Origin of the sequence: Lapillicoccus jejuensis (assembly GCF_006715055.1) — a bacterium.
GTDB classification, from domain to species: Bacteria; Actinomycetota; Actinomycetes; order Actinomycetales; family Dermatophilaceae; genus Lapillicoccus; species Lapillicoccus jejuensis.
Map to the genome: position 1 here is coordinate 961,791 of NZ_VFMN01000001.1, position 113,468 is coordinate 1,075,258.

At 75.0% G+C, this 113,468-nt stretch carries 105 protein-coding genes, 1 tRNA gene and 1 pseudogene (2 of these 107 cut by a window edge); 37 read left to right on the forward strand and 70 right to left on the reverse strand.

From position 1 onward, the window contains the following. The 3 genes from FB458_RS04615 to FB458_RS04625 all read right to left on the reverse strand — a co-directional run. A protein-coding gene (locus tag FB458_RS04615; RefSeq protein ID WP_141847174.1) for an ABC transporter ATP-binding protein crosses the window boundary here: on the reverse strand, positions 1-1,261 show its 5' portion. 479 nt of this gene lie to the left of the window's left edge; only the first 1,261 of its 1,740 coding nucleotides appear in the window; its start codon is at positions 1,259-1,261; its stop codon lies beyond the left edge, outside the window. 93 nt (positions 1,262-1,354) lie between these two features. After that, positions 1,355-2,167 (reverse strand): isocitrate lyase/PEP mutase family protein, encoded by an 813-nt coding sequence (locus FB458_RS04620; RefSeq protein WP_141847176.1) that lies wholly within the window; start codon positions 2,165-2,167, stop codon positions 1,355-1,357. A 10-nt stretch (positions 2,168-2,177) separates the two neighbouring features. Beyond that, positions 2,178-3,116: a phosphotransferase gene (locus tag FB458_RS04625; protein ID WP_170185564.1), complete on the reverse strand. Its 939-nt coding sequence runs from the start codon at positions 3,114-3,116 to the stop codon at positions 2,178-2,180. Positions 3,117-3,188: 72 nt separating this feature from the next. Here FB458_RS04625 and FB458_RS04630 point away from each other — a divergent pair, with 72 nt between their 5' ends. Continuing rightward, complete coding sequence (locus tag FB458_RS04630) at positions 3,189-4,136, forward strand: aminotransferase class IV (protein WP_141847180.1); 948 nt, start codon at positions 3,189-3,191, stop codon at positions 4,134-4,136. After that, positions 4,133-4,861, forward strand: coding sequence for a sulfotransferase-like domain-containing protein (locus tag FB458_RS04635; RefSeq protein WP_141847182.1), 729 nt, complete (start codon positions 4,133-4,135; stop codon positions 4,859-4,861). Before FB458_RS04630 ends, FB458_RS04635 begins: the two co-directional genes overlap by 4 nt. A gap of 88 nt (positions 4,862-4,949) precedes the next feature. Here the strand turns inward: FB458_RS04635 and FB458_RS04640 are convergent, their stop codons facing one another. The 4 genes from FB458_RS04640 to FB458_RS04655 all read right to left on the reverse strand — a co-directional run bounded on the left by FB458_RS04640 (position 4,950) and on the right by FB458_RS04655 (position 11,187). After that, positions 4,950-6,485, reverse strand: a complete 1,536-nt coding sequence (locus FB458_RS04640; RefSeq protein ID WP_141847184.1) for an AAA family ATPase — start codon at positions 6,483-6,485, stop codon at positions 4,950-4,952. A gap of 127 nt (positions 6,486-6,612) precedes the next feature. Further along, a complete protein-coding gene (locus tag FB458_RS04645; RefSeq protein WP_141847186.1) occupies positions 6,613-8,145 on the reverse strand; it encodes a DUF7059 domain-containing protein in 1,533 nt (510 codons plus the stop codon). 96 nt (positions 8,146-8,241) lie between these two features. Next, positions 8,242-10,716 (reverse strand): sodium-translocating pyrophosphatase, encoded by a 2,475-nt coding sequence (locus tag FB458_RS04650; RefSeq protein WP_141847188.1) that lies wholly within the window; start codon positions 10,714-10,716, stop codon positions 8,242-8,244. Between the two features lie 132 nt (positions 10,717-10,848). Beyond that, a complete protein-coding gene (locus FB458_RS04655; protein ID WP_141847190.1) occupies positions 10,849-11,187 on the reverse strand; it encodes an STAS domain-containing protein in 339 nt (112 codons plus the stop codon). Positions 11,188-11,282: 95 nt separating this feature from the next. Between FB458_RS04655 and FB458_RS04660 the strand changes: the two genes are divergently transcribed. Then, positions 11,283-13,637 carry a DEAD/DEAH box helicase gene (locus tag FB458_RS04660; protein ID WP_141847192.1) on the forward strand — a complete coding sequence of 785 codons (2,355 nt, stop codon included), beginning with the start codon at positions 11,283-11,285 and terminating at the stop codon, positions 13,635-13,637. 133 nt (positions 13,638-13,770) lie between these two features. Continuing rightward, positions 13,771-14,154 carry a hypothetical protein gene (locus FB458_RS04665; protein WP_141847194.1) on the forward strand — a complete coding sequence of 128 codons (384 nt, stop codon included), beginning with the start codon at positions 13,771-13,773 and terminating at the stop codon, positions 14,152-14,154. Between the two features lie 26 nt (positions 14,155-14,180). On the opposite strand, the pseudogene FB458_RS22235 reads toward FB458_RS04665, so the two are convergent. The 3 genes and pseudogenes from FB458_RS22235 to FB458_RS22025 all read right to left on the reverse strand — a co-directional run. Beyond that, a pseudogene (locus FB458_RS22235) lies at positions 14,181-14,681 on the reverse strand (Rv3654c family TadE-like protein); the annotation flags it as partial. Further along, positions 14,615-14,971 (reverse strand): TadE family type IV pilus minor pilin, encoded by a 357-nt coding sequence (locus FB458_RS21780; RefSeq protein ID WP_141847196.1) that lies wholly within the window; start codon positions 14,969-14,971, stop codon positions 14,615-14,617. The pseudogene FB458_RS22235 and the gene FB458_RS21780, both read right to left, overlap by 67 nt. Position 14,972: 1 nt before the next feature. Next, the gene (locus FB458_RS22025; protein ID WP_141847198.1) at positions 14,973-15,203 is read right to left on the reverse strand and encodes a DUF4244 domain-containing protein; all 231 of its coding nucleotides are present in this window, start codon (positions 15,201-15,203) and stop codon (positions 14,973-14,975) included. A 283-nt stretch (positions 15,204-15,486) separates the two neighbouring features. On the opposite strand from FB458_RS22025, the gene FB458_RS04685 reads away from it, so the two are divergent. Continuing rightward, entirely contained in the window at positions 15,487-15,924 is a 438-nt protein-coding gene (locus FB458_RS04685; RefSeq protein ID WP_141847200.1) for a PaaI family thioesterase, read from the forward strand. 4 nt (positions 15,925-15,928) lie between these two features. Here the strand turns inward: FB458_RS04685 and FB458_RS04690 are convergent, their stop codons facing one another. From FB458_RS04690 to FB458_RS04725, 8 genes are all read right to left on the reverse strand, one after another. Next, positions 15,929-17,590 carry a hypothetical protein gene (locus FB458_RS04690; RefSeq protein WP_141847202.1) on the reverse strand — a complete coding sequence of 554 codons (1,662 nt, stop codon included), beginning with the start codon at positions 17,588-17,590 and terminating at the stop codon, positions 15,929-15,931. A 163-nt stretch (positions 17,591-17,753) separates the two neighbouring features. Next, positions 17,754-18,461, reverse strand: a complete 708-nt coding sequence (locus FB458_RS04695; protein WP_246061068.1) for a response regulator transcription factor — start codon at positions 18,459-18,461, stop codon at positions 17,754-17,756. Then, on the reverse strand, positions 18,458-19,768 hold the full coding sequence (locus FB458_RS04700; RefSeq protein ID WP_141847204.1) for a sensor histidine kinase: 1,311 nt from the start codon (positions 19,766-19,768) through the stop codon (positions 18,458-18,460). The genes FB458_RS04695 and FB458_RS04700 overlap by 4 nt, the downstream gene beginning before the upstream one ends. Before the next feature lie 251 nt (positions 19,769-20,019). Next, positions 20,020-20,433, reverse strand: coding sequence for a type II secretion system F family protein (locus FB458_RS04705; protein WP_141847206.1), 414 nt, complete (start codon positions 20,431-20,433; stop codon positions 20,020-20,022). Between the two features lie 212 nt (positions 20,434-20,645). Then, entirely contained in the window at positions 20,646-21,353 is a 708-nt protein-coding gene (locus tag FB458_RS04710) for a type II secretion system F family protein (protein WP_141847208.1), read from the reverse strand. Beyond that, a complete protein-coding gene (locus tag FB458_RS04715; protein WP_141847210.1) occupies positions 21,350-22,516 on the reverse strand; it encodes a TadA family conjugal transfer-associated ATPase in 1,167 nt (388 codons plus the stop codon). Before FB458_RS04715 ends, FB458_RS04710 begins: the two co-directional genes overlap by 4 nt. Continuing rightward, positions 22,516-23,322, reverse strand: a complete 807-nt coding sequence (locus FB458_RS04720; protein ID WP_141847212.1) for a CpaE-like family protein — start codon at positions 23,320-23,322, stop codon at positions 22,516-22,518. Before FB458_RS04720 ends, FB458_RS04715 begins: the two co-directional genes overlap by 1 nt. A 426-nt stretch (positions 23,323-23,748) precedes the next feature. Continuing rightward, entirely contained in the window at positions 23,749-24,597 is an 849-nt protein-coding gene (locus tag FB458_RS04725; protein ID WP_141847214.1) for a Fic family protein, read from the reverse strand. A 54-nt stretch (positions 24,598-24,651) separates the two neighbouring features. Here FB458_RS04725 and FB458_RS04730 point away from each other — a divergent pair, with 54 nt between their 5' ends. From FB458_RS04730 to FB458_RS04745, 4 genes are read left to right on the forward strand one after another with little or no spacing between them, the layout of a single operon-like run. Then, the gene (locus FB458_RS04730; protein WP_211355927.1) at positions 24,652-25,830 is read left to right on the forward strand and encodes a sensor histidine kinase; all 1,179 of its coding nucleotides are present in this window, start codon (positions 24,652-24,654) and stop codon (positions 25,828-25,830) included. 20 nt (positions 25,831-25,850) lie between these two features. After that, on the forward strand, positions 25,851-26,639 hold the full coding sequence (locus tag FB458_RS04735) for a LytR/AlgR family response regulator transcription factor (protein ID WP_141847217.1): 789 nt from the start codon (positions 25,851-25,853) through the stop codon (positions 26,637-26,639). Between the two features lie 24 nt (positions 26,640-26,663). Continuing rightward, entirely contained in the window at positions 26,664-27,047 is a 384-nt protein-coding gene (locus tag FB458_RS04740) for a hypothetical protein (protein ID WP_141847219.1), read from the forward strand. An 18-nt stretch (positions 27,048-27,065) separates the two neighbouring features. Beyond that, positions 27,066-28,634, forward strand: coding sequence for a sodium/solute symporter (locus tag FB458_RS04745; protein ID WP_141847221.1), 1,569 nt, complete (start codon positions 27,066-27,068; stop codon positions 28,632-28,634). Here FB458_RS04745 and FB458_RS04750 read toward each other — a convergent pair. Next, a complete protein-coding gene (locus tag FB458_RS04750) occupies positions 28,621-30,174 on the reverse strand; it encodes a S53 family peptidase (protein WP_141847223.1) in 1,554 nt (517 codons plus the stop codon). The genes FB458_RS04745 and FB458_RS04750 overlap by 14 nt on opposite strands. A 237-nt stretch (positions 30,175-30,411) precedes the next feature. Between FB458_RS04750 and FB458_RS04755 the strand changes: the two genes are divergently transcribed. Beyond that, on the forward strand, positions 30,412-30,753 hold the full coding sequence (locus tag FB458_RS04755) for a DUF485 domain-containing protein (RefSeq protein WP_141847225.1): 342 nt from the start codon (positions 30,412-30,414) through the stop codon (positions 30,751-30,753). Beyond that, the gene (locus FB458_RS04760) at positions 30,750-32,408 is read left to right on the forward strand and encodes a solute symporter family protein (RefSeq protein WP_141847226.1); all 1,659 of its coding nucleotides are present in this window, start codon (positions 30,750-30,752) and stop codon (positions 32,406-32,408) included. The genes FB458_RS04755 and FB458_RS04760 overlap by 4 nt, the downstream gene beginning before the upstream one ends. A gap of 84 nt (positions 32,409-32,492) precedes the next feature. Here the strand turns inward: FB458_RS04760 and FB458_RS21215 are convergent, their stop codons facing one another. Further along, a complete protein-coding gene (locus tag FB458_RS21215; protein WP_170185565.1) occupies positions 32,493-33,401 on the reverse strand; it encodes a hypothetical protein in 909 nt (302 codons plus the stop codon). Positions 33,402-33,415: 14 nt separating this feature from the next. Next, entirely contained in the window at positions 33,416-34,474 is a 1,059-nt protein-coding gene (locus tag FB458_RS04770; RefSeq protein WP_141847067.1) for an IS110 family RNA-guided transposase, read from the reverse strand. Between the two features lie 452 nt (positions 34,475-34,926). Here FB458_RS04770 and FB458_RS04775 point away from each other — a divergent pair, with 452 nt between their 5' ends. Next, complete coding sequence (locus FB458_RS04775; RefSeq protein ID WP_246061069.1) at positions 34,927-36,474, forward strand: S8 family serine peptidase; 1,548 nt, start codon at positions 34,927-34,929, stop codon at positions 36,472-36,474. Between the two features lie 110 nt (positions 36,475-36,584). On the opposite strand, the gene FB458_RS04780 is transcribed toward FB458_RS04775, so the two are convergent. From FB458_RS04780 to FB458_RS04795, 4 genes are all read right to left on the reverse strand, one after another. After that, the gene (locus FB458_RS04780; protein WP_141847230.1) at positions 36,585-36,878 is read right to left on the reverse strand and encodes a DUF3349 domain-containing protein; all 294 of its coding nucleotides are present in this window, start codon (positions 36,876-36,878) and stop codon (positions 36,585-36,587) included. Positions 36,879-36,929: 51 nt separating this feature from the next. After that, positions 36,930-37,229, reverse strand: a complete 300-nt coding sequence (locus FB458_RS04785; protein ID WP_141847231.1) for a hypothetical protein — start codon at positions 37,227-37,229, stop codon at positions 36,930-36,932. After that, the gene (locus tag FB458_RS04790; RefSeq protein WP_170185566.1) at positions 37,226-38,455 is read right to left on the reverse strand and encodes an inorganic phosphate transporter; all 1,230 of its coding nucleotides are present in this window, start codon (positions 38,453-38,455) and stop codon (positions 37,226-37,228) included. The genes FB458_RS04785 and FB458_RS04790 overlap by 4 nt, the downstream gene beginning before the upstream one ends. A 67-nt stretch (positions 38,456-38,522) precedes the next feature. Continuing rightward, a complete protein-coding gene (locus tag FB458_RS04795) occupies positions 38,523-39,407 on the reverse strand; it encodes a lysophospholipid acyltransferase family protein (protein WP_141847236.1) in 885 nt (294 codons plus the stop codon). 158 nt (positions 39,408-39,565) lie between these two features. Here FB458_RS04795 and acs point away from each other — a divergent pair, with 158 nt between their 5' ends. Continuing rightward, positions 39,566-41,533 carry an acetate--CoA ligase gene (gene acs, locus FB458_RS04800; protein ID WP_141847238.1) on the forward strand — a complete coding sequence of 656 codons (1,968 nt, stop codon included), beginning with the start codon at positions 39,566-39,568 and terminating at the stop codon, positions 41,531-41,533. 64 nt (positions 41,534-41,597) lie between these two features. Here the strand turns inward: acs and FB458_RS04805 are convergent, their stop codons facing one another. After that, positions 41,598-42,698, reverse strand: a complete 1,101-nt coding sequence (locus FB458_RS04805) for an Rv2578c family radical SAM protein (RefSeq protein WP_170185567.1) — start codon at positions 42,696-42,698, stop codon at positions 41,598-41,600. Positions 42,699-42,816: 118 nt separating this feature from the next. Between FB458_RS04805 and FB458_RS04810 the strand changes: the two genes are divergently transcribed. Continuing rightward, positions 42,817-43,524, forward strand: a complete 708-nt coding sequence (locus tag FB458_RS04810) for an alpha/beta fold hydrolase (protein WP_141847242.1) — start codon at positions 42,817-42,819, stop codon at positions 43,522-43,524. Between the two features lie 4 nt (positions 43,525-43,528). Here FB458_RS04810 and mmuM read toward each other — a convergent pair whose 3' ends face one another. Then, complete coding sequence (gene mmuM, locus FB458_RS04815) at positions 43,529-44,416, reverse strand: homocysteine S-methyltransferase (RefSeq protein ID WP_141847244.1); 888 nt, start codon at positions 44,414-44,416, stop codon at positions 43,529-43,531. Further along, entirely contained in the window at positions 44,416-45,450 is a 1,035-nt protein-coding gene (locus FB458_RS04820; RefSeq protein ID WP_141847246.1) for a pirin family protein, read from the reverse strand. The genes mmuM and FB458_RS04820 overlap by 1 nt, the downstream gene beginning before the upstream one ends. Before the next feature lie 88 nt (positions 45,451-45,538). Between FB458_RS04820 and nhaA the strand changes: the two genes are divergently transcribed. From nhaA to FB458_RS04840, 4 genes are all read left to right on the forward strand, one after another. Next, positions 45,539-46,888 (forward strand): Na+/H+ antiporter NhaA, encoded by a 1,350-nt coding sequence (gene nhaA / locus FB458_RS04825; protein ID WP_141847248.1) that lies wholly within the window; start codon positions 45,539-45,541, stop codon positions 46,886-46,888. Positions 46,889-46,941: 53 nt separating this feature from the next. Beyond that, the gene (locus FB458_RS04830) at positions 46,942-47,430 is read left to right on the forward strand and encodes a phage holin family protein (protein WP_141847250.1); all 489 of its coding nucleotides are present in this window, start codon (positions 46,942-46,944) and stop codon (positions 47,428-47,430) included. A 63-nt stretch (positions 47,431-47,493) separates the two neighbouring features. Then, positions 47,494-48,423 carry an alpha/beta fold hydrolase gene (locus FB458_RS04835; RefSeq protein ID WP_141847252.1) on the forward strand — a complete coding sequence of 310 codons (930 nt, stop codon included), beginning with the start codon at positions 47,494-47,496 and terminating at the stop codon, positions 48,421-48,423. Then, positions 48,420-49,205, forward strand: coding sequence for a serine hydrolase (locus FB458_RS04840; protein ID WP_170185568.1), 786 nt, complete (start codon positions 48,420-48,422; stop codon positions 49,203-49,205). Before FB458_RS04835 ends, FB458_RS04840 begins: the two co-directional genes overlap by 4 nt. 112 nt (positions 49,206-49,317) lie before the next feature. On the opposite strand, the gene FB458_RS04845 is transcribed toward FB458_RS04840, so the two are convergent. The 3 genes from FB458_RS04845 to nth are packed head-to-tail and all read right to left on the reverse strand — an operon-like array spanning position 49,318 to position 52,027. Then, positions 49,318-50,526 (reverse strand): MarP family serine protease, encoded by a 1,209-nt coding sequence (locus FB458_RS04845; RefSeq protein ID WP_141847256.1) that lies wholly within the window; start codon positions 50,524-50,526, stop codon positions 49,318-49,320. After that, complete coding sequence (locus FB458_RS04850) at positions 50,523-51,260, reverse strand: NUDIX hydrolase (RefSeq protein ID WP_141847258.1); 738 nt, start codon at positions 51,258-51,260, stop codon at positions 50,523-50,525. Before FB458_RS04850 ends, FB458_RS04845 begins: the two co-directional genes overlap by 4 nt. After that, a complete protein-coding gene (nth, locus tag FB458_RS04855) occupies positions 51,257-52,027 on the reverse strand; it encodes an endonuclease III (RefSeq protein ID WP_141850336.1) in 771 nt (256 codons plus the stop codon). The genes FB458_RS04850 and nth overlap by 4 nt, the downstream gene beginning before the upstream one ends. Before the next feature lie 180 nt (positions 52,028-52,207). Here nth and FB458_RS04860 point away from each other — a divergent pair, with 180 nt between their 5' ends. Further along, positions 52,208-52,885 (forward strand): Crp/Fnr family transcriptional regulator, encoded by a 678-nt coding sequence (locus tag FB458_RS04860; RefSeq protein ID WP_141847259.1) that lies wholly within the window; start codon positions 52,208-52,210, stop codon positions 52,883-52,885. 24 nt (positions 52,886-52,909) lie between these two features. Here FB458_RS04860 and FB458_RS04865 read toward each other — a convergent pair whose 3' ends face one another. The 6 genes from FB458_RS04865 to sp36 all read right to left on the reverse strand — a co-directional run bounded on the left by FB458_RS04865 (position 52,910) and on the right by sp36 (position 58,852). Beyond that, positions 52,910-54,925, reverse strand: coding sequence for a vWA domain-containing protein (locus FB458_RS04865; RefSeq protein ID WP_141847261.1), 2,016 nt, complete (start codon positions 54,923-54,925; stop codon positions 52,910-52,912). Positions 54,926-54,927: 2 nt separating this feature from the next. Beyond that, a complete protein-coding gene (locus FB458_RS04870; protein ID WP_211355928.1) occupies positions 54,928-56,346 on the reverse strand; it encodes a sigma 54-interacting transcriptional regulator in 1,419 nt (472 codons plus the stop codon). A 55-nt stretch (positions 56,347-56,401) separates the two neighbouring features. After that, positions 56,402-57,190, reverse strand: a complete 789-nt coding sequence (locus FB458_RS04875) for an MBL fold metallo-hydrolase (protein ID WP_246061070.1) — start codon at positions 57,188-57,190, stop codon at positions 56,402-56,404. 150 nt (positions 57,191-57,340) lie between these two features. Continuing rightward, positions 57,341-58,174, reverse strand: a complete 834-nt coding sequence (locus FB458_RS04880) for an NUDIX hydrolase (protein WP_141847265.1) — start codon at positions 58,172-58,174, stop codon at positions 57,341-57,343. Between the two features lie 37 nt (positions 58,175-58,211). Further along, complete coding sequence (locus FB458_RS04885; protein ID WP_141847267.1) at positions 58,212-58,697, reverse strand: RidA family protein; 486 nt, start codon at positions 58,695-58,697, stop codon at positions 58,212-58,214. Continuing rightward, the gene (sp36, locus tag FB458_RS04890; RefSeq protein WP_141847269.1) at positions 58,697-58,852 is read right to left on the reverse strand and encodes a Sp36 family protein; all 156 of its coding nucleotides are present in this window, start codon (positions 58,850-58,852) and stop codon (positions 58,697-58,699) included. Before sp36 ends, FB458_RS04885 begins: the two co-directional genes overlap by 1 nt. 64 nt (positions 58,853-58,916) lie before the next feature. On the opposite strand from sp36, the gene FB458_RS04895 reads away from it, so the two are divergent. The 5 genes from FB458_RS04895 to bagB all read left to right on the forward strand — a co-directional run bounded on the left by FB458_RS04895 (position 58,917) and on the right by bagB (position 62,873). Further along, positions 58,917-59,330 carry a hypothetical protein gene (locus FB458_RS04895; protein ID WP_141847271.1) on the forward strand — a complete coding sequence of 138 codons (414 nt, stop codon included), beginning with the start codon at positions 58,917-58,919 and terminating at the stop codon, positions 59,328-59,330. A gap of 10 nt (positions 59,331-59,340) precedes the next feature. Next, a complete protein-coding gene (locus FB458_RS04900; protein ID WP_211355929.1) occupies positions 59,341-60,126 on the forward strand; it encodes an alpha/beta hydrolase family protein in 786 nt (261 codons plus the stop codon). Between the two features lie 103 nt (positions 60,127-60,229). Beyond that, a complete protein-coding gene (locus FB458_RS04905) occupies positions 60,230-60,589 on the forward strand; it encodes a hypothetical protein (protein ID WP_141847273.1) in 360 nt (119 codons plus the stop codon). 77 nt (positions 60,590-60,666) lie between these two features. After that, on the forward strand, positions 60,667-61,686 hold the full coding sequence (gene bagA / locus FB458_RS21555) for an ATPase BagA (RefSeq protein WP_211355930.1): 1,020 nt from the start codon (positions 60,667-60,669) through the stop codon (positions 61,684-61,686). Next, positions 61,683-62,873, forward strand: coding sequence for an ArsA family ATPase (gene bagB / locus FB458_RS21560; protein ID WP_211355931.1), 1,191 nt, complete (start codon positions 61,683-61,685; stop codon positions 62,871-62,873). Before bagA ends, bagB begins: the two co-directional genes overlap by 4 nt. Before the next feature lie 60 nt (positions 62,874-62,933). On the opposite strand, the gene FB458_RS04915 is transcribed toward bagB, so the two are convergent. Beyond that, entirely contained in the window at positions 62,934-63,263 is a 330-nt protein-coding gene (locus FB458_RS04915; RefSeq protein ID WP_141850340.1) for a WhiB family transcriptional regulator, read from the reverse strand. A 365-nt stretch (positions 63,264-63,628) separates the two neighbouring features. On the opposite strand from FB458_RS04915, the gene FB458_RS04920 reads away from it, so the two are divergent. Both FB458_RS04920 and FB458_RS04925 read left to right on the forward strand, forming a co-directional pair. Then, positions 63,629-66,151, forward strand: coding sequence for a transglycosylase domain-containing protein (locus tag FB458_RS04920; RefSeq protein ID WP_211355932.1), 2,523 nt, complete (start codon positions 63,629-63,631; stop codon positions 66,149-66,151). Between the two features lie 82 nt (positions 66,152-66,233). Then, positions 66,234-66,491 carry a hypothetical protein gene (locus tag FB458_RS04925; protein WP_141847275.1) on the forward strand — a complete coding sequence of 86 codons (258 nt, stop codon included), beginning with the start codon at positions 66,234-66,236 and terminating at the stop codon, positions 66,489-66,491. Between the two features lie 78 nt (positions 66,492-66,569). On the opposite strand, the gene FB458_RS04930 is transcribed toward FB458_RS04925, so the two are convergent. Continuing rightward, positions 66,570-67,019: a GatB/YqeY domain-containing protein gene (locus FB458_RS04930; RefSeq protein ID WP_141847277.1), complete on the reverse strand. Its 450-nt coding sequence runs from the start codon at positions 67,017-67,019 to the stop codon at positions 66,570-66,572. Positions 67,020-67,108: 89 nt separating this feature from the next. Between FB458_RS04930 and FB458_RS04935 the strand changes: the two genes are divergently transcribed. Both FB458_RS04935 and FB458_RS04940 read left to right on the forward strand, forming a co-directional pair. Continuing rightward, positions 67,109-68,059, forward strand: a complete 951-nt coding sequence (locus FB458_RS04935; protein ID WP_141847279.1) for a metallophosphoesterase — start codon at positions 67,109-67,111, stop codon at positions 68,057-68,059. A 107-nt stretch (positions 68,060-68,166) separates the two neighbouring features. Beyond that, positions 68,167-68,243, forward strand: a tRNA-Pro gene (locus FB458_RS04940). 176 nt (positions 68,244-68,419) lie between these two features. Here the strand turns inward: FB458_RS04940 and FB458_RS04945 are convergent. The 4 genes from FB458_RS04945 to FB458_RS04960 form a co-directional block, all read right to left on the reverse strand. Continuing rightward, positions 68,420-69,796: a Kelch repeat-containing protein gene (locus FB458_RS04945; protein ID WP_141847281.1), complete on the reverse strand. Its 1,377-nt coding sequence runs from the start codon at positions 69,794-69,796 to the stop codon at positions 68,420-68,422. Further along, positions 69,793-70,317, reverse strand: coding sequence for a SigE family RNA polymerase sigma factor (locus FB458_RS04950; RefSeq protein ID WP_141847283.1), 525 nt, complete (start codon positions 70,315-70,317; stop codon positions 69,793-69,795). Before FB458_RS04950 ends, FB458_RS04945 begins: the two co-directional genes overlap by 4 nt. Positions 70,318-70,384: 67 nt before the next feature. Then, the gene (locus tag FB458_RS04955) at positions 70,385-70,963 is read right to left on the reverse strand and encodes a hypothetical protein (protein WP_141847285.1); all 579 of its coding nucleotides are present in this window, start codon (positions 70,961-70,963) and stop codon (positions 70,385-70,387) included. Beyond that, positions 70,960-72,885, reverse strand: coding sequence for a putative bifunctional diguanylate cyclase/phosphodiesterase (locus FB458_RS04960; RefSeq protein ID WP_141847287.1), 1,926 nt, complete (start codon positions 72,883-72,885; stop codon positions 70,960-70,962). Before FB458_RS04960 ends, FB458_RS04955 begins: the two co-directional genes overlap by 4 nt. A 163-nt stretch (positions 72,886-73,048) precedes the next feature. Between FB458_RS04960 and FB458_RS04965 the strand changes: the two genes are divergently transcribed. Continuing rightward, the gene (locus FB458_RS04965) at positions 73,049-74,002 is read left to right on the forward strand and encodes a sulfotransferase family protein (RefSeq protein WP_141847289.1); all 954 of its coding nucleotides are present in this window, start codon (positions 73,049-73,051) and stop codon (positions 74,000-74,002) included. A gap of 24 nt (positions 74,003-74,026) precedes the next feature. Here the strand turns inward: FB458_RS04965 and FB458_RS04970 are convergent, their stop codons facing one another. The 4 genes from FB458_RS04970 to FB458_RS04985 form a co-directional block, all read right to left on the reverse strand. Continuing rightward, entirely contained in the window at positions 74,027-75,118 is a 1,092-nt protein-coding gene (locus FB458_RS04970; RefSeq protein ID WP_141847291.1) for a cellulase family glycosylhydrolase, read from the reverse strand. Positions 75,119-75,243: 125 nt separating this feature from the next. Next, the gene (locus FB458_RS04975) at positions 75,244-76,362 is read right to left on the reverse strand and encodes a WD40/YVTN/BNR-like repeat-containing protein (RefSeq protein ID WP_141847293.1); all 1,119 of its coding nucleotides are present in this window, start codon (positions 76,360-76,362) and stop codon (positions 75,244-75,246) included. Between the two features lie 9 nt (positions 76,363-76,371). Beyond that, complete coding sequence (locus FB458_RS04980) at positions 76,372-77,655, reverse strand: FAD-binding protein (protein WP_141847295.1); 1,284 nt, start codon at positions 77,653-77,655, stop codon at positions 76,372-76,374. 99 nt (positions 77,656-77,754) lie between these two features. Then, a complete protein-coding gene (locus tag FB458_RS04985) occupies positions 77,755-80,625 on the reverse strand; it encodes an AbfB domain-containing protein (RefSeq protein WP_141847297.1) in 2,871 nt (956 codons plus the stop codon). Between the two features lie 297 nt (positions 80,626-80,922). On the opposite strand from FB458_RS04985, the gene FB458_RS04990 reads away from it, so the two are divergent. Then, entirely contained in the window at positions 80,923-81,933 is a 1,011-nt protein-coding gene (locus FB458_RS04990; RefSeq protein ID WP_211355933.1) for a LacI family DNA-binding transcriptional regulator, read from the forward strand. 55 nt (positions 81,934-81,988) lie between these two features. On the opposite strand, the gene FB458_RS04995 is transcribed toward FB458_RS04990, so the two are convergent. From FB458_RS04995 to FB458_RS05010, 4 genes are read right to left on the reverse strand one after another with little or no spacing between them, the layout of a single operon-like run. Further along, positions 81,989-83,014: an ABC transporter permease gene (locus FB458_RS04995; protein ID WP_141847298.1), complete on the reverse strand. Its 1,026-nt coding sequence runs from the start codon at positions 83,012-83,014 to the stop codon at positions 81,989-81,991. Further along, positions 83,011-84,048, reverse strand: a complete 1,038-nt coding sequence (locus tag FB458_RS05000) for an ABC transporter permease (RefSeq protein WP_141847299.1) — start codon at positions 84,046-84,048, stop codon at positions 83,011-83,013. Before FB458_RS05000 ends, FB458_RS04995 begins: the two co-directional genes overlap by 4 nt. After that, positions 84,045-85,670 carry a sugar ABC transporter ATP-binding protein gene (locus FB458_RS05005; protein ID WP_246061071.1) on the reverse strand — a complete coding sequence of 542 codons (1,626 nt, stop codon included), beginning with the start codon at positions 85,668-85,670 and terminating at the stop codon, positions 84,045-84,047. Before FB458_RS05005 ends, FB458_RS05000 begins: the two co-directional genes overlap by 4 nt. Positions 85,671-85,719: 49 nt before the next feature. Further along, positions 85,720-86,892: a substrate-binding domain-containing protein gene (locus FB458_RS05010; protein WP_141847300.1), complete on the reverse strand. Its 1,173-nt coding sequence runs from the start codon at positions 86,890-86,892 to the stop codon at positions 85,720-85,722. Between the two features lie 329 nt (positions 86,893-87,221). Between FB458_RS05010 and araB the strand changes: the two genes are divergently transcribed. The 4 genes from araB to FB458_RS05030 are packed head-to-tail and all read left to right on the forward strand — an operon-like array spanning position 87,222 to position 92,149. After that, positions 87,222-88,883, forward strand: coding sequence for a ribulokinase (araB, locus tag FB458_RS05015; protein ID WP_246061072.1), 1,662 nt, complete (start codon positions 87,222-87,224; stop codon positions 88,881-88,883). After that, positions 88,880-89,569, forward strand: coding sequence for an L-ribulose-5-phosphate 4-epimerase (locus tag FB458_RS05020; RefSeq protein ID WP_246061073.1), 690 nt, complete (start codon positions 88,880-88,882; stop codon positions 89,567-89,569). Before araB ends, FB458_RS05020 begins: the two co-directional genes overlap by 4 nt. A gap of 58 nt (positions 89,570-89,627) precedes the next feature. After that, positions 89,628-91,154: an L-arabinose isomerase gene (araA, locus tag FB458_RS05025; RefSeq protein WP_141847302.1), complete on the forward strand. Its 1,527-nt coding sequence runs from the start codon at positions 89,628-89,630 to the stop codon at positions 91,152-91,154. Then, entirely contained in the window at positions 91,151-92,149 is a 999-nt protein-coding gene (locus FB458_RS05030) for an aldose epimerase family protein (RefSeq protein ID WP_211355934.1), read from the forward strand. The genes araA and FB458_RS05030 overlap by 4 nt, the downstream gene beginning before the upstream one ends. On the opposite strand, the gene FB458_RS05035 is transcribed toward FB458_RS05030, so the two are convergent. The 8 genes from FB458_RS05035 to FB458_RS05070 form a co-directional block, all read right to left on the reverse strand. Beyond that, complete coding sequence (locus tag FB458_RS05035; protein ID WP_141847303.1) at positions 92,104-93,042, reverse strand: universal stress protein; 939 nt, start codon at positions 93,040-93,042, stop codon at positions 92,104-92,106. The genes FB458_RS05030 and FB458_RS05035 overlap by 46 nt on opposite strands. Continuing rightward, positions 93,039-93,632, reverse strand: a complete 594-nt coding sequence (locus FB458_RS05040; RefSeq protein WP_141847305.1) for a hypothetical protein — start codon at positions 93,630-93,632, stop codon at positions 93,039-93,041. Before FB458_RS05040 ends, FB458_RS05035 begins: the two co-directional genes overlap by 4 nt. Positions 93,633-93,770: 138 nt before the next feature. Next, a complete protein-coding gene (locus FB458_RS05045; RefSeq protein ID WP_141847307.1) occupies positions 93,771-94,226 on the reverse strand; it encodes a pyridoxamine 5'-phosphate oxidase family protein in 456 nt (151 codons plus the stop codon). A gap of 85 nt (positions 94,227-94,311) precedes the next feature. After that, a complete protein-coding gene (locus FB458_RS05050; protein ID WP_141847308.1) occupies positions 94,312-95,841 on the reverse strand; it encodes an AMP-binding protein in 1,530 nt (509 codons plus the stop codon). A 105-nt stretch (positions 95,842-95,946) separates the two neighbouring features. Then, on the reverse strand, positions 95,947-96,408 hold the full coding sequence (locus tag FB458_RS05055; RefSeq protein ID WP_141847310.1) for an SRPBCC family protein: 462 nt from the start codon (positions 96,406-96,408) through the stop codon (positions 95,947-95,949). Continuing rightward, positions 96,405-96,737 (reverse strand): ArsR/SmtB family transcription factor, encoded by a 333-nt coding sequence (locus FB458_RS05060; RefSeq protein ID WP_211355935.1) that lies wholly within the window; start codon positions 96,735-96,737, stop codon positions 96,405-96,407. Before FB458_RS05060 ends, FB458_RS05055 begins: the two co-directional genes overlap by 4 nt. 159 nt (positions 96,738-96,896) lie before the next feature. After that, complete coding sequence (locus tag FB458_RS05065; RefSeq protein WP_141847314.1) at positions 96,897-97,742, reverse strand: NAD(P)-dependent oxidoreductase; 846 nt, start codon at positions 97,740-97,742, stop codon at positions 96,897-96,899. Between the two features lie 116 nt (positions 97,743-97,858). Then, a complete protein-coding gene (locus FB458_RS05070) occupies positions 97,859-98,986 on the reverse strand; it encodes a hypothetical protein (protein ID WP_141847316.1) in 1,128 nt (375 codons plus the stop codon). A gap of 187 nt (positions 98,987-99,173) precedes the next feature. On the opposite strand from FB458_RS05070, the gene FB458_RS05075 reads away from it, so the two are divergent. After that, entirely contained in the window at positions 99,174-100,847 is a 1,674-nt protein-coding gene (locus FB458_RS05075; RefSeq protein WP_141847318.1) for a long-chain fatty acid--CoA ligase, read from the forward strand. 79 nt (positions 100,848-100,926) lie between these two features. On the opposite strand, the gene FB458_RS05080 is transcribed toward FB458_RS05075, so the two are convergent. The 3 genes from FB458_RS05080 to FB458_RS05090 form a co-directional block, all read right to left on the reverse strand. Continuing rightward, entirely contained in the window at positions 100,927-101,121 is a 195-nt protein-coding gene (locus FB458_RS05080) for a CsbD family protein (protein WP_141847320.1), read from the reverse strand. A gap of 177 nt (positions 101,122-101,298) precedes the next feature. Further along, the gene (locus FB458_RS05085) at positions 101,299-101,604 is read right to left on the reverse strand and encodes a hypothetical protein (protein WP_141847321.1); all 306 of its coding nucleotides are present in this window, start codon (positions 101,602-101,604) and stop codon (positions 101,299-101,301) included. Continuing rightward, complete coding sequence (locus FB458_RS05090) at positions 101,601-101,918, reverse strand: Asp23/Gls24 family envelope stress response protein (RefSeq protein WP_141847323.1); 318 nt, start codon at positions 101,916-101,918, stop codon at positions 101,601-101,603. Before FB458_RS05090 ends, FB458_RS05085 begins: the two co-directional genes overlap by 4 nt. 132 nt (positions 101,919-102,050) lie before the next feature. On the opposite strand from FB458_RS05090, the gene FB458_RS05095 reads away from it, so the two are divergent. Further along, entirely contained in the window at positions 102,051-102,488 is a 438-nt protein-coding gene (locus FB458_RS05095; protein WP_141847325.1) for a hypothetical protein, read from the forward strand. Between the two features lie 28 nt (positions 102,489-102,516). On the opposite strand, the gene FB458_RS05100 is transcribed toward FB458_RS05095, so the two are convergent. The 4 genes from FB458_RS05100 to recR form a co-directional block, all read right to left on the reverse strand. Further along, positions 102,517-103,599, reverse strand: coding sequence for an aspartate-semialdehyde dehydrogenase (locus tag FB458_RS05100; protein WP_141847327.1), 1,083 nt, complete (start codon positions 103,597-103,599; stop codon positions 102,517-102,519). Then, a complete protein-coding gene (locus FB458_RS05105) occupies positions 103,596-104,915 on the reverse strand; it encodes an aspartate kinase (RefSeq protein WP_141847329.1) in 1,320 nt (439 codons plus the stop codon). The genes FB458_RS05100 and FB458_RS05105 overlap by 4 nt, the downstream gene beginning before the upstream one ends. A gap of 226 nt (positions 104,916-105,141) precedes the next feature. Then, positions 105,142-105,744, reverse strand: a complete 603-nt coding sequence (locus FB458_RS05110; protein WP_246061074.1) for a DUF5063 domain-containing protein — start codon at positions 105,742-105,744, stop codon at positions 105,142-105,144. Next, positions 105,737-106,336: a recombination mediator RecR gene (gene recR, locus FB458_RS05115; RefSeq protein WP_141847333.1), complete on the reverse strand. Its 600-nt coding sequence runs from the start codon at positions 106,334-106,336 to the stop codon at positions 105,737-105,739. Before recR ends, FB458_RS05110 begins: the two co-directional genes overlap by 8 nt. A 149-nt stretch (positions 106,337-106,485) precedes the next feature. Between recR and FB458_RS05120 the strand changes: the two genes are divergently transcribed. Then, positions 106,486-107,142 carry a response regulator gene (locus FB458_RS05120; protein WP_170185569.1) on the forward strand — a complete coding sequence of 219 codons (657 nt, stop codon included), beginning with the start codon at positions 106,486-106,488 and terminating at the stop codon, positions 107,140-107,142. 27 nt (positions 107,143-107,169) lie between these two features. Here FB458_RS05120 and FB458_RS05125 read toward each other — a convergent pair whose 3' ends face one another. The 4 genes from FB458_RS05125 to ppc form a co-directional block, all read right to left on the reverse strand. Further along, on the reverse strand, positions 107,170-108,756 hold the full coding sequence (locus tag FB458_RS05125) for a sensor histidine kinase (protein ID WP_141847336.1): 1,587 nt from the start codon (positions 108,754-108,756) through the stop codon (positions 107,170-107,172). A 49-nt stretch (positions 108,757-108,805) separates the two neighbouring features. Continuing rightward, entirely contained in the window at positions 108,806-109,231 is a 426-nt protein-coding gene (locus FB458_RS05130) for a response regulator (protein ID WP_170185570.1), read from the reverse strand. 377 nt (positions 109,232-109,608) lie between these two features. Continuing rightward, positions 109,609-111,309 carry a sensor histidine kinase gene (locus tag FB458_RS05135; RefSeq protein ID WP_170185571.1) on the reverse strand — a complete coding sequence of 567 codons (1,701 nt, stop codon included), beginning with the start codon at positions 111,307-111,309 and terminating at the stop codon, positions 109,609-109,611. A gap of 81 nt (positions 111,310-111,390) precedes the next feature. Beyond that, positions 111,391-113,468, reverse strand: the 3' portion of a protein-coding gene (gene ppc, locus FB458_RS05140; protein ID WP_246061075.1) for a phosphoenolpyruvate carboxylase. 805 nt of this gene lie beyond the right edge of the window; the window shows 2,078 of its 2,883 coding nt (coding positions 806-2,883); its start codon lies off the right edge, out of view; the stop codon is at positions 111,391-111,393.

The window sequence follows — 113,468 nt, forward strand, 5'->3', positions numbered from 1 at the left end:
AGAGGTAGGGCTTCTGCGGGACGAGCCCGATCTGCGACCACAGCGTGTCGAGCTCGAGCTCACGGATGTCGACGCCGCCTACGCGGACGGCGCCGCCGGTGACGTCGAAGAGGCGCGGGACCAGACCGACGAGCGTCGTCTTGCCCGCGCCGGTCGAGCCGATGACCGCGGTGGTGCGGCCGGGCTCGGCGCGGAGGCTGACGTCGCGCAGGACGGGGACCTCCGCGCCCGGGTAGTGGAAGTCGACGTGGTCGAGCTCCACCGTCATCCCGCCGCGCAGCTCGGTGCGCGCGCCCGGCGCCTCGGCGACGGACGAGTCGGTGCCGAGGACCTCGCCGATGCGGTCGGCCGAGACCGCGGCGCGCGGGATCATCATCGACATGAAGGTCGCCATCATCACCGACATGAGGATCTGGATGAGGTAGCTCATGAAGGCGGTGAGCTGCCCGATCTGCATGTCCCCGCTGTCGACCCGGCCGGCGCCGAACCACAGCACCCCGACCGAGGACAGGTTGAGGATGATCATGACGATCGGGAAGACGAGCGCCTGCAGCCGGCCCACCGCGAGGGCCGTGCGGGTGAGGGTGCGGTTGGCGTCGCCGAAGCGCTCGGTCTCGAGGTCCTCGCGGACGAAGGCCCGCACGACGCGGATGCCGGTGATCTGCTCGCGCAGGATCCGGTTGACCGAGTCGATCGACTTCTGCATCGAGCGGAACTGCGGCAGCATGCGCGAGACGACGGCGCCCACGGCCACGCCGAGCAGCGGCACCGCGACGGCGACGAGCCACGACAGGCCGACGTCCTCGCGCAGCGCCATGACGATGCCACCGACCATCATGATCGGCGCCGACACCATGAAGGCCAGCGCCATGAAGAGGACCATCTGGACCTGGGTCACGTCGTTGGTGTTGCGCGAGATGAGGGTCGGGGCGCCGAAGCCGCTGACCTCCTGGGCGGAGAAGCCGACGACCCGGTGGAAGATCGCGCCGCGCAGGTCGCGACCGACGCTCATCGCGGTGCGCGCCGACAGGTAGGCGGCGAGGACGGTCGCGAGGATCTGCAGGATGCTGACGCCGAGCATCCAGCCGCCGATCCGGAAGATGTAGCCCGTGTCGCCGCGGGCCACGCCGTTGTCGATGATGTCGGCGTTGAGCGAGGGCAGGTAGAGCGAGGCGATCGTGCCGACGAGCTGGAGCACGACGACGACGAGCAGGGTGGAGCGGTACGGCGCCACGTGGCGTCGGACGAGCCGGACGAGCATGCAGGGGGCCTTTCGGGCAGGACGACGATCGGGCGGCGTGGCCGTCCACCCCTACCTTGCGCCCTCACCCCGGGTGAGGGTCAACGAGGTTTGTCACGAGTCCGCGAACGCGCGCCCACCCTCGGCCCGGCCGGTGGCCGCCTCCTGCCAGAAGCCGTAGGTCCCCTGCTCCAGCAGCTCGCGAGCGGCCCCGACGAGGCCACCCATCGCCGCCCAGTAGAGCCCGGAACCGGTCGAGACGCGGGCGACGCCGGACGCCGCGAGCTCGGCCACCGCCGGCGTGCCGGGCAGGGCGATGACGTTGAGCCGTGCGCCGGTGGGGGCGACGGCCCCGGCGAGGGTGCGGACCGCCGAGGCGGACTGGTGGCCCGGCGCGTAGACGACCGGGGCGCCCGCCTCGGCGAAGGCGACGAGGCGCCGTACGGCGTCGTCGAGGTCGGTGGAACCGTGGAAGCCGGCGTCCGCGCGGGCGGTGAGGACGACCCCCGTACGGCGTGCCGTGGCGGCCGCCGCGGCGACCCGCTCGACCGCGTGCTCGAGCGGGTAGGGCTGCTCGCGCACGGGGTCCCAGTCCTCGACCGAGCAGCCGGCGAGCCCCGCCTGCGCGGCGAGGGCGACGGTGGCGGCGACGCCGTCGGGGTCGTCGGCGTAGCCGTTCTCGAGGTCGGCCGAGACCGGGACGGGCACGGCCGCCGCCACCGCGGCGGCGTGGGCGAGGGCCTCGTCCCGGCCGACCTGGCCGTCAGGACGCCCACCCGCGCCGGCGAGCCCCGCGCTCGTGGTCCCGAGGGCCCGGGCGCCGAGGCCGACGAGCAGCCGCGCCGAGCCGAGGTCCCACGGGTTGGGCAGGAGCAGCGGCCGGCCGGGGACGTGGAGGGCGAGGAAGTCGTCGGGTGCCGTGGTCACCCACCGGACGCTAGCCCCGGTCGGCGAGGATCCGTCCGAGCGTGCGGGTCATGACGTCGGCCAGCGGGTGGCCGCGCGGGGTGTAGTAGGCGATGGCGCCGAGGGCCTGCTCGAGGGCGTTGAGCCGCGCCCGCTCCCAGGTCGCGTCGTCCGCACCGACGAGCTCGCGGAAGCGCGGGCGCGCCGACGGGGCGACGACGGCCCAGGCGGGGACGAGGTCGAGCGCCGGGTCGGCCGCGCTGAGATAACCCCAGTCGATGACGGCGCTGAGCCGCCCGTCCCGGACCAGGAGGTTGCCCGGGATGAGGTCTCCGTGGCTGAGGACGGGCGGGTGCCGCGCGTCGTCGTACGGCGCCGCGTCGGTCACGGCCGTCGCCGCGGCGACCACCTCGCGGACCGCGGCCGCGTCGACCGAGGGCGGCAGCGGGCCCTCGGCCCCGCCCAGCCACAGGTGGATGCGCTCCAGCACACCCTCGAGCGGGCCGCCGCGCCGGCCGTGGCCTCGGCGCCGTACGCCGTCCGTGGGCAGCGACCGCAGCGCGGTCACCACGCCGGCGAGGTCGCGGGCCAGCCGGTCCGCGCTGGGCGGCTCCTCGAGGACGGCGCGCGCCGCCCACGCGTCCTCGCCCTCGAGCCAGTGCAGGACGGCCCAGGCGAACGGGTACGACGGCCCGGGTCGCCCGAGGTGGACCAGCCCGGGGACGGCCACCGGGAGCCGGCCGTCGACCCGCCGCAGGTGACCGACCTCCTCGCGCAGGCTGTCGGCCGCCCGGTCGGTGCGCGGGACCCGGACGAGCAGGTCGTCGCCGAGCCGGCGGACGGCATGGTCGGTACCGGTGTCCCCCACCGGGATGAGCGCGCGGTCGGCCCAGGCGGGGGTCTGCGCGCGCAGCAGCGCCCGGACGACGGGCTCGTCCGTGTCGACCTCGTCGTCGTGGATGCGCGGCACGGGGCGACACCCTGCCAGCGGCGGGCGGGACGGGCCAGCCGGTTTCCGGCCGCGCCGTCTAGGGTCGGCGCCATGGCGCACGGGACCCACGACCACGGCAACGACCCCCGCAACGACGACATCCTCATCTGGGTCAACGGCGAGCTGAAGCCGCGGGCGCAGGCGGTCGTCTCCGTCTTCGACTCCGGCTTCGTCCTCGGCGACGGCGTGTGGGAGGGGCTGCGGGTCCACCACGGGCACCCGGCCTTCCTCGAGACCCATCTGGACCGCCTCTGGCAGGGCGCGCAGGCGATCATGATGGACCTGCGGACGACCCGGGAGGAGCTGACCCGCGCGCTCTACGAGACCCTCGCGGCCAACGACATGCACGACGGCGTGCACATCCGGCTCATGGTCACCCGCGGGGTGAAGTCGACGCCCTACCAGGACCCGCGGGTCACCGTCGGGCCGCCGACCGTCGTCATCATCGCCGAGCACAAGGAGCCGATGCCGAGCACGGTGACCGACGGAATCACGCTCTTCACGACGCACGTGCGGCGCGCGACCCCGGACACGCTCGACCCGAAGCTCAACGCGCACAGCAAGCTCAACGACATCCAGGCGTGCATCCAGGCCTACACCGCCGGGGCCGACGAGGCGCTCATGCTCGACCCGCAGGGCTTCGTCGCGACGTGCAACTCGACGCACTTCTTCATCGTCACCCCGGACGGTGAGGTGTGGACGTCGGACGGGCGCTTCTGCCTCGGCGGGATCACTCGCGGCAACGTGCTCGACGTCTGCCGGAACAACGACATCCCTTCCCGGGAGACGACCTTCAGCCTCACCGACGTCTACTCGGCGAGCGAGGCCTTCGTCACGGGGACCTTCGCCGGGGTGGTGCCGGTGCGCACGGTCGACGGTCGCACGATCGGCACCGGTGCGCGTGGCCCGGTCGTCGAGCGGCTGCAGCGGCTCTACGCCGAGCACGTCGAGGCCGACGTCGCGGGCCGCACCGTCCCGGCGGGGGTGGGGGCGTCGTGACCGTCCGGGTCGCCATGTGGAGCGGGCCTCGGAACATCTCGACGGCGATGATGCGGGCCTGGGAGAACCGGCCCGACACCATCGTCGTCGACGAGCCGTTCTACGCGGCGTACCTGGCCCGCACCGGGCTCGACCACCCGGCCCGCGACGAGGTGATCGCCTCCCAGCCGACCGACGTCGGCGCGGTCGTGGGGGGCCTGCGCGCGCCGCTGCCGCCGGGTCGGACGGTGCACTACGCCAAGCACATGACCCACCACCTGGCCCCGGACCAGGACCTGACCTGGGTGGGCGACTTCCGCAACGTGCTGCTGGTCCGCGACCCTTCGGAGGTCGTGTCGTCGTACGTGAGATCCCGGGAAGCCTGTGAGCCGGAGGACATCGGGCTGCTGCAGCAGGTGACGCTGCTCGACGTGCTCGAGGCCGTCGGCCAGGAGCCGCCGGTGCTCGACGCGGCCGACGTCCTGCGCGACCCGGAAGGTCACCTGCGGTGGCTGTGCGACTGGCTCGGGATCCCGTTCACCGACCGGATGCTCGCCTGGCCCGCGGGGCCGCGCGACTCCGACGGGGTCTGGGCCCCGCACTGGTACGACGCCGTGTGGGCCTCGACCGGCTTCGCGCCGTACCGGCCGCGCGAGGTCGACCTCGACCCGCACGACGCCGCCGTCGCTCGGGCGTGCCGGCCGGCGTACGAGCGGCTGCACGGGCGGCGGCTGCGCCTGACCTGACGACCCCGGACGTCCTCTTGCTCCGGATGTGCCCGAAACAGCTGCTGCAGGTGCGGATTCGGGCACATCCGGAGCAAGGAGTCGCCCGTCAGTGCGGCCGGGGAACCAGCGGGGAGTAGGCGAACCACCCGCCGCCGGGGCCGCCCTGGCCGGCGTCGGGACCCGGCCCACCGGGGCCGCCGTCCGGTCCCCCGGCGCCGAGCAGGCTGCGGGTGAGCGCCTGGCCGTCGGACATCAGCTCCGCGGCGGCCGCGACCAGGTGGCCGTCGCCCGGCTCCTCGCCGCGGGTCGCGGCGTGCAGGACGGCGCGGCGCACGAGCTCCTTGGCGAACGAGGCCGTCGTCCCCGCGGTGGTCGCGGCGACGCCCGCCATCGCCTCCTCGCCGAACATCCCGTGCGCGTAGAGACCCAGCAGCCGGCGTCGACCCTCCTCGTCGGGCAGCGGGATCTCGGCGGCGAGGTCGACCCGGCCGGGGCGCTGGCTGAGGGCGCGCTCGAGGTCGGCGACGCGGTTCGTGGTGAGGACGAAGGTGACGTCGGCGTCGCCGTCGAGGCCGTCGAGCGCGTCGAGGACCTCGAACAGCAGCGGCTGGGCGCCGTGCCCGAAGGAGCGGTCCTCCGCGACGAGGTCGACGTCCTCGAGGACGACGAGCGCCGGCTGGTGCGCGCGGGCGATCCGGGTCGCGAACGACACGAGCCGCAGCGACATCCCCGCCAGCAGCACCGCCGTCGTCCCCGGGCTCGCCCCCAGCAGGTAGCGCACCGTGTGCGTCTTGCCGGTGCCGGGCGGCCCGTAGAGCAGGACGCCGCGCTTGAGGTGCTGGCCGTGGGCGAGCAGGACGTCGCGGTGCGCCGCGGCGCCGAGGACGTGCTCGTCGAGCCGCTGGAGAAGGCCCTCGGGCAGGACGACCTGGTCGGGCGTCAGCCGGGGCCGCTCGAGGAAGGTCACGCCGGCCAGCTCGTTGCCGTAGGGGTCGCCGGAGAACGAGACGACCTGCCCGCCGAAGACGCTGTGCTCGTCCATGAGCGAGCGCAGCTCGGCGACGAAGGCCTCGGCCCGGTCGCGGCTCGTCGCGACGACCTCGACGGCCCCGGACGGCCGGCCGTACTGCGGCGCCGCCGACTGCTGGCGCACCGCCACCGGCGCGCCGTCGTGCTGCACCAGCCACAGCCCGAGCGACACGACGTGACGACGATCCTCCGGACCCGGCCCGGTGGCCCGGTCGACGAAGTCCGGCTGGGCGACGAGGCCCAGCCCGAACCCGCCCTGGTGCCGGGCCGCCTGGATCTGGTCGCCGAACGTCATGTGGTGGCGCTGCTGCCCGCCGCCGAAGCCGACCAGCCGGTGGCCGGGGTCCCGCTCCGCGATGACCGACATGGCCAGGTCGGCGTCGACCAGGCGGTACTCCGGCACGTCCTCGTGGACGACCGGCAGCTCGTCGGGCCGCTGCCCCAGGTGCGCCTCGAGCAGGTCGAGCAGCCGCTCGCCCGGACCGTCCGCCTCGTCGTCGGGCTCGTGGACGAGCTGGCGCACGAGGCGCTTGAGCGCCTGCCGCAGCTCCTCGTCCTGCCCGCTCGCACCGGTCACGTGCGCGTCGCCGTACGGCGTCTCCCCCGAGCCCATGCCGCGACGCTACCGCCCGGCAAGGCGCGGTGGACGAGGAGAGCCAGGACGACTTCTTGCTCCGGATGTGCCCGGATGTGCCGCTCCGGCGCCGGATCCAGGCACATCCGGAGCAAGGAGTCGTCCCTCAGCCGGGGAGGAGGAGGCCGTCGGAGACGAGGTCGCGCAGGACGGGCAGGGCGGCCTCGACGGTCGCGTCGGTGTCGCGCTCGAGCAGCGCGGCGATGGCGACCAGCGCCGCGCGGGCGGTCAGGTCGCCGTCGCAGACCGACAGCAGCCCGGCGGTCACCGTGTCGAGGCGGACGGTCCGGCGCAGGCCCCCGCCCTGCCGGACGAGGACGACCGTCGGGTCCTGCTCGCCGAACCGGGCGTGGCTCTCCTGGGTGACGTCCTCGGCCACCCGCCAGGCGGTGTCGAGCAGCCCCGCGTCACCGAGCTCGGCGAGCCGGGTCCGCGCCCGCAGACCGGCGTCGACGGTGCCCCCGAGGGTCCGGGCCACCGGGCCCGGCACCTCGACGAGGTCGTGCCACGGTGCCCGCTCGGTCGCCGGGCGCTGGACGGTGACGACGCCGAAGCCGATCCGCTCGACGTCGCGGGCGGCGAAGTCCTCCAGCCAGGCCGCGTAGAGCTCCTCGAAGCCGGCCACCCCCGGTCGGGCCCCACCGTCGCGGGCCCAGAGCTCGGCGTACTCGGCGGGGTCCTGCTCCTCGCGCTGGACCACCCAGGCGTCGAGCCCGGTCCCCTCCAGCCACTCCTGCCAGCGCTCGCGCCACGAGCCGCCGGGGCGGACCTCCCAGTTGCCGAGCAGCTGCGCGACCCCACCGGGCTCCAAGTGGGCCGCGACTCCGCGCACGAGCGCCTCGACGACGCCGTCGCCGACGAGCCCGCCGTCGCGGTACTCGTACAGCGGGACCCCGTCACGGCGTGGGGTGATGACGAACGGCGGGTTGCTCACGACGAGGTCGAAGCGCTCCCCCGCCACGGGGTCGAAGAGGCTGCCCTGGCGCAGCTCGAGGCGGTCGGCGCCGAGCCCGGCGAGGGCGGCGTTGAAGCGGGCGTAGCCCAGCGCCCGCGCGCTGAGGTCGGTGGCCACGACGTGCCCCGCGTGGGCGCCCAGGTGCAGCGACTGGACCCCGCAGCCGGTGCCGAGGTCGAGGGCGCGGGCGGCGGGGCGCCGGATCGTCCACTGGGCGAGCGTCGTCGAGGCGCCGCCGATGCCGAGGACGTGGTCGGGACGCAGCGGGGCGCCGGTCGACAGCTCGGACAGGTCGGAGGCGACCCACCACTCGTGCGCCTCGTCGCCGTACGGGCGCAGGTCGCACGTCGCGCGCACCTCGTCGCCGCTCGCCTCGGCCAGCCCCAGCGCCCGCAGGCCGTCGGTGCGGACGGAGGGCAGCGCCGCGTCGAGGGCAGCGCGCGTGGCCGGGTGGCCGAGGGCGAAGAGCCGCACGAGCGTCGCCGCCGGCTCGTCCGAGGCCCTGGTCGCCAGGTCGGCGGGCAGCGGCTGGTCGCGGTGCAGGGCGGCCGACGCGACCGGTCCCAGCAGGGCCGCCACCCCGTCGACGGTGTACGACGCCCCCTCGAGGTCGGCCCGCAGCGCGGCCACCAGGTCGGGCGCCTCCTGCGGGTCGACGGGCACACCGGACGACGGGACGGGCATGGCGCCAACCCTACGCACGACGGCGCCCGCGCCTCCCGGGTGGGAGGCGCGGGCGCCGGGGTCGTGCGGGGGTCGTGCGGGGGTCGCGCGAGCGGGTCAGACCCGGGGACCGACGTCCTCGCGGACGCCCTCGTGCTCGCCCGCCAGCGGGTCGTGCGCGCCGGCCGGGTCGACCGACGGCTGCTCGAAGTCGGCCGGCTCCTCGTCCTCGTCGCCGCCCACCGCGATGTCGCGCGACTTCGAGACGGCCACGGCCGCGACGAGGATGACGAGCGCGACGAGGGCGATGCCGTAGCGGACGACGGGCTTGGCTCCGTCGCCGATCGACAGGGTGACGATGGCCGGGGCGATGAGCACCGACACGAGGTTCATCACCTTGATGAGCGGGTTGATGGCCGGCCCGGCGGTGTCCTTGAAGGGATCGCCGACGGTGTCGCCGATGACCGCGGCCGCGTGGGCGTCGGAGCCCTTGCCGCCGTGGTGGCCGTCCTCGACGATCTTCTTCGCGTTGTCCCACGAGCCGCCCGAGTTGGCCAGGAAGACGGCCATGAGCGCGCCCGTGCCGATGGCCCCACCGAGGAAGCCGGCGAGCGAGCCGATCCCCAGGCCGAAGCCGACGACGATCGGGGTCAGTGCGGCGAGCAGGCCGGGGGTGGCGAGCTCGCGGAGCGAGTCGCGGGTGCAGATGTCGACGACGCGGCCGTACTCCGGCTTCTCCGTGTAGTCCATGATCCCGGGGTGCTCGCGGAACTGGCGGCGCACCTCGAAGACGATGGCGCCGGCGGCGCGGGTCACCGCGTTGATGGCCAGGCCGGAGAAGAGGAAGACGACGGCCGCCCCGATGATGAGGCCGACGAGGACGCTCGGCGTCGAGATCTGCAGGTCGACGAGCCGCGACAGCTGGTCGGTGAAGGTCGTGTACTGCGCCTGCGCCGTCTGCTGGGTCAGCTGCCCGGCCTGGATGGCGGCGTTCAGCGCGTTCTGCTTCGCGGTCACGATCGGCTGGACCGCGTTCTGCCAGGCGTCGGTGAACGAGCCGAACAGGGCCGTCGCGGCGAGCACCGCGGTGGCGATGGCGATGCCCTTGGTGATGGCCTTCGTCGTGTTACCGACGGCGTCGAGGTCGGTGAGGATCTGCGCGCCCTCGCCGTCGACGTCACCGGACATCTCGGCGATGCCCTGCGCGTTGTCCGAGACCGGGCCGAAGGTGTCCATCGCGACGATGACGCCGACGGTGGTCAGCAGTCCGGTGCCCGCGACGGCGATGAAGAACAGCGACAGGGTGACGATGCCGGCGCCGAGCAGGTAGGCGCCGTAGACGGCCGCGCCGATGATGACCGCGGTGTAGACGGCCGACTCGAAGCCGACGCCGATGCCCGACAGGACGACGGTCGCGGCCCCGGTGCGGGTCGTGCGGGCGACGTCCATCGTGGGGCGCTTGTCCGTGCCGGTGAAGTAGCCGGTCAGCCAGAGGATGACGCCGGCCAGGACGATGCCCAGCAGGACCGCCAGCGAGGCGCGGATGCGCAGCCCGTCCACGGCGGCCTGGGCCACCTGGCCGGTGGCCGAGTCGCCCTTGGCCGCCAGCGACGCCGGCAGGTAGAGGAACACGGCGGCGACCGACAGGATCGCCGCGATGCCGGCCGAGATGTAGAAGCCGTTGTTGATCGCGGTCAGCGCGTTCTGACCGGGCCGCACTCGCGTGATGAAGACGCCGATGATCGCGGTCACGGCGCCGATGGCCGGGATGAGCAGCGGGAACACCAGGCCCTGGTCGCCGAGGGCGGCGGAGCCGAGGATGAGCGCGGCGACGAGCATGACGGCGTACGACTCGAAGAGGTCGGCGGCCATGCCGGCGCAGTCACCGACGTTGTCGCCGACGTTGTCGGCGATCGTCGCGGCGTTGCGCGGGTCGTCCTCGGGGATGCCCGCCTCGACCTTGCCGACGAGGTCGGCGCCGACGTCGGCGGCCTTGGTGAAGATGCCACCGCCGACGCGCATGAACATCGCCAGCAGCGCGGCCCCGAAGCCGAAGCCCTCGAGGACCTTGGGGGCGTCGCCCTTGTAGAGGAGCACGACGACGGCGGCGCCGAGCAGACCGAGGCCGACGGTGGCCATGCCCACGGTGCCGCCGGTGCGGAAGGCGATCTTCATGCCGGTGTCGCGGTCACCGAGGCGGGCCGCCGCGGCGACGCGGGTGTTGGCCTTGACCGCGAGCGACATGCCGAGGTAGCCGATGGCGGCCGAGAACAGCGCACCGACGACGAAGAAGACCGAGCGGCCGACCTTGATCCCGAGGGTGTCGGCCGGCAGCAGGAAGAGCAGGCCGAAGACGATGACGACGAACCACGACAGCGTCGAGAACTGGCGGCGCAGGTAGGCCTGCGCGCCCTCCTCGACGGCGCCACCGATGCTGCGCATGTTCTCGGTGCCCTGGTCGAAGGCCAGCACCTGACGTCGGAACATGAGTCCGAAGACCAGGGAGACCACGGCGATGGCGAGGACGACGTAGACCAGGGTGAGGTCCTTGCCGCCCAGCGCCACGGTGGCGGTAGGGGCGATCAGGGGCATGCGAAACGTCCTCCTCGAGGTGCGAGACCACCTCGGGGGGCGCGTTGGCTCGGCCGAGTCGAGGTGTCAGGTCGCGGGTGACGTTACCTGTGCGTCACCACGCGGCCCCATCAAATCAGATGGTGACCGACATCACTCGTCGGTGACGGCCTCGTCGACGGAGCGGTGGATCTCGAAGACCTTGTCGAGGCCGGTGATGGCGAAGACCTTGAGCACCCGGTCGTTGGCGCTGACCAGCGACATCGTGCCGCCGACGCCGCGGATGACCTTGAGGCGCCCGACGAGCACGCCGAGACCGGTCGAGTCCATGAAGGTGACCCCGCCGAGGTCGACGACGAGGTGGTGGTGGCCCCGCTCGATCTCCGCGTCGAGACGCTCGCGCAGCGCGGGCACCGTGTAGACGTCGATCTCCCCCGCGACATGGACAACCGTCCGGGCGTCGCGCTGCGACGTCGTGATGTCGAGATCCATGGTGGTGGTGAGTCCTTCGCCCTTCGCGCACGCCCTACCCCGTGCGGCTCCCGGAACCCTACTCGGTGACGGTGGGGCGACGTACGGTGATCGCGATGACCCGCCCCACCTCGTCCGTCCCCGGCGCAGGACCGTCCCGGTCCCCGCAGGAGCTGCTGACCCGTCTGGCGGGGGAGGGCGACCCCGACCGCATCACGCACGTACGACGCCGCCCGGCCCGCCCCGGGAGCACCGCCCCGCTGCCCGGGTGGGTGCACCCGGCGCTGGTCGGGGCCCTCGCGGGCGAGGGGGTCGACCGGCTGTGGACCCACCAGCTCGAGGCCGCGGAGGCCGCGCGCGGCGGGGAGCACGTCGTGCTGTCCACCGGCACCGCCTCGGGCAAGTCGCTGGGCTACCTGCTGCCCGCCCTCACCGAGGTGCTCGACGGCACCACCGCCCCGACCGGACGGGGCGCGACGGCGCTCTACCTCGCCCCGACCAAGGCGCTGGCCCACGACCAGCTGTCCCGCATCGAGCGGTGGGCCCTGCCGGGGCTGCGAGCCGTCGCCGTCGACGGCGACACCCCGCCGGAGGAGCGGCGCTGGGTGCGCGACCACGGCGCGTACGTCCTGACCAACCCGGACCTGCTGCACCACACGCTGCTGCCGGGCCACGAGCACTGGGCGTCCTTCCTGCGGGCGCTGCGCTACGTCGTCGTCGACGAGTGCCACGTCTACCGCGGGGTCTTCGGGGCGCACCTGGCCCACGTGCTGCGCCGCCTGCGCCGGGTCGCCGCCCGCTACCGCTCGAGCCCCACGTTCGTCCTCGCCTCGGCCACCGTGGCCGAGCCGGGCCGGCACGCGGGGCGGCTGGTCGGCTCGGCCGTGCGCGAGGTGACCGCGGACGGGTCGCCGCGGGGCGCGGCGACGTACGCCCTGTGGGAGCCGGGCGGTGGGCGCAGCGCCGTCGCCGAGGCGGCGGACCTGCTGGCCGGTCTCGTCGGCGAGGGGGTGCAGACGGTGGCCTTCGCCCGCTCCCTCGGCGGGGTCGAGGCCCTCGCGACGGCGGCGCGGGACCGGCTGCGCACCGCCGACCGCGACGGTTCCCCGCTCACCGACCGGGTCGCCGCGTACCGCGGGGGCTACCTGCCCGAGGAGCGGCGCGAGATCGAGCAGGACCTGCGCAGCGGGCGGCTGCGCGGGCTGGCCGCGACGACCGCCCTCGAGCTGGGGGTCGACGTCAGCGGGCTCGACGCCGTCGTGCTCGCGGGCTGGCCGGGCACCCGCACCTCCTTCTGGCAGCAGACCGGCCGCGCCGGCCGCGGCGGCGAGGAGTCCCTCGCCGTCCTCGTCGCCGGCGACGACCCCCTCGACGCCTACCTCGTGCACCACCCGGAGGCGGTGCTCGACGCCCCGGTCGAGGCCGCCGTCGTCGACCCCGACAACCCCTTCGTGCTCGGCCCCCACCTCGCCGCCGCCGCCCGCGAGCTGCCCGTGACCGAGGCGGACGAGAGCTGGTTCGGGCCGGCCACCCCGCGGGTCCTCGACGACCTCGTCGCCGACGGCACCCTGCGGCGGCGACCCACCGGCTGGTACCCCCCGCAGGTCGGTCCCGACGGCGCCGCGGTGTCGCTGCGCGGCACCGGCAGCCCCGTCCGCATCGTCGAGGCCCGCTCGGGACGGGTCATGGGGACCGTCGACCCGGTCCGGGCGCTCACCCTCGTGCACACGGGCGCGGTCTACCAGCACCGCGGGCGCACGTACGTCGTCACCGCGCTCGACCTCGACGACCTCGTCGCCCTCGTCGTGCCCGGGGACCCCGGCTGGACGACGCGCGCCCGGGTGGCCAGCGCCGTCGAGCTCGGCGACCGCCAGGACCGGCGCGAGCGCGGTCCGGTGACCTGGGGTGCGGGCCCCGTCGAGGTCCGGACCCGGGTCACCTCCTTCGTGCGGGTCCTGTCCACCGGCGAGGTGCTCGGGGAGCACCCGCTGGACCTGCCCGAGCGCCGGCTGCCGACCACGGCGGTGTGGTGGTCGTGCGACGAGGCGGAGCTGGACCGCCGCGGGGTGGCCGCGGCGCGGCTGCCCGGGACCGTCCACGCGGCCGAGCACCTCGCCACGGCCCTGCTGCCGCTCGTCGCCACCTGCGACCGCTGGGACGTCGGGGCGACGTCGGCGGCCCGCCACCCGGACACCGGGCGGCCCACCGTGCTCGTCCACGACGCGCAGCCCGGCGGGGCGGGCTTCGCCCGACGCGGGTTCGAGGCCGGCCCGGCCTGGCTGGGGGCTGCACGGGACGTCGTCGCGCGGTGCCTGTGCGAGCAGGGCTGCCCGTCCTGCGTGCAGTCCCCCTCCTGCGCCGGGGGGAACGACCCCCTGGACCGCCACGGGGCCCAGGTGCTCCTCGAGGTGACGGTCCGGGCCCTCGGCGACCCGGCACCGCTGCCTCGTCGCGACGTCGACCGGGTTTGAGGCACCCGCCCCGCGGGGCACCTTCCCCGCGGGCTCCGCGTCGGGCAGGGAGGACGACGGGTCCGGCAGGACCGTCCGACCGGGCGCCGACCTCTCGTCACCCGGGGGACGGCTCGACGAGAGAGGTGTCGCCATGTTCGCCATCGGGGTCATCCTGTTCATCCTCGGCGTCGGCGGTGGGGTGCTGCTGGGCCTGCTCGTCTCGCAGTCCACGCAGAGCGTCGAGATCAGCGCCGCCGGCGTGTCGGTCGGCCTGCTCCCGGTGACCCTCGTCGTCGCGGGCGCCGCCGCCGTCGTCCTCGCGTGGCTCGGCACCCGGCTCGCCGGCGCCGGATTCCGACGCCGCCGCGCGCAGCGCCACGAGCTGCGCCGCAGCCGCGAGGAGGTCGAGCGACTGCGCTCGACCCAGCGCGACACGCCGACCACGGCCGGCCACGCCCCCACCGGCCACACCCCCACCGGCCACACCGCCGGGACGAGCGCCAGCGCGCCAACGGACGGCCGCGTCCGCCCCTGACGGTCCGCGCCCGCCGGTCCCGCGCGGGCACGCGCCCGGGCCGGCCCCCAGCGCGACCCCGCGCCCGGGACCGCCACCTCCACCTGCACCCCGACCCGCCCGGACCCGGGGTCGGCGCGGCACGCCGTCATCCGCGCCGCGTCCTCCCGGGCCACGGCGTCAGCCGTCGCGCAGGCCGTGCCCGGGGAGGCGCCGCGGACCAGCGCCGCGGCCGCCGCCAGGGCGGAGGCGTCGGCCGCCGCCCGCGCCCGGTGCGTCGCCGCGACGACGGCCGCGAGCACCAGCCCGGCGACCGCGACGCCGACGAGAGCCAGGACGACGCCGACGACGAGGACCGAGCCGGCCCCGCGCTCCCGCCCTCGACGCGCGCGCCGGGGCCACGGAGCGCGCCCGGACCACCAGGACGCCCGGGACCACCTCGACCACCCGGGCCCCCGGCGCCGCCCCCAACCGGTGCCCGTCACGGGGCACCCGCGACGACGTCCTCGCGGGCCGCCACCGACGTCGACCCCACCGTCCACGACCACCCCAGCAGCGGCAGGTTGCGTCGCGCCGAGACCCGCACCGTGACGAGGTCGGCACCGACCGCGGGGGCGACGGCGGCGCCGTGCGGGCCGAGCGAGCGGGCCAGACCGACGGCCCGGCCGGTCGGCTCGCCCCTGGCCAGCGACCGCGCCGCGGCGGACGACGCGTCGACGCAGCGCACCTGGTCGGCCCCCACCGACAGCGCACCCAGCAGCACCGCGAGGACGAGGACGACGGCGGGCAGCGCGACGGCGAGCTCGGCGGTGACCATGCCGCCGTCGCGCCGCGCCACCTCAGCCGACCACGGACAGCGCCGACGTGATGACGGCTGTGAGGGCCGACTTCACCGCCCCCGACCGCACGATCGCGAGGAGGACGGCGGCGAAGGCGCAGGCGGCGAGGGTGCCGACCGCGTACTCCGCCGTCGTCATCCCCGCGTCGAGCCGCCGCCTCGTCGTACGGACCGGACCCGACCCCCACCCCCACACAGACCTCGACCTCGACCTCGACACGGACCTGGACATGCTGGCTCCCTTCGACCACCGGCCCTCGGCGGTCGCCGGGGCCCTGCTCGATCCTGGGCCGGAGCGTCCCGGCCGGGCACGGGTGCGGACGTGACCCTGTGGACGACGCTCGGGGACCGGGGGTTGTGGACGACGCCGCCGTCCGGCGCCCACCGGCCGGTGTCCCGCCCGCCGGTGTCCCGGGTCCGGTCGGCGCCCGCCTAGGCTGACGCCGGACCGGCCCGCCGGCACCGCCCGCACGCGGGGACCGGTCGGGCCGCCGTACGCCAGGAGGAGAGCAGCGATGGACGCACCCGAGGACCCCCGGAGCGACGGGCTGCTCGCCGGGCTGACGGGCGCGGGCGCCGTCGGCACCTTCGCCGAGGCCCTGGGGCTGCGGTTCACGCAGGTCTCACCGGACGTCGTGACCGCCACCTGGGAGGCCGGACCGTCGCTGCACCAGCCGTTCGGCATCGTGCACGGCGGCGTGCACTGCACGGTCGTCGAGACCCTCGGGTCGATCGCCTCCGCGCTGTGGTTCGGCGAGCGCGGGCACGTCGTCGGCGTGTCCAACCAGACCGACTTCTACCGCGCGGTGTCCGAGGGGCCGCTCGTCTCGACGGCCACGCCGTTGCACCGTGGGCGCAGCCAGCAGGTGTGGGTGGTCGAGACCCGCGACGAGCAGGACCGGCTCGTCGCCCGCGGCCAGCTGCGGACCCAGAACCTGCCGTCGACGACCTGACCGGTCAGGAGGCCGAGCGCTCCCCCGGCCCGCGCAGGCCGAGGCCGGCGGCGCCGCCCCGCTCGGGCCGCACGTGCGGGGGCAGCTCGAGCCACCAGCGCAGCCCGGGCCGCCAGTCGCTCGCGCCGCGCCGGCGGGCGAGGGTGTCGAGGCGCCCGAGGAGGTCGAAGCGCCCGGCCATGCCCAGCAGGTAGAGGAACCCCCGGCCGGGGTCGCCGCCGGTCGCCGCCCCCGTGGCCGGGTCCTCGAGGAGCCGGACCGCGGCGGCGTACGTCGCCTCGGCGAGCGCGCCGTCGTAGGCGACGACCGACGGGCCGGTCGGTGCGCCCGCCTCGGTGCGGTGCCGCACGTTGGCGACCGCCGCGGCCGCCGTCTGCGTGGTGACGGGGTCGAGCGAGCCGTCGGTCGCCACCGAGAGCAGGAAGGGCACGTCCTCCGGCTGCGCGAGCCAGGACAGCCGGGCCAGGGCGTCGTCGCTGCGGACGACGTCGTGGGCGGCGACGTGCTCGCGCAGCTCGTCCGCGTAGGCGAGCCCCACGGCGCGCCCCTGCGGCAGCAGGTGCAGCACCTCGAGCGCGAGACCGCGGGCCTCGAGGTGGGCGGCGCCCGTCGCCGTGCGCACGAGGTCCTGCAGCGGCGGGGCCCACCGCGACCGGGGGCCGTAGAGCTCGGTGAGCCGCGTCTCGACCCGCCGCCCCGCCTCGCTCAGCTCCTCCGCGGTCATCGCCTTCCCCTCGCCGACGATGCGGGCGATGCGCCGTCGCGACTGCGACTGCAGCGCGGACACGATGAGGGTGCGCGTCGGCGGGTCGATGGCGTCCAGGAGCGCGGCGGCGGTGCGGTGCGTGCGCACCGACCGCTCACCGTCGCGCAGCAGCTCCAGCGCCCGCGTGCCCGCCCGCACGACCAGCGGCCGTGCGAGCCGGCCGTGCCGGGCCAGGGTCGTGAGGATGTAGAGCGTGGTCCAGGCGACGCTCTCGCGCACCTCCGGCCGCTCGAGGTGGCGCACGAGCACCTCCGCGGCCCCGGGGTCGTCGGAGTACTGCACTTGACCGACGAGCTCGAAGATCTGCGTGGTGGGGTCGGCCAGCGCCTCGTCGGCGAGCCGGGTGAGGACCGGACCGCTGCGGGGGTGCCCGGCCAGCCGCGCCGCCGCCTCGGCCCGGAAGCTGTACTCCAGCCCGCAGGTGACCGACGACTCGAGCGTCACCCGGGACAGCAGCGCCTTCCAGTCCTCCCCCCGCAGCAGCACCTCGGGGTGCGCGGCGAGGGTGGCCGACAGCACGTCCCACTCGCGACCCGTCATCCGCTCAGGGGCCAGGGCCCGCTCGACGAGGGAGAGGACGTCCTGCGGCCAGGTGGCGCGGTCCGGTCGCGCCACGACCGGCTGGACGCGCAGCGGGTCGCGGCGTCGGGCCATGAAGTCGGCCGCGAGGGTGAGCTGGCCCGCGGGGAGGCCCAGCGTGCGCTCGTAGCGCCGGACGACGGCGTACCCGGCGGGGGTGTGCCCGGACTCCCAGCGCCCGACCTGCGAGCGGTGGACGGGCTCGTCGGGCCCGCCGCGGGCGAACCCGGCGGCGGAGCGCAGGGTCGCGCTCGCCGCGTGCTCGCGGGCGTTGGCCAGCAGCCAGCCCAGGTCGGCGGGGTCGAGCTCGGGGGTCGTCATGGGCGCCGTCCTCCTCGCGGCACGCAGAGCCGGTGGGGGGCGGTCGCACTCTCCGGTTGCCACCACGCGACCGCCCCCCACCGGGGGCCCTGTCCCCGAACGAGGGCCCCGTGCCCCCATGCAAGTCGATCGCTGCGCCGGGCGGTACCCGGAAATCCCGGGGTCACCGACGCCGCCGCGGCGACTCGTCGGGGTCCAGGACGTCGCCCTCGCCGACCCCGAGGTGCCGCTCGAGGTCGGCGGGCGAGTGCTCGCGCAGGTAGTCGGCGAACAGGCGGGTCACCTCGGCCATGTAGTCCTCCGCGGTCGACGGGGCGATGTGCAGGCGGCTGCCGATCCCCTTGAAGGACTCGCCGCGGGCGCGGGCCCGCAGGACCTGCAGCTTGCGGCCGGTCACCGGGGCCAGCGCCCCGCGCCGCGCGGCCAGCTCGAGCACGCCGGCCACCGCGGGCGTGACGCTGACGCCGCCGCGGGCGACGGTGCGGACCGCGTCGACGACCCACTCGACCGGGTCGCTCTTGTGGGCCACGCCGCTGGCCCCCGCGGCCAGGCACCCGGCCAGGACCATCCGGCGCCGGTCCTCCGTGTACACGAGGACCTTGGCGCCGGTGGCTGCGACCTCGCGCACCCCGCGGGCACCCTGGGCACTCACCCCCGGCCCGGGGTGCAGCCGCAGGTCGAGCAGGACGACGTCGACGTCGGGTCGCGCGGCGAGCAGCTCCTCGACGCTGGGGTACGACGCGACGACGTCCACCTCGGGCTGCAGCAGCCGGGCCCCGTCGCGGATGAACGGCGAGTCGTCGACGAGCGCGACGCGCGGCACCGGTCCCGCCGTCGGCGCGAGCGGGCGCACGTGGTCAGCGGTCGTCATCGTCGGCCTTTCTCGGCGCTCCCGGCCCCATCGGGCGGCCGTACGGCGCCCTGGAGGCGGACGAGGGTGCCCTCCCCCGGCGCGGAGTCGACCGTGACGTGCAGCCCGGCCCGCTCGGCGGCACCCACGACCTGACGGGCCAGACCGAAGCCGCGCGGCGTCGTCGCCGGGTCGAACCCGACGCCGTCGTCGCGCACGGTGACCTCCCAGGAGGTGCCGGCGTCGTCGACGTCGGCGTGGACGACCACGGAGCGGGCGTCCGCGTGGGCGCGGACGTTGTGCAGCAGGGTGGTGACGGCGCCGGCGACGGCGTCGGCCTGCTCCGCGGAGAGCGGGGTGCGGGTGGCCAGCTCGACGGTCACCGTGAGCGGCAGGTCCCCGAACGGCTCGGCCGACTCGCGGACGACGTCGGCCAGCGTGCCGTCGGGGATGGGGTCCCAGCCGGCCGGCCCGGCGAGGAAGCCGACGATCTCGTTGGCGGCCCCCCGGCTCTGGCGGCGCAGCGCCGCGTCGTCGACGCGGTCGGCGAGGACGGCGAGCAGTGCCGCGTGGTCGTGCAGCAGCCGCCGCGCCCGGTCGCGCTCCTCCTCGGCGGCGATCTGTGCGGCCGAGCGGACCGTCGTGTCCGCCGCGGCGCCGAGCCGGCGCAGGAACCCAACTAGAGCGGACAGCAGAACAGCGAAACCGACGATGCCGCCGGCGTTGACACCGACCGTCCACGGCTTGGGCCGGGTGATGAGGCCGCTCTGGCTGGACACGACGTAGACGACGGTGAGCACGACCGCCCACCCGAGCGTCTCGGTGCGCGGCAGCAGGATCGCCATGAGGACGACCGCGGTGAGCGCGAAGGGGTACCCCCACGCGGTGGACGACCCGATCAGCTGGTTGGGACCGACGACCACCGGCATGAGGACGAGGACCACGGCGGCGCCGACGAGGTCGGCGCGCGACACCCAGCACCGCCTGGACGCCGGCCCCGTGCGAACCCCGAAGAGCACGGCGACCGACAGGACGACGGTGGCGAGGTAGACGACCGTCGCGAGCGGGGGGTCGGAGAAGGTCCGGGAGTTGAACGCGACGATGACGCCGGCCTGGAGGAGCACGACGAGGCGCAGCCCGGCCGCGGCCCGCATCAGCCCGACCTCGACCCCGTGCACCGTCGTCGTCAGCGGGGTCGCGATGGGCGCGACGGCGCGCAGCAGCGCCCGCCCCAGCGAGGCCAGCGGCGCGACCGCCCGACGCAGCAGCGACCCGGCGGACCTCGCCATCCAGGAGGACGAGGGGGAGGAGGACGACGAGGAGGACATCGAGGAGGCCACGGTCAGACCGCCCGCTCGTCGCTCCGAGGACGCGGCCCCACCACGTCCCGACTGCCCTGTCGTGGCACCCGTCCCACCTCCTGCGCCCGTCGCTCCCGAACCCGGCAGGGGGCCGACGGGCCCGTCCCCCCGGGCGAAGTCTGCCGTGCCCGGAGGGCGGTTGCCCCTCTCCGCGAAAGGTTGCATCCGCAACGTCCGGCTGCAACACGTGCAGGTGAGCGGGTTGCGGGCCTCGGCCGTCACCCCAGGACGCGTCCCGCGAGGGCGAGCACGACGGGCACCAGCGTCGTGAGGACGAACGCGGGGAGGAAGACCAGACCGAGGGGGGCGACGAGCCGGACCCCGGCGCGCGCGGCGGCGACCTCGACGGCGGCGGCCTCCGCGGCCCGCAGGTCGCGGGCCGCCCGCAGCAGGGGCGGCCCCGGAGCCGTCCCGGCCCGCGCCGCCACCGCCAGCACCGTCGCGACCCGGGCCCACGCCGGGTCGGCCGCCGTCCACGCGGGGTACGGCGCCACGCCCCACCGCAGCGCCGCCGCCACGGCCCGCAGCTGGACCGCGACCGGACCGGGGTCGTCGTCGTGGACGGCGGCCACCGCCTCGACCGCCTCGGTCACCCCGCACCCCGACCGCAGCGCGACCGCGAGCAGCACCATGACCCCCGACACCTCGGACGTCGTCGGGGAGCGCCGACGCCGTGCAGACCGCCGCCCCGCCCGTCCCGGTCCCCGCGGCCCGACACCTCGTCCCCCTTGCCTCGCCGACGCCCCCCGACGGCCGGGGAGCACGAGGACGGCCACGGCGAGGACCAGCCCCACGACCGGGCCCAGCGCGCCGCCCGGGACCGCGTCGGCGACCTCGACCGGCGTCACCCGGCCCCCGCCGGCCGCGGTCGGGTGACGGCTCGCAGGAGGGCCCGGCACCACACGTGCCCCAGCACGACGAGACCGGCCCCGACGAAGGCCAGGGGGCCACCGACCCCGCCCCACAGCTCGTCCGGTCGCAACCCCAGGGCGAGCGACAGCGGCGGGCCCGCGACGGGCAGGAGGGTGAGCAGGTGGGCCGTCGCCCGCGGCCCGGCGACCGCGGTCGCCACCCGACGGCGCCGGTCGGCCCCGGCCCGCACCGACTCGGCGGCGTCCTCGACCCCGTCGGCCAACGGCGAGCCCAGCCGCTCGCCCAGGCGCCAGACCCGGGAGACGACCCGGGCGGCGTCCGAACCGACCCGGGCTGCCCACTCCCCCCACACCGGGCCCAGGGGGTCCCCGGCCGATCCGGCCGCACGCAGCGCCGCCCCCAGCGCGGTGCCGCCGCCCGGACCGTCGAGGGCCGCGATCACCGGGAGCCCCGCCCGCAGCGCCGGGCCGAGCAGCTCGAGCAGGACGAGCAGCTCCGCGTCGGCCGCGGCCCGGCGGCGCTCCCCCGCCCCGAGCATCGGTACCGGGCGGCGCAGCCCCGGCCGCGGCGCCGCGGTGCCGCCCCCGGTCGCGGAGGCGGACCCTCGCGAGGGCGGGCCCACCGGCGCCGGGCGGCCGGGCCAGAGCAGCACCGCGAGCGCCAGGAGCAGCCCGGTCACGGCAGACCCCCGGCGGGGCCGATCAGCGCCGACAGCCGGGCCCACCCCGGACCGGTGGCGCACTCGCGCCCGTCCCAGGTCAGGGCGTCGCGCACGACCGGCTCACCCCCGGGAGCCGGAGCCCGCTCGAGCACGGCGACGCTCTCCAGCCGCCGCACGCCCGCTCCCGACCCGCGGCGCAGGTGCAGCACGACCTGGACTGCGCTGACCAGCTGCGCGTGGACGGCGGGAACGGGCAGACCGGCCAGTGCCCCCAGGGCCTCCACCCGGGCGACGACGTCGGCGGCGGTGTTGGCGTGCACCGTCCCACAGCCGCCGTCGTGACCGGTGTTGAGGGCGGCGAGCAGCTCGCTGATCTCCGCCCCCCGGACCTCCCCGACGACGAGCCGGTCGGGCCGCATCCGCAGCGCCTGGCGCACGAGGGTGCGCAGCGGCACCTCCCCGACGCCCTCGACGTTGGGGCGCCGCGCCTCGAGCCGGACGACGTGCGGGTGCCGCACCGCGAGCTCGCGGACGTCCTCGACGAGGACGAGCCGCTCGCGGGGGCCCGCGCAGGACAGCAGCGCCGCGAGCAGCGTCGTCTTGCCCGCGCCCGTGCCACCGGTGACGAGGAAGGCGACCCGACGGTCGACGAGCGCCCGCAGCGGCCCGCGCCAGGCCGCGGGCACGGTGCCGAGGTCGACCAGGTCGTCGAGGTCGAGCCCGCCTCGCGCCGGGACTCGCAGCGACAGGTGCACGCCCCCCTCCGCGAGCGGCGGGAGGATGGCGTGCAGCCGGACCCCGGAGGGCAGCAGCCCGTCGACGTACGGCGACGCGTCGTCGAGGCGGCGGCCCGCCTGGCCCGCCAGCCGCACCGCGAGCCGCCGGCGCGCCTCGCCGTCGCCGAGGTCGACCGGCGCCCGCTCCAGGCCGCGGCCGGCGTCGACCCACACGGCGCCGTCACCGTTGACGACGACGTCCGTCACGCCCGGTCGCTCGAGCAGCTCCTCGAGGGCGCCCGCGCCGAGCAGCCGGGCCCGCAGGCCGCCGCCCAGCTCGGCGGCCCCGTCCCGGCCGAGCCGGGCCACCTGCCCCCCGCTGAGCGCGTCGATCGCGACCGGGTCCGGCGCCCGCCCCGCCCGGATCCGGTCCCACACCCCCGGGGTGAGCGACGGGTCCGTCATCACGCCACCGCCGGGTGGTCGAACGGGATCGGCAGGAGACGCAGCAGGAGGACGTCGGCGGTCGCCGCCAGCGGGCCGCGGCTCGTCCCGGGCGGCACGCCGTGCAGCAGGTCGCGGGGCAGCGACCGGTCGTCGGGCAGCACGGCGGCCACGGGGAGCGCGAAGTGCTCGGCGAGCAGGACGACGAGGTCGTCGCGCTGCCGGTCGTCGACCCCGCGCAGGACGACCTGGGGCGGGGGACCGACGGGGTGCGCGGTCCGGTGGGCCGTCAGCGCGCAGACCCCGGCGACCCCCGGCCGGACGAGCAGCAGCTGCTCGTCGAGCTCGACCTCGAGCGACGGGACGGCCCCGGCGACCCGGCCGGGGCGGTCGAGGACCAGCAGGTCGACCACGCCCGCGAGGGCCGTGACCACCTCCAGCGAGACCTCCGGCCCGGGACCCGCCGACCGCGGGTCGTGCGCGAGCACCGGCAGGTCGCCGCGGACCTGCGCCCGCGGCAGCGCCGCCAGCAGGGCGGGGCCGTCCGCCCGCCCTGCGAGCCGTCCCAGGTCGGGCCAGCGCAGCCCGCGCTCCTGCTCGGCACCGACGACGACGTCGAGCCCGCCACCCCACGGGTCGAGGTCGACCAGGCAGGCGGTGCGGCCGGCGAGCCGCGCCCGCACCGCGATCGCCGCGGCCAGCGCGCTCGCCCCCGCCCCGCCCGACGTCCCCGTCACGGCGACGACCCGGCCCCGGCGCGCGGGCGGGTCGCCCGGCCCGGGCGGCGGGGTCACGGCGGGGTCGGACGGGGCGTGGAGCAGCGGCATCGCCCCAGGCTGCTCCGCGGCCCCCGGCCGCCGCCGCGCCGGCGGACGGCCCCTGTGGACGACCCCGCGGACCCACCCCCTGTGGACGACCGGCGCGTCCCACGCGCGTCCCACGCGCGACCGACGCGCGACCGACGCGCGACCGACGCCGGACATGGGTGTGGCGGCACCCCGGGGGGTGCCGCCACGACCGCGTCGCCCTGCGGGTGACCAAGCGTGCACTTCACTGGTGTCGCTCCGGGCGTACCCGGTGGTGGACGGTCCGACGTGGACTGGCCGCGCGTGGGTGCCCGAGGGTCTCGCGGTGGTCTTCTCCTCGACCGAGGTCGAGACCTCAGTTGTACTCCTCCGCGCCCCCAGGAGCCAGTCTTGACAACGGCTTGCGCGCGGAGGACATTGCCGCCGCGCTCCCCGGGGTCGGTCCGCTCAGGACAGCCGGCCGACCCGCACCGCGTCGGCGACCCGGGCCCCCTCGGCCGCCCCGGCGGTCACCGCGTCGGCGGACGCGACCAGCCACAGCGCGACCCCCTCCGGGCGCCCGGTCGCGTAGGCGGCCAACGCGCCCACGTACGCCGCCGCGCCGGCCTGCTCGTGCCCGGCCTCCGGCACCGAGACCCCCGTGGGGTCGAGCCCGCGGGAGACGACGACGATCCGCTCGAGCGCCCGCGCCACCAGCCCGTTCCCGCGCACGAACGGCCGCGCGGTCGCCACCTCGGCGTGGGCCAGGGCGGCGAGCACCGTCACCGGTCCGGTCCAGCCGCCGGTGAGCAGCGCGGCGAGGCCGTCGAGGCGGCGCCGTACGGCGTCGGAGGAGGGGGGCTCCCCCACGTCGACGAGCTCGGCGCACGTCTCCCCCGCCGACCGCGGCCGACCGACCTGGTCGGCCGGGAGCAGGTCGGCGGCGGCCGCGACGTGCAGCCGCGCCAGCACCTGCAGGGGCGCGGTCGTCACCAGCCCGGCGAGGTGCTCGGTCTCGGAGGTCACCCGCACGGCGGCGCGGACGACGGCCTCGACCGGGTCCGGCTCCGCCGGCCACGGCACGGCACCCCGGGCCCGGTCGCGCACGAGCCCGAGCGGCGAGGTCGCCCCGTCCACCGCGGCGCTGGCCCACGCCCCGCGCACCCGCGACTCGGCGGCCGCCTCGGGGATGCGCCGGCGCAGGCCCTCGTGGAAGCGCAGCGCGGTGCACGCGTCGCGGGACCGCTGCGCGGCCTCGGCGACCCCGGGCAGGCCCACGAGGGCGTCGAGCGCCCGGTGGCTCGGCGCGTCGCTCACGGGCCCCAGCCTAGGGTCCGCCCCGCCGGCCCCACCCGCCCGTACGCTGCGCGCGTGACCCTCGTCGCCGTCGCGGTCGTCGTCACGGTCGTCGTGCTGCTCGGCGTCGGGGCGGTGGCCCTGCTGCGCCGGCGCCGGTTCGTCGACGAGGTGGACCGGGCGACGTACGAGACCCTGCACACGGCGAGCGTCGCGGCGCGGCACCTGCGCGGGGGCCTGACCCCGGACGCGGCCGCCCGTGCGGCCCGGCAGCTGCGGCCGATGCTCGGCTCGCGCGCGATCGCCCTCACCGACCCCGCCGCGGTCCTCGCCTGGGACGGCACGGGCTCGCACCACCGCGGCCAGGTCGTCGCCCTCGCCGCGGGGGTCCTCGCCGGTGGCGCGACGACCGTCCTCGGCGAGGAGGACCTCGCCTGCGGCGACCCCGACTGCCCCATCCGCTCCGGCGTCGTCGCGCCCGTGACGGCCGACGAGCGGGTGGTGGGGGCGCTGGCGGCGTACGGGCCGTCGGTCTCCCCGGGCCTGGTCCGTGCGACCGAGGAGCTGGCCGGCTGGATCTCCACCCAGGTCGAGCTGTCCGAGCTGGAGCGGCAGCGCAGCCGGCTCATGGAGGCCGAGCTGCGGGCGCTGCGGGCGCAGATCTCGCCGCACTTCGTCTACAACTGCCTCAGCGCCATCGGCTCGTTCGTGCGCACCGACCCCGACCGGGCCCGCGAACTGGTCCTCGAGTTCGCCGACTTCACCCGCTACGCGTTCCGGCGCGGCGGCGCCTACACGACGCTGCGCGACGAGCTGCGCAACATCGAGCGCTACCTCGTCCTCGAGCAGGCGCGCTTCGGCGAGCGGCTCGTCGTCCAGCTGACCATCGCCCCCGAGGTGCTGCCGGTCGCGGTGCCCTTCCTGTCGGTGCAGCCGTTGGTGGAGAACGCCGTCCGGCACGGGCTGGAGCGCAAGCCCGGCGTCGGGCACGTGACGATCACCGCCGCCGACACCGGCCAGGAGGCCGAGATCACCATCGAGGACGACGGCGTCGGCAGCGACCCCGACGCCATCCGCGCGGTCCTCGCCGGCGAGTCCGAGGCCGACTCCGTCGGGCTGGGCAACGTCGACGCGCGGCTGCGGCAGGCGTACGGCGACCGCTACGGCCTCGTCGTCGAGACCGCCCCCGGCGCCGGGACCCGCGTCGTCTTCCGCGTCCCCAAGTTCGCGCCGGGAGTCCACGCGCAGCCGTGAGCGAGCCCTACCCTGTGCCCATGTCCGGCCCGACGACGACGCCGACCCCGGCGACCGCGCCCCCGCTGCGGGCGCTCGTCGTCGACGACGAGGCCCCGACCCTCGCCGAGCTGGCCTGGCTGCTCGAGCAGGACGACCGGGTCGGCGAGGTCCGGACGGCGTCCTCGGGCACCGACGCGCTGCGCGTCCTCGAGGACAGCACGGTCGACGTCGTCTTCTCCGACGTCTCGATGCCGGGCCTGGACGGCCTCGACCTCGCCCGGGTCCTCGCCCGCTTCTCGCAGCGCCCGCAGGTCGTCTTCGTCACCGCGTACGACGACCACGCCGTCGACGCCTTCGAGCTGGCCGCCACCGACTACGTCATGAAGCCGATCCGCGCGGAGCGGCTGCGCGAGGCGGTGCGCCGGGTCGTCGAGAAGCGCGACGCCGGCGAGGAGCGCCCGGGCGAGCGCGACGACGCCGCGGCGCGCGGGCCGCAGGACGAGACGATCCCCGTCGAGCTCGGCGGGGTGACGACCTTCGTGCAGCGCAGCCGGATCCGCTACGCCACCGCACACGGCGACTACGCCCGGCTCCACACCGACGCCGGGTCGCACCTGGTGCGGGTCTCCCTCAACGCCCTCGAGGAGCGCTGGGGCGAGGCCGGGTTCGCCCGGATCCACCGCTCCACCCTCGTGTCGCTCCCGCACGTCACCTCCGTCTCGATGGACGGCGGCCGCTGCCGGGTCAGCGTCGGCGACGTCGTCCTGCAGGTCAGCCGCCGGCACACCCGCGCCCTGCGCGAGCGGCTGCTGCGCAGCCCCCGATGAGCCCGACGACCCGATGAGGCACCGGTGACGACGCCGACCCCACCGCCGCGGCGGGTACGCGTCACCTCCCCCCGCCGCGACGCCCGACGGCGCGCCGAGCGCCGCCCGGCGACCCTCGAGCTCGCCGAGCAGACCGGCCTCGGCGAGGTCTACCTCGCCGCCCTGCTGCGCGCCCAGCGCCGCCTCGCGGCCGCGATCCTGCTCGGCATCGCCGTGCCGCTGGCGGGGCTGCCGGCGCTCTTCGCCCTCGTGCCCGCGACCCGCGCCGTGCACCTCGGCCCCGTGCCCCTGCCGTGGGTCGTCGTCGGCGTCCTGCTCTACCCCGTCGTCGTCCTCGCCGCCCGGATCTACGTTCGGCAGTCCGAGCGGGTCGAGCGCGAGTTCGCCGAGCTCATGGGCCAGCGGTGAGGTCGGGGTGAGGTCGAGGTGAGGTCACCCGGCGCGGTCGTCGCCGTCACCCTCGTCTGCCTCGTCACCCTGGCCGTCGGCGCCTTCGGACTGCGGCTGTCGCGCACGACGAGCGACTTCTACGTCGCCGGCCGCAGCGTCTCCGCGCGCTGGAACGCCTCGGCGATCAGCGGCGAGTACCTCTCGGCCGCCTCGTTCCTCGGTGTCGCCGGCCTCGTCTTCTCGCTCGGCGCCGACATGCTGTGGTTCCCCGTCGGCTACACCGTCGGCTACCTCGTCCTGCTCGTCCTCGTGGCCGCCCCGCTGCGCCGCTCGGGCGCCTACACGCTGCCCGACTTCGCCGAGCTGCGGCTGCAGTCGCGCGGGATCCGGCTGCTCGCCTCCGTCCTCGTCGTCGGGATCGGCTGGCTCTACCTGCTGCCCCAGTTCCAGGGCGCCGGGCTCGCGCTGGCGACGGTGACCGGCGCGCCGCCGTACCTCGGCAACGTCGTCGTCGCCCTCGTCGTCCTCGCGAGCGTCGCCGCCGGCGGGATGCGCTCGATCACCCTCGTGCAGGCGGTGCAGTACTGGATCAAGCTCACCGCGATCGCCGTCCCCGCCTTCGTCCTGATGCTCGTCTGGGCGCGCAACGGGCACCCGCTGCCGGCCGCCGAGGGCGGCTGGGAGGGGGCCCTGGCCGGCTTCGGGGCCCGCGAGCACCCCACCTACGCGACGTACAGCACGCTGCTCGCGCTGTGCCTCGGGACGATGGGGCTGCCGCACGTGCTCGTCCGCTTCTACACCAACCCCGACGGCCCGTCGGCGCGCCGGACGACGCTCATCGTCATCGCGCTGCTCGGCGCCTTCTACGTCGTCACCCCGGTGTACGGCGTCCTCGGGCGGGTCTACGTCCCCACCCTCCCCGACGGCCTGCGCGCCGACGCCGTGACCCTGCTCGTCCCCGAGGCGGTGTCCCCCGGCACCCTCGGCGCGCTGCTGTCGGCCGTCCTCGCCGGCGGCGCGTTCGCCGCCTTCCTCTCCACCGCGTCCGGGCTGACCGTGTCGGTCGCGGGGGTGCTCGACCAGGACCTGCTCGGCGCGCGGATGCGCCGCACCACCGGGGGTGACGTGCCGCCGGCGCGCACCTTCCGGCTCTCCGCCGTCGTCGCCGTCGCCGTCCCGGCCGTGGCCAGCCTCGTCGGGGTCAGCACCAGCCTCGCGGACACGGTGGGCCTCGCCTTCGCCGTCGCGGCGTCGACGTTCTGCCCGCTGCTCATCCTCGGGGTGTGGTGGCGCCGGCTGTCGGTGACCGGCGCCGCCGCCGGTCTGCTCACCGGCGGCACCCTGGCGCTGGCCGCCACCGTCGCGACGGTCGCGGGCGTCGCGTCCGGGCGCGGGTGGGCCGGCGCGCTGCTCGCGCAGCCGGCGGCGTGGACGATGCCGACGGCGACGCTCGTCATGGTCCTCGTCTCGCTCGCCACCCCGGGCCGCGTGCCGCCGGGGACGGCCCGCACCCTCGTGCGGCTGCACGTCCCCGAGGACGTGCTCGCCGCCACCCGCGGCCGCCGGGCGGACGCCGACGAGGGCGGCGCGCTCAGCCGCCGGTGAGCAGCGCGTCGACGCCGGCGGCCGGCACCCCGAGGCCGGTGCAGGCGTCCCAGCCGGGCGCGGCGTCGTACGCCCCGTTGGAGCCGGTCGTCACGTCGCGCAGGCCCGCCGGCGTGACCCCGGGACGCGCGGCGGCGTACAGGTGCGGCTGGACCGGCCCGAGCCGGCGCCTGGAGAGCTGGGCGACCCGTGCCACGAGACCTGCCCACAGCGGCGCGACGGCGCTGGTGCCCCCGATGACCTGCGGGGTGCCGTCGACGAGGACCCGGTAGCCGGTCGCCGGGTCGGCGACCGCGGCGACGTCCGGCACCCCGCGGCCGGTCGCGGTCGTGCCGGACCGGTCCCCGACGCCGGCGCCGGCCTGCCACGACGGCAGCGGGAAGGTGTCCGAGACGCCGCCCCCGGTGGCGCCGCCCCGCGCGCCCCCGTCCCACACCGTCTCCGAGACGACCCGGCCGCCCTGGACCGTGAGCGAGGTGCCGCCGCACGAGACGGTGTGCGGGCTGGCCGACGGGAAGTCGACGTGCACGCCGGCGGCGCCGTCCGCGCTGCCGCTGTCGCCGGCGGCCGTCAGCACGACGACCCCCAGCGCCTCGGCGTCGGCGAAGGCCTGGTCCATCGCCGTGCGCGCCTGCGCGGTCCACTGGTCCTCGCTCTGCCCCCAGCTGATGCTCAGCGCCACCGGCGTCGGCGTCGCGTGCGTCGCCGTGGCCACGGCGTCGAGGAACCCCGCGTCGGTGTTGGGGGCGAAGTAGACGACGAGGTCGGCCCTCGGGGCCACGCCCCCGGCGACCTCGATGTCGAGCAGCACCTCGCCGTCGGCGCCCTGCGGGTCCTGCCCCGGCGCGTTGGCGGCCCCGTCGACCCCGACCGCGGTGATCGAGGGCGTCGGAAGACCCAGTCCTGAGAAGTAGGTGCTCAGGTCCTGCTGGTCGAACCCCCCACCCAGCTCGACGATCGCGATGGTCTGGCCGGTGCCGTCGGCCTGCGGCATCCCGTAGACCTGCGCCAGCTCCACCGGGGTGTACGACGTCCCGCCGGCCGCCGCCGCGGCGACCACGTGGCGGGTCCGGGCCTGCGGCCGGTCGTCGAGGCCGAGCACGGCCGTGACGACGTCGGCCAGCTCGGCGGGGACGCCGAGCGCCCCCTCCCGGGCCCGGACGTCCACGCCGTCCACGCTGGCGCCGTGCAGCGACGTCGCGAACACGTCCTCGAGGACGGCCACCGGCGCCTGCACGCGCACGCGCCGCGACGGCCCGTGCGCCTCCAGCACGGTGACGCCGTGCGCCTCGAGCACCCGGGTGACCAGCGCGAGGTCGTCGGGCGCGGCGCCGTACGACGCCCCGAGCTCCGCGGCCTCCAGCCGCCGACCCTCGGGCAGGTCGCCGTGGCGGCGCAGCACGAGGGTGGCCTGCGCCACGGCGCCGTCGGGCAGCCCGCGGGTGGGGGCGTCCAGGGCCGGGCGCTCGCTGCCCGGCAGCAGCCGCCGCCCGCGCTCCCCGTCGGGGGTCGAGGTGGACGAGGTCGGGGAGGTCGTCATCGGCGCACGGTAGGACCGCAGTCTGCGAGTTCGCCGGGAGGACCCGGCGGGGCGTCGTACCGCTCGGCGCGCGGGGCCGACCGCTCGCCGCAGCCGACCCCGCCGCTGGGCGAACGGCCACCCCGCCCGCCGCGCGGCACCTTCCCGGCCCCGGGCGGGCGACCGCACGATGGCCGACGCCGGGCACGGCAGCTCGTCCCGGCACCATCCCGCACTCCACCACCAAGGAGGTGGCCCGTGAGCAACGACGCTCTCGACCGCACCGGGGAGCCGACGGCCTACGAAGAGGTCCAGGCGTCCCCCGAGTTCGCGGAGCTGCGCAGCACGTTCCGGTCCTTCGTCTTCCCGCTCACCGCCGGGTTCCTCGTCTGGTACTTCCTCTACGTGCTCTGCGCCGCGTTCGCGCCGGGCTTCATGTCGACCAGGCTCGTCGGCAACATCAACGTCGGCCTCGTCTTCGGGCTGCTCCAGTTCGTCTCGACGTTCGCCATCACGATCCGCTACGTGCGCTGGGCCGACCGCGAGTTCGACCCCGCCGCCGACGCCCTCGCCGCCCGCGTCGAGAGGGGCGGTCGATGAGCGCCCTCCCCGTCCTCGCACCGGCCGCCGAGGCGGTCAAGGTCGGCAACCCGACCGTCAACATCGTCATCTTCGCGCTGTTCGTCGTCGTGACGATCGGCATCGTCCTGCGCGCCTCGCGCAGCAACCGGACCGCCGCGGACTACTACGCCGGCGGGCGCGCGTTCACCGGCCGGCAGAACGGCATCGCCATCTCCGGCGACTATCTGTCGGCGGCGTCGTTCCTCGGCATCACCGGCGCCATCGCCATCAACGGGTACGACGGGTTCCTCTACTCGATCGGCTTCCTCGTCGCCTGGCTCGTCGCCCTGCTGCTCGTCGCCGAGCTGCTGCGCAACACCGGACGCTTCACGATGGCCGACGTCCTCAGCTTCCGCCTCCAGCAGCGGCCGGTCCGGATCGCGGCGGCCGTCTCGACCCTCGTCGTCAGCCTCTTCTACCTGCTCGCGCAGATGGCCGGCGCCGGCGGTCTCGTCTCGCTCCTGCTCGGCATCAGCAGCACCGCGGGCCAGAACCTCATCATCGTGCTCGTCGGCGTCATCATGGTCGGCTACGTCCTCATCGGCGGGATGAAGGGCACGACCTGGGTGCAGATCATCAAGGCGACGCTGCTCATCGTCGGCACCTTCGTCATGGCCGTGTGGGTCCTCGGCAAGTACGGCTTCAACCTGTCCTCGGTCTTCCAGGGCGCGGTCGACAAGGCCGGCGGCGGCGCCAAGGGCGAGGCGCTGCTCAACCCGATGAAGCAGTACGGCAAGACGACGACGAGCAAGATCGACTTCATCTCGCTCTCGCTCGCGCTCGTCCTGGGCACCGCCGGCCTGCCGCACGTCCTCATGCGCTTCTACACCGTCCCGACCTCGAAGGAGGCGCGCAAGTCGGTGGAGTGGGCGATCTGGGTGATCGGCTTCTTCTACCTCATGACCCTCGTCCTCGGGTACGGCGCCGGCGCCCTCGTCGGGGCCGCCGAGATCAACGCGGCCCCCGGCAAGGTCAACTCGGCGGCGCCGCTGCTCGCCTACGAGCTCGGCGGGACGTTCCTGCTCGGCATCATCGCGGCGGTCGCCTTCGCGACGATCCTCGCGGTGGTCGCCGGCCTGACCATCACGGCGAGCGCGAGCTTCGCGCACGACATCTACGGCCAGGTCATCAAGAAGGGCCAGGTGTCCGCGGACGGCGAGGTCCGGACGGCGCGCATCTCCGCGCTCGTCATCGGCGCGGTCGCCATCGTCGGCGGCATCTTCGCCAACGGGCAGAACGTCGCCTTCCTCGTGGCCCTCGCCTTCGCCATCGCGGCGAGCGCGAACCTGCCGACGATCCTCTACTCGCTCTTCTGGAAGCGGTTCAACACGACCGGGGCGCTGTTCTCGATCTACGGCGGCCTGGCGGTCTCGCTCGTCCTCATCGTCTTCAGCCCCGTCGTGTCGGGCAAGAAGAACCCCGACGGCACGTCGGCGGCGATGATCAAGGACGTCGGGGTCGACTTCCACTGGTTCCCGCTCGACAACCCGGGCCTGGTCTCGATCCCGCTCGGCTTCCTGCTCGGGTGGCTCGGCACCGTCATCTCGCGCGAGCACAACGCCCGCAAGTACGCCGAGATGGAGGTGCGCGCGCTCACCGGGGCGGGCGCCGAGAAGGAGACGGCCGCGCACTAGCCGTCCGACGGGTCGCCGTACGACGCACCGGCCCCACCCCCGCTCGGGGGGTGGGGCCGGTGGCGTGTCCGGGGTGGGGGCGGCTCAGGCCGAGGCCGTACGACGCCGCGCGGCCGCCGCCCCGCGCGCGAGGACGACGAGCACGGCGAGGACCGCGGCGACGACGTACCAGGTGCTGCCGAGCTCGAGCGCGCGGCGGGCCGCGGTGAGACCCTGCTCGCGCACGGGTGCGCCGCTGGCCCGCAGCCCGTCGGTGAGGACCGCGGGACCGGTGCGGCGCGGGGTGCCGGCGAAGCCGGCCACGAGACCGGTCCGCACGGCGACGCCCGCGGCGAAGGCGAGCAGCACCGCCGCGACCCCGAGGACGGTCGGCGCGACCCGGCTCGCCCTCGCCCGGACGAAGGGCAGCGCGAGGGCGAGCGCGAGCAGCGGCCCCCACATCAGGTGCGGCGCGGGGCTGAGGCCGAGGACCAGACCGGTCGTCACGGCGAACCGGACCGGGCTCGCGGCGGCCCCGGCCCCGAGGGCGAGCCCGAGCAGGACCGCGACGACGACGAGCACGAGGCCGACGGGCGGCAGGGCGCCCACGCCGGTGAGGACGAGGGCGAGGACCGGGAGACCGACCGCGAGGACGAAGCGCGGCCAGGGCGCGGTGACGAGGGCGGCGACGACGGCCGCGCCGGTCAGCCCGCCCAGGACCGCCGCCCCGGTGAGCGCCCCGGTCGGTACGTGGAGGAGCGGCACCAGGCCCTGCCAGGACAGCGGCCACCACAGCAGCAGCGCCAGGACGACGCCCCCGACGACGAGGCCCCACTCGCGCCAGGCGCGCAGGTCGCGGTCGGGCCGCCGGTCGGGCCGCCTGTCGGGATCGCGACGACTCGTCCGTGGCGACGCGGCGGGCTCGGCGGCGGGCTCGGCGGCGGGCTCGGCGGCGGGCTCGGCGGTGCCGGCCTCGGCGGTGGCGGGCTCGGACGGGGTCGTGGGGCCGGACATGAGTTGCTCCTATGTCAAGCCGCTGCCGGGAGGGCAGCGTGGTGACGGTTGTGGTGGTCGGTGGTCAGGTGGTGGAAGGCGACGCGGGCCAGGCGGCGTTTGAGGCAGCGCAGGGCCTCGGTCTTCGACTTGCCCTCGGCGAGCTTCTTCTCGTAGTAAGCCCGGCCGAGTGTGCCGGGCATGCGGGCCTGGGTGATCGCGATGCGGTGGATGGCGGCGTTGAGCTGGCGGTTGCCCGAGCGGGTCATCCGCACTCGGCCGGCGGTGCTGCCGGACCACACCGGGATGGGCGCGATACCGGCGTGGCGGGCGAACGCGGCCTCGCTCTTGAACCGGGTGACCCCGGCGGACTCGCCCAGCAGCTTGGCCGCGGACAGCTCCCCGCACCCGGGCATCGCCAGCAGGCTCGGGGCGTGCCGGCGGGCCAGGGCCCCGATCCGGCGCTGCAGCTCCTTGATCCGCACGGTCAGCGCGATGACGTCGTCCAGCTCGTCCAACGCCAGCTCGGCCACGATCCCGCGCACCGTGAGCAGCCACGCCCGCAGCGTCTGCTGGTGCTTGGCCTTGTCCAACGACCGCTCCTTCGGGGCGTGGGCCGGGTCCAGCTCGTGCACCCGCCACAGCAGGCTGTTGATCGTGCGGGTCCGGGTACCCACCAACGCCTCTCGTCGGTCGACCAGCAGCTTGGCCTCGCGGGAGATCTCGTCGTGCGAGGCCACCGGCAGCGACGGCTCACGCAGGAACGCCCGCGCCACGGCCAACGCGTCGATCGGGTCGGACTTGCCCCGGGTCCGCGCCACCCGACGCTGCTCGGCCATCATCTTCGGTGGCACCCGCACCACCTTCTGACCAGCGCTGAGCAGGTCCCGCTCCAACCGAGCCGACAGGTGCCGGCAGTCCTCGACCGCCCAGGTCAGGTCCTGACCGGGGAACCGTTCCCGCGCCCACCGCAACGCCTGCGCGTGCCCGGCGGTGGTGGCCTCGACCGTGCGCTGCCCGGCCTGGCGGCCGACCTCGTCGACTGCGACGAACGTGTGCGTGCGCTTGTGCACATCCGCGCCAACAACAACCATGGAGGTTGCCTCCTCTCACCCGATGCACCTGATCCGATAGGTGCATCTGCTCAGTGACTGGACGGTTGGGCCGGTCGGCGGACACATCTCAGTGGGGGCGACGCCACGCTCCTATCAAGTCACGCCGGCCGGCTCCTTCACACCCGGTGCCGGCACAACGCATGGACATCAGCCCTCGGGGACCGAAGGCGACAGGCACGCTACGAGCCAGACACCAGGTGCTCAGGATCCAACCACCGCGTGAGCGGCGACAGTCACCCTGACACTGACCCGCACGCTAACCCGGTCCCGCGGGAGCCCCGGGACGGTCGTCACCGGCCTCACACCGGTCGTCCCGAATGGCGGGTGTCGGTGGCCCGGTCCACGATGGGCGGGCGGCGGCGACACCCAGCGTCCGCCCAGCACTGCCCCAGCGCGCACTCAGCGACACCCGACCCGCACCAGGAGATCCCGTGCCCAGACCCCTGCCCCGCCGGCCCCGCCGGCGGCTCGCCCTGCTCGCCACCGCCCTCGTCACCACCGCCGCCACGCTCGTCGGGGCGACGGGCGCCGCGAGCGCCACCGCCGGACCGGCGGCGCCGACGGCCGTGCAGTCCTCGACCCCGGTGCCGATCGACACCCCCGACGGGCAGCTGTCGGCGTACGTCGTCCTCGCCACCCAGGCCGGCCCCGCCGACATGGCGACGGTGCGGACCGCCGTGCGCAAGGCCGGCGGCGTCGTCGTCCAGGCGTGGCCGCAGATCGGTGTCGTCGTCGCGCACTCCGACAGGGCCGCCTTCCGCACGCAGGTCGTCGCGCTGGGCGCCGGCACCGTCTCGGGCGCCCAGCCGACCCGCACGGTCGCCGTCTCCGAGGGCACCCCGGACGGCATCACCACGCCGTGGTCGTCGACCGCGGCGCTCGCGAAGGCGGCCCGGGTCACCAAGGCCTCCCCCGCGGGCGGTGCGGCCCTCGCCGCCGCCCCGGTCACCGACCCGCGCGAGTCGGAGCAGTGGGACATGCGGATGATCAAGGCCGACAAGGCCCACGAGATCACCGACGGGTCCCCCGAGGTCGTCGTCGGCGTCCTCGACAGCGGCATCGACGCCTCGCACCCGGACCTCGCGCCCAACATCGACGCCGCCGACTCGGTCAACTGCACCGACGCCGGCCGCCCGGACACCTCGGCCACCGGGTGGCTCCCGACGACGAGCCTGCACGGCACGCACGTCGCGGGGACCATCGCCGCCGCCCGCAACGGGGTCGGCATCGTCGGGGTCGCGCCCGGCGTCAAGCTCGCCTCGGTCAAGGTCGTCAACGACGACGGGTTCATCTACCCGGAGTACGCCGTGTGCGGCTTCATGTGGGCCGGCCAGCACAAGCTGGACGTCACCAACAACAGCTACTACGTCGACCCGTTCGAGTTCTACTGCGGCGACCAGCCGGAGCAGGCCGTCCCGATGGAGGCCGTGCGCCGCGCCGTCGCCTGGTCGACCTCGCAGGGCGTCGTCCACGCCGCGGCCGCCGGCAACTCGGCCGTCGACCTGGCGAACAAGACCACCGACGCCGGCAGCCCCGACGACGGCACCCCCGTCGAGCGCACCCTGAACCCGACGTGCAAGGACATCCCGGCCGAGCTCGACGGTGTCGCGACCGTCTCGGCGCTGTCCCAGGTCGGCACCACCCTCGAGGGCACGCTCGCGTCGTACTCCAACCGCGGGCTCGGCGTCATCGACGTCGCCGCCCCGGGCTCGCGCATCCTCTCGACCGTGCCGGGCGGCGGGTACGCCCTGCTCAGCGGCACCTCGATGGCCTCACCGCACGTCGCCGGCGTCCTCGCGCTGCTCAAGTCCGTGCACCCGACGTGGTCGCCGGCGCAGCTGCTCGCGACGCTCGACGCGCAGGCCGACGCCCAGGCGTGCACCGCCACGCCCGGCGGCCCGTCCTGCCTCGGCCGCACCGCCGACAACTCCTACTACGGCAACGGCAAGGTCGACGCCAACCAGGCCGTCCGGCAGTGACGCCCGCCTAGCCCCGCCCGCACGCCGTACGGCGCCGTCCCCACCCCGGGGGCGGCGCCGTCCGCGTGATCAGGGCCCGTCACCCCCCGGACCCCACATGTTGGGTGTGGTCAGCTGGCCTCGGCGGGCCAGCCGTGGGCCTCGTTGAGCCGGGCCTCGACCCGGGCCAGGTCGCCGGCCGACGGCAGAGCGTCGGTGATCTTGGAGATGCTCACGGCGATGTCGGTGCTCGTCCCCTCGGGTCGCATGGCCGCGATCTCCTCGGCGACCTGACGCACCTCGTCCTCGGTGAGCCGGCGGCGCAGCAGTGCGAGGACGGGGACGTAGTCCTTGGGCGGGATGCCTGTCGGGTAGCCGGCGACGAGCCAGTCCAGCACGCCGCGCAGGCGGTCGTTCAGCGCCATCGCTGCTCCTTCCGGGAGACGGACGGACCGTGAGCCCGTCCGGTCGGGCTGCTACTTCGCGACGAGGGTCGGGTAGATGTGCTCGAAGGACACGGCCTTCCCGAACCCGGAGGCCACGACGATGGTGATCCCGATGGCGATCCCGGCGAGCACGACGGCGAAGCACAGGCCGGCGAGGACGCGGCCGAGCGGGTGCGGTCGGGCCGAGGTGTCGACCTCCGCCTCGCCGCCCGTGCCCCAGGCCAGCGAGCGGATGCCGGCGGCGAAGACCAGGGGCAGCCCGGCCCCGAGCACGAGGCTGACGAGCAGCACCTTCCAGGCGCCGGACAGGGCGAGCGCGAGCTGGTTCACGCGGCCATCTCCTTCACGCGGACCTCGGCCTCGGCCGGCGCCGACCACTCGTCGTTGACGTTGCCGGCGTGGACCGGCTGCTTGCGGGACCGGGCGTACATGTAGCCGGCCATCCCCACGAGGATCACGAAGACCACGAGCGCCCCGGCGAGCCCGCCGATGGCGTGGCCCACCCACCACATGACCGCGCCGACGACGGCCGCCGCGGGCAGCGTGATGAGCCAGGCGGCGACCATCCGGCCGGCGACGCCCCAGCGGACCTCGGCCCCGCGCTTGCCGACGCCGGTGCCGAGGATCGACCCGGTCGCGACGTGGGTCGTCGACAGGGCGAAGCCCAGGTGGCTCGAGGCGAGGATGACGGCCGCGGACGAGGCCTCGGCGGCCATACCCTGCGGCGGCGAGATCTCGACCAGCCCCTTGCCGAGGGTGCGGATGACCCGCCAGCCGCCGATGTAGGTGCCGAGCGCGATGGCCAGGGCGCAGGCCGCCTTGACCCAGAACGGGATGTTCTTCGTGTCGCTCCAGTGGCCCGTGCCGATGAGCGCGAGGGTGATGACGCCCATCGTCTTCTGCGCGTCGTTGGTGCCGTGCGCGAGCGAGACGAGCGACGCGGAGCCGATCTGGCCCCAGCGGAACCCGTTGTCGGTGAAGCGCTGGGCGACCCCCTTGGTCGCCTGGAACACCAGCCAGGTGCCGACCGCGGCGACCAGACCGGCGATGACCGGTGAGACGAGCGCGGGCAGGATGACCTTGCCGACGACCCCGTCGAGCTTGTTGCCGGTGCCGACCCAGTGCACCCCCGAGAACCCGAGGGCGGCGATGGCGGCGCCGATGAGGCCGCCGAAGAGCGCGTGCGACGAGGACGACGGCAGCCCGAGCAGCCAGGTCAGCAGGTTCCACACGATCCCGCCGACGAGGCCGCACAGCACGATGAGCAGGAGCGCGTACCCGCCGTCAGCGGTGAACTCCGCCTTGGGCAGGCCCGACTTGTCCTGGATGTTGATGACCGCGTTGGTGACGGTGAGCGCCACCTCGACGGACAGGAACGCGCCGACGAGGTTGAGGACGCCGGAGAGCGCCACGGCGACCTTCGGCTTGAGGGCCCCGGTGGCGATCGACGTGGCCATGGCGTTCCCGGTGTCGTGGAAGCCGTTGGTGAAGTCGAAGGCGAGGGCCGTCACCACGACGAGCGCGAGGATGACGGTGGCAGTGGTCACGTACTCCATTGTCTGGTGACCGTGGGGTGCTCCACGCCATCGAGCGAGGTGTTCGCCCACTGTTCACCTGGGGGCCTCACCGGTGGAGCGAGTGCCACCTCTCGCGCCGCCGCGGCAGGCCCGAGTGGGGACGAGCGCCCGTACGGGGTCCCGCGGACGTCTTCGCCGCGCGCCTCGCCTCGCGGCGCGCGATGGCCGCCTGCTCCTGCTCGGCGGCCACCGGCCGCGGCGGGGCGCTCCCGCCCCGGGCCGCGGGCACCCACCAGCGGTCCTGCGCGTCGCGGGGCGCCTGCGGGTAGCCGTCCATCGCCTCCTCGAGCAGCTGCGCGAGGCGCTCCCCCAGCCGCGCCGTGACGTCGTACGGCGACTCGTCGGGACCGACCGGGAGCGGCTCGCCGACGAGGACGGTGATCGCGGCCCCGCGCCGCCGCATCCACCGCGGCCCGGCGGTGAGCACCCGCTGGCTGCCCCACACGACGACGGGGACGAGCGGCGCCCCCGTGCGCTGGGCCAGGAAGGCGGCGCCGGGCTTCATGTCCTTGAGCGTGAACGACCGGCTGATCGTCGCCTCGGGGAACAGCCCGACGACGTCGCCGCGGCGCAGCCACGCGTCGGCGGCGCGCAGCGCCGGCACCCCGGGCGTGCCGGGGCGCCGGTCCACGGGGACGTGCCCCATCGCGCGCATCGCCGGCCCGACGACCGGGGGCTCGAAGACCGACTGCTTGGCCATGAAGCGGACGAACCGGCCGCGCCGCCGCCCGGCGAGGCCGACGAAGGTGAAGTCGAGGTAGCCGACGTGGTTGCTGGCCAGGACGGCCGGTCCGGTGGCCGGCAGGTGCTCGGCGCCGCGCACGGTGATCCGCAGGCCGAGGGCGAGGAAGACGAGACGGACGAGCGCGATGACGAGCCGGTAGGGCAGGTCGAGGCGGCGGGAGAGCGACGGACCGGGGGACGACCTCATGCACGACCTTCGTCGCCGGGGGCCGGACGGTTCGTCCTGCCCGTTGGTCGAGGATTTCACCCCGCTCGCCGGACCGCCGTCGGACCCCCCTTGAAGGCGCCGAGACGGGAGGGGTTGAGTAGGGGCGACACCACCCGCACCGACGCAGGAGGACGCCCGTGTCCAGCACCACCGCCGAGCCCGCCGAGCACGCCGAGAGGCGCCACTTCCCGCCGGACCCGGCGTTCGCCGAGCAGGCCAACGGCACCGCGGACCTCGTCGAGGCCGCCGCGGCCGACCACGAGGGGTTCTGGGCCGAGCAGGCCCGCACCCGGCTGACCTGGGCGAAGGACTTCGACCAGGTCCTCGACTGGAGCGAGGCCCCGTTCGCGCGGTGGTTCGTCGGCGGCGAGCTCAACGTCGCGGTCAACTGCGTCGACCGGCACGTCGACGCCGGGAACGGCGACCGGGTCGCCATCCACTTCGAGGGCGAGGGCGGTGACACCCGCACCCTCACCTACGCCGACCTGCAGCGCGAGGTCGCCAAGGCCGCCAACGCGCTCGCGTCGCTCGGCGTGGCGAAGGGCGACCGGGTCGCCATCTACCTGCCGATGATCCCCGAGGCCGCCATCTCGATGCTGGCCTGCGCCCGTCTCGGCGCCCCGCACTCGGTCGTCTTCGGCGGGTTCTCCTCCGACGCCCTCAAGGCCCGCATCGCCGACGCCGAGGCCAAGGTCGTCATCACGAGCGACGGGCAGTTCCGCCGCGGCAAGGCCGCCCCGCTCAAGCCTGCCGTCGACGCCGCCGTATCGGGTGAGACGACCGTGGAGAAGGTGCTCGTCGTGCGCCGTACGGAGGCGGACGTCGACTGGCACGAGGGCCGCGACGTGTGGTGGCACGACGTCGTCGACTCGGCGAGCGACCAGCACGAGGCGCAGCCGGTGGACAGCGAGCACCCGCTGTTCATCCTCTACACGTCCGGCACGACGGGGAAGCCGAAGGGGATCCTGCACACCTCCGGCGGCTACCTCACCCAGGTCGCCTACACCAACGCCGTCGTCCACGACCTGCACCCGGAGACCGACGTCTACTGGTGCACCGCCGACGTGGGCTGGGTGACCGGCCACTCCTACATCGTCTACGGGCCGCTGGCCAACGGCGCGACCCAGGTGATGTACGAGGGGACGCCCGACACCCCGCACCAGGGCCGCTGGTGGGAGATCGTCCAGAAGTACGGCGTGACGATCCTCTACACCGCGCCCACGGCGATCCGCACCTGCATGAAGTGGGGCGACGACATCCCGGCGAGGTTCGACCTGTCCTCGCTGCGCGTCCTCGGCTCGGTCGGCGAGCCGATCAACCCCGAGGCGTGGCTCTGGTACCGCCGGGTCATCGGCGGCGACAAGGCGCCGATCGTCGACACCTGGTGGCAGACCGAGACCGGCGGGATCATGATCAGCCCGCTGCCGGGCCTGACCGACCTCGAGCCCGGCTCGGCCCAGAAGCCGATCCCCGGCATCAGCGCCGAGATCCTCGACGACGAGGGCCAGCCGCTGCACGACCCGGAGAAGGTCGGCTACCTCGTCCTCACCAAGCCGTGGCCGGCCATGCTGCGCGGCATCTGGGGCGACCCGGAGCGGTACAAGGAGACGTACTGGAGCCGGTTCGGGCCCGAGTACTACTTCGCCGGTGACGGCGCGAAGTACGACGCGGACGGCAACATCTGGCTGCTCGGCCGGGTCGACGACGTCATGAACGTCTCCGGCCACCGGCTGTCCACGGCCGAGATCGAGTCCGCGCTCGTCTCGCACCCGAGCGTCGCCGAGGCCGCCGTGGTCGGCGCCACCGACGAGACGACCGGCCAGGCGGTGTGCGCGTTCGTCATCCTGCGCGGCGGCGCCGAGGACCGCGGTGACGAGACCGTGCAGGAGCTGCGCAACCACGTCGCCAAGGAGATCGGCCCGATCGCCAAGCCGCGCCAGATCATGGTCGTGGCCGAGCTGCCCAAGACGCGCTCGGGCAAGATCATGCGCCGCCTGCTGCGCGACGTCGCCGAGAACCGCGAGGTGGGGGACGTGACGACCCTCGCCGACTCGACGGTGATGGACCTCATCAAGACCGGGATGTCCGGCTCCTCCGAGGACTGACCGGACACAGGGAACCCCACGTCCTGGTGCCGCTCCGGCGCGCAGGACGTGGGGTTCCGTGTGTCTAGAAGAGGGTGGGCTCGGGCACCGGCTCCCGTACGACGTCCTGCGCCGCACCCCCGCGCGCCGCACCACCGCGCCAGGTCTCGGGGCGCCAGGTGCCGCGGGGGGCGAACCGCGCCGTGGTGGGGCGGGGCGTCGTACGGCGGCGGTCGAGGCCGTGGCGGGCGACGGCCTCGCGGAAGCGGTCGGCGAGCCAGTCGCGGTAGGGGCGGGCGACGTACGACCCGCCGCGGTAGAGGCGCTCGTAGCGCGGGACGAGGTCGGGGTGCTCGCGCCCCAGCCAGGCGAGGAACCACTCGCGCGCGCCGGGGCGCAGGTGCAGCGCGGTGTGCCCGACGAAGGACGCGCCGGACTCGGCGATGGCGGCGAGGGCACGGTCGAGGTGCTCGGCGGAGTCGGTGAGCCCGGGCACGACGGGCATGACGTAGACGCCGACGTCGAACCCGAGGTCGGTCGCGGCGCGGACGGTGGCCAGCCTCGCCGCCGGCGTCGGCGTGCCCGGCTCGAGCGCCTGGTGCAGCCCCTCGTCGTGGATGGCGCACGAGACGGCGAGGTCCACCGGCACCGCCTGCGCGGCCTCGACGAGCAGCGGCAGGTCGCGGCGCAGCAGCGTGCCCTTGGTGAGGATGCTGAACGGCGTGCCCGACCCGGCGAGCGCCACGATGACGTCCGGCATGAGCCGGTAGCGGCCCTCGGCGCGCTGGTAGGGGTCGGTGTTGGTGCCGAGCGCGACGTGCGCGCGCGTCCACGACGCCCGCCCGACCTCGCGGGCCAGGACCTCCCCGACGTTGACCTTGACGACGAGCTCGCGGTCGAAGTCGGCGCCGCTGTCGAGGTCGAGGTAGCGGTGGGTGCCGCGGGCGAAGCAGTAGACGCACGCGTGGGTGCACCCCCGGTAGGGGTTGACCGTCCACTCGAACGGCACCCCCGACGCGGCCGGCACCCGGTTGAGCGCGCTGCGGGCGAGCACCTCGTGGAAGGTCACGCCGGCGAACTCGGGCGTCGTCACCGACCGGACGAGCCCCGGGATCGCGGCGGGACGGGCGAGCCCGGGCAGCGCGCCGGCGTCGCTCGCCGTCAGCTCCTGCCCGCTCCACCGCACCCCCGAAGTCGAACACCTGTACGACGTCCCTGTCAACCGGTCCGCGCGCGGGCTGTGCCGTGCCCCACCCGGTGGGGCACGGCACAGCCTGTCGGCGGCGCTCGCTAGGGTCGCCGCCATGTCGACGTACGTGCTCGTCCCCGGTGCCTGGCTCGGCGGTTTCGCCTGGGAGCGGGTCGTGCCCGCCCTCCTCGACGCCGGCCACGACGTGCGGCCGGTGACGTTGCCCGGGCTCGGCAACCGCGCCGACGAGGCGGCCGAGCGTGAGATCGGCCTGCAGGACCACGTCGACGACCTCGTCCGGCTCGTGCAGGGCCAGGACCTCACCGACGTCGTCCTCGTCGGCCACAGCTACTCCGGGATCCCGACGTCGCTCGCCGCGCTCGCGCTCGGTGACCGGGTGCGTCGGCTCGTGCTCGTCGACGCGAACGTGCCCGAGGCCGGTCGGCCCTTCGTCTCCGACGGCTTCCGCGCCCGCCTGCAGGAGGCGCTCGACGCCAACGGCGGGATGTGGCCGCCGCTCGGCCACGACGACCTGCAGGACCAGGACCTGGCCCACGAGGACGTCCACTTCTTCGAGGACTGGGCCAAGCCGCACCCGGGCCGCACCCTCACCGACCCGGTCCGCGACGACGCCGGCCTCGCCGACGACCTGCGCGCGCTGCCGACCCTCTACGTCACGTGCCTCGAGGACGGCGACGAACCGTCGCCGGCCGTCGCGGCGCTGCTGGGGTCGCCGCACTGGCGCCTCGCCACCCTCGACACCGGGCACTGGCCGATGTGGAGCGCCCCCGACGCGCTCGCGGCCCTCCTGCTGGAGGGCTGACGCCTCAGTCCCCGAGGTGCGCGGCGAGCGCGGCGATGTCGTCCGGGCCGAGCCCGCAGCACCCGCCGACGTACGACGCCCCCGCCTCCACCCACGCGTCGACGAGGTCGAGGTCGAGCGGCACCCCGGTCGACCAGACCTTGCTCCCCGCGTCCCAGGTGCCGCCGCGGTTGGGGTAGGCGACGGCCGGGCGGCCGGTGACGGCGACCGCCGTGCGCACGGCGCCCAGGACGTCGGCCTGGTCGGAGCAGTTGACCCCCACGGCGACGAGCGGCTCGCAGCCCGCGAGGACGGCGTAGGCCTCCTCGAGGGGCTGCCCGGCGTTCGTCTCGTCGCCGCGCACCGAGTAGGAGAACCACGCCGGCACGCCGAGCTCGTCGAGCAGCGCGGTGAGGACGACCGCCTCGTCGAGGTCGGGGACCGTCTCGACCGCGAGCAGGTCGGCGCCGGCCGCCGCGAGCAGCTCGAGCCGAGGGCCGTGGAAGGTGCGCAGCTGCGCCGCGGTGAGGCCGTAGCGCCCGCGGTACTCCGAGCCGTCGGCCAGCGAGGCGCCGTACGGCCCGACCGAGGCGGCGACGAGCAGGCCGGGCCGCTCGTCGGCGAGCTCGTCGCGCACCTCGACGGCGAGCCGCACGGCCCGGCCGACCAGCCGCGCGGCCTCGTCCTCGTCCAGCCCGGCCGCGACGAAGCCCTCGACGGTCGCCTGGTAGGTCGCGGCCGTGGCCACCCGGGCGCCGGCGCGGTAGTAGTCGCGGTGCGCGGCGGCGACGAGCTCGGGCTCGTCGAGCAGCAGCCGTGCGGTCCACAGGTCACCGGTCAGGTCGGCGCCGCGCCGCTCCAGCGCGGTGGACAGGCCGCCGTCGAGGACCACGGTCGGGAGGGGTCCGGGCATCAGCGGCGCCGGCCCCGCGCCCGCAGCCGCACCGACGGCAGCGGCGGCGCGGCGAGCCGCTCCCCATCGGGGTAGTCGACCTCGCCGAAGCGCGGGTCGCCGCCGGCGTTCCACCGCTCGCGGGCCTCGACGACCTCCTCGTGGGTGCGGCCGACGAAGTTCCACCACATGACGATCTCCTCCTCGAACGGCGTGCCGCGGAGCAGGAGGACCCGGGCGTCGGGCGACAGCGCCACCTCGAGCGAGGCGCGGTGAGTTCCCAGGAAGAGACCCTGTCCCGTCCCGACGGTCACGCCCTCGACGGTCACCTCTCCCGACAGCGGCGCGAGCAGGTGCTCGTACGACGCCTCGAGGGTCAGCCGCGCGCGACCGTCACCCCGCGCGCCACCCCGCCCGTCACCGTCCGCGGCGGGCGTCAGCTCGGCGCCCAGCAGCGGGGTGAACGCCTGCTCCGGCCCGACCAGACCGGCCAGCGCGCCGGAGAACACGGCCACCCCGACGCCGTCGACGACGGTCGACGGCGCGGGCTCGTGGAGCGTGAACGCCTTGGCGCCCCACCGCTGCTCGTCCGGCAGGGCGACCCACAGCTGCGCGCCGTGCAGCACCGCCGCGCCCTCGTCGCCCCGGTCGACCGCCTCCCCCTCGGAGCCCGCCGGCACGACGACGTCCTCGCTGTGCGCGATGCCCGCCCCGGCCGTCATCACCGCGACCCGGCCCGGCACGACGTCGGCGACCGAGCCGAGCGAGTCGCGGTGCCGCACCCGCCCGGACACGAGCCAGCTGACCGTCTGCAGGCCGGTGTGCGGGTGAGGCGCGACGTGCATCGCGTCGCCGTCGGTCACCGGCCGCGGCCCGTAGAGGTCGACGAAGCACCACGCCCCGACCATCCGCCGGTCGCGGTGCGGGAGCACCCGCAGCACCTCGCTGCGCGGGCTGATCCGCGCGTGCACCGCGTCGAGGACGAGCAGCTCGCGGCCGCACTCGCGGGGGTCGTCGGCGACGTCGCGGTAGACGTCCGTCTCGGTGCTGCTCATCCCGATAGCATGGGGTACGGAGCGCCGGGAAGCCTGGTCGGCAGCACTCGACCGACCCCTCGACCCCCGACCCGCCCTCGGAGGCCCCGTGTCCCGCTCCCCCGCCCCGCTCGCCCGCCGCCTCTTCGACCGCGGCTCGTGGCCCGAGGCCCGCTACGTCGCCTCCGCCCTGCGCACCGAGACCGTCGGCGGCGCCCTGCTGCTCGGCGCCGCCCTCCTCGCCCTGCTGTGGGCCAACTCGCCCTGGCAGGAGGCCTACTCCACGCTGCGCGACACCCGGGTGGGGCCGTCCGCCCTGCACCTCGACCTCAGCCTGGCCCAGTGGGCCTCCGACGGGCTGCTGGCCGTCTTCTTCCTCGTCGCCGGGATCGAGCTCAAGCGCGAGTTCACGACCGGTGACCTCGCCGACCGCAGCCGCGCGGTGGTGCCGGTCGTCGCGGCGGCGTGCGGGGTCGCCGTACCGGCGCTGCTGTTCACCCTCGTCGCCGTGACCCGCGGGGCGGACGGCGACGTCCTGCGGGGCTGGGCGGTGCCCACGGCGACGGACATCGCCTTCGCGCTCGCCGTCCTCGCCGTCATCTCGACGCACCTGCCGTCGGCGCTGCGCTCGTTCCTGCTCACCCTGGCCGTCGTCGACGACCTCATCGCCATCACGATCATCGCGGTCTTCTACACCGACGAGCTCGCCGTCGTGCCGCTGGTCCTCGCGCTCGTCCCGCTCGCGCTCTTCACGCTCATGCTCCGGGTCGGCTGCCGCGCACCCCGGTGGCGGCCGCTGCTGCACCACCCGCTCGTCCTCGCCGTCCCGGCGCTCGCCGCGTGGGCGCTGGTCCACGCGGGCGGGATCCACGCGACGGTCGCCGGGGTCCTGCTCGGGCTGAGCGTGCCGGTCGCGCGCGACGGCCTCGGCCGCGACGGCCACTCGCTGGCGGAGACGATGGAGCACCGGCTGCGGCCCTGGTCGGCCGGGATCGCCGTCCCCGTCTTCGCGTTCTTCGCCGCCGGCGTCCGCGTCGTCGGCGGTGGCCTCGGTGAGGCGCTGTCCGACGTCGTCGTCCTCGCCGTCGTCGTCGGGCTCGTCCTCGGCAAGGCGCTCGGGGTGCTCGGCGGCACCTGGGCCGTGGCCCGCTTCACCCGCGCCGAGCTCGACGACGACCTGGCCTGGAGCGACGTCGCGGGCCTCTCGCTGCTGGCCGGCGTCGGCTTCACCGTGTCGCTGCTCATCGGCGAGCTGGCCTACGGGCCGGGCTCCCCCCGCGACGAGCACGTCAAGCTCGCGGTGCTGCTCGGGTCGTTGCTGGCGGCCCTGCTCGCGGCGGTCGTCCTGCGCCGGCGCAACCGGCACTACCGGCTCGTCGAGGAGCGCGAGGGGGTCGACGACGACGGCGACGGGGTGCCGGACGTCTACCGGCGCACGCCGGACGCCGGTTGTCAGTAGGCTCGACGGGTACGACCCCAGTCCACCCTCGCGGTCGTGAAGGAGCTCGTGCCATGTCCAGCAGCACCACCCGTCCCACCGACCACCCGTCCGGAGACCGGTCGATCGGGCAGATCATCGCCTCGGTCAGCGACGACCTGAAGTCGGTCGTGTCCGCCGAGGTCGCGCTGGCCAAGCTCGAGGTGCAGGCCTCGCTCAAGGAGGCCGCCAAGGGCGCGCCGATGCTCGTCGTCGCCGGCGTGCTCGCGCTCTACGCCCTCGGCCTGCTGCTCACCGCGGCCGCCTGGGCGCTCGCCCTCGTCTGGCCGACCTGGCTGGCGTTCCTCGCCGTCGGCGTCCTGCTCGTCGCGCTCGCCGGGGTCCTCGCCCTCGCCGGGATCCGCCTGCTGAAGAAGGTCGACCCCAAGCCGACCCGGGCCATCGCCCACGCCCAGGAGACCCTCGCCGCCGTCAAGGAGGGCCGGGAGGCCGGCGCCGAGCACGCCGCGCTCATCCCTCCGTCGCGCGCCGAGGTCCCGCTCAGCGACCGCCCGGTGGTCTGAGCGGCCCGAGCCGCCCGGGCGACCCCGCGTCGCCAGGACCCGATGACCCCCGATGACCCCCCGATGACGAACGACGCCGCCTCCGTCCTCCTCGGCGGGCCGTGGACCCACCGCTTCGTCTCGGCCGGGGGGACGCGGTTCCACGTCGCCGAGGTCGGCGAGGGCCCGCTCGTGCTCCTGCTGCACGGGTTCCCGCAGTTCTGGTACGCCTGGCGCCACCAGCTCGTCGCTCTCGCCGACGCGGGCTACCGCGCCGCCGCGATGGACCTGCGGGGGTACGGCGCCTCGGACAAGCCCCCGCGCGGGTACGCCACCTACGCCGGCGCCGCCGACGCGGCCCGCGTCGTGCGCGCCCTCGGCGAGGAGCAGGCGGTCCTCGTCGGCCAGGGCCTCGGCGGGTTCATCGCCTGGTCGGTGCCGACGCTCCAGCCGGGCGTGGCGCGCGCCGTGGCGTCGCTGTCCATGCCGCACCCGCGGGTGGCCCGGCGGGCGTCGTACCTCGACCCGCGCCAGCGGCGGGCCAACCGCTACCTGCTCGACCTGCAGGTCCCCTTCCGGCCCGAGCGGGCCATGGCCACCGGGCCCGGGTACGTCGAGGCCCTCCTGCGCGAGTGGTCGTCGCCGAGCAGCGGCTTCCCCACCGAGGAGGACGTGCAGCGGTACGCCGCCTCGATGGCGCTGCCCTTCGTCGCCCACTCGGCGGCGGAGCACTACCGGTGGTTCGGCCGCAGCCAGCTGCGCCAGGACGGGCCGCTGTTCAACCGGCGGCTCAAGCCGCCGGTGCGTCAGCCGGTCCTCGTCCTGCAGGGCGCCGACGACGGCTGCGTGCTGCCGGCGGCGACGTACGGGCGGTCGCGGCGCTACGCCGCGGGCGGCTACGAGGAGCACCTGGTGACCGGCGCCGGCCACTTCCTCGCCGAGGAGGCGCCGGAGGAGGTCTCCAGCCTGCTGCTCGACTGGCTCGGCCGGCTGCCGCGCGCCCCGCGCCCGTGAGGGCGGCGCCCCGGCTGCCCGAGGACGGGTCGCTGCGCTGGTCCGCGCTGGTCGTCGGGGCCGGCGGGGAGGTCCTCCTCTCGCACGAGCCCGGGCGGGTGCTGCGCACCGCGAGCGTCGGGAAGCTCCTGCTCCTGCTCGAGGTCGACCGCCGGGCGGAGGAGGGGAGCCTCGAACCCGACCGGCCGGTGCCCCGTCCGGTGGACGGCGTGCGCGACTCGGGACTCTGGCACGCGATGGCGGCAACGACGCTGTCGGTCGGGGACCTCGCCGTGCTCGTCGGGTCGGTGAGCGACAACCTCGCCACCAACGCGCTGCTGCGCCTCGTCGGGCTCGGCGCGGTCGACCGGGTCCGCGCGGGGCTCGGGCTGGTCGACACGGCGCTGCACGACGAGGTCCGCGGGGCGCGGGCTCCGGACGACCCGAGGACGCTGTCGACCGGGCGGGCCGACGAGCTCGTGACGCTCGTGAGGACGGCGGTCGCCCGGCCGCGGGTGCGGGCCTGGCTCGAGGGCGGCACCGACCTGTCCATGGTCGCCGGCGCCTTCGGTCTCGACCCGCTCGCGCACCGGGAGGACGACGGGGCGCCGTACCGGCTGGCCCACAAGACCGGCACCGACGACGGCGTCCGCGCCGACGTAGGGGTGGTCGCGCGCCCCGGTCGCGGCGGGGAGACGTACGCCGTCGTGGCGAACTGGGCCCCTGCGGACGGGGACCGCACCGACGAGGTGCTGACGGCGATGCACGCCGTGGGCACCTGGCTCCGCTCGTCCCTCCCCTGACCCGGACTGCTGCGGAAACGGGACGTCGACGTCCCCCCCCAGAACCCGGACTGCTGCGGAAAGGTGACGTCGACGTCACCCCCCTTGCCCGGACTGCTGCGCGGGGGTGACGTCAGCTGACGGCGCAGGCGCCCGTCGAGACCTGCTGCGAGGCGCTCGAGGCCTGCTGGAGCACCGGCGCGGCCTCCTCGAGGGTGAGCGCGTAGCCGGTCCGGCTGTCGTCGAGCGACTTGGCGAAGACGATGCCGTCGACCTTGCCGTCGGTGCCGAGCAGCGGGCCACCGGAGTTGCCCGGCTGGACGGTCGCGTAGAGCGAGTAGATCTGCCGCGCGATCCCCGGCTGGCCGTAGATGTCCGACCCGGTGGCCGTGATGACCTGGCGCACGCGGGCCGCGTCGAGCCGGTAGGGCCCGTCGAGCGGGAACCCGGCGACGACCGCGGACGACCCGGCCTGCAACCCCTGACCGAGCTGGAGCGGCTGGGCCGGCAGCCCCGGCACGGCGAGGACGGCGAGGTCGCGCTGGGGGTCGAAGACGACGACCCGGGCCGCGTACGACGCCCCGACCCCGCCGATCCGCACGGACGGCTGGCTCATGCCCGCGACGACGTGGGCGTTGGTGACGACGCGGTCCGTGGCGATGACCCAGCCGCTGCCCTCCTGGCCGCGGTCGCACGACGTGGCGACCCCGGTGATCTTGACGATCGACGACGCGGCGGCGCGCACGGCGGCGGTCGTCGCGGCCCCGGCGTCCGGCGGCTGCGCCGGCAGGATCGGCTCGGGCGTGAGGCCCTCGAAGACCCGGGGGAAGCCGTTGCGGTCGAGCATCTCGCGGAACCCGGCGAAGAGCTGCCCGGTCTCGGCGGGGACGACCTCGTTGATGGTCCGCAGCACGCGCGACTCACCGATGGCGCGCGCCAGGGGCGGCGGGGCGGCCGGGCGGACGGCGCCGGCGATGAACCAGGCGAGCACCGCGAAGGCGGCCGACACGGCGACCGCGCCGAGCAGCGAGTCCACGGTCTTGACCGACCGCAGGCGCACGTGCGAGCGGATCCGCCCGCCCCACCGCACCATGACGCCCTGGCCGAGCGAGGCGACGAGGAAGACCCCCAGCACGAGCGCGACGACCCGCACCACCTCGTGGGCCTGGACCCACGTCGACTGCTGCAGGAGCAGCGGGAGCAGCCACAGCCCGAGCGCGCCCCCTCCGAGGAAGCCGGCCAGCGAGAGGGCGCTGACGACGAGCCCCTGCCGGTAGCCGCTGACGGCGTAGGACAGCAGGGCGAGGGCGAGTACGAGGTCGAGGATCACGCTGCCGGTCATCCGCGCCTCCCTCCGGCGAATCGGTCGGGCAGGGGCCGGGTCACCCCGGCGTCCCAGGGGCGGTCGAGCCCGGCGAGCTCGAGGGCCTTGCCGACGAGCCCCCCGGTGAAGCCCCACAGCAGCAGGTCCTCCCCGAGGTCGAAGGCGGGGCCCCGGTAGCCGGACGGGTGCACGACGGTGTGCCGGTGCGCGGGGTCGGTGAGCAGGTCGAGCGGGGCGAGGACGACGGTCTCCACCTCGGCCGGGTCGAGCGCCGTCACCGGTGAGGGCTCGCGCCACCAGCCGACGACCGTCGTCACGACGTTGCTCGAGTAGGGCAGGAAGAGCGCGGGCAGCTCGCCGAGCACCTCGACGCCGGCCGGGTCGAGGCCGACCTCCTCGTGCGCCTCGCGCAGCGCGGTCGCGGCGACGTCGGCGTCGCCCGGCTCGGCGCCGCCACCGGGCAGCGAGATCTGCCCGGGGTGCGCGCGCATCCGGTGGCTGCGCTCGGTGAGGACGAGGCTGTCGACGCCGCGCGGGTCGGGTCCGAAGAGCAGGAGCACCGAGGACTGGCGCAGGTCCTCCTCGCCGTCCGGGGGCAGGAACCGGCTGAACCACGACGGGTCCACCTGCGCCGCCGAGCGCAGCAGCGTGTCGAGGTACGCCGGCCGCGCGGCCCGCCCCGCGGGGTGCCGGGGCACCAGCGTCTCGCCGTACCGGGCGAACGACGCGACAGGACCGGCCGCCGGGCTCATCGGTGGGCCGCCGACGGCTCGGTCGGCGCGACGTCGTACGGGACCGGCTGCGCCGGGTCGTGCGGGTACGACGCCGCGGCGGCGACGAGGGCGTCGTACTCCTCCTCGCGCCCGGGGGCCAGCTCGTAGGCGAGCAGCTGCTCGGCCTTGACCGGGTCGCCCTCGCCCTCGCCCGAGGACGGGCACCAGCGCGCGACCGGGCAGGCCCCGCACGCGGGCTTCTTCGCGTGGCAGGTGCGCCGGCCGTGGAAGATGAGGACGTGGCTGAGCATCGTCCACTCCGTCCGGGGGACGAGCTCGCCGATCGCGGCCTCGACCTTGACCGGGTCCTCCTCCGTCGTCCAGCCGAAGCGGCGCGCGAGCCGGCCCACGTGGGTGTCGACGGTGATGCCGGGGACGCCGAACGCGTTGCCCAGCACGACGTTCGCGGTCTTGCGGCCGACCCCGGGCAGGGTGACGAGGTCCTGCAGCCGGCCGGGCACCTCGCCGTCGAAGCGCTCGACGAGGTCGGCGCCGAGCTTCATCAGCGCCGCGGCCTTGTTGCGGTAGAAGCCGGTCGAGCGGACCAGCTCCTCCAGCTCGACGCGGTCGGCGCCGGCGTAGTCGGCGGCGGTGCGGTACGTCGAGAACAGGGTCGGCGTGACGAGGTTGACCCGCACGTCGGTCGTCTGCGCGGACAGCACGGTCGCCACGAGCAGCTCGAGCGGTGTGCGGAAGTCGAGCTCGCAGTGGGCGTACGGGTAGCGCTCGTGCAGGACGCCGTACATCTTCCGGGCGCGACGCTTGCGCGCCACGGGCGACTCGGCCGCCGAGACCCGCGACGCCGTAGCGGACCGGCTCGGGGAGCGAGGGGTCCGGGAGGTGGTGGGCGGCACGGGACCAGCCTACGGGCGCTGTCTCAAGGGTGGCTCACGGCGACGTGAGCATCGCTCTGGCAGACTGACGCCGTGGATCACGAGGTGGTGCGTCGCGCTCCGTTGTTCGCCGCTCTGGACGACGAGGCCGGCGACGCGCTGCTCGCCGGCATGAGCACCGTGCGGATGGAGCGCAGCGACGTGCTCTTCCACGAGGGCGACCCGGGCGACACGCTCTACGTCATCGGCGAGGGCAAGATCAAGCTCGGGCGCACCAGCCAGGACGGCCGCGAGAACCTCATCGCGATCCTCGGACCGGGCGAGATGTTCGGCGAGCTCAGCCTGTTCGACCCCGGCCCGCGCACGATGACCGCGACCGCGGTCGCCGAGGTGCAGCTGATGGGCCTGCGCAACGACGCCCTCACCGGGCTGCTCAGCGGCCGGCCCGAGGTGTCCAAGGCGCTGCTCGGCGCGCTGGCCCAGCGCCTGCGCCGCACCAACGAGCACCTCGCCGACCTCGTCTTCACCGACGTCCCGGGCCGCGTGGCCAAGGCGCTGCTCGACCTGGCCCAGCGCTTCGGCCGCCCCGTCGAGGGCGGGATCATGGTCGCCCACGACCTCACCCAGGAGGAGCTGGCCCAGCTGGTCGGCGCCTCCCGCGAGACGGTCAACAAGGCCCTGGCCGACTTCGCCACCCGCGGCTGGCTCAAGCTCGAGGCGCGCGCCGTCCTGCTCATGGACGTCGAGCGCCTCCAGCGCCGCGCCCGCTGAGCCGGGCCCGCTGAGCCGGACCCGCTAGGCCGAGCGCCGCCGGCCACCCCGCGCGCGCAGGTAGTCGGCGACGACGTAGGACCCGAGGTCGCCCAGCTCGGGGGTGAAGACGCGCCCGCCGTTGCGGCGCGCGACGGAGTCGACGAACCGAGCCAGTCCCGGGTCGCCGCCGAGCAGGAAGAAGTTGAGCGGGGCGCCGTACCGCGTCATCGCGTCGACCTCGCCGACCGTGGCCCGCACCGTCTCCGGCGTCGTCGGCCACTGGAAGACCGGCGTGCCGTCGGAGAGCAGGTGCGCGGTCGGCTCGCCGTCGGTGACGACGAGGACGACCGGCTCCATGTCGGGGTGCCGGCGCAGGTGCCTCCCGGCGAGCATGAGCGCGTGGTGCAGGTTGGTGCCCTGGATCCACTCCGGCTCGACCTCGGCCAGCTGCATCTCGGTGAGCGGCCGCGCCACCCGGTCGAACCCGATGATCTGCAGGGCGTCCTGGCGGAACCGGGTCGAGACGAGGTGGGCCAGCGCGAGCGCCGTCTGCTTCATCGGCCCCCAGCGGTCCTCCTGGATCATCGAGAAGCTGAGGTCGACGCACAGCGCCACCGCCGCGCCCGTACGACGCGTCGTCTCCACCACCTCGAAGTCGCCCACCTCGAGCCGCAGCGGGGACACCGCCGCGTCGCCGGAGGAACCGGACGCCCGCCGCAGGACCGCGTTCTGCACGGTGCGGACTGCGTCGATCGGCCGCTCGTCGCCGAAGGTCCACGGCAGGAACGCGCCGGTCCGCTCCTCCGCGGCGCCGGAGCGGGGGTCCTGGTGGGCGCCCTGCGCGTCGCCGTCGAGGTGGTCGAAGATCCGCTTGAGGGCGGTCTCCCCCAGCCGTCGGAGCGCCTTGGGGGTCAACGTGATCCCGTCGGCGGTCCGGCGCAGGTAACCCTGCCGCTCGAGCTCGCGCTGCAGGTCGCGCAGCGCCTGCAGGTCGCGGACCGACTGCTGCGGCAGCTGCCGCTCGAGGGCCTCGACGTCGACGTCGTCGAGCGACCCGCCGCCGTACGCCTCCGACAGCTGCTGCTCGAGCGACTCGACGTCAGCGAGGTCGGCGACCGCGGACACCGCGTCGGACAGGCCCATCGAGCCCTGCCCACCGAACTGGCCCTGCCGCCCGCGCTGCCCCGGCCCGGAGAACATCCCCGGTCGCAGCGAGCGCAGGTTGTCCGAGAGGGCCCCCATCTCGGCCTCGAGCCCGGCGTCCTGCATCGCCTGGGCCATGAGCTGCGCGAGCTCGTCGCGCTGCTGGGGGCTGAGCGACTGCATCATCCGCTCGGCCGCGGCCGCGCGCCGGGCGAGGCTGTCGAGCAGCTCGTCGACGTCCTGCGGGTCGTCGGGGAAGAAGTCGCCGTGCTTGTCCATGAAGTCGGCGAACTGCTCGGGGGTGTCCTCACCTCGGGCGTGCGCCGCGAGCAGCTGGTTGAGGTCGGCCATCATGTCCTTGACCGCCTGCATGGCCGCCGGGTCCTGACCGGAGAGGGCCTGCTTCATGCCCTGGAACTGGCTGTCGAGGACCTCGCGCTGGAGCATCTGCAGCGCGTTCTGGTAGGCCTGCTGGCCCTCGGCGCTCGCCCACTGGTAGTCCGCGAGCTGCCGCATCATCCCGGCGGTGTCGTCGGGGAGGGTGTCGAGCTCCATCTCCTTGAAGCGGGCGTCGTCGCCGTCCTTGCCGGCGAGGAACTCCTGCTCCGCGCGCACGCCGCGGTCGAGCTCCTGGCGGATCTCGCGCATCGTGTCACCGAGGTTGCCGCGTCGCTCGATCTCGCGGCGCCGCTTGGCCAGCCGGCGACGCAGCTCGTCGAGCCCGCCGCGGTCGCCGAGCCCGCGCTGCATCATCCGCTCCATCGCCTCGCGCAGGGAGGACCCGGCCATGACGTCGGCGCCGATCTCGTCGACGACCTCGCGGACGTCGTACGGCGGCGCGAGGGGGTCGGCCCCGCCGCTCCAGGACCCGTAGCGGTAGCGGCCGGAGCGCCGCGGTCCCCGTGGTGCGGGCACGGTCAGCTCCCGTAGATGGTCTGGCCCTCGGCCTCGACCTTGGACAGGCGACGGGTGAGGTGCAGACCCTCGAGGACGAACTCGACGGCGGCGGCGACCTGGCCGGGCGATACCGACTCCTCGTCGACACCGAGCCGCTCGAGGACGACGGCGAGACCCGGGGTGGCGCCGACCTGCTCGAGCAGGGTGGCGGCCGGGACGAGGTCGCCGGTCTCCACGGTCGAGCCGTCCTCGAAGTGGGCGGTGAACCCGGCGAGGTCGGCGCCGGCGACGCGCTCGCGGAAGGTCGCGGCGGTGGCCAGGCGCAGCAGGTGCCCGACGACCTCGAGCTCGCGACCCTCCTCGCCCATCTCGAACTCGACCTTGCCGCGCAGCGTCGGCAGGACGTCGGCGAGGTCGCCGATCCGGGCGACGGCGACGTCCTCGCCGGTCAGGGCGGCCCGGCGGAGAGCCGACGCGGCCGTCGCCTCGGCGGCGGCGATGGCGAAACGGGCGGAGACGCCGGAGCGCTGGTCGACCGAGGTCGACCCGCGCAGCTCGTGGACGAGCCGGGCGATGACCTCGAGCAGGTGCTCGGGCACCTCGGCGACGAGCTCGGCCTCCTGGCGCACGAGTGCGACCTCGTGCTCGACGTCGTCGAGGTAGTGGGTGCGCACCTCCGCGCCGAACCGGTCCTTGAGCGGGGTGATGATGCGGCCGCGGTTCGTGTAGTCCTCGGGGTTGGCCGAGGCGATGACGAGCATGTCGAGCGGCAGGCGCAGCGCGTAGCCGCGGACCTGGATGTCGCGCTCCTCGAGGACGTTGAAGAGGGCCACCTGGATGCGCTCGGCGAGGTCGGGCAGCTCGTTGAGGGCGAAGACGCCGCGGTGCCCGCGCGGCAGCAGCCCGTAGTGGACGGTCTCCGGGTCGCCGAGCGTGCGGCCCTCGGCGACCTTGGTCGGGTCGACGTCGCCGACGAGGTCGCCGACCGAGGTGTCGGGGGTGGCGAGCTTCTCGGTGTAGCGCTCGTCGCGGTGCCGCCACTCGATGGCGACGTCGTCGCCCTGGGTGGCGAGCAGGGTGCGGCAGCGCGTGCAGATCGCGGCGAGCGGGTCGTCGTGGATCTCGCACCCGGCGACCTGCGGCGACCACTGGTCGAGCAGGCCGATGACCGTGCGCATGAGCCGGGTCTTGCCCTGGCCGCGCTCGCCCAGGAGGACGAAGTCGTGGCCGGCGAGCAGGGCGCGCTGGACGTCGGGCAGGACGGTGCCGTCGAAGCCGACGATGCCCGGGAAGGGGTTGGTGCCCGCCCGCAGGGCGGCGACGAGGTTGTCACGCACCTCCTGCTTGACGGTGCGGGGCTGGTAGCCGCTCTCGCGGAGCTGGCCGACGGTGGCGGCGGAAGGGTGCTCGGTGACGTGCTCGGTGGAGGTCTCGCTCACCACTTGACGATACGTCTCGGGTCCGACATCCCCCACCCCCACCGGCGAGCTCGGGTCAGGCGCGCTCGGCGGCGAGGAAGTCCAGCTGCGCCCGCACGCTCAGCTCCGCCGCGGGCCAGACCTCGCGGGGGACGTCGGCGTACACCGTCTCGACGACGGCTCGGGCGTCGGTCGCCCCGCCGGCCACGGCGCGCCGTACCTGCTCGAGCCGCTCCAGCCGGTGCCGCCGGTACGACGCCAGCACCCCGGCCGCGTCACCCAGGACCGGCCCGTGGCCGGGCAGCACCGTCGCGACCTCGCCGCCGTCGGCGAGGGCGGACATGACGTCGAGCGAGCGCAGGTAGGCACCCAGCTCGCCGTCGGGCCAGGCGACGACGGTCGTCCCTCGCCCGAGGACCATGTCGCCGGTGAGCAGGGCCCGGTCGGCGGGCAGCACGAAGGAGACCGAGTCGCTCGTGTGCCCGGGCGTCCGCACGACGCGCAGGTCGAGCCCGCCCGCCTCGATCCGCTCCCCGTCGGCGAGCTCCGCCCCGCGCCCGGCCCCGCGCACCGGTGCCCCGACGAGGTCGGCGAACCGCTCGGCCCCGTCGGCGTGGTCGTGGTGGCCGTGGGTGAGCAGCACGAGCGCGACCCGTGCCCCGCGCGCCTCGACGAGGTCGGCGACGGCCCGCAGGTGCGGCTCGTCGAGCTCGCCCGGGTCGACGACGACCGCCTCGTCGGCGCCCGGCTCGTGCAGCACCCACGTGTTGGTGCCGTCGAGCGTCATCGGCCCCGGGTTGTCCTCGAGGACGCAGGTCGCCCGCGTCGTCGCGGCGCCACCGGTCCAGGTCCGTGCCTCGCTCACGCCGCCGACCCTAGCCACCGAGGGACGTCTCCTTGCTCCGGAGGTGCCCGTCCGGGGTGGCCGGACGGCCGGAACGGGCACCTGGGAAGCACGAAGTCGTCCGTACGACGCCGCGTCCGCGACGGTCCTAGTGCCGGTCCCCGCACCGGCTCAGGGCAGCCGCGCCCGCAGGACGACCTCGCCGTCGACCTCGAGCAGCTCGGGCTCGACCGCCCGCACCGACCCGTCGGTCGCGACGAACGTCGCCGCGGACTCCGCCGCGGCCACCGCCTCGACGGCGACGACGGTCGGCGGCAGCATCGTCGCCCGCCGCTCCTGCAGCTCGCCGAGGATCCACGCCGGCGCGACCCACTGCGCGACGTCGGCCTCCGTCGTGTCGTCGTCGGGCACCTGCCCGTCGGGGAGCAGGGCGCTGAAGAACCACGTGTCGTAGCGGCGGGGCTCGAAGGGCGGCGTCACCCAGTGCGCCCGCACCCCGAGCAGGTCCGAGCGCAGCACGAGCCCGCGCCGCACGAGCAGCTGCGCGAGCGAGTGCTCGCGGGCCAGCAGGCCGGCCCGGTCGCGGCCCCAGCTCTCGTCGCGCAGGTCCCCGACCACGGTGTCGGGTCTCGGCCCGGCGAGCAGGACCCCGCACTCCTCGAAGACCTCCCGGACCGCGGCGCAGACCAGCGCGCGGGCGAGCGTCTCGTCGCACCCGAGCCGCTGCGCCCACTGCGCCGGGCTCGGCCCGGCCCACGGCAGGTCGCTCGCCTCACCCTCGCTGTCCCGCGCGTCGACGCCGCCACCGGGGAAGACCCAGGCCTGCGGCGCGAAGGCCATCGACGACACCCGCCGCAGCATGAACACCTCGACCCCGTCGGCGCCGTCCCGCACGAGCTGCACGGTGGCCGCCGGCCGCACGGCCGGCGGCTCACCGAGGGTGCCGTCGAGGAACGACCGCGCCCGCTCGTCGGGGCGGTGGACGGCGAAGTCGCGCGTCGGCACGGCGTACGGCGTCGTCGAGGGCCGGTGGAGGAGGTCGTCAGTCGCGGACGGCGACGACGATCTCGACCTCGACGGGCGCGTCGAGCGGCAGCGCCGCGACGCCGACGGCGGACCGGGCGTGCACCCCGGCGTCACCGAAGGCCTTCCCGAGCAGCTCGCTGGCGCCGTTGACGACGGCCGGCTGACCGGTGAACGACGGGTCGGAGGCGACGAAGCCGACGACCTTGACGACGCGGACGACCGTGTCGAGGTCGCCGACGAGGGCCTTGACGGCGGCGATGGCGTTGAGCGCGCACACCTGGGCCATCGCCTGCGCGTCGGCCGGCGGCACGAGCCCGTGGCCGTCGCCGACCTTGCCGGTGGCCGACATCGCGCCGGACACCATCGGCAGCTGGCCCGAGGTGAAGACGAGGTCGCCGTGCCGGACGGCGGGAACGTACGCCGCCACCGGCGGCACGACCTCGGGCACCTCGAGGCCGAGGTCGGCCAGGCGCTGCTCGACCTGCGAGAGCTGCTCGGTCATCAGGCCTTCTCCCGCTTGAGGTAGGCGACGAGCCCGTTCCCGTCGGGACCGGCGAGGACCTGGACGAGCTCCCAGCCGTCCTCCCCCCACTGGTCGAGGATCTGCTTCGTCGCGTGGACGATGAGCGGCACCGTCGCGTACTCCCACTTGGTCATGCGCGCACGATATCGGCCCCGGACGACACCGGCTGCCGCCCGCCGTGCCCTACCCTCGCCGCCCATGACCACCACGGGGGGACCGCAGGACGCCGTACCGCAGGACGCCGTCCCCGACGAGCAGGCCGAGGAGCACCCGGAGCGATCGCCGGCGCCACCGAGCGGACCGGCCCTGTGGCGCCTGCTCGCCGTGCACGTCGCCCTCGTGCTGCTCCTCGTCCTCGCCGCCACCGCCGTCGGCGAGGACAGCTGCGACGGGCGGGGCGCGTGGTGCTTCTCGCCCGGCGCGATGGCCTGGATCGCCCTCCTGCTCGGCGGCGCCGCGCTGCTGTCGATGCTGGGCGCCACCATCACCGTCTTGACCTTCGCGCGCCGCGTCCGCGGCACGGCGGTCCGGGTCCTGCTCGGACTCGTCGGCGGCGTCGTCACCCTCGTCGTGGTCGGCTCACCCCTGACCCGCCCCTACCTCGGGCTGTAGCGTCCGCCGGGTGACGACCTCCCCCGAGCTGCCCGGCATCCCGACCGCCGGTGTCCCCGCCCCGGCCCGCACGACGGCGTACGGCGACGACCCCGCCCAGGTGTACGACGTCCGGCTGCCCACCGGCGAGCCGCGCGGCGCGACGGTCGTCGTCGTCCACGGCGGCTTCTGGCGGGCCGCCTTCGACCGGCACCACGCCGCCCCGCAGGCGCAGGCGTTCGCCGACCGCGGCTACCACGTGGCGGTGCTCGAGTACCGCCGCGTGAGCATGCCCGGCGGCGGCTGGCCGGGCACCGTCGACGACGTCCTCGCCGCGGTCGCCGCGGTCCGCGACGACGCCGACCTGCCCGAGCCGACCGTCCTCGTCGGGCACTCCGCCGGCGGCCACCTCGTCGCCCTCGCCGCGTCGCGGACGTCCGCGTGGGGCCTGCGCGGCGCGGTCTCGCTCGCCGGCTGCGTCGACCTGCGCCGCGGCGTCGAGCTGGGCATGGGCGACGGCGCCGTCCACGACCTGCTCGGCGCCGAGCCCGCCCAGGACCCGGCCGACCCGCTCGCCGCGGCCGACCCCTCGATGACCGTCCCCGTCGTCCCGGTCGTGCTCGTCCACGGCGACGCCGACGACGTCGTCCCGCTCGAGGTCTCCCGCTCCTACCTCGCCCGGGTCGACGCCGCCGACGGCTCGCACGCCCCGGTGCGGCTCGTCGTCGTGCCGGGCGCCGACCACGGCGCGGTCGTCGACCCCGCCCACCCCGCCTTCGCCGTCGTCGCCGACGAGGTGGCCGCGCTGCTCGCCTGATCCGCCCCTCGGGCTGCGCCCGTTTCGCCCCGAAGCGACCCCTTCCGGACCTACCCTGGAGGGACGAGGTCACCGCGTGGTCGCGGGGCCGGGGAGGAGCGAGGTGGCCGGCAGCCCGACGCCCGCACGCGCCGCCCGCCGCGCGGTCGCCACCGGGGCCACCGCCCCGCGCACCGTGCTGGTCGCTGCGCTCGTCGTCGCCGCGTCGGTGCTGCTCGAGGCCCTCGCCCTGGCCCGGGTCCTGGGCCGTCTCGTCGACCTGCCGGCGGCCGGAGGCCTCACCGCCGTCGCGGCCGCGGCCGGCCTCGTCGCCGGGGTCGGGGCCGTCGTCGTGCCCGCGCACCACGCCCGGCACACCCTCGGCGAGCTGGCCACCCGGGCCCTGGCCACCGGCCTCGCCGCCACCCTCGTCGTCGGCGCGGCCGCCGCCCTCGCCACGACGCTGCTGCACCGCCCGGGCTGAGCCCGGTGATGTGACCACCGCCCCACCGCGCGCACCTGACCCGCGAGCGCGAGCGCCCCTCGACTAGCCTCGGGACCATGGCCGCCGCCTCTCCCCCGCCGTGGTCGCGCGCCCGGCTGCACGTCGTGACGGGCAAGGGCGGCACCGGCAAGACGACCGTCGCGGCCGCGCTCGCGCTGGCCCTCGCGCACGGCGGACGCCGGGTGCTCCTGGTCGAGGTCGAGGGCCGTCAGGGCATCAGCCAGACCCTCGACGTGCCGCCGCTGCCGGTCACCGAGACCCGCGTCGCCCACGCCCCGGGTGGCGGCGAGGTCGTCGGCCTGTCCGTCGACGCCAAGGCCGCGCTGCTGGAGTACCTGCAGATCTTCTACAAGCTCGGCCGCGCGGGCGGGGTCCTCGAGCGCTTCGGCGCCATCGACTTCGCGACGACGATCGCCCCCGGGGTGCGCGACGTCCTGCTCGTCGGCAAGGTCTACGAGGCCAACCGCCGCCGCCGCGACGGCCGCCGCAGCGATCCCGTCCCCGGCGAGATGGCGTACGACGCCCTCGTCCTCGACGCCCCGCCCACCGGCCGGATCGGGCGCTTCCTCAGCGTCAACGAGGAGGTCGCCGACCTCGCCCGGATGGGCCCCATCCACTCGCAGGCCGAGTCGATCACCCAGATGCTGCGCTCCGGCCAGAGCGTCGTGCACCTCGTCACCCTGCTCGAGGACATGCCGGTGCAGGAGACGGCCGACGCGGTCGCCGAGCTCGAGGCCGCCCGGATGCCGGTCGGCGCGCTCGTCGTCAACCAGGTGCGCCCGGCCGTGCTCGGGGCGCGGCCGCTCAGGGCGGCCGCCAAGGGCACCCTCGACCGCGACGCCGTCGCCTCGGGCCTGGGGGCCGCCGGTCTCGACGCCGGCGAGGCGACCCTCGACGGGCTGCTCACCGAGGCCGGCGAGCACGCCCGCCGGGTCGCCCAGGAGAGCGAGCTGCAGGGTCGCGTCGACGCCCTCGGCAAGCCGGTCGTCCGGCTGCCGTCGCTGAGCGACGGGGTCGACGCCGCCGCCGTGCGCGAGCTCGCCGACCTGCTGCGCGAGCAGGGGATGGTCGCGTGACCCCGCCCAAGAGTCGCCGTACGGCGCCCCGGACCCCCGCCCGCGCGGCCCGCGCCCCGAAGCTCGACGTCGACACCCTGCTGAAGGACCGCGGGACGCGGATCATCGTCTGCTGCGGCTCCGGCGGCGTCGGCAAGACGACGACGGCGGCCGCGCTCGGGCTGCGGGCCGCCGAGCAGGGCCGCAAGGTCGTCGTCCTCACCATCGACCCGGCCCGCCGGCTGGCGCAGTCGCTCGGCCTCGAGGCCCTCGACAACACGCCCCGGCCGGTGCCCGGCGTCGGGGGCCGCAGCGGCGGTGGTCTCGACGCGATGATGCTCGACATGAAGCGGACCTTCGACGAGGTCGTGGTCGCGCACTCCTCGCCCGAGAAGGCCCGGGCCATCCTCGACAACCCCTTCTACCAGGCGGTCTCGAGCTCCTTCGCGGGCACGCAGGAGTACATGGCCATGGAGAAGCTGGGCCAGCTGCGGGCGCAGTCGGACGCGGACGGGTCGTGGGACCTCATCGTCGTGGACACCCCGCCGTCGCGGTCGGCGCTGGACTTCCTCGACGCCCCGAACCGGCTCGGCTCGTTCCTCGACGGCCGGTTCATCCGGCTCCTCGCCGCGCCCGCCAAGGCTGGGGGACGTGCCTACCTCAAGGTGTTCAACACCGGGGTCAACCTCGTCGCGTCGACGATGTCGAAGGTGCTCGGCGGCGAGATGCTGCGCGACGTCCAGACCTTCGTCGGGGCGCTCGACACGATGTTCGGCGGGTTCCGTGAGCGCGCCGACGTCACCTACGCGCTGCTCAAGCAGCCGTCGACGGCGTTCGTCGTCGTCGCCGCCCCGGAGCGGGACGCGCTGCGCGAGGCGTCGTACTTCGTCGACCGGCTCGACGCCGACGGCATGCCGCTGGCCGGGCTGGTCGTCAACCGCGTCCAGCAGGCGCGGGTGCCCCGGCTGTCGGCGGCCCGGGCCCGCGCCGCGGCCGAGGAGCGCGCGGCGGCGGGCGACCAGCTGACCGCGGGTCTGCTCACGGTGCACGCCGGGATGGCGGAGGCCGCCGCCCGGCACCGCAACCTGGTCGAGCGGTTCACCGCCGGGCACCCGGACACGGCGGTGGTGCAGGTCCCGGCCCTGGCCGAGGACGTGCACGACCTCACCGGCCTGCGGGCGGTGGGCACGGCGCTGGCCGGCGGCTGAGCCGCCGGCCAGCACCGGTCGAGCAGGGTCGGAAGGGTCGGGAGCAGGCTCCCGACGAGGTCAGGAGACCTTGGCCGCGGCGGTGCCGCGCAGGCGGTGCTCGTTGAAGAGCGACCACCAGGAGGCCACGTTGCCGTGGCGGCGGAGCATGGCCCGGCGCTCGCGCTCGGTCATGCCGCCCCAGACACCGAACTCGGTGCGGTTGTCGAGGGCGTCGGCGAGGCACTCGGCGACGACCGGGCACTTGGCGCAGATGAGCTTGGCCTGCTGCTGGGCCGCGCCCCGGACGAAGAGCGCGTCCGGGTCTCCCCCGGCGCAGTTCCCCTGCGGGGCCCAGTCGGCGACGAGCCCGGCGCGGGCCCCGTCGGAGTCGGACGTGCGGGACCCCATGGTCGTGATGGTCACGATATTTCCCCTTGTGTGTTTCCCCAGAGACAGGCACCCCGAAGGGAAGCCCCGCGCCGGTACCCCACCGGCCGGGGTGGTCACCGCCTCCTCCCCGAGGACAGCGACCGCCTGTGAGAAGACCGTAGGGCTCAGCGCCGGGACGCCGACATGCCCCGTTGGGGTGGTTGTCGCGACGGCGAGTGACTAGTTAATTCGGATGACCCCCCGACATCACCCGTCCGGACGACCTCGGGTGGCCCTCGGCGGTCACAGCCGGGTCACCGGCGTGGCACAGGTGGGCCACGACGGCCCCGCCGACCCTGGTCGGCGACCGGGGGGTAAGGTCCGCGCGGGTTACCCTGGGCCCCATGCGTGCGGGACGGACGACCAACATCGCCAGCGTGATCAAGCTGCTGGGAGCCTTCGTCGCGACGTCGATGGTGCTCGGTCTGCTGGTCGCCGGCGTGGCCATGCCCGCCGTCGGGGCCGCCGGCCAGGTCGCCCGCTCCGGCATCGACGTCTTCGACTCGCTGCCCGACTCGTTCACCGCCGCCCCGCTGTCGCAGCAGTCGCGGATCGTCGCGTACGACGGGAGCCTGCTCTCGACGCCGTACGACGAGAACCGCGTCATCGTCCCGCTCAGCGCCGTCTCGCCGATCATGCGCAAGGCGCAGGTCGCCATCGAGGACAGCCGCTTCTACGAGCACGGCGGCATGGACATGCGCGGCGTCGTGCGGGCCGTCGTCTCCAACGCCCAGGGCGACGTCGTCCAGGGTGGCTCGACCCTCACGCAGCAGTACGTCAAGCAGCTGCTCACGGAGACCGCGCTGCAGAACGGCGACACGGCCGCGGCGGCGTCGGCGCAGGCGCGGTCGGGACTGGCCGGCCTGACCCGCAAGCTGCAGGAGCTCAAGTACTCCATCGAGCTCGAGAAGCGCCTGAGCAAGGACCAGATCCTGCAGGGCTACCTCAACATCGTCTACTACGGCGACCAGGCGTACGGCGTCGAGGCCGCCTCGCAGCACTACTTCGGCCACCCGGCCAGCAAGCTGACGCTCGTCGAGGCGGCGACCCTCGCCGGCCTCACGCAGAACCCCGGGACGACGGACCCGGTGCACTACCCGGCCAAGGCGCAGGCCCGCCGCAACGTCGTGCTCGACCGCATGCTCGAGCTCGGGGTCATCACGCAGAAGGACCACGACGTCGCCAAGAGCACGCCGATCGCCAAGACGCTGCGGGTGACGTCGCCGCGCAGCTCGTGCGCGGGCGCCGGCCAGTTCGCCTACTTCTGCCAGTACGCCCTCGCGTACCTGCTCAAGAGCCCGGAGATGGCGGTGCTCGGCAAGACGCAGAAGGAGCGTGAGGAGAAGATCTACAACGGCGGCCTGACGATCAAGACCACGCTCAACCCGGCCCTGGCCCAGGTCATGAAGCAGCAGATCGAGGCGCGCGTCCCGGAGGCCAACGACGTCCGCGGCATCCACATCGGGTCGGCCGGGGTGACGCTCGACCCCAACACCGGCGCGGTCCAGGGCATCGCCCAGAACACGACGTACACGACGGCCTCGCAGACCTGGGACAAGACCTCGGTCAACTGGTCCGTCGACCAGATGTACGGCGGCTCGGGCGGGTTCCAGTTCGGCTCGACGGAGAAGGCCTTCGCCCTCGTCACCGCCCTCGAGGCCGGGCTGCCGATCAACACGCGCGTCCAGGCCCGCGAGGCCGGTCCGGGCAAGCCCACGTTCTACACGTCCAAGGAGTTCCCCGGCGGCGACGACCAGTGCGGCCTGGCCGGTCGCGCCCCGTGGTCGGTGAAGAACGAGGCCAACGGCGAGGGCGGCAACCTCACCCTCAGCCAGGCGACGGCGAAGTCGGTCAACACCGCGTTCGTCGCGCTCGTCCAGCAGCTCGGCGCCTGCAAGGTCCGCGACACCGAGGTCAAGCTCGGCCTGCACAAGGCCAACGGCCAGCCCATCCCCCAGAACCCGCCGGCCATCATCCTCGGTGCCGCCGAGGTGTCGCCCATGACGGTGGCCAACGCCTACGGCGTCATGGCGGCCGGCGGCAAGCTGTGCACCGCGAGCCCCATCTCCTCGATCACCGACGCCAACGGCAAGGCGATCAAGGTGCCGCAGCTCGGCAAGGACAACTGCAAGCAGGTCGTCGAGCCCGACATCGCCGCGGGCGTCGCCGCCATCATGAAGGCCACCCTGGCGAGCGGTGGCACCGCCTCGACCAGCGCCCTGGCCGGCGGCCGCCCGGCGGCCGGCAAGACGGGGACCTCCGACGGCAACAACGAGACGTGGTTCGTCGGCTACACCCCGCAGCTGGTCACCGCCGTGTGGACCGGCACGCCGCTGGAGAACAGCAGCGTCCTGGACAACATCACGCTGGCCGGCCAGTTCTACCGGGTCGTCTACGGCTCGGCGATCTCCGCCCCGATCTGGAAGGGGATCATGGACTACGCGCTGCAGAACCAGCCCGCGACCGACTTCCCCGCCCCGTCGGCGGTGATCGCGAACGGCAACATCCAGCCCTTCAGCCCCTCGCCGATCGGGTACTCCGTCGCCAACGCCACGGCCATCCTGCAGAGCCAGGGCTTCCAGGTGCAGGTCGGCGGCACCATCGCCTCCAACTACCGGCCGGGCGTCGTCGCCGGCACGCTGCCCCGTGGCAGCGCACCGGTCGGGTCGACCGTAACGCTGCTGACCTCCTCCGGGCCCGCCCCCCGCACCCAGACCCAGCAGCAGCCACCCGCGGGCGGTGCCGGAGGCGGCGGCGGAGCCGGCAACACCGGCCCCGGGGGCGGGCAGGGCAACGGTGGTCCCGGCGGCGGCAACGGCGGCGGTGCCGCCGGCGGAGCCACTGGCACCCCGCCCGGCCAGGGCTGAACCCGGCACCACGACGCATCACGTACGGCGCCCCCTCGGGGGCGCCGTACGTCATCTCAGAACGAAGCAGGCCAGGGATCGCATGAGCTGGAGACGCATGGTCGGGCGAGCCATCGCGACGATCCTCCTCATCGTGGGGATCGGCTGCCTCCTGGGCGGTGCGTTCTACACAGCAGGAGCCTTGGACCCCCACAACCAGGCCAGCAACCCCTTCGCCGCCATCGGGGTCGCCATCGGTGTGACGCTGCTCGGGGTGGGCGCCGTCGCCACCACGATCGGCGTGGTCGTCGCACGGAGGGTGTGGCCCCGGCCCCCGCGGTCCGGGTGGCGCAACTGGTGAGACATGAGCGACGCGCCGCTGCCCCGGGTCGCCTCACGCGTCGTCGGTCGTCAGGACGTCCTCGTCCGCCCCGCCTTCTCAGGCGAGCGCGGCGCGCACCGCGGCGGCCACCTTCGCGCCGTCCGCGCGCCCGGCGACGAGCGGCTGCACCGTCTTCATGACCAGGCCCATCTGGGCCATGCCCGTCGCGCCGGTCTCCGCGACGGCCTGCCGGACCAGCTCCTGCACCTCGTCGTCGCCGAGCTGCTGGGGCAGGTAGGCCTCGAGGACGGCGAGCTCCGCCTCCTCCTTGTCGGCGAGCTCGGGACGGTTCGCGTCGCGGTACGCCGTCGCCGCCTCCTTGCGCTTCTTGGCCTCTTTGGCCAGGACCTTGAGCACCGCGTCGTCGTCGAGCTCGACGGCCGTGTCGCCGGCGACCTCGGCGTTCGTCACGGAGGTCAGCGCCATCCGCAGCGTCGCCGACCGCGTGGTGTCGCGGGCCTTCATCGCGGCGGTGAGGTCGGTGCGCAGCGTCTCCTTGAGCGTCATGCACCCAGTCTCCACCCCGCGGCGGGGACAGCCGTCCCGCGGGTGGACGCCCGGGCGGGCCCACCGGCCCGTCGTGGCAGCATGGGGCGATGCGACCCCTCGTGCGAGCAGGCCTGCAGGCAGGGCTCGGAGCCGCCGCGCTGGGTGCCGCCGGGTTCGGGTACGCCTCGCTCGTCGAGCGCAACCTGTTCACCCTGCGCCGCCGCAGCATGCCCGTCCTCCCCCGCGGCCACCGCCCGATCCGGGTGCTGCACCTCAGCGACCTGCACCTCATGCCCGAGCAGCGCCGCAAGGTCGAGTGGGTGCGCGGGCTCGCCGAGCTGCAGCCGGACCTCGTCGTCGACACGGGCGACAACATCGCCCACCCGGACTCGATCGACGTCGCCCTCGAGGCGTTCGAGCCGCTGTTCGACGTGCCCGGGGTGTTCGTCATGGGCTCCAACGACTACTGGGCGCCGACCTTCAAGAACCCGCTGCGCTACGTCGTCCACGGCAGCTCACGGCACTTCTCCGGCGGGGACCCGCAGCCGCTGCCGACGCACCGGCTGACCGCGGGCCTGGAGGCCGGCGGCTGGCGCGACCTCACCAACACCCGGGCGGTGGTCGAGGTCGCGGGCGAGCCGGTGGAGCTCGTCGGTGTCGACGACCCGCACATCGACCGGGACCGGTACGACGTCGTCGCCGGACCCGCCGACCCGTCGGTGCTGCTGACGGTGGGCGTCACGCACGCGCCGTACCAGCGGGTGCTCGACGCGATGGTCCGGGACGGGGCGGAGGTGCTCATCGCGGGCCACACCCACGGCGGGCAGGTCTGCGTGCCGTTCTACGGCGCGCTGGTGACCAACTGCGACATCGACGCGAGCCGGGTCAAGGGCGTCTCCCGGTGGTGGGCCGGCGCCGGGCACCAGCCCTCGAGCGCCGCCCCGAAGGACGCCGCCTGGCTCGAGGTGTCGGCGGGGCTGGGCACGTCGCCGTACGCGCCCATGCGCTTCGCCTGCCGCCCCGAGGCGACGCTGCTCACCCTCGAACCCACGCGCTGACGCCGCCCGCGGTCTCGCGGGGGGAACCGATTTCGGGTGGCCGGGGGTGACCGGCTATCCTCACAACCGCTGCCCGTCACCGGCTCCCGGTGCTGGGCGGACGGCCACGGGGTGTGGCGCAGCTTGGTAGCGCGCTTCGTTCGGGACGAAGAGGCCGCAGGTTCAAATCCTGTCACCCCGACCAGCAGGCCCTCCACCTCTCGGTGGGGGGCCTTCGTCGTGCTGGCGGACGAGGTCAGGCGTGTCGGCCGGCTGTCGATCACCCTGGACGTGTCCGGTTCGTCCGGGTACGACGCCCTCGTCAACGACCATTGACAGCCGGCCGCCACGGGGAGCGCGCGAAGCGGAGCCCCGGGCGCGCTACCCGAGCTCGAGACCGCCGGTCCGCCCCGCTGGGTCCGCGCCGGAGGAGAAGGTTCCCCACAGCAGGACCGACCGTCCGGTCCACACGACCACCCCGTCCGTCCCCCCGAGCGGGGCGTCGGGGAGCCGGGCCCAGCCGCCGGTCGCCGGGTCCCACACCGCCGCCGCGCCCGGCCAGGACGAGCCGGAGGACCCGCGCGCGTCGAGGGCCAGCAGGGCAGTGCCGGTCCACAGGTCGGTGGGGTTGCCGTCGTCCACCGGTCCGTGGGGGATGTTCGACCTCGCGCCGCTGGTCGGGTCCAGCCGCAGCCCGGTCAGGTCACCCCCGATCGGTCCCGAGCACCCTCCGCAGTAGCGCGGCGCGGCGGGGAGGAGGACCTCGCGCCCGGTCCACAGCGGCCCCCGGACCGCGCTCACCGAGGTGCCACCGAGGCCGTTCGGCGTCCACTGCTGCTGCGCGACGTCGTACGTGAAGCCCTCGATGCCGTACGTGGTCTCGGTGCCGTTGCCGTCGACGGGGACCGTGTGCGCCCACATCGACCACAGCAGGAGCCGGTCCCCCGTCGAGAGGGCCTCGACCTCCAGGGCCGGGTGGCCGTCGGGCAGGTCGAGGTCCGGCAGCCGCGTCCACGTGTCGGTGTCCGGTCGGTACGCCTGGAGGTGGACGACGTGCGCGCCGTCCCCCGGCGGCGTCGTCACGAGCAGGACCGAGCCGCCGGCCGTCAGCGCGAGCGCCTGCTGGTACCCCGCGACCGGCGCAGGAGGGACCCGGTGCCAGACCCGCGCCACGGGGTCGTACGTCGCCCCGTCGCTCGCCCGCGCACCGGAGGCCGTCGTGAACCCGCCCCAGACGAAGAGCACGCTCCCCGTCCAGACCGAGGCGGAGGAGCTGCGCGCGGCGATGGGCGCGACGGGGAGCCTCGCCCAGACCCGGGCCACCGGGTCGTACGACGCCCCGTCGCCGAGCGGCTGCTGCGGGCTGCTCGGGGACGCGCCACCCCAGACCAGCAGCCGCGCACCGGTCCACACCCCGACGGCCGAGCCGCGCCCCTGGATCGGCGCCGCCGGCAGCGTGCTCCAGCGCGCCGAGGCGAGCGAGGCCGCCGACCGGCTGCCGTAGGTCGGCGGGGCCCCCGTCGTCGCGGGCTCGCGCACCGGGTCGGGCGCATGACGCAGCACCGCGACGCCCGCCAGGGAGAGGAGCAGGAGCACGGCGGCAGCGGCGGCGAGCGGTGCCCACCGCACGCGCCTGGTCGGGGTGGGCGCGAGGTCCGCCCGCAGCCGCTCGAGGAGCCCCGGTGGGGTCCGGGTCCGTGACCCGACGTAGGTGAGGGACTCCACGAGGGCGCGGCCGAGCTCGTCGTCGGTGGTCATGCGCGGTCTCCGGTCTCGGTGACGAAGGGGTGGGGCTGCGTCCTCAGCGCCGCGAGCCCCCGGCTGACGAGGCTGCGGACGGTGGCCGGCCGGCAACCGATCGCGGTGGCGATCTCGGTCTCGGGCAGGTCGAGGTAGTAGCGCAGGACGAGGGCGGCGCGCTGCCGCTCGGGCAGGGTGAGCAGCATCAGCCACAGCGCGGACCGGTCGTCGAGCTCGCCGCACGGGTCGCCGGTGGACGGTCGGTCGACGGCGGCGGACAGCGGCGCGGTCGGGGTGCGGACCGCCGCGGTCCGGCGGCGGCTGACGAACGTGTTGACGAGCGCCCGACGGGCGTAGGCGACCGGTGCGTCGGCGCGGGACAGCAGGGACCGACGCCGGTAGAGGCGGACGACCGCCTCCTGCAGCAGCTCCTCGGCCTCGTGCTCCGTGCCGGTGAGCAGGAACGCCGTGCGGTAGAGGCTGGCGTGGTGGCTCGTCAGGAACGCCACGAACGCCCCGTCGTCACCCACGTCGGCCATCACACTCCCTAGACGCCGCCCGGGGGTCGTTTCGTGGCAGCGATGTCGAGCCCGCGTCGGCCGGCGGTCAATCGACCGTGACGTGTCCGCTTCGTCCGGGTACGACCGGAGCCCCGCCGGCCATTGACAGCCGGGCGGAACGCACGCTCGCCAGGACCCACGCGACGCAGGCGACGACGAGCACCTCGGTGAGCGTGGCGACGACGTCGGCCAACCCGACCGCCTCGACCTCGCCCGCGGACGGGCCGAGCGGGATGCCGACGGTGCGGGTGGCCGCCCACAGCAGGGCGACGAGGCCGGAGGCGACGGCGCCGGCGAGCAGGAGGCGCGGGGTGGGGCGTCGTACGGCGAGTGCCGCCCACGCGACCTGCAGGAGCGTGAGGACGAGGAAGAAGGCGCCGTACAGCCACGACTCCTCCAGGTGCTCGGGCACCACGGCGAGGTGGACGGCGGCGCTGACCACGGACGCCCCGGCCGCCACCCACAGCCGTACGTCGCGCCGCGGCAGCGGCCCTCCGCCTGCCCCGCGGACGAGCGCGACGGCGACGACGAGCACCCACGCACCGAGCAGGAGCAGGTGGGGGCCGTGGACCGACCAGGAGGCCGACGTCCCGCCCCCCTCCGCGTGCCCCGCGACGAAGGTCACGAGGCCTCGTCGAGCCGGACCAGGGGGGTCGGGGAGGCGGCGCCGAGCGCTGCGGCCAACTCGGCCAGCTGCGCCGCCGGCACCGGCCGCGAGTAGAGGTAGCCCTGGGCGCGGTCGCAGCCGAGCTCGGCGAGGATCGTCTCCTGGACGGTCTCCTCGACACCCTCCGCCTGCACGTCCAGGCCGAGGGCGCGGGCCATCTCGACGATGCTGCGCACGAGCGGCACGGACGGGGAGCGGTCCTCGCCGAGGTCGCGGACGAAGGACTTGTCGATCTTCACCTGGTCGGCGGGGAGCCGGGCGAGGTAGGACAGCGACGAGTAGCCGGTGCCGAAGTCGTCGATCGCGACCTGGATGCCGAGGGTGCGCAGGGCGTCGAGCTGGCGCCGGGCCAGGTCGAGGTCGGAGAGCAGCATCGACTCGGTGACCTCGACGATCAGGTGGCCGGGTGCGAGGCCCGCCTGGTGGAGCGCGTCGCCGACGATCGTCAGCAGACCGGGGTCGCGCAGCTGGACCGGGGAGAGGTTGACGGCCAGCTCGAGGTCCTCGGCGCCGGGCAGCTCGCGGTGCCACACGGCGACCTGCGCGGCGGCCTGCGTGAGCACCCACCGGCCGATGGCGTCGATGTCGCCCGAGGCCTCGGCGAGGGGGACGAACTCGAGCGGCGGGACGAGGCCGCGCTCCGGGTGGTTCCAACGCAGCAGCGCCTCGACCCCGCACAGGACGGCCGGGGTGCCGCGGACCACGGGTTGGTAGAAGACCTCGAGCTCGCCGCGCTCCAGCGCGTGGCGCAGGTCGGCGGCGAGGGCCGTCCGGGCGCGCACCTCGTCGTCGAGGCGCGGCGAGTAGTGCACGACGGCGTTGCGACCCGTGCCCTTGGCGCAGTACATGGCCATGTCGGCACCGCGCAGCAGCTCGTCGGTCTCCCGGACGCCGACCAGCTCGGTGTCGGCGACCCCGATGCTCGCCGTGACGAAGACGTCGCGCCCCTCGGCGACGAACGGCGCGGTGAGCGCGCGGGTGATCCGGGCGGCGACGACCTCGGCGGCCCACTCGTCCCCGAGCACCAGCACCGCGAACTCGTCCCCCCCGAGGCGGGCGACGAGGTCGCCCGCGCGCAGGCTCTCCTCGATGACCGCCGCGGTGCGGGTGAGGGCGAGGTCGCCGACGTGGTGCCCGTGGGAGTCGTTGATCTCCTTGAAGTTGTCCAGGTCGATGAAGAGCACGGACACCGGGCCGTCGTGACGGCGCAGCGCCTCGGTGACCCGCTCCCCGAACGTCGCCCGGTTGGGCAGCTGGGTGAGCGGGTCGCGCTGGCCCACGCGCTCGGTGAAGCGCCAGGCGACGATGTGGGTCAGCGACGCGGCGAGGATGAACCCGCCGTGCACGGCCGCCCACTGCACGGGGTGCTCGCGCTGCTGGACCCCGGCGAAGACGCTGCCGGGCATGGTCAGCCCCATCACCGCGTGGTGCAGGACGGTGATGAGGACGCACAGGCCGAAGGCGGCCCAGTCCTGGTAGAGCGAGACGACGCCGAGCATGACGAAGAAGTGGAAGTGCGCCTCGGTCAGCCCGTCGGTCAGGTCGACCAGGGTCGCCGAGGCGAACATCAGGCTGGTGACGACCGAGAGCATCCGCAGCCGCCGGTGCTGGGTGGACAGCAGCCCCCCGAGGGCCGGCAGTCCGGGCACCAGCACGGCGACGGCGGCGGAGGCGAGCCCCTTGCCGACGGCCAGGGCGAAGACCCCCAGCGCGATCGTCTGCAGCAGGGCCAGCCGCGTGATGACGCGGTGCCGGGCGTCCCACGTGTCGTCGTCCAGGAGGTTGCCCTCGGGCACCCAGTCCCGCACGAGCCGGCGCAGCCGACGCGTGCTGCTCCAGGTCGTGGGTGCGGGCGCGGCGGCACGGGTCGACGAGGTCACGGACCGTCCATCGGCCGACGCCCGTCGGACCTGACCGCTTGCTGCCAGCGATCTGGTGCTCTTGCACTAGGCCCGTGGCCGGGGAGGGCCACGCGTGACGTCGAGCCGTCCGCGATCCCGCAACTCCTACTCAATGAGTGGGATTTCGGTCTACCGTGACGGCATGGCCCTTCCCGACTTCCTCGTCATCGGCGCCCCCAAGGCGGGGTCCACCGCGGTCCACGCCGCCCTCACCGGCCACCCGCAGCTCTTCCTCAGCACCCCCAAGGAGCCCAAGTTCTTCCTCTCCGACGGCACCCCGCCCCCGCGCGAGCGGCACCGCGGACCCGGCGACGGCCACAGCCGCCAGGAGTGGGTCTGGAAGCGGGAGGACTACGAGCGCCTGTTCGACGCCGCGCCCCCCGGCGTGCTCAAGGGCGAGAGCACCCCGTTCTACCTGTGGGACCGCGAGGCGCACGTCCGCATCGCCCGCGCCCTGCCCGACGTCCGGCTCGTCGCCGTCGTGCGCGACCCCGTCGACCGCGCGTACTCCAACTGGGTCCACCTGCGCTCCGACGGCCTCGAGCCGGAGGCCGACTTCCTCACGGCCTGCCGGCTGGAGGAGCAGCGCGCCGCCGCCGGCTGGGCGCCCTTCTGGCGCTACCTCGAGCTGGGTCGGTACGGCGAGCAGCTGGCCCACCTCTTCGAGCACGTCGACCGCGAGCGCGTCCACGTCATCCGCTACCGCGAGCTGGTCGACGCCCCCGCCCGGACGCTGGACGGGATCGCGGCGTTCCTCGGGGTGGCCACCGGGGTCGTGACGACCGTCCCGGCCTCCAACACCCACGGTTGGGCCGACGACACCCCCACGAACTCGGCGCTGCGCCGCGCCATCCGCGCCGGCGCGCACGCGGGACGGCACCTGCCGCCCCAGGCCTGGCGCCGCCGGCTGGAGCGGCCGCTGGTGCGCGCCCTCCAGCGCGGCGACGAGCCCCGCCCGCGACTCTCCCCGGCCGTACGGCGCCAGCTCCTCCCCGCCTTCGACCGCGACGTGCACCGGCTCCAGGACCTGCTGGACCGGCCCTTCGACGACTGGCTGTCGGACGCCGGGCGGGGCAGCTTCAGCGCCCGCCGCTGACCCCGGGCGGGGGCCGGCGCCGGCTCAGGGGGCCGGGTGCGGCGGGCGCGTGCCGCGCCCCCAGGCCCACTCGAGCAGCTTGAGCCCGCTGGTGCTGTTGAGCGACAACGAGATCCGCCGTCCGACAGGGTCGAGCGTGGTGAGGCTGTAGCTGTCCGCGGCCCGCAGCCCGGGCCAGTAGACGCCACCCGCCCCGGTCTCGCGGATGAGGTCGGTCGTCGCCTGGAGGTAGGCGACGTACTCTTTGCGCTCCGCGTCGGTGGTGCCCGTCGCCGAGGCCGTGTAGTCGTAGCCCGCCGTCATCGGCGAGCCGAACTCGTCGACGATCAGCCGCCCCTCGCACCCGGCGATCCGCCCCTGCAGGTTCTCGCGCCACTGCGCGTACGACGGCCCCTGGTGCCAGAACCCGTAGAAGTGCTGGCTGACGTACGTGCCCGCGAGCGCGGGGTCCGCGCACTGGGTCGAGGTGTGGTCGTTGTAGCCGGTGCCGCTGACGACGACGCGGTGGCGGGGGATGAGCGGGTGGTCGGCGATCCACCTGGCCTCGAGGGCGCGCAGGTCGGTGTCGCTGTAGCCGAAGGGCTCGTTCATCGGCTCGAAGAGCACCTTCGGGTTGCGCTGGTAGGTGCCGGTCAGCGTCGCCCACATCGTGTCCCAGGAAACGGGGTCGTCGACCAGCCCGTCCTTGTGCGCGGTCCCCTCCCAGTAGCTGAGGATGACCTTGAGGTGCAGGTCGGTCGCCGCGTCGACGGCGGCGCGGTAGGAGCCCCACCACGCCGTCCCGACGGAGTAGGGGTTGACGGGGAGCCGGACGGTGTTGATCCGGCCGATCCGCACGAGCTCACCGAGGACCGCCGTCGCCTTGCGGTACGTCGTCCGGTAGTCGTCCGAGGTGCTGAGCCCGGTCGGCACGACGGGGCCGTCGACGTAGTTGTCGCGCGGGTCGGCCCAGTTGACGCCCTTGAACGACGCCGGGTCGAGGACGGCCGAACCGGTGGTCGCCGCGGGCGACGCACCGGTGGCCTGGGCTCCGGGGGCGGCGGCGAGCGTGGCGCAGCAGGTGAGGGCGGCGGTGCCGGCGAGCAGGCGGCGGGCGGTGCGGGCGCTCCACGTCATCGGGGTGCTCCAGGTGAGGTCTCGGCGGGGGCGCTCCGTCCGGGGCGCCGCCCCCGAGTCAACCGCAGCGACGGCGCCCCGGCGACTCGAGGACGAGCCGGCGGGGCGCCGTACGGGCGGGGCGGTCAGCCCGCGGCGAGGGTGAGCCGGGCGACCCGGCCCTCGGCCCCGGAGGCCCAGCAGACCAGCCCGCTCGTGCACGACACCGTGTCGAACGAGCCGGTGTCGAAGGTCTCCCAGGTGCGACCGGAGTCGGTCGTCACGTCCGAGCCGGTGAGGCCGACGGCGACGGCGACCCCGGCGAGGCCGGGCGCGAAGGACACCCCGGAGCGGTAGCCCCCGGTGGGGACGGTCGGGCGCTGCCAGGTGGCCCCGCCGTCGGTCGTCCACGCCGACGCACCGCCGTTGAGGTCCGACCTCACGAAGCTGCCGCCGACGGCGATGCCGTCCTTCGCCGAGGAGAAGGCGATCCCGTTGACGCCGTTGCTGCTCCCGCTGCGGATCGGTGTCGACGCGACGTCCCAGGTGCGGCCGCCGTCGTCGCTGCGGAAGACCCGCGCCTTGGTGCCGGGCACACCACCGGAGCCGAGGTAGAAGCGGTCGCCGGTGCCGGCGGCGAGGCACTGCCCGCTCGCGGCGAAGGCGGCCTCGCCCTCCTGGACGGGCGGCATCCCTGCCGCCGGGACCCGCGTCCACGTGCGTCCGCCGTCGTCGGTGGCGACGATCCGGAACCGGCCGTCGACCGGGTCGCTGTTGGCCACCCCGTGCATCGGGTCGGAGAAGGCGAGGCAGTCGTAGAAGGCCGCCTCGTCGTGGTTGACGAAGGTCGCGGTCCAGCTCGCCCCGCCGTCGGACGTGCGGTAGATCCGCGAGTCCGTGCCGTTGCCGATCGACAGCACGACCGCGTCGTCGGCGGAGAACGCCTCGATGTCGCGGAACTGCAGGGCGGCGTTGGCCTGGGACAGCTTCGGCCCGACCGAGGCCCAGTGCTCCCCGCCGTCGGTGGTGCGCAGGACCGTGCCGTCGTAGCCCGCGACCCACGCGACGCGGTCGGACACGGCGGCCAGGCCGCGGAAGTGCTCGGTGGACCCGGTGGGCAGCAGGGTCCACGCGAGGCGGACGGCCGGGCTCGCGGCGGCGGTGGACGAGGCCGCCTCCGCCGTGGCGGCGGGGGCGGCGGTGACGGCGGCGGTCGCCGCGAGGGCGGCGGCGGCGAGGACGGGCAGGAGGCGTCGGCGGCTCATGCGCCGAAACTAGACCTCCGCACCCTCCGGCAGGACCCTGTCGAGGAACGCGTTGCCGAAGACGTGCTCGGGGTCCACCCGCTCGCGCAGCGCGGCGAAGTCGGAGAGGCGCGGGTGCACCCGGACCAGCTCCTCGCGCGGGGTCTCGAAGACCTTGCCCCAGTGCGGCCGGGCGGCGTACGGCGCCAGGGCGGCTTCGACCGCCCGGCAGGCGGTGCGCACGGCGGGCTCGTCGCGCAGCCAGGTCATGTGGAACCCGACGCTGTCGCGCCGGTAGGCGCCGCTCAGCCACAGGTCGTCCGCCGCGATGGTGCGGATCTCGGCCACCTGCACCAGGCCGACGTACGGCGCCAGCGCCCCGCGCCACGCCCGGATGGCCCCGACCGCGTCGGGGCGCCCGACGAACCACTCGCTCTGCAGCTCCTCGCCGTTGCTCGGCGTGTGCTCCATCCGGAAGTGCGGGAGCCGGTCGAGCCACGGGCCCGGCTCGCCGCCCTGCGCGGTGACCGCGTCGACCGCGACGCCGCGCAGCATGTGCCGCGTCTGCGGGGCGGCGACCGTCCCGACGAGCCCGACGGCGTCGGCGAGCGGTGGCGCGTCGGCGTGGGTCTTGACCCACAGCTGCGCGACCTCCTCGTCGTCGAGGTGGGTGAACATGCTGACGCTGTAGCCCGCTCCGGTGATGGCGTCGAGGTCGCGCTCGACCGCCTCCCACCGCAGGCCGGTGCGGACCTCCTGGCGCAGCAGGTAGGTCGGCACGACGTCGAGCTCGAGCCGGGCGACGACCCCGAGCGCGCCGAGGGCGACGACGGAGCCGGCGAAGTCGTCGTCACCGCGGCGGACCGTGCGCAGCGACCCGTCGGGTCCGACGAGGTCGAGCGAGACCACGGAGGCCGACAGCGACTGGTTGCGGTCGCCCGAGCCGTGGGTCCCGGTGGCGACGGCGCCCGCCACCGAGATGTGCGGCAGCGAGGCGAGGTTGGCCAGCGCCCAGCCCGCGCGCTCGAGGGCGACGGCCAGGTCGCCGTACCGGACCCCGCCGCCGACCCGGACCGTGAGCGCGCCCTCGTCGACCTCGATGTCGCGGGGCAGCCCGGACAGGTCGACGAGGACGCCGTCGGTGTCCGTGAGGTCGGAGAACGAGTGCCGTGATCCGAGGGCCCGGACGCGGTCGGCACCGGCCACGACCTCCTGCAGCTCCTCGACGCTGCCGGGGGTGAGGAGGGCGCGGGCGGCGTACGTGTGGTTGCCCGCCCAGTTGGTGCCGAGGTCGCTCGTCGTCGAGGTGGTCACCCGGTCACGCTAACCCCGCCCGGACGCGACGAGGGCGCCGCCACCACCTGTCGTCCGACGGGTGGGACGGCGCCCTCGCGACACCGGCGACCGCTCAGGTCACCCGAGGGGGTCCACGGTGAGCCAGCTGGTGTCCTCGCTCCACGACGCCGGCGCGTCGCTCGGCAGCGGGCCGCCGTCGCTGGCGATCCAGACCTTCCCCTGGAAGTGCCGCAGGTAGCGGTCGGGGAAGCCGATGGCCTGCCACGACACGCCCTGCCCGTCGTGGCCCGGCTGCGCGCAGAACGTGGCGTCCTGCGCGTAGGTGCCGGTCCCGACCGGGTCGAGACGGACCTGGTAGTCGTAGTGCCGCAGGTAGCGGTCGGGGTAGTTCTCCGACCGGAACGAGTAGCACGACGTGTCGGCGAGCCCGGGCACGACGGTGAAGGTGGCGTCGGGCCGGGTCGTCGCGTCGAGCTCGGACACCGGGCTCACCTGGGCGACGAAGGCGAAGTGCCGCAGCACGTCGTCGGTGTATCCCGGCGTCGTCGGCTGGAACGAGTGGTTGCCGAGCGGGACGTCGACCGTGCTGCGCCAGAAGCCGCCCTCGAGCAGGAAGGTGGTGTCCACGTCGTAGCTGCGCGCGTTGTCGAAGAACGAGCCGCCGCTCGCGTCCGCCGCGTAGAGCACGTTGGCGTAGTGGCGCAGGAAGCGACCCGGCTGCGCGAGCGACTCGAGCGAGACGCCCTGCCCCGCGTGCCCGACCGCCGGGCAGAACGTGGCCGCCCGCAGCGCCGCGCTCGTCGTCCCGAGCGGGGCGGCGGTCACCGTGTGGTCCGCGGTCACCGTGAGGTAGCTGCCCGGCAGGAGGCGCGACTCGAGCGAGTAGCACGAGGACCGTCCCGCGCCGGCGTGCACGACGAAGGTGGCGGACTTGCGCAGGTCGTCGCTGCTCTGCTCGGTCACGGCCGCCGTGACGCCCTGGGTGCCCGACACGGCGACCGAGCGGTCGGTGTAGCCCGGGGTCGTCACGCGCAGCGAGGTCGGCTGCCCGACCGGCAGCGCGGGCGCGACCGCCCCGCTCACCGAGAAGGTGAGGACGGTGACCGAGCTGGCCGGGAAGGTGCGGCTGAAGCGGGCGCCGGTCGTCACCGACCGGGCCGCGGTCGGCCGCACCGTGTTCGGCGCCGTGATGCTGTTGCGGGCGTCGGGGTCACCGGTGAGGGTGCTGACGGTGCCCGACGTGCTGATGGCGCTCGCGCCGGCCACGCGCAGCTGCGTCGTCACCGCGGTCGTCGTCGGGTTGACGACGTGGACGTAGACCGTGCCGTCGTCGCCGCGGGTGGCGGAGACGCTGAGCGACGGGTCGGTCCCGGTGAGGCTCGCGGGCAGGACGTAGCGGCCCTTGTTGGCCCCGAACATCTGCTGCACCCAGTAGGACGGCGAGCCGTACGACGTCGCGGCGTCGAACCCGACGAGGTTGGTCGGCCACTGGAAGTCGTGGACGTCGGCGAGGGCCGGGGCGTACGACGCGCCCATGACGACGTCGGCGTTGCGCAGCATCCCGGTCATGAAGCCGGCCTCGCCGATCGCGCCCGACAGCGTGCCGGTGGGGTTGCCGCTCGTGCCGTTGGTGATGGCGTACTCGCCGACGAGCACCTTGGGGCCGGAGCGCGAGTAGCCCTCGTAGTGGTGGGCCATCGCGGTGAACGCGGCCGGGTCGTTGTTGTAGTAGTGCTCGTCGACGACGTCGGGCGTGCGCGTCGTGACCGGTGTCGTCGCGACGACCTGCAGCTGCGGGTAGGCCGCCTTGATGGCGTCGTAGAACATCGGGAACCGGTAGCCGTCGTAGCTGCCGGTGCGGTCGAAGAAGTCCTCGTTGCCCACCTCGACGTAGCGCACGTCGTACGGCGCGGGGTGGCCGTCCTTCGCGCGCTGGGCCCCCCACGGGGTGTCGGTCGCGCCGATGGCGTACTGGATCTCGTCCAGGGCGTCCTGGACGTAGGGCTGCAGCTCGTCCTGCGGCACCGTCGTCCCGTCGAGCGTGTAGCCGGCGAAGAGGGCGAGCAGCGGCTCGGCCCCGCTCTGCTCGGCCATGTCGAGGTAGGTCCTCAGGCCCGCCTGGTCGGTGGACCAGTAGCCCCAGGCGTCGTTCTGGTGACCCGGGCGGTCCTCGTACGGGCCGACGGTCTTCTTCCAGTCGAAGCGGGTCGCGAGGGTCTGGCCCTCGAGGTAGTTGCCGCCGGGGACGCGCCAGAAGCCCGGGCGGGTCGCGGCCAGCTTCTGCATGAGGTCGCTGCGCAGCTCGCCGCTCGTGCCGTAGGTCGGTGGCGTGACCCGGACGACGTCGAGCCAGAGGCTGGCGCCCGAGCCGCCGGCCGGCACGCTGATGACGACGCGGTTGCTCGTGTCGGCGGGCTTCCGGCGGCCGGTCGAGAGGTTGACCGTGTACTGACGCCAGTCCCCGCTCGTGGCTCCGGTGCTCGCGGCCGCGTAGACCGTCCCGTCCGCACCCTCGAGCGACACCCGCAGCGGGCCCGTGTAGCGGGCGGTCCGCGCGAAGAAGGTGGCGGTGTAGGTGGTGTCGGCCGCGACGCCGACGCCGTAGAACCCGGTGTTGGCGACGCCGACGCGCTGGCCGGCCCCGTCCTGACCGACGTCGAGGCGCAGCGCGTCCGGGTTGGCGGCGGTGAGCGGGACGCTCGTGTCGAGGGCGATGCTGCCGGTGCCCCCGCCGCCGGTCACGGCCGACCACGACGACGGCGGGTCGGCCGCGCCCTCCTTCATCGTCGAGTTCCGCACGAGGTTGGCGTCGAGGCCGCCCTCGACGGAGTGGTTGATGTCCTCGACGATGTGGCCCCACTGGGTGGGGTTGGTCTGCGCGGTGTAGCGCGAGACGTCGAGCGACAGGGTGCTGGTCGGGGCGGCGACGGCCGCCCCGGGGACGGTGAGCAGCGGGGTGGCGACGGCTGCTGCCGTGATCGCTAACACGAATGCGGTCCGTGATCGGCGCACGAGTCCTCCGGGGTGATGGGCTGGAGCAGGGGAACGCCGTCGCCTCCGGGACCCGCCTCGTCGTCGTCGTCGCAGCGCTCGGCCATGCTGGCACGAGGATTCGGCGCCACCAAGGGGGTGCGCGGTTTCTTGACGACCTCTTGACCTGGGCGGGGCGACGTGTCGCGTCGACCGCCGTCGGCGAGAAGTGAGCGATAACATGCATGTCATGACGGACCCGGGTCCTGCGGCAACCGCCCGCCACCGCGTCGGGGAGCGGCTAGCGTGTCGGCGGTGAGCAGGAGACCGCCGGCGCTGCACGACGTCGCGGCGGTCGCGGGGGTGAGCCACCAGACCGTCTCCCGGGTGCTCAACGACCACCCGCACGTCTCCGCGGCCACCCGGGCCAAGGTCGAGCGGGCCATCGACGAGCTGGGCTACCGGCGCAACATGAACGCGCGCGTCCTCGCCACCGGCCGCTCCAACGTCATCGGCGTCATCTCGCCGAGCTCGATCCTCTACGGGCCGTCGGCGATGGTCGACGGCCTGAGCCGGGCCGCCCAGGACGCGCAGCTCACCGTGACGGTCGACCACCTCGCCGAGCTCGACCCGCGCTCGGTCCGGGCGGCGGTCGACCGGCTGCTCGGGCAGGGCGTCGCCGGTCTGCTGCTCGTGCTCCCCCTCGACTCCGTCGTCGAGGTCGCCTCGAAGCTCGTACCGCCGCGCACGCCCATCGTCACCGTCGACAGCCAGGTCGACGACCAGGCCTCGTCGGTGACGATCGACCAGTACGCCGGCGCCGTGCACGCCACCCGCCACCTGCTCGAGCTCGGCCACCCCACGGTGTGGCACGTGGCCGGACCGCAGGGGTGGAACGACTCCGCGGCCCGCGAGCAGGGCTGGCACGACACGCTGTCCGGGGCCGGCGCGGAGGTCCCACCCGTGGTGCGGGGCGACTGGTCCCCCGCGTCGGGCTACCAGGCCGGCCGGATGCTGGCCCGGATCCCGGACTGCACCGCGATCTTCGCCGCCAACGACCACATGGCCCTCGGCCTGGCGCGCGCGCTGCACGAGGGCGGTCGCGCGATCCCCGGTGACGTGAGCCTCGTCGGTTTCGACGACGTGCCCGAGTCGGCGTACTACACCCCGCCCCTGACGACGATCCACCAGGACTTCGCGGCGGCGGGACGGGCCGGTCTGGAGCTGCTGCTCGAGCAGCTGCGCGAGGACGACCCGACGCCCCGCTCGGTCACCGTGCCGGCGACCCTCGTCCCCCGCACGTCGACGGCCCCGCCGCGCGGTTGAGCCGCGGGCGGGGCCGGTCGGGGGGTGTGCCGGTCGGGGCGTCGTACGGGCCGCGTCAGGTGCCTCCGCGTCTCGCCGTGAGGGCGGCCTGGACGAGGACGACGACGAGCAGGAAGGCGCCGGACACCAGCTGCTGGACGTAGCTGTTGAGGTTCGCCCCCTGGACGATGAGGTTCTGGATGACGAAGAGCAGCATGACGCCGGCCAGCGAGCCGATGATCGAGCCGACCCCGCCCGCGAGCAGAGTGCCGCCGATGACCACCGCGGCGATGGCCTGCAGCTCGTAGGCGTCGCCGATGCGCGCCTCCTGACCGCCGCCGCTCTGCGCCGTCGTGAGGATGCCCGCGACCCCGGCGCACAGCGCGCTGATGACGTAGACCGAGGTGGTGGCCCGCTTGACCGGCAGGCCCATGAGCTCGGCCGCGGGGCCGTTGCCGCCGATGGCCTGCACGTGCTGGCCGAAGGCGGTGCGGTTGAGGACGAGCCACCCAATCGCGAAGACGGCGAGCGTGATCCACACCGGCGTGCCGATCGTCGCGAGCTTGCCGGTGCCGAGCACCTCGAAGACCTTGAAGCCCGGCACCTGCGGCACGTCGTTGCCCTCGTGCGTGACGAGGAAGACGAGGCCGCGCACGCCTCCCAGACCGGCGAGGGTGACGATGAAGGGCGGCAGGCGCAGCACGGTGATGGCCAGTCCCTGGGCGAGGCCGACGACGGCGCACGCCGCGAGCGGCGCGAGGATCGCGGCGGCCGACCCGCTCGCCGACGCCTGGGCGCTGAGGATCACCGCCAGGGCGTACGTCGACCCGACCGACAGGTCGATCCCGCCGCTGATGACGACGAAGGTCATGCCGGCCGCGATGATGGCGATGAACGACGCCGCCAGCGCGACGTTGCGCAGGTTGTCGGCCGAGCCGAAGGTCGGCACGAGGACGAAGCCCGCGACCATGACGAGCGCGAGGGCGAGCACCGCGCCGTTGCGCAGCAGCGCGGACGCCACGTTGCGGTTGCGGACCGCGACGGCCGGCGCGTCCGCGGTGGTCGCCGCCCCAGCGGTGGCGGTGGACGGGGTCGTGGTCATCGGGCGCTCCTCGAGGGCCTCTGGATGAAGACGGCGGCGATGATGATGAGCGCCTCGATGATCCGGGCGATCGAGTCGGTGACGTTCTGCGCGGTGAGGGTGTTCTCCAGCAGCTGGATGAGCACCGCGCCCGCGACCGTGCCGAGGACGCGCACCTTGCCGCCGGTCAGCAGCGACCCGCCGACGACGACGGCGGTGATGGCGGTGAGCTCGATGTTGAGCCCGACGTAGGACGGGTCGGCCGCCCGCAGCCGCATGGTGACGATGAGCCCGGCGACGGCCGCGAGGAAGCCGGAGACGGCGTAGACCCCGACGAGGGTGCGGCGCACCGGCACCCCCGCCAGCCGGCTGGCCGGGAGGTTGCCGCCGATGGCGAGGACGCGGAACCCGAAGGCGGTGCGGCGCACGACGACGGCGAGCACGACGGCGAGGAGGATCGCGAGCCAGAAGATCGCGGGGATGGTCAGCACCTGCGCCGTGCGCACGGTGGTGAAGAACGGGTGGAACATCTCCACGAGGGCGCCCCCGGTGAAGACGAGCGCGAGGCCCCGGCCGCCGACGAGCATGGCCAGGGTCGCGACGATCGGCTGCACGCGGCCGACGGCGACGACGAGACCGTTGACGACGCCGACGAGGGTGCCGGCGACGAGCGCGACGACGATCGCGAGCGCGAGCGGCGACCCGCCCCCGTCGCTCGGGCTGAACAGCCGGGCCATGACGGCCGCGGCGACGGCCATCGTCGCCCCCACCGACAGGTCCACCCCGCCGGTGCCGATGACCAGGGCCATGCCGAGCGAGACGATGATGACCGTCGCGGTCTGGACGGCGTAGAGCTGCAGCGTGCCGAGGGTGAGGAAGTTCGGGGTGGCGACGACGTTGACGAGGACGAGGACGACGAGCGCGAGGTAGACGCCGCGCTCGCGCACCCAGCGGCCCCAGTCGCCCCCGCGGACGCCGATCCGGCTCGACCAGGGGGTGGGCGGGGGCGCCGCCGTCGTCCGCTCGTCGGTGGTGGGCGTGGTCGTCGTGCTCATGAGGCCGCCTCCCGGGCGTGGTCGGTGGGACCGGCAGCGGGCTCGGCTGCCGCGGCCTGCTCCTGCTCCGCGGCCCCGGCGATGAGGTCCATGATCGCGTCCTCGGAGATGTCGGCCCCGACGAGCGTGCCGAGCTGGGCGCCGTCGCGCAGGACGACGACGGAGTCGGAGCCCTCGACGACCTCCTCGAGCTCGGAGGAGATGAGCACGACGGCCATGCCCTTGGCCGCGAGCTCGGCGATGAGCTCCTGCACCTCCGCCTTGGCGCCGACGTCGATGCCACGGGTGGGCTCGTCGAGCAGCAGCACCTTCGGCTCGAGGCACAGCAGCCGGGCCAGCAGGACCTTCTGCTGGTTGCCGCCCGACAGCTCGGAGACGACCTGCTGCGGGCCGGAGGCCTTGATCCGCAGGCGTCGCATGAAGACCTCGACGATCTCGTCGAGCCGGCGGTCGTCGACGAAGCCCGCCCGGGTGATGTGCGGCAGCGCGGCCAGGCCGATGTTGTCGCGGATGGACAGGTCGGGGATGATCCCCTCCGCCTTGCGGTCCTCGGGCAGGAGGGCGACCTTGCGCCGCAGCCGCGAGGCCGGGCTCTGCCGGGTGAGGGGGCGACCGTCGACCTTGACCTCGCCCGAGTCCAGCGGCAGGGCACCGAAGATCGTCTTCACCGTCTCGCTGCGGCCCGAGCCGAGCAGCCCGGCCAGGCCGACGACCTCGCCGGGGCGCACGACGACGGAGACGTCGTCGAGCACGAGCCGGCGGCTGAGGTGGGTCGCCTCGAGGACGGGTGGGGCGTCGACGACGGGGGCGCGGCCGGAGAGCCGGGTGAGCCGGCCGTCGGTCAGCTCGGACGCGTCGCGACCGAGCATCCGCGAGACCAGCTCGCGGCGGTTGGTCGACGCGGTCTCCCCGGTCCAGACCAGGTGGCCGTCGCGCAGGACGGTGATGGTGTCGCAGACGGCGAAGACCTCGTCGAGCTTGTGCGAGACGTAGACCACCGCGACGCCGTCGTCCTTGAGGACGCGGACGGCCTGCAGCAGGCTGTCGACCTCCTTGGGCTCGAGGGAGGACGTCGGCTCGTCCATGATGACGACGTCGGCGTCGGCCGAGACCGCCCTGGCCACGGCCACCATCTGCTGGACCCCGAGGCTGAACTCCCCCAGCCGTCGACGCGTGTCGACGGTGATGCCGAGACGGCCCAGGACGGCGGCCGACTCCGTGGCCATCCTCGCCAGGTCCAGGCGCCCCCAGCGGGTCAGCTCGTTGCCCAGGAAGAAGTTGCGCGCGACGGAGAGCTGGGGGGCCAGGTGCACCTCCTGGTAGATCGTCGCGATCCCGTCCTGCTGGGCGGACCGGGGGGAGGAGTAGGCGGTCTCCTCCCCCCGGTGGCGCACGGTGCCCGTGTCGGCCGTGTAGACGCCCGTCATCAGCTTGATGAGCGTCGACTTGCCCGCCCCGTTCTCCCCCACCAGGGCGTGGACCGACCCCGGCATGAGGTCGAGGCTCACGTCCTCGAGGGCCGCCACCCCGGCGAAGGACTTGCCGAGGTGACGGACCGCGAGGGTCGGGGTGGTGGTCGGGGTCGTGCCCGGGGTGGTGGTGACGGTGGGCGGGGCGGCCAACGTGGGTCCTCTCGTTCGATCTGGGCGGGGTGGCGGTGTCGCCTCGGCGTCAGTACGCCGTCCCGCTGTCGATCGCCTGCTGGGCGTTGGACTTGTCGTACTGGTTGTCGGTGGTGATCGTCACCGCAGGCGCGCCGTCCCCGTTGACGTAGGCCGAGAGCGCGGCCTGGGCGGCCGGTCCGAAGGCCGGGTTGGACTCGATGACGGCGTCGAAGTTGCCGTCGACGATGGCCTGCACCGCGCCCTTGGTCCCGTCGATGGAGACGATGTGCACCTTGTCGGTGCCCGCCTTGCCGGCGTCCTGGAGCGCAGCCAGCGCCCCGAGGCCCATCTCGTCGTTCTCGGCGTAGATCGCGTTGACCTCCGGGTGGGCGCGCAGCAGCGTCTCGGTGACGCTCTGCCCCTTCTCCCGGGTGAAGTCGGCGGTCTGCTTGAAGACGACCTCGATGCCCGAGGCGTTCTTCTGCTTGAGCTCGTCGAGGAAGCCGGCGGTCCGGTCGTCGGTGACGTTGACGCCCGAGGCGCCGAGCAGGATGGCCAGCTTGGCCTGGCCGCCGGTGGCCTTGATCATCGCGTCCGCGGCGCGACGGCCCTGCTGGACGAAGTCGGAGCCCAGCTGGGGGCCGACGTCCTGGCAGCCGGTCACCCCGGTGATGTTGCGGTCGACCGGGATCATCGCGACCTTCTTGCTCTTGGCGTACGCGATGGCGTCGCCGAGACCGGTCGAGTTGATCGGCGAGAAGATGATCGCCTTCGCGCCCTTGTCGATCATGCCCTTGATGTCGGTGTTCTCCTGCTGGACGTTGGACTGCGCGTTCGTCGTCAGCAGCTTCCACCCCTTGGCCTTGGCCGTGTCGACCTGCGACTTTGTCGAGGCGATGCGGAAGGGGTTGGCCTCCTTCTCCGACTGGGCCCACCCGATGGTGTCCTTGGTGAAGTCGATCTTGCCGATGCCGAGGTCGGAGCCCTTGCACATCGGGCCGTACTGCGCCTCGACCCCCTCGGGCTTGGCAGTGGTCAGCAGCGTCGTCCCGCCGGCGGCGAGGATGGCGGCGGGCACGCCGTTCTGGGCCGTCCCGAGGGTCTCGGCGACGGTCGGGGCGGCGCCGCCGTTGCCGTCGCCGGAGGACGAGGTCGTCTGGCCGGTGGAGCACCCGGCGAGCGCGACGGCGAGGGCGACGGCGACGGCCGCACCCGCGGTGGTCTGGTGAACCGCGTTCATGGTGGCTGGTCCTCTGCGTTGAGTGTTGGGCCGCGGGGCCACCACCGTGGTGACCCGACCGGCGGTCGACCGCCAGTGAGCGATCACAGTCGTCGGTGCGTGTCGGCGGCGTCAACCGCTTGCGCGCGTTGTTACCGAACCGCAACCTTGTAGGCGGCGTCCACCGTGAATGCGCTCGTGCGGAAGCGTTCTCAGACCACATCGCCAAAGGAGAGGGGGTTGACAGCAAGGGTCGCGTCCCTATGCTGGGCGCCTGTTCACGCTAACAACCTCGTCGTCGCCGACGGGGCCGAGCTCTGGGAGCACAGGTGTCACGCGACGATGCGGTGGTGGTGGGGGTCGACTTCGGCACCCTGTCCGGGCGGGCGGTCGCCGTCCGGGTGGCCGACGGGGCCGAGCTCGGCTCGGCGGTCCACGACTACCCGCACGCGGTGCTCGAGCAGGTGCTGCCGGCCTCGGGCCGTCCGCTCCCGAGCGAGTGGGCGCTCCAGGTGCCCGAGGACTACCGGGAGGTGCTGCGGGTCGCCGTACCGGCGGCCCTGCGCGCGGCGGGGGTGGACCCGTCCCGGGTCATCGGCATCGCCACGGACTTCACCGCCTGCACCGTGCTGCCCGTGACGCAGGACGGGGTGCCGCTGAACGAGCTGGCCGCCTTCGCCGACCGCCCGCACGCCTACGTCAAGCTGTGGAAGCACCACGCCGCGCAGCCGCAGGCGAGCCGCATCACCGAGCTGGCCCGCGAGCGCGGCGAGGCGTGGCTCCCGCGCTACGGCGGGCTCATCAGCAGCGAGTGGCAGTTCGCCAAGGCGCTGCAGGTGCTCCAGGAGGACCCCGAGGTCTACGCCGCGATGCGCTACTGGGTGGAGGCGGCCGACTGGGTCGTCTGGCAGCTGTGCGGCTCCTACGTGCGCAACACCTGCACGTCCGGCTACAAGGGGATCCTCCAGGACGGGCACCACCCGGGCGAGGACTTCTGCCGCGCCCTCGACCCCGGCTTCGCGACCTTCGTCGCCGACAAGCTCGAGCACCCGCTCGGCCGGCTCGGCGACGCGGCCGGCACCCTCACGGCCGAGGCGGCCCGCTGGACGGGCCTGCCCGAGGGGATCGCCGTGGCCGTCGGCAACGTCGACGCGCACGTCTCCGCGCCCGCCGCCCAGGCCGTCGAGCCCGGGCAGATGGTCGCCATCATGGGCACCTCGACCTGCCACGTGATGAACGGCAGCGAGCTGCACGAGGTCCCCGGCATGTGCGGGGTCGTCGACGGCGGCATCGTCCCGGGGCTGTTCGGCTACGAGGCGGGCCAGTCGGGGGTCGGCGACATCTTCGGTTGGTTTGTCGACCGCGCCGTCCCCGGGGAGTACGAGGCCCGGGCCCGGGCCGAGGGCCGCAGCGTCCACGAGCTGCTCACCGACCTCGCCGCGCAGCAGGAGCCGGGCGAGCACGGGCTGGTCGCCCTCGACTGGCACTCGGGCAACCGCTCGCCGCTCGTCGACCACCACCTCACCGGCGTCCTCGTCGGCCTCACCCTCGCCACCCGGCCCGAGGACGTCTACCGGGCCCTCATCGAGGCCACGGCCTACGGCGCCCGGCTGATCGTCGAGACGTTCACCGAGCACGGCGTGCCCGTCGAGGAGCTCGTCGTCACCGGGGGCCTGCGCAAGAACCCGCTGGTCATGCAGGTCTACGCCGACGTGCTGGGCATGCCGCTGTCGGTGTGCGACTCCGACCAGGGGCCGGCGCTCGGGTCGGCCATCCACGCGGCCGTCGCGGCGGGCGCCTACCCGGACATCCGCAAGGCGGCCGCGGCCATGGGGCGTCGTACGGAGGCGGCGTGGGTGCCCGACCCGGACCGCCACGCGACGTACGACCTGCTCTACGCGGAGTACCGGCGGCTCGTCGACCACTTCGGCGACCCCCGCGACAACCCCCTGCACCGGCTCGGCGACCTGCGCCGGACGGCGCTGTCGCGCCGCGGGGCCGGTGCCCGGTGACCGCCACGCTGCCCGGTCACCTGGACCACCTCACCGACCGCGTCGCCGCGCTGCGGCAGGAGACGGCCGCATTGCACGCCCACCTGCCCGGCAACGGCCTCGTCGTCTGGACCGCGGGCAACGTCTCGCAGCGCCTGCCCGGCACGGACCTGTTCGCCATCAAGGGCTCCGGCGTCCCGTACGACGACCTGACCGCCGACGACATGGTCGTCTGCGACCTCGACGGGCGCGTCGTCCTCGGCGACCGCGCGCCCTCGTCGGACACCGACGCCCACGCGTACGTCTACCGGCACCGGTCCGACGTCGGCGGGCAGGTGCACACCCACTCGACCTACGCGACGGCGTGGGCGGCCCGCGGCGAGCCCATCCCGTGCGTGCTGACGATGATGGCCGACGAGTTCGGCGGCGAGATCCCCGTCGGCCCGTTCGCGCTCATCGGCGACGACAGCATCGGCCGCGGGATCGTCGCGACCCTGCAGCACTCGCGCTCCCCGGCCGTGCTCATGCAGAACCACGGCGTCTTCACCGTCGGCCGGACCGGCCGGGCCGCCGTCAAGGCGGCCGTGATGTGCGAGGACGTCGCCCGCACCGTCCACGTCGCCCGCCAGCTCGGCTCTCCGCTGCCCATCGCGGCGGACGACGTCGACCGGCTCTTCGACCGCTACCAGCACGCCTACGGGCAGTGACCCGGACCGACCCGCCCACCACCTCCTCCCCGACCTCTTCCCCGGAAGGCACCTCGCGATGACCACCAGTCCCTCCCCCGCCACGCCCGGCTCCGCCCCCCAGGTCTGGTTCCTCACGGGGAGCCAGGGCCTCTACGGCGAGGAGACGCTCGCCCAGGTCGAGCGCCAGTCGCGCGCCGTCGCCGCGGTCGTCGCCGACGCCCCGGGCCTGCCGGTGCAGGTGGTCTGGAAGCCGGTGCTCACCAGCGCCGACGCGATCCGCCGCGCCCTCGTCGACGCCAACGGCGACGACGCCTGCGTCGGGGTCGTCGCCTGGATGCACACCTTCTCGCCGGCCAAGATGTGGATCAGCGGCCTCGACGCGCTGCGCAAGCCGCTGCTGCACCTGCACACCCAGGCCGACGCGTCGCTGCCCTGGGGGTCCATCGACATGAACTTCATGAACCTCAACCAGGCCGCCCACGGCGACCGCGAGTTCGGTTTCGTCCAGACGCGCCTGCGCGTGCCGCGCACGACGGTCGCCGGTCACGCCGGCGACGCCCGCACGCGCGGTCTCGTCGAGTCATGGGCCCGCGCGGCCCTCGGCGTCGCCGAGCTGCGACGCCTCCGGCTGGCCCGGTTCGGCGACAACATGCGCGACGTCGCCGTCACCGAGGGCGACAAGGTCGAGGCCGAGCTGCGCTTCGGCACGTCCGTCAACACGTACGGCGTCAACGACCTCGTCGCGCTCGTCGACGCCGTCGAGGAGACCGAGGTCGACGTCCTGGTCAAGGAGTACGCCGACGCGTACGCCGTCGCGCCCGAGCTGCTGCCGGGCGGCGAGCGGCACGGGTCGCTCCGCTACGCCGCGCAGATCGAGGCCGGGCTGCGCCGCTTCCTCACCGGGGGCGGGTTCGGGGCCTTCACGACGAACTTCGAGGACCTCGGCGGGCTGCGCCAGCTGCCCGGGCTCGCCGTGCAGCGGCTCATGGCCGACGGCTACGGCTTCGGCGGCGAGGGCGACTGGAAGACCTCGGTCCTGCTGCGCACCCTCAAGACCGTCGGCGCCGGACGGCCGGGCGGCACCTCGTTCATGGAGGACTACACGTACCACCTGGGCCCGGGGCCCCAGCGGATCCTCGGGGCCCACATGCTCGAGGTCTGCCCGAGCATCGCGGCCGAGCGGCCGACGGTGGAGATCCACCCGCTGGGGATCGGCGCCCGCGAGGACCCGGTCCGGATGCGGTTCACCGCCGCGCCCGGCGAGGGCCTCGTCGTCGGCATGTGCGACCTCGGCGAGCGCTTCCGGCTGGTGGGCAACGGGATCCGCGTCGTCGAGCCCGACGAGGAGCTGACCAGCCTGCCCGTCGCCGCGGCGGTGTGGGAGCCCCAGCCCGACCTGCCGACCTCCGCCGAGTGCTGGCTCATGGCCGGTGGGCCGCACCACACCGTGCTGAGCACCCAGGTCGGCCCCGACACGCTGCACCAGCTCGCCGAGCTGCTGCGCACCGAGCTGGTCTTCATCGACGACACGACGACCCGCCGCGACTTCACCGACCGGCTGCGCTGGAACGCCGCCTACCAGCGCCTCTCGCTGCCGCTGTGAGCGACGCGACCGCGGTCCTGCGCAGCGCGGACCTCGAGGTGGAGGTCCTCCCCCGCGGCGCCACCCTGCACCGCGTGCGGGTCCGCGCCCTCGAGGACCGGGACGTCGTCCTCGGCCACGCCGACCTCGACCGGGTCGGCGTCGACCCGGGCTACCTCGGGGCCAGCGTCGGCCGCTACGCCAACCGGATCCGCGACGGCCGCGTCGTCATCGACGGCCACGAGCACCGGCTCACGACCAACGAGGGCCCGCACACCCTGCACGGCGGGGTCGTCGGGCTCGACCGGCACGACTGGACCGTCGAGGCGGCCGACGACGCCGAGGTGGTGCTGTCCACGGTGAGCGAGGACGGCGACCAGGGCTTCCCCGGACGGCTGGAGGTCCGGGCGACGTACCGGCTGCAGGGTCCGCGCCTGTCGGTGACGTACGACGCCGTCACCGACGCCCCGACGCCGGTGGGGCTGGCCAGCCACGTCTACTGGAACCTGCGCGGCGAGGGCTCGGGCTCGGTCCACGACCACCGCCTCGGGGTGGCGGCCCGCGCCGTCGTCGAGGTCGACGACGCGCTGCTGCCGACCGGCCGGTTGCTGCCCACCCGCGGCACCCCGTTCGACCTGGCCGGCCCCCGAGCGGTCGGCGAGGTCGTCGCCGCCGACCACCCGCAGCTGCGGGCGGCCGGCGGCCTCGACCACTGCTACGTGCTCGACCAGGGCCGCGACGGCCGGGTCCGACCGGTCGCGACCCTGGCCGTCGACGACCTGCGGCTGGTCCTCGCCACGGACCAGCCGGGGCTGCAGGTCTACGCGGGTGGGCAGCTGGACGGGACGTCGTACGGCTGGGCCTCGGTGCGCTACACGGCCGGAGCCGGCATCGCCCTCGAGGCCCAGTCGCTGCCCGACGCCCCGAACCAGCCGACCTTCCCCCCGGCCGTGCTGCGCCCGGGCGGGCGCTACGTCGCCACGACGGCCTGGACCCTCGAGCCGTCACCCGCCTGAGCCGTGTCCCGGGGGCGGACGACCGCGACCGGGACCGGCGAGCGACGCAGCACGGCCTGGCTGACCGAGCCGAGCAGGAGCCCCCGCACGTCGCCCCAGCCGTGGCTGCCGACGACGAGGAGCTCGGCCTGGTCGGCCTCCGCCAGCAGCGCCTCGACCGGCGACCACTGACGCACCCGCACCCGGACCGGGACGTCGGGCAGCCGCTCGCGCCAGCCGGCGATGGCGGTCCAGGTGAGCATGTCCTCCTCCTGGGCGGCGGCCCGCCAGCGCGTCTCGATCGGTCCAGGCGGCGGCACCGTGCGCTCGGGGTCCCACCCGTGCAGCACGGTGAGCGCGACCCCGCGGGCGTCGGCCTGGGCGAAGGCGTAGCCGACCGCCTCCGCCGAGACCGGCGAGCCGTCCACCCCGACGACGACGTGCCGCGGCGTCTCCGGCGCGAGCACCCGCGGCGCCTCGCGGACGACGACCACCGGGCACCCCGCCCCGGCGGCCACCGACTGCGAGACCGACCCCATGAGCAGGGTCGCGAGGCGCCCGCGACCGTGCGAGCCGACGACGACCGTGTCGGCCACCCGGGACACCTCGGTCAGCGGGGCGGCGGGCGAGGCCGCCGCCAGGTAGGCGGTGGTGCGGCGCACCTCCACCGACGGGGCCCGCTCGGCCACCCGGGCGGCCGCCCGGTCCAGCACGGGCCCGAGGGACTCGGTGGCCGGCAGCAGCGCGATCGCGCCGGCCATGGGGTCGCTGTAGAGCGGCGCGGGGGCCGCGAGCAGCAGCAGCGGCCGGTGCCGGCGGGCCGCGTCGTCGGCGGCCCAGTCGAGGGCCGCGTCGCTCGACCCGTCCGGGTCGATCCCGACGACGACGGCGCCGGTGGCCGGGTGGGTGGTCATCGCAGCACCGGGTGACGTCGCACCGGCGCGAGGCGCGACCACCACCCACCCAGGCCCCAGGTCCGCCCCGCGTCGAGCGCCGCGAGGAGGACGAGGACCAGCGCGTCGACGAGGTGGTCGTCGAGCACCGGGTTGTTCGCGGGCGGCAGCGTCGAGGCCCACATCATCACCAGCAGCAGGGATCCGGCCGCGGCGACCGGGCGCAGGGCGACGCCGAGGACGAGCCCGAGGCCGATGCCGAGCAGGCCCAGCATGAAGAGCCAGTCGACGACGGCGTGGCCGGCGAGGGCGTGGTACGCCGACGCGAACGGGCCGCTCGCGTGCGTGAGGAAACCGCTGGTCGGCGAGGCGCCGTGCACCCACGCCGCGTCGCCGTACGTCGTGGTCACCCCGGTCACGGGGTTCTTGCCCGTGTCGTGGCCGAGGGCGAGCAGCTTGTCCAGGAAGGCCCACAGGAAGATGCTTCCCAGGACCAGGCGGGTGAGGGCGGCGGTGCGGCGGACCACGGCCCCGGACCAGGTCGTCGTCACGAGGGCGACGGGCCGCTCGGTGGTGCTGTGCCGGGGCGCACGCCCCGAGATGGTGGACATGGTGACCTCCTCTGTTCGGCGGCCCGGGCTCCCGGGCCGACACCTCCACGCTGCTCCCGAGCGGCGCCGGCGCCCAGGGACCTCGGTCCCCGTCCGTCCCGGACCCTGGTCGCCGATCGGACCTTCCGGGCGCGCGGCTCAGCGCACGGGGTGGAGCGCCGCGCGCGCCTGCGCGGTGAGGGTCAGCCGGCGGCCGGTCGTGGAGTCCGGCACGACGCGCACGAACCACGGCTTGCGGCCCTCCTGCCACGGGGCCAGCGGCAGCGCGAGCGCGTGCAGGTTCTCCTCCCGGTCGAGCAGCCGCTCCGCGCGACCGCGGAGCACCACGCTCCACGCCGTGCTCGGCGGGTCGTCCCAGCCGTCGACCTCGAAGGCCACGCGATGGTGCGACGAGGCCGCCAGCTTGGTGCCGGCCGCCGTACGGAACACGACCGTCCCGTGGTCGACGAGGTAGGTGACGGGGAAGATGTCAGGGCCGTCCGCCGAGCCCACGGCGAGACGCCCGATCGTGCTGCGCCGCAACAGCTCCCAGCACTGGCGCTCGGAGAGCTCGACGGTGGTGTCCTCGGGTGCGGGGCTGCTCGACCTGTTCATGGCCCCAGGGTCCGCCGACGGGTCCGGGCCGGGCAGGGACGAACGTCCCGGCCCGGGCCCGGTGGGCGGCGACGCGGGGACCGGGTCAGTTGACCTGGCGGTCTCGGCCCTCCCAGTACGGCGCGCGCAGCTTGAACTTCTGCAGCTTGCCGGTCGCGGTGCGGGCCAGCTCGTCGCGGAACTCGATGCTCGACGGCGCCTTGTAGCGGGCGACCTTGCCCTTGACGTGGTCGATGAGCTCCTGCTCGGTGACCTGCGACCCGGGGGTCGTCACGACGAGCGCCTTGATGGTCTCGCCCCACTTCTCGTCGGGGACGCCGATGACGGCGACCTCGGTGACGTCGGGGTGGGTGAAGAGCGCGTCCTCGACCTCGATCGAGCTGACGTTCTCGCCGCCCGTGATGATGACGTCCTTCTTGCGGTCCATGATCGTCAGGTAGCCGTCGTCGCCGAGGACGCCGCCGTCGCCGGTGTGGAACCAGCCGCCCTCGAGCGCCCGGGCGCTCTCCTCCGGCTGCTCCCAGTAGCCCTCGAGGCAGACGTTGGAGCGGGCGAGGACCTCCCCCTCGTCGTCGATGCGCAGCGTGCACCCGAGCGCGGGGGCGCCGGCGCGGACCAGCTTGGCGGCGGCCTCCTCGGCCGGCAGGTCGTCCCACTCCTGACGCATCCGGTTGATGGTCAGCAGCGGCGAGGTCTCGGTGAGGCCGTAGATCTGGATGAACTCCCAGCCCAGCTCCTCGCGCACCCGCGCCACCGTGCGGGTCGGCGGCGGGGCGCCGGCGACGATGATCCGCACGCGGTCGCGGCCGGGGACCTCGCCGTCCCAGGTCTGCGCGGCCTCGAGGACCGAGGCGACGACGGCAGGGGCCGCGCACATGACGGTCACGCCGTGTCGCTGCACCCGGCGCAGGATCTCGGCGCCGTCGACCTTGCGCAGGACGATGTGCGGCACGCCGCAGCCGGTCATGCCGAAGGGCATCCCCCAGCCGTTGGCGTGGAACATCGGCAGCGTGTGCAGGTACACGTCGCGGTCGGTGACCCCCGCGTGCAGCGCGAACGTCGTCGCGTTGGTCCAGATGTTGCGGTGCGTGATCTGCACGCCCTTGGGGCGGGCCGTCGTGCCGCTCGTGTAGTTGATGGTCGCCGTCGCGTTCTCGTCGGGCTCCCACGGCGTCGGCTCGGTGTCGAAGAGGAACATGTCGTCGTCCTCGCCGATGACGAAGACGTGCTCGGCCTCCACGTCGGCGAGCGCGTCCTTCAGCTCGGGGTCGACGTACACCACCCGGGCGCCCGAGTGCTGGACGATGTACGTCACCTCGTCGACGCTGAGCCGGAAGTTGACCGGGACGAGGACCCGTCCCCAGCCGCACACGCCGTAGAAGGCGGTGAGCAGCCGGGCGCTGTTGTGCGAGACGTAGGCGACGCGGTCCCCCACCCCGAGACCGAGCGACTCCAGCTTGGCCGCCTGCGCCCGGGCGAGCTCGGCCATCCGCGCGTAGGTCACGTCGCCGAGCGACGGGGCGGGCTGCGTCGGCTCGTCGACCACGCCGGTGCGCTCGCCGTAGACGGCGGCGGCGCGGGCGAGGAAGTCGCTGACGGAGAAGGGAACGATCATCGGTACCTCCTGCGGGTGGGACGTCGGCGCCACTGTATGCGAGCGGCCCCGCGCCGGGCCGGCGGATGCGCCGACCGGCACCGGCGGCTCGCCGTACGGCGTCCCTCAGGCCGTCGCGGCGGCGTACGCGTCGAGCGACCAGCCGCTGCCGACGGCCGTGGCCATGGCCTCCCAGCCCTCCCCGTGCCGGTCGAGGTGGCGGTGGGTGAGGACGACCCGCGTCCGGTCGGGCGACACCGCCGTGAAGGTCACCTCGATCTCGCTCGTGCGGGAGGGGTCGGGCTCGAGCTGCCAGCGCAGGTCGATGTCCCACGAGAAGACGAAGCGGGCGGGCGGCTCCCAGGCGAGCACGCGCGACCAGGCGCAGGTCGTGCCGTCGGACGCGTGGTCGACGATCCGGCCGCCGACGAAGGGCTGGACCTCCATCCGCACGACCGGCGCGTCGGACAGGTGGTGCTGCGGGTCCCACCAGGTCTCCATGCCGCTCGTGAACACCTCGAAGGCGCGCTCCGGCGGGACGCCGACCTCGGTCTCGACGACGACGCTGGTGGACGTGGCGGTGGTCATGAGGACTCCTCGGTCGGGGGGTGGTCGGTGGTGGACGGCGGTGCGGCCGGCCGCTCGGCGGCGGCGGCGAAGTCGGCGAGCGAACGGGTCCAGAACGCGTCGACGTACGCCCGCAGGGTGGCGAGCGCCCCGGGGTCGACCCGGTAGACGCGGCGGGTGCCGACCGCGGTGTCGCGCACCAGCCCGGCCTCCTTGAGCACCCGCAGGTGCTGCGAGACCGCGGACCGGGACACCGGCAGGCCGTCCGCGATCTCGGTGACCGCGCACGGCCCCGCCGCGACCCGCTCGAAGACGGCCCGACGCGTCGGGTCGCCCAGAGCGTCCAGCACCCCGCTCGCGTTAGTCGACACTAACGTAAGTTACGACTCACGCTTCGTCGCCGTCAACCCCTGCGCCTTCCGGACTCGCGTTCTGCCGCGCCCACACGCGATGACAGCGTTGTCACGCGGCAGAACGTGAGTCCGGAACGCGACAGGAGCGCCGCGGGGTCAGTCGCGGCCGGCGGCGATCCGCGCGATGACGACGGCGTAGTCCTCGTCGCCGTGGCCCTCGTCGACGGCGTCCTGCGTACGGGCGCGCACCTCGCGGGTGAGCGGGACGGGGTGGTCGCCGGCCGCGTCGACGACGAGGCCGAGGTCCTTGGCCAGCCCGCTCAGGGAGAACGTCGCGGCCGAGAAGTCGCCGGACTCGAGCATCGGCCGCTTCTGGCCGAGCGTCCACCCGTAGGCCCCGGCCGAGAGCACGTCGAGGACCGCGTCGCGCGGCAGGTCGAGGTGGTCGGCCAGGCCGAGCGCCTCGCCGAGGCCGGCGGCCACCGCGCCGAGGCTCTGGTTGACGACGAGCTTCATCGCGCTGCCGGACCCGACGGGGCCGACGTGGACGACCTTGCCGTCGGCGCACCAGGTCCCCAGCAGCGGCCGGACCCGCTCGACGTCCTCGTCGGCTCCCCCGACCACCGTCGTCAGCTCGCCCGGCTCGGCGAGCGGCGTGCTCCCCAGGACGGGGGCGTCGACGAACCGCACGCCCGCCGCGACGGCCCGCTCCCCCAGCTCGCGGCTGGCCGCCGGCCCGACCGTCGTCACGTCGACCCACACCGCGCCGTCGGCCGCGTGCTCCAGCAGCTCGCCGGCGACGGCGCGCACCGAGTCGGGGTCGAAGAGCATCGTCACGACGACCTCGGCACCGTCGACCGCCTCACCGACCGAGTCGGCGACCCGCGCCCCGTCGAGCTCGCGGCGGTGCCGGTTCCACACCGTGACGTCGTGGCCGGCGTCCCGCACGTGACCGGCGAGGAGGGCGCCCATGCGCCCGAGACCGAGGAAGGCGACTCGCATGCCCGGTCACGTATCCCGCGGTGCCACGCGGCAAACGACGCCGTACGACGTCCCAGCCGGCGCCCAGCCGCCGGTCAGGACGCCGTACGACGTCCCAGCCGGCGCCCAGCCGCCGGTCAGGAGGCGACGCGGACCGTCCAGCCGACGGAGTCGCCGTCGAGCGGCACCTCCTTGGACCCGTGCCCGACCAGCGATCCGTCGGCGGCGACGAACCCGCCGGCGAACACCGTGCCCGGCTCGGCCTGCCGCACGTCGTCGCGGAGGACGCCACCCGCCGACACCCGGACGGCGGTGGCGCGGAAGTGCCCGTCGAGCACGGCCCCGAGCACCCACGCCTCGTCGCCGCGGCCGACGACCCCGTTGACGAGCAGGCCCGCGGGGACGGTCAGCCGCTCCCACCCCCCGGCCGTACGACGTCGTACCTCGTCGTCACCGAGGGCCCCGGGTCCGGCGACGACGAGGCCGCTCGGCAGCAGGGCCGCCCCGACCATCGTCGTCGGGGTGCCGTCCGTCGTGGGGCCCGGCCGGTCGCGCCAGCGTCCCCCGCTGCGCTCCAGCAGCCGGTCGCCGAAGACGGCGACACCGCTCGAGCCGTCGGCCAGGCGCATCCCGATGCCGCCCAGGTCGCGCACGCCGGCGGGGTCGGGCGCGATCGCGTCGCGGCGCCATCCGGACCACCCCCCGACGAGCGACCAGCGGGCCGCGAACGGCAGCACGGCGCGGCCGTCGCCCGTCGGGACGCCGCCGGTGAGCAGGAGCGCGCCGCCGACCTCGCGCAGCGACCCGGTCTGCAGGAAGCGCGGCAGCCCGGACGTGTCGAGCGGGTGCCAGGCCCCGCCCGCCTCCAGCCGGCCGACGACCGCCGACCCGTCGTGGCCCGGCAGCGTCACCTCGGCGCGGGTGCCGTGCAGCCACAGCCCACCCGCCGACGCGGGGGTCGTCGCCCCCCACACCACCGGGACCGAAACCGGGACGGCGCCCGACCACGCGTCGCCGGCGAGCCGCCGGGCCACGGCCGCGCCGTACCCGTCGATCCCGAGCCGGTGCCCGAGCGCGAGGGTGACCGGCCGCGCGCCACCCGTGGTCCCGCCCAGCTCGACCCGGGCCGCCGTCGGCCACCCGGTCAGGCGGGTGAACGGCGAGCGCGCCGTCCCGGCCGCCGTCGCCCCCTGCGCCCCCGTCACGAGCCCCGTCGCCCCCACCCCGAGGGCGCCCAGCGCCCCCAGGAACGTCCGTCGTCGCATCCGCCCTGCTCCTTCGCGTCGGGTGCGGGCGAGGTCCCCCACCCACCCGCACGACGCGGCGCCGTACCGCCGGGGTTGCCTCGGCGGCCGACGACCCGTGACGACCCCCGTGACGACCTCGTGTGATCCGCGCCCGACCAGGGGGGTATCCCTTCCGAACCGGGGGTCGATGAGGCACGCTCAGCCCATGAAGTCCACGATGCAGTCGACGCCGCTGTTGATCTCCCAGCTCCTGCGCTACGGCACCACCGTGCACGCCGACCAGGAGGTGATCACGTGGACCCCCGAGGGCGGGCGCCGGATGTCGTACGGCGAGGTCGGCCGCAAGGCCGCGCAGCTCGCCCACGCCCTGCGCGGCATCGGGATCACCGGCGACCAGCGGGTGGCGACGTTCATGTGGAACAACGCCGAGCACCTCATCTCCTACCTCGCGATCCCGTCGATGGGCGCGGTGCTGCACGCCCTCAACATCCGCCTCTTCCCCGAGCAGCTGATCTACACGGCGACGCACGCCGGCAACGAGGCCGTCATCGTCGACAACACCCTGGCCGCCCCCTTCGCCAAGCTCCTCGCGCACCTGCCGAAGATCCATCACGTGGTCGTCAACGGCCCGATCGACGACGAGACCCGCGCCGCCCTCGAGGCGCCGGAGCACGTGCAGGCAGTCGTCGACTTCGAGGAGTTCGTCGGCGGGCAGCCGACGACCTTCGACTGGCCGGACGACCTGGACGAGGACAGCGCCTCGTCGATGTGCTACACCTCCGGCACGACCGGCAACCCCAAGGGCGTCGTCTACAGCCACCGCAGCAACTACCTGCACGCGATCACCGACGCGATGACCCTCGGGGTCCGCGAGGGCGACCGCAACCTCGTCGTCGTCCCGCTCTTCCACGCCAACGCGTGGGGCTTCCCCTACATCGTCATGCTCGCCGGCAGCTCGATGATCATGCCCGACCGCTTCCTCCAGGCCGAGCCGCTCGCGCGGATGATCGACGAGCTCGAGGTCACCACCGGGGCCGGGGTGCCCACCATCTGGAGCGAGCTGCTGCGCCACCTCGACGCGCACCCGGAGATCGACAGCTCGGCCTGCTACCGGCTCATGGTCGGCGGGTCCGCCGCCCCGCCGGCGATGATCCGCGCCTACCAGGAGCGGCACGGCATCGAGATCATCCACGGCTGGGGCATGACCGAGACCTCCCCGGTCGGCTCGCTCGCCGTCCCGCCGGCCCGCTGCGAGGTCGGCTCCGAGGAGTACTGGTCCTACCGGGAGAAGCAGGGCCGCCTGCTCGTCGGCTTCCAGGGCCGGCTCATGGGTCCCGACGGGTCGCAGCAGCCGTGGGACGGCGAGGCCGTCGGCGAGCTGGAGGTCCGCGGCCCGTGGGTCACCGGCAGCTACTACATGAACGGCACCGAGTCCGAGACCGACAAGGCCGAGATGGCGGCCAAGTTCAGCCCCGACGGCTGGCTGCGCACCGGCGACGTCGGGCTGCTCACCCCCGACGGCTTCCTCCAGCTGACCGACCGCGCCAAGGACGTCATCAAGTCCGGCGGCGAGTGGATCTCCTCGGTCGACCTGGAGAACGCGATCATGGCCCACCCCAAGGTCCGGGAGGCCTCGGTCATCGGGGTCCCCGACGACAAGTGGCAGGAGCGCCCCCTGGCGACCGTCGTCCCCGAGGAGGGGGCCGAGGTCACCGCCGAGGAGCTGCGCGACTTCCTCGCCGAGAAGGTCGCCAAGTGGCAGGTGCCCGAGCGCTGGGCCTTCATCCCGGAGGTCCCGAAGACCTCGGTCGGCAAGTTCGACAAGAAGGTCCTGCGCAAGCAGTACGCCGACGGCGGCCTCGAGGTCACGCACTTCTGAGCCGCGTTCCCGGCCGGTACGACGAGGCCCCGGTCACCCTCAGGGGTGACCGGGGCGGCGTCGTGCGCCTCGGGTGAGGTCAGGACTTGAAGGCGTCCTTGACGTCGCCCGCGGCGTCCTTGACGTTCTCGCCGGCCTTCTTGGCGTTCGCCGAGGCCTGGTCGCCCTGGCCCTCGGCCTTGAGGTCCTCGTTGCCGGTCTTGTCGCCGACGGCCTCCTTGGCCTTGCCCATGGCGTCCTCGGCGGCGTTCTTGGCCTTGTCCATGATGCCCATCGCGGGCCTCCTCCCCGGTGGTCTCCCACCGCTCGGTGTCGGTCGTTCCATCCGGCCAACGGCCGGTCGCGTGGAGACGTTCCGATCCTCATGAGGTGCCCGGCGGTCGCCGGTCACCACTCCCTGCCCCGGCCCCTTACCCGCGACGGCCCCTCGGCCAACCCCGCGGGCCAGGCGTCAGAGGCGGGCCCAGTTGCGGCGGCGGTAGTCGCGCACCCGCCGGCGCAGCCGCCGCGGCCAGCGCCAGCCGCGCCGCGCGACGAGGACGACCTCCGCGCCGTCGGGGGGGCCGCCGTACGACGCGCCGTAGGCGCCGCCCGCGCCGGCCTCCCGGGCGGGGTCCGCGGCGTCGAGCGCCGCCATCGCGGCGACGTACGCGTCGTGGTCGCCACCGTGGTCGGGGTGCAGGGCCCGGGCGGCCCGCAGCCGGACCAGGCGCTGCTGCCGGGCCCGCTCCCCCGGCTCGGGCACCGGGGGTGTCACGACGGGCGCCGGCCCGGGGGCGCCGCGACCCCGGGGGCCCGGACGTCCTCCACCGTGACGTCGACGGCGGCGCCGGGGACCAGCGTGGCCACGGCGGCACGCACCGCGACGGCGGTCGTGCGCAGCGGCGCACCCTCGGCCAGGACGACGTGGACGTCGACGACCCCGTCGCGGACCCGAACCCCGGGCACGCGGCGGCCCGGCAGGTAGGTCGCGACCTCCCCGAGCGCGCCCGCGTGCAGCCCGACGACGCCGGGCACCCCGAGCACGGCGTCCACGAGCGCGTCCACCGGACCGGCCGTCGTCGGCGTCATTCGGGTCCTCCTCCTCGTCGTCCTGCGCGGCGGCGGTCCCGCGCACGGACCCGTTGCACGTCCCATGCTGCCCGATTCGCCGGGAGATGACAGGATCACCAGTGGCGCACTGCCGGGGGAAGGGGAAGGGGGATGAGCGACTCCACCCTGCCCGGCTCCCGGGGGCCCCGGCGCCCGTGGGCGACGACGTACCGCGGCCTGCCGCTCGTGGCCTCCACGGCCGACCTCGAGCGCCACGGCGGCTTCCGGGCCCAGGACCGGCTCTTCGTGGCCGACCGCGTCGTCGCGGCCGCCGTCCGCACGGCGGTGCAGGACAGCGGGCTCGTCGTCGACGTCGGACGTGTGCGGCTGCGGATCGAGCCCGGCCCCGGCGGGGACCGCTGCGCCGGGGTCGCGGTGGAGGTCACGGCCCCGTACGGCGCCCCGCTCGGGCCGCTCGCCGACCGGCTGCGTCCGGTGCTGCTCGACGCGCTGACCGACGTCCTCGGACCGGCGGAGCGCACGGCGGACGTGCACGTCGACGACGTCTCCCCTGCGACCGGGGACGACGCGGCGCCCCCCGCCCCCTGAGAACGCGCCCTCGGGGTCCGGGCGCCGCTCAGGCGCCGGTGAGCTCGCGGGCGACGAGCTCGGCCACCTGGGCCGTGTTGAGCGCGGCGCCCTTGCGCAGGTTGTCGCCGCAGACGAACAGCTCGAGGGTCCGCGGGAAGTCGAGGGCCTGGCGCAGCCGGCCGACGAAGGTCGGGTCGGCCCCGACGGAGTCGGCCGGAGTCGGGAACTCGCCCGCGGCCGGGTCGTCGACGACGACGACGCTCGGCGCCTCGACGAGCGCCTGCCGCGCCGCGGCGACGTCGACGTCCTGGGCGAAGGTCGCGTGCACCGCGAGCGAGTGGGTCGTCACGACCGGGACGCGCACGCAGGTGGCCGACACCTTGAGGTCGGGGATGCCGAGGATCTTGCGCGACTCGTTGCGCACCTTGAGCTCCTCGCTCGACCAGCCGTCGCCCTTGTCGGACCCGGCCCAGGGCACGACGTTGAGCGCGAGGGGCGCCGGGAACGGGGAGTCGTCGCCGAGCTTGTCGGAGATGGCCGCGCGCACGTCGCCGGCCTGCACGCCCACGTCGCGGCGGCCGCCGACGACCTCGAGCTCGTCGTACAGGCGGTCGATGCCGGGCTGCCCGGCGCCCGAGGCGGCCTGGTACGACGCCACGACGAGCTCGGTGAGCGTCCAGCGGCGGTGCAGCGCACCGAGCGCGTCCATCATCGTCAGCGTCGTGCAGTTGGGGTTGGCGATGATGCCGCGCGGGCGCTCCCGCGCCGCCTCGGGGTTGACCTCCGGCACGACGAGCGGCACGTCGGGGTCCATCCGGAACGCGCCGGAGTTGTCGACGACGACGACGCCCTTGGCGGCGGCGACCGGCGCCCACTGGGCCGACACCTCGTCGGGGACGTCGAACATCGCGACGTCGACCCCGTCGAAGACCTCCTCGGAGAGGGCCAGGACGGTGACCTGCTCGCCGCGGACCTCGAGCTGCTTGCCCGCCGAGCGGGCCGAGGCGACGAGACGGATCTCGCCCCACACGTCCTCGCGGGTCGACAGGATCGAGCGCATGACGGTGCCGACGGCGCCGGTGGCGCCGACGAGGGCGAGGGTGGGGCGCTGCGCGCGGGGGGTGCTCATCGGCCGGTGCCTCCGTAGACGACGGCCTCGCCCTGCGTGGAGTCGAGGCCGAAGGCGGTGTGGACGGCGCGCACGGCCGCGTCGAGCTGGTCGTCGCGCGTGACGACGGAGACGCGGATCTCCGACGTCGAGATCATCTCGATGTTGATGCCCGCGTCGGCGAGCGCCTGGAAGAGGGTCGCCGAGACGCCCGGGTGCGAGCGCATGCCCGCACCGACGAGCGACAGCTTGCCGATGTGGTCGTCGTAGAGGATCCCCGAGAAGCCCACGGTGTCCTGGAGCCGCGTGAGGGCCTGGACCCCGGTCTGGCCGTCGCTCTTGGGCAGCGTGAACGAGATGTCGGTCAACCCCGTCTCCGTCGCGGAGACGTTCTGCACGATCATGTCGATGTTGATCTCGGCCTCGGCGACGGCCTGGAAGATCGCGGCCGCCTTGCCCGCCCGGTCGGGCACGCCGACGACGGTGATCTTGGCCTCGCTGCGGTCGTGGGCGACGCCGGCGATGATGGGGGCTTCCACGGTCTCTCCTTCGTGCTGCTGCTCGTCGCCGCCCAGCCCGGCGGGGCGGCGGAAGCCGGTGTACGCGGCGTCGGTGACCCAGGTGCCCTCGTGCGCGGAGAACGAGGAGCGGACGTGGATCGGCATCCCGAAGCGCCGCGCGTACTCGACGCAGCGCAGGTGCAGGATCTTCGCGCCGCACGCGGCCAGCTCGAGCATCTCCTCGTTCGAGACGACCGGCACCTTGCGGGCGCTGGGGACGATGCGCGGGTCGGCGGTGAAGACGCCGTCGACGTCGGTGTAGATCTCGCAGACGTCGGCCTCGAGGGCGGCGGCGAGCGCGACGGCGGTCGTGTCCGAGCCACCGCGGCCGAGGGTCGTGATGTCCTTGGTGTCGACGCTGACGCCCTGGAAGCCGGCGACGATGGCGATGTGACCGGCGGCGAGCGCGGTCTGGATCCGGCCCGGGGTGACGTCGATGATCCGCGCCTTGCCGTGGACGGCGTCGGTGATGACGCCGGCCTGCGACCCGGTGAACGAGCGCGCCTCGTGGCCGAGGTTGGCGATGGCCATGGCGACCAGGGCCATCGAGATCCGCTCGCCGGAGGTGAGCAGCATGTCGAGCTCGCGACCGGGCGGCAGCGGGCTGACCTGGTTGGCCAGGTCGAGCAGCTCGTCGGTCGTGTCCCCCATCGCCGAGACGACGACGCACACGGCGTGGCCGGCCTTGCGGGTCTCGACGATCCGCCGCGCCACCCGCTTGATGCTCTCGGCGTCGGCCACGGACGACCCGCCGTACTTCTGGACGACCAGGCTCACTGACGGTGCTCTCTCTGCGGGCGGGCGGGACGGCTCGAGTCTAGGTCGCGGGCCGCGCCGCCCCCGCGCGGCACCACGGGGTGAGATGTCCTCGCCGGGGGTGCGGCGGACCACCCCACCCCGCCCGTACGGCGCCCCGCACCGCAAGATCTCCTGCGCCAGCCCCTTCCGGGGCCGTCGTACCGCAGATCTTGCGGTGCCGCGACGATCCGTGGCCCGGTGGCGGTCAGGGGTGCAGCGCGTCGAACTCCGCGTCGGCGACCGTCTCGGGGTCGGCGTCGAGCCGCAGGTGCGACAGCACCGACTGCAGCACCCGCAGCGAGGCGGCGGCCCGGTCGCCCCAGGTCGAGAGGTAGGAGAACTGCCACCACCACAGCGCCTCCGGCAGCCGGCCGCGGTCGTAGTGGTCGAGGCCGTGCTGGAGCGCGGCGCACACCTCGACGAGGTCGCCGACGAGCGAGCCGCGCGCCAGCTCGGCGGCGGTGAGCGGGTCGACGACGTCGGCGTACTCGTCGAGCCCCTCGAGGACGTTGGCCAGGCTGCCGCGCAGCGGGTCGAGGTCGGGGTCGGGGCCGGCGTCGGGCTCGAAGCGCTCGTCGGGCACGACGTCCTGCACGGCCCCGAGCCGGGAGCCGGCCAGCAGCAGCTGGGCGGTGGCGAGCAGCAGCACGGGGATCGCGGTGTCGGCGGCCGCGCCCGCGGCGACCTCGCGCACGGTGGCGAGGTAGAGCTGGGCGTCGCGCGCGGTCTCGGCGGCGAGCAGGTCGAGCTCGCCGACCGCGCCACCGGGGTGGCGCTGCACGGGTGGGCGCTGGGCGGGGTCAGGCACCGACGGCCCGCCGTCCCTCGAAGGCACGTCCCAGGGTCACCTCGTCAGCGTATTCGAGGTCACCGCCGACGGGCAGGCCGGAGGCCGGCCGGGTGATCCGCAGCCCGAGGTCCTTGAGGAAGCGCGAGAGGTAGGTCGCCGTCGCCTCGCCCTGGATGTTGGGGTCGGTGGCGATGATGACCTCGGTGACCTCGCCGTCGGAGAGCCGCTGCATGAGCTCGGCGACCCGCAGGTCCTGCGGGCCGACGCCGTCCATGGGCGAGATCGCCCCGCCGAGCACGTGGTAGAGCCCGCGGAACTCGCGGGTGCGCTCGACCGCCGCGACGTCCTTGGGCTCCTCGACGACGCAGATCATGCTCCGGTCGCGGCGCGGGTCGGCGCAGACCCGGCACAGCGCGTCCTGCGAGACGTTGAAGCAGCGCTCGCAGAAGCGCGCCTTCTCCTTGACCTGGACGAGGACCTCGGCGAGGCGGGTGACGTCGGCCGGGTCGGAGGTCAGCAGGTGGAAGGCGATCCGCTGGGCCCCCTTCGGTCCGACCCCGGGCAGCCGCCCCAGCTCGTCGATGAGGTCCTGGACCACGCCTTCGTACACCCCGTCAGCGTACGGCGCCGCGCCGACAGGGTCCGTCCACCGCGCCGCCCCTCACGGGTCCCCGGCAGGGCTGGCCCCGCCGCGCCCCGTGCACCATGCTGGGGGTGCGGGGTCCTCACCCCGCCTCGGGGACCAGTGAGGGGGCTGCGGTGGCACCTGCGCACCCGTCCGCCCCGATCCGGGTGCTCCTCGTCGACGACCACCGGGTGCTGGCCTCGAGCCTGGCCATCGTCATCGACGCCGAGCCGGACCTCGTGGCCGCCGGCGTCGCCTCCACCCTGGCCCAGGCCCGGGCGCTGATGACGACCGCGGCGCCCGACGTCGTGCTGCTCGACCACCGGCTGCCCGACGGCGACGGGGTCGCCGCGATCGGGGAGCTGCTGGCGCTGCGCCCCTCCGCAAGGGTCGTGGTCCTCACGGCCAGCGCCGCCGAGCACGTCCTCGTCGCCGCCATCGAGGCGGGGGCGGCCGGGTTCCTGTCCAAGACGCGCGGCCTCGACGAGATCACCCAGGCCGTCCGCTCCGCCGCGGCCGGGGAGTCGGTCATCTCGCCGGAGCTGCTCGCCCGGCTGCTGCCCCGGTTCTCCCGCGGCAGCAGCAGCCGCGTCGAGCTCACCGAGCGCGAGCGGGAGGTCCTCGCGCTGGTCTCCCAGGGCCTGTCCAACGCGGCGATCGCCGAGCGGATGACGGTCAGCGTGCACACGGTGCGCAACCACGTGGCCAACCTGTCGGCCAAGCTCGGGGCCCACTCCAAGCTCGAGGCGCTCTCCATCGCCGTGCGTGACGGGCTGCTCCCCGACCTCTGAGCCGCCGGCGGCCCGGGGGAGCAGGGCTCACGCCGGCAGCAGCGCCACGACCCGGGTCCCGCCGTCGGGGCCCGGCTCGACCCGGCACCAGCCCCCCAGCGTCTCGGCCCGGTCCTGCATGCCCTGCACCCCGCGGTGACCCGGTCGCGCGCGGGTGGCCCCGTCGGCCAGCCCCACACCGTCGTCGGTCACCGACACCTCGACGCCGCCCTCCACCCGGCGGGTCGCCACGACGACCTGGGCGGCCGCGGCGTGCCGCCGGACGTTGATGAGGGCCTCGCGCACGATGCGCAGGGCCTGGGCGCCCGTCTCGGGGGTCCACCCCGGTGGTCCGCCGACCAGGCGCCAGGTCGTCGGGTGGTCCTCGAGGACCTGCTCCGCGGCCGACTCGACCGCCTCGTCCCAGGCGGTGTCCAGCCGGGGCGGCTCGAGCTCCGTGAGCAGCCGGCGCAGCGCGGTGGCGGTCCCCCGCAGGCCGTCGTGGACGAGGTCGACCGCGGGCAGCCCCTCCGGGTCGTGGGCCGCGACGCGGCGGCGCAGCAGCCCGAGGCGCAGCTCGGTGGCGGCGAGCAGCTGCACCGGCTCGTCGTGCACCTCGGTGGCCAGCCGGCGCCGCTCGTCCTCCTGGGCGGTGAGCAGCCGGGCCGACAGCTCGCGGCGGTGCGCGACCTCGCGCCGTACGGCGGCGTCGGCGGCGTACCGGTCGAGGGCGAGCGCGATGTTGAAGGCCACCTGCTCGAGCAGGACGACGAGCTCCTCGGTGAAGACCGCGGGGCGGTGGCAGTAGAGGGTGAGGACGACGTCGTCCTCCTCGTCGGTGGGGACGAGGAGGGCGACCGCGTCCTGCACCCCCTCCCCGGCGGCGGCGGCCGGTAGCGGGGCGAAGGGGTGCGCGACGTCGCCCCACGACCGGGTCGACCGGGCCCGGACCGCGGCCGCGGTGACCCCCGACAGCCGGGGGTCGTCGACCCGCACGGCCGTCCCGACCTCGCCGACGACACGCGCCGCCGGCCCCGCGACCGCCGCCACCCGCAGCGTCATCGAGCTCCGCGGACCGCGACCGACCCACGCGGCCAGGAAGCCGCCCTCCTCGACGGCGACCCGGCAGGCCTCGGCGGTGACGTCCACCGCGCTGCCGGCCCGCAGGACCGCCTGGTTGATCGCGGCGAGCATCCGGTAGGAGCGCGTGAGGTCCAGGACGCGGGACTCGGTGGCCAGCCGCTGCGTGACGTCGCTGAGCGCGGCGAGCACCCACGTCGACCCCGTGGCCAGGGTGAGGGGGGTGAGGGCGACGTCGACGGGGACCTCGCTCCCGTCGCGCCGTCGCAGCCGCAGGGCCTCGAGCTCACCGACCTCTCGGCGGACCGGTGAGTGGTGGTACGCCGTCCGCAGCCGCTCGTGCCGCCCCCGCAGCTCCTGCGGGAGCAGCTCCTCCACGGGCCGGCCGACGAGCTCGTCGTGCGTCCACCCGGTCAGCTGCTCGGCCAGGGCGTTGACGAGGACCACGCGGCCCGCGTCGTCCACCCCGACGACCGGGTGCGGCGACAGGTCCAGCACCCCGCGGACGGCGGCGTCCGCGTCGCGGCCGGGGGTCGCGCTGCCGGGGCCGGTCATCGTGCCACGGTACGCGCGACGCGGTGCTCCAGGACGTCCGTCGCGCGGCTCAGCGCGCGAGCGCCTGCTGCAGCGCCCGCCCCGCGTGCGGCAGGGCGAGGATGACCTCGCCGCGGGCGCAGCGCAGGAGGTCGTCGACGAAGCCGTCGCCGAGGGTGCCCTTGACGAAGTAGCCGGTCACCCCGGCCTCGAGCAGCCCGACCACCGTCTCGTGGTCGTCCGTCGCCGTCACGGCCACGACGACCGGCGCGGGCGAGAGCGCCTGCAGGGCCGCCGCGCCGACCTGCCCGCCGGCGTCCATGGCGACGTCGAGGACGACGAGGGTGGCGCCGGTCTCCTGGACGGACGGCACCAGGCCGTGGCCGTCGGCCAGCTCCGCCACCACCTCGAAGTCCCCGGTCGACCGCAGCACGTCGGCGAGGGCGTCGCGCATCGCGCGGTTGTCGTCGGCGATGACGACCCTGGTCTGACGCACGCTCCCGCCTCCGCTGTGCCTGGGGCGGGTCGGGGTCCCGCCATGCCGAGGACCAGCATGACCCATTCCCGGGGCCCGCGGATGGAGCCGGAGCACGTCGCCGTCTGGTGCATCGGCACCAGACGGGTCAGCGCATCGGTTCGGTGCGCGCGACCCCACCGCGCAGCAGACTGGGTCGTGGCGGACGGGCCGTGGCACCCCCCCCTGCACACCCCGTCCGCCGCTCACCGACACGGCACCCTCCCCCACCTCGAGTGCCGGTCGCGAGTCCGGACGTCGCTCCCCCCACGACACCTCCCCCGGTCCGGACGCCGCAGGCCCCGCCCCCTCCCCCCGGGGGCGGGGCCCTCGGCCGTCCCCGGCTGTCAGCCGGTCGCTCAGCCGGACTCGACCGCGGGGAGGAAGAACCGCACGCGGGTCCCGCCGGTGCGCACCCGCTCGAGCCGGCACCAGCCGCCCATCGTCTCGGCCCGGTCCTGCATCGTCTGCACGCCCCGGTGCCCGCGCCGGGGGTGCACGCCCTCCTCGGGCAGGCCCACGCCGTCGTCGGTCACGGTCACCTCGACCCCGCCGTCGACCGGGTGCGTGCGCACCTCGACCTGGGCCGCGTCGGCGTGGTCGCGCACGTTGACGAGCGCCTCCTGCACGATCCGCAGCGCCTGGGCGCCGCGAGCGCCGTCCCACCGCCTGAGCGCGGCGCCGTCGGGCGACGCGACGACGCTCCACCGCGTCATCGACGTCTCCAGCACCTGTCCTGCGGTGGTGCACACCGCCTCCTCCCACGACGTGGCGAGGCTGGGCGGCTCGAGACCGGTGAGGACGTCGCGCAGGGAGGTGATGGCCGCCCTGATCCCGTCCCGGACGGTGTCCACCATGCCAAGGACCTTCTCCGGCTCGGCCGGGTCGCCCGGCCGGGACTCCCGACCGGGGGTCATGCGGCTGCGCAGCATGCTGATCCGCAGCTCGGTCGCGGCGAGCGTCTGGATCGGGTCGTCGTGCAGCTCGGCCGCCAGCCGGCGGCGCTCGTCCTCCTGGGCGCTGAGCAGGCGGGCGGACAGGTCGCGACGGTGGGCGGCGAGCCGCTCCACCCGCGCCTTGTCCTCGAAGCGCTCGACGGCGAGGGCGAGGTTGAACGCCACCTGCTCGAGCATCCGGACCAGGCTGGGGACGAAGACGTCGGCGCGCCCGTCGTAGAGGGTCAGGACGACGAGCTCGCCGTCCACCTCGCGGACCGGCAGGGCGACGGCGTCGACGACCCCGAGGTCGGCGACGGGGGTGGGCAGCGGCTCGTGCGCGGGACCGGAGACCTGAGCCCAGGCGCGTGAGTGGCCGGTGCGCAGGGCGGCCGCGGTGACTCCTGACAGCCGCCGGTCGCCGAGGGCGACGAGGGTGCCGACCGGTCCGACCAGGTCGCGGGCCGGGCCCGCGATCGCGTCCACGACGACGGTGTCGCCGTCGGGGCGGGCGCGACCGAGCCAGGCGGCGAGGAACCCGCCCTCCTCGACGGCGACCCGGCAGGTGGCCTGGAGGACCTCGCCGAGACCGTCGGAGCGCAGGATGGCCTGGTTGACCTCCGCCAGCATCCGGTAGCTGCGGGTCAGGTCGAGCACCTGCTCCTGCGCCCGCACCCGCTCCGTGACGTCGGTGGCCGCGGCGAAGGTCCAGGACCGACCGGGCGCGAGCTCGACGGGGGTCAGGCTGATGTCGACGGGGACGAGGCCGCCGTCCCGCCGCTTCCACCACAGTCCGGCGCCGTGGTGGAACTCGCGGAACTCCGGCGCCTCGAGGTAGTCGTCGCGCAGCATCCGGTGCCGCTCGACCCGGTCGTCGGGCACCAGCACCTCGACCGGGAGGCCCAGGAGGTCCTCGCCCCACCCGCTGAGCGCCTGCGCCTGGGGGTTGGCGAAGACGACGGTCCCCGTCCCGTCCACCGCCACGACCGCGACCGGGCTGACGTCGACCAGGGCGCGCATGACCGCGTCGAGGTGCGCGCCGTCGCCGGGGGGCTCGTCGGGCGGGGGCTCGACGGCGGCCGGCGTCGCGGACGACGTCGTACCGGGTCGTGGGGTGAGGTCCACAGGGTCACCGTACGACCTGCGATGACGCATGTCCGACAATTCCCGTGGACCCAGACGGTCCCCCGCCACCGGCGCGGGCGGTCAGCCCGTGTTGCGCAGCCCGGCGGCGATGCCGTTGACCGTGAGGAGCAGGGCGCGCTGCAGGTCCGCGGGCACGTCCTGGCCCTCCGGCACCTGTCGCGACCGGGCGAGCAGCGTCGCCTGCAGGGCGTGCAGCGGGGCCAGGTAGCTGTCGCGCAGCTCGAGCGTGGCGGCGAGGACGGGAGCCGACTCGAGGAGCGCGGACTGCCCGGTGACGGCGAGCACCTCCTGCACCGTGCGCTCGTGCTCGGCCCGGATGGTGTCGAACAGGCCGCGCTCGCCCTCGGGCACGAGGGTCCGCACGTAGCGCGCGGCGATGTCGAGGTCGGTCTTGGCGAGCGTCATCTGCACGTTGGACAGGAACGTGCGGAAGAAGGCCCACGAGCCGTACATCTCGCGCAGCACCTCCTCGCGGCCGTCGGCGCGGGCCGCCGCGAGACCGGACCCGACGCCGTACCAGCCGGGCAGGATCATCCGGTTCTGGGTCCAGCCGAACACCCACGGGATGGCCCGCAGGTCGTCCAGCCCGCCAGCGCCGCCGGGGCGCTTGCTGGGACGGGAGCCGATGTTGAGGTTGCCGAGCTCGTCCACCGGGGTGGCGCGCACGAAGAACGGCACCAGACCCGGGTCGCGGACCAGCGCGCGGTACGTCTGCTGCCCGTGCGCGGCGACGAGGTCCATCGTCGCGTTCCACTCGTCGAGCACCTCGCGCGGGAGCAGCGAGGTGCGGTGCAGCAGCGCGGCCTCGACGACGGCGGCCAGCGCCCCCTCGAGGTTCCACCGCCCGAGCTGGGGCAGCGTGTACTTGTCGCTGATGACCTCGCCCTGCTCGGTGATCTTGATCGGCCCGGTGAGGCTGCCGTAGGGCTGGCTGAGGATCGCCTCCGCCGTGGGGCCACCGCCGCGGCCGACGGAGCCGCCGCGGCCGTGGAAGAGGCGCAGCGTGACGCCGTACGACGCCGCGAGGTCGCGCAGCGCGCGCTGCGCGCGGTGGATCTGCCACTGCGAGGCGGCGATCCCGGCGTCCTTGGAGGAGTCGGAGTAGCCGAGCATGATCTCCTGCACGTCGCCGCGGGCGGCGACGACCCGGCGGTACGTCGGGTCCGACAGCAGCCCCTCGAGCAGGTCGCCGGCGGCCTCGAGCTCGGCGACGGTCTCGAAGAGCGGCGCGAAGCCGATCCGCGCGGTCGCCGGGGTGTCGTCGGTGCCCGGGTCGACGAGGCCGGCCTCCCGGGCGAGGACGACGACCGCGAAGAGGTCGTCGACGCCGTGCGTCATCGAGACGATGTACGTCTCGACGACGTCGGACCCGTAGGTGTCCAGCGCGGTGCGGATGGCGTCGAAGAGGTCGAGGACCTTCGTCGTGTCCGGCGTGAGGTCGTGCCGGGCGGCGCCGACGGCGCCGACGAGCGGGCGACGGCCGGCCATCTCGCCGGACAGGAAGGCGGTGCGCGCCGGCCGGTCCAGCCCCCCGTACGGCGCCCCGAGGTCGCCGACCCGGTCGACGAGCTCGCCGAGGGCGAGGTGGTGCTTCTCGCTGTGCTCGCGCACGTCGAGGGTGGCCAGTCCGAACCCGACCCCCGTCGCGGTGCGCACGAGGCGCAGGATCCCGCCGTCCGCGGTGAGCGTGTCGCCGCCGGCGAGCATCGAGTCGCGCACGAGGGCGAGGTCGTCGAGCAGCTCGCCGAGGTCGCGGTAGTCGCGGCCCGGCTCGTGCGGCGTGCCGGCGGTGAGCCTGTCGCGGGTGCGCAGGAGCCGCACCCGCACGAAGGAGAGCTTGAGCCGGTAGGGCTCCTCGGCGTTGAGCCGGCGCACGGCCTGGTAGGTGATGGGCAGCGCCTCGGCGTCCTGCTCGAGGCTCTCGCGCAGGGCGTCGGTCACCTCGACGACGCGCGTCGAGGACCCGAGCTCGACCAGCAGGTCCTCGACCTGCTCGGCGAGCACGCGCAGCCCGGCCTGGTGCTGCAGCCCGAGGACCTCGAGGGTCACCGCGGGGGTGACGTGCGGGTTGCCGTCGCGGTCGCCGCCGGCCCAGGCGCCGAACCGCAGCGGGCGCGCGTCGAGCGGGAGCTCCAGCC

Excerpts from the sequence above, each read along its gene's own strand:
- FB458_RS05090 (WP_141847323.1), bottom strand. The coding sequence starts at position 101,918 with ATGACGCCGACGACGGCCGGTCCGGTGGACGCGCTCGTGGACGCCGTG.
- FB458_RS04820 (WP_141847246.1), bottom strand. The coding sequence starts at position 45,450 with ATGAGCAGCACCGAGACGGACGTCTACCGCGACGTCGCCGACGACCCC.
- FB458_RS04850 (WP_141847258.1), bottom strand. The coding sequence starts at position 51,260 with ATGAGCCCGGCGGCCGGTCCTGTCGCGTCGTTCGCCCGGTACGGCGAG.
- FB458_RS05045 (WP_141847307.1), bottom strand. The coding sequence starts at position 94,226 with ATGAACAGGTCGAGCAGCCCCGCACCCGAGGACACCACCGTCGAGCTC.
- FB458_RS04965 (WP_141847289.1), top strand. The coding sequence starts at position 73,049 with ATGGCCCTTCCCGACTTCCTCGTCATCGGCGCCCCCAAGGCGGGGTCC.
- sp36 (WP_141847269.1), bottom strand. The coding sequence starts at position 58,852 with ATGACCAAGTGGGAGTACGCGACGGTGCCGCTCATCGTCCACGCGACG.
- FB458_RS05055 (WP_141847310.1), bottom strand. The coding sequence starts at position 96,408 with ATGACCACCGCCACGTCCACCAGCGTCGTCGTCGAGACCGAGGTCGGC.
- FB458_RS05100 (WP_141847327.1), bottom strand. The coding sequence starts at position 103,599 with ATGAGCACCCCCCGCGCGCAGCGCCCCACCCTCGCCCTCGTCGGCGCC.
- FB458_RS05000 (WP_141847299.1), bottom strand. The coding sequence starts at position 84,048 with ATGAGCACGACGACCACGCCCACCACCGACGAGCGGACGACGGCGGCG.
- mmuM (WP_141847244.1), bottom strand. The coding sequence starts at position 44,416 with ATGCCCGGACCCCTCCCGACCGTGGTCCTCGACGGCGGCCTGTCCACC.
- araA (WP_141847302.1), top strand. The coding sequence starts at position 89,628 with ATGACCACCAGTCCCTCCCCCGCCACGCCCGGCTCCGCCCCCCAGGTC.
- FB458_RS04945 (WP_141847281.1), bottom strand. The coding sequence starts at position 69,796 with ATGACCACCGACGACGAGCTCGGCCGCGCCCTCGTGGAGTCCCTCACC.
- FB458_RS05125 (WP_141847336.1), bottom strand. The coding sequence starts at position 108,756 with ATGACCGGCCCCGGCAGCGCGACCCCCGGCCGCGACGCGGACGCCGCC.
- FB458_RS04690 (WP_141847202.1), bottom strand. The coding sequence starts at position 17,590 with ATGACGACCCCCGAGCTCGACCCCGCCGACCTGGGCTGGCTGCTGGCC.
- FB458_RS04830 (WP_141847250.1), top strand. The coding sequence starts at position 46,942 with ATGTCCAGCAGCACCACCCGTCCCACCGACCACCCGTCCGGAGACCGG.
- FB458_RS04655 (WP_141847190.1), bottom strand. The coding sequence starts at position 11,187 with ATGGATCTCGACATCACGACGTCGCAGCGCGACGCCCGGACGGTTGTC.
- FB458_RS04835 (WP_141847252.1), top strand. The coding sequence starts at position 47,494 with ATGACGAACGACGCCGCCTCCGTCCTCCTCGGCGGGCCGTGGACCCAC.
- FB458_RS04760 (WP_141847226.1), top strand. The coding sequence starts at position 30,750 with ATGAGCGCCCTCCCCGTCCTCGCACCGGCCGCCGAGGCGGTCAAGGTC.
- FB458_RS04770 (WP_141847067.1), bottom strand. The coding sequence starts at position 34,474 with ATGGTTGTTGTTGGCGCGGATGTGCACAAGCGCACGCACACGTTCGTC.
- bagA (WP_211355930.1), top strand. The coding sequence starts at position 60,667 with ATGGCCGCCGCCTCTCCCCCGCCGTGGTCGCGCGCCCGGCTGCACGTC.
- FB458_RS04650 (WP_141847188.1), bottom strand. The coding sequence starts at position 10,716 with ATGCCCCTGATCGCCCCTACCGCCACCGTGGCGCTGGGCGGCAAGGAC.
- FB458_RS05080 (WP_141847320.1), bottom strand. The coding sequence starts at position 101,121 with ATGGGCATCATGGACAAGGCCAAGAACGCCGCCGAGGACGCCATGGGC.
- FB458_RS04665 (WP_141847194.1), top strand. The coding sequence starts at position 13,771 with ATGTTCGCCATCGGGGTCATCCTGTTCATCCTCGGCGTCGGCGGTGGG.
- FB458_RS04935 (WP_141847279.1), top strand. The coding sequence starts at position 67,109 with ATGCGACCCCTCGTGCGAGCAGGCCTGCAGGCAGGGCTCGGAGCCGCC.
- FB458_RS04995 (WP_141847298.1), bottom strand. The coding sequence starts at position 83,014 with ATGACCACGACCCCGTCCACCGCCACCGCTGGGGCGGCGACCACCGCG.
- FB458_RS04700 (WP_141847204.1), bottom strand. The coding sequence starts at position 19,768 with ATGTCCTCCTCGTCGTCCTCCTCCCCCTCGTCCTCCTGGATGGCGAGG.
- FB458_RS04750 (WP_141847223.1), bottom strand. The coding sequence starts at position 30,174 with ATGACGACCTCCCCGACCTCGTCCACCTCGACCCCCGACGGGGAGCGC.
- FB458_RS04720 (WP_141847212.1), bottom strand. The coding sequence starts at position 23,322 with ATGCCGCTGCTCCACGCCCCGTCCGACCCCGCCGTGACCCCGCCGCCC.
- FB458_RS04705 (WP_141847206.1), bottom strand. The coding sequence starts at position 20,433 with ATGGTGCTGCTCGCGGTCGCGCTGCGGTCGGGGTGCGGGGTGACCGAG.
- FB458_RS04795 (WP_141847236.1), bottom strand. The coding sequence starts at position 39,407 with ATGAGGTCGTCCCCCGGTCCGTCGCTCTCCCGCCGCCTCGACCTGCCC.
- FB458_RS05035 (WP_141847303.1), bottom strand. The coding sequence starts at position 93,042 with ATGACCACCCACCCGGCCACCGGCGCCGTCGTCGTCGGGATCGACCCG.
- FB458_RS05040 (WP_141847305.1), bottom strand. The coding sequence starts at position 93,632 with ATGTCCACCATCTCGGGGCGTGCGCCCCGGCACAGCACCACCGAGCGG.
- FB458_RS04780 (WP_141847230.1), bottom strand. The coding sequence starts at position 36,878 with ATGGCGCTGAACGACCGCCTGCGCGGCGTGCTGGACTGGCTCGTCGCC.
- FB458_RS22025 (WP_141847198.1), bottom strand. The coding sequence starts at position 15,203 with ATGTCCAGGTCCGTGTCGAGGTCGAGGTCGAGGTCTGTGTGGGGGTGG.
- FB458_RS05095 (WP_141847325.1), top strand. The coding sequence starts at position 102,051 with ATGAGCGACTCCACCCTGCCCGGCTCCCGGGGGCCCCGGCGCCCGTGG.
- FB458_RS04790 (WP_170185566.1), bottom strand. The coding sequence starts at position 38,455 with ATGGAGTACGTGACCACTGCCACCGTCATCCTCGCGCTCGTCGTGGTG.
- FB458_RS04845 (WP_141847256.1), bottom strand. The coding sequence starts at position 50,526 with ATGACCGGCAGCGTGATCCTCGACCTCGTACTCGCCCTCGCCCTGCTG.
- FB458_RS04715 (WP_141847210.1), bottom strand. The coding sequence starts at position 22,516 with ATGACGGACCCGTCGCTCACCCCGGGGGTGTGGGACCGGATCCGGGCG.
- FB458_RS04950 (WP_141847283.1), bottom strand. The coding sequence starts at position 70,317 with ATGGCCGACGTGGGTGACGACGGGGCGTTCGTGGCGTTCCTGACGAGC.
- FB458_RS04685 (WP_141847200.1), top strand. The coding sequence starts at position 15,487 with ATGGACGCACCCGAGGACCCCCGGAGCGACGGGCTGCTCGCCGGGCTG.
- FB458_RS04930 (WP_141847277.1), bottom strand. The coding sequence starts at position 67,019 with ATGACGCTCAAGGAGACGCTGCGCACCGACCTCACCGCCGCGATGAAG.
- FB458_RS04810 (WP_141847242.1), top strand. The coding sequence starts at position 42,817 with ATGTCGACGTACGTGCTCGTCCCCGGTGCCTGGCTCGGCGGTTTCGCC.
- FB458_RS04885 (WP_141847267.1), bottom strand. The coding sequence starts at position 58,697 with ATGACCGAGCAGCTCTCGCAGGTCGAGCAGCGCCTGGCCGACCTCGGC.
- FB458_RS05065 (WP_141847314.1), bottom strand. The coding sequence starts at position 97,742 with ATGCGAGTCGCCTTCCTCGGTCTCGGGCGCATGGGCGCCCTCCTCGCC.
- FB458_RS04630 (WP_141847180.1), top strand. The coding sequence starts at position 3,189 with ATGGCGCACGGGACCCACGACCACGGCAACGACCCCCGCAACGACGAC.
- FB458_RS04915 (WP_141850340.1), bottom strand. The coding sequence starts at position 63,263 with ATGGGGTCCCGCACGTCCGACTCCGACGGGGCCCGCGCCGGGCTCGTC.
- FB458_RS04895 (WP_141847271.1), top strand. The coding sequence starts at position 58,917 with ATGACCACCACGGGGGGACCGCAGGACGCCGTACCGCAGGACGCCGTC.
- FB458_RS04920 (WP_211355932.1), top strand. The coding sequence starts at position 63,629 with ATGCGTGCGGGACGGACGACCAACATCGCCAGCGTGATCAAGCTGCTG.
- FB458_RS04660 (WP_141847192.1), top strand. The coding sequence starts at position 11,283 with ATGACCCGCCCCACCTCGTCCGTCCCCGGCGCAGGACCGTCCCGGTCC.
- FB458_RS04925 (WP_141847275.1), top strand. The coding sequence starts at position 66,234 with ATGAGCTGGAGACGCATGGTCGGGCGAGCCATCGCGACGATCCTCCTC.
- FB458_RS05075 (WP_141847318.1), top strand. The coding sequence starts at position 99,174 with ATGAAGTCCACGATGCAGTCGACGCCGCTGTTGATCTCCCAGCTCCTG.
- FB458_RS04640 (WP_141847184.1), bottom strand. The coding sequence starts at position 6,485 with ATGGGCTCGGGGGAGACGCCGTACGGCGACGCGCACGTGACCGGTGCG.
- nth (WP_141850336.1), bottom strand. The coding sequence starts at position 52,027 with ATGTACGGCGTCCTGCACGAGCGCTACCCGTACGCCCACTGCGAGCTC.
- FB458_RS04645 (WP_141847186.1), bottom strand. The coding sequence starts at position 8,145 with ATGCCCGTCCCGTCGTCCGGTGTGCCCGTCGACCCGCAGGAGGCGCCC.
- FB458_RS05010 (WP_141847300.1), bottom strand. The coding sequence starts at position 86,892 with ATGAACGCGGTTCACCAGACCACCGCGGGTGCGGCCGTCGCCGTCGCC.
- FB458_RS04735 (WP_141847217.1), top strand. The coding sequence starts at position 25,851 with ATGTCCGGCCCGACGACGACGCCGACCCCGGCGACCGCGCCCCCGCTG.
- FB458_RS05050 (WP_141847308.1), bottom strand. The coding sequence starts at position 95,841 with ATGATCGTTCCCTTCTCCGTCAGCGACTTCCTCGCCCGCGCCGCCGCC.
- FB458_RS04695 (WP_246061068.1), bottom strand. The coding sequence starts at position 18,461 with ATGACGACCGCTGACCACGTGCGCCCGCTCGCGCCGACGGCGGGACCG.
- FB458_RS04970 (WP_141847291.1), bottom strand. The coding sequence starts at position 75,118 with ATGACGTGGAGCGCCCGCACCGCCCGCCGCCTGCTCGCCGGCACCGCC.
- FB458_RS04975 (WP_141847293.1), bottom strand. The coding sequence starts at position 76,362 with ATGAGCCGCCGACGCCTCCTGCCCGTCCTCGCCGCCGCCGCCCTCGCG.
- FB458_RS21215 (WP_170185565.1), bottom strand. The coding sequence starts at position 33,401 with ATGTCCGGCCCCACGACCCCGTCCGAGCCCGCCACCGCCGAGGCCGGC.
- FB458_RS05070 (WP_141847316.1), bottom strand. The coding sequence starts at position 98,986 with ATGCGACGACGGACGTTCCTGGGGGCGCTGGGCGCCCTCGGGGTGGGG.